We start from the raw sequence: 112,995 nt of genomic DNA on the forward strand, positions 1-112,995 counted from the left end.
TCCTCGCTGGCCGACCCGACGCCGGAGGGCAAGTCGATCGTGCGGCTGGCGCGCGAGCAGGGCTGCACCGCCAGTGAGCCCGAGCAGGCCGAGTACCTGGCCTTCACCGCGCAGACGCGCATGTCCGGCGTCGACGTGGCCGGCCGCGCGATCCGCAAGGGCGCCTCCGATGCCATCGCCGCCTATGTGACCGCGCTGGGCGGCAGCGTGCCGCCGGAACTGGCCGGCCGCGTCGAACAGGTCGCGCGCGGCGGCGCCACCCCGCTGGTGGTGGCCGAAGGCCGGCACGTGCTGGGCGTGATCGAGCTGTCCGACGTGGTCAAGCACGGCATCAAGGAGAAGTTCGCCCAGCTGCGCGCCATGGGCATCAAGACGGTGATGATCACCGGCGACAACCCACTCACCGCCGCGGCCATCGCCGCCGAGGCCGGCGTGGACGACTACATCGCCCAGGCCCGCCCCGAGGACAAGCTCGCCCGCATCCGCGCCGAACAGGCCGGCGGGCGGCTGGTGGCGATGGTCGGCGACGGCACCAACGACGCTCCGGCGCTGGCCCAGGCGGACGTGGGCCTGGCGATGAACTCCGGCACCCAGGCCGCCAAGGAGGCCGGCAACATGGTCGACCTGGACAGCGATCCGGCCAAGCTGCTGGCGGTGGTGGAAGTGGGCAAGCAGCAGCTGATCACGCGCGGCGCGCTGACCACTTTCTCGCTGGCCAACGACGTGTCCAAGTACTTCGCCATCCTGCCGGCGCTGTTCGCCGCGGCGATTCCCTCGATGGCGGCCTTGAACGTCATGCACCTGTCCAGCCCGCGCAACGCGGTGCTGGCGGCGCTGATCTTCAATGCGCTGGTGATCCCGGCCCTGATCCCGCTGGCCCTGAGAGGCGTGCGCTTCCGCCCGGCCACCGCCACCGTGCTGCTGCGCCGGAACATGCTGATCTACGGCGTGGGCGGGGTGGTGCTGCCGTTCGTGGCGATCAAGCTGATCGACCTCGCCCTGGCCGCGGTGGTGGGCGCATGAGCCGCGTCGACCTCGCCCAGACCCTGATGTCCCGCACCTCCGCGAAAGGTACCGCCATGTCTTCCAAGCTCCCGCAGGATCGCGCCGCGTGGCGCCCCGCCCTGGTGCTGTCCCTGATCGCCCTGCTGGTGACCGGGCTGCTGTATTCGCTGGCCGGCACGGGCCTGGCGCGCGTGGCCTTTCCCGACCCGTCCACCGGCAGCCTGCTGCGGCGTGGCGACACCGTGATCGGCTCGTCGCTGCTGGCGCAGCCGTTCACCGGCGATCAGTGGTTCCAGCCGCGCCCCTCGGCCGCCAAGTACGACCCGATGTCGGCCGCCGGCAGCAACCAGGCCCGCAGTAATCCCGACGCGATCAAACGCGTGGACGAGGCTATCGCGCAGGTCGCCGCACGCGAGGGCGTGCCGCCGTCGCAGGTGCCTTCGGACCTGGTGACACAGTCCGGCGGCGGCCTGGATCCGGACATTTCGCCGGCCGCGGCGCGGATCCAGATCGCCCGCGTGGCGCGTGTTCGGGGCTTGCCGGTGGAGACGGTCGCGGCGTTGGTGCAGGCGCACACGACCGGGAAGCAATTCGGCGTGTTCGGGCAGCCGCGGGTGAATGTGGTGGCGTTGAACCTGGCGCTGGAGGACGCCTCCAGGCGGTGAGATCAAGGCGGGCGTCGGCTTCCCCCGTCATTCCCCGTTCGCGGGAATGACGGCTTGAGGTTAATGCCCCGTGCCGGCGCCTGGCTCCGGGCGGATCGAAAGCCGCAACCCACCCAAACCCCGAGCAACCCAAGCAAAATCTCCCCATGACCGACCCCCGCACCCGCCAGGCCGACGCCCTCATCGAAGGGCTGCAACGCGAGCATGGCGGCCAGCTCACCGTGTTCCTCGGCGCGGCGCCCGGCGTGGGCAAGACCTACGCCATGCTCGGCCGCGCGCGCGAGCAGCTCCGGCGCGGCACCGATCTGGTGGTCGGCATCGTCGAGACCCATGGCCGCAGCGAGACCGCCGCCCTGGCCGAAGGCCTGCCGCAGCAGCCGCGCAAGCGCGTCGAGTACCAGGGCCGGGTGCTGGAGGAGATGGACCTGGACGCACTGCTGGCGCGCAAGCCGGCCTTGGTGCTGGTGGACGAGCTGGCGCACCGCAACGCGCCGGGCAGCCGCCACGAGCGCCGCTGGCAGGACGTGGTCGAACTGCTCGACGCCGGCATCGACGTGTGGACCACGATCAACGTCCAGCACCTGGAAAGCCTCAACGACATGGTGCTGCGCATCACCGGCGTGCGCGTGTCCGAGACCGTGCCCGATGCGGTGTTCGACCGGCTCAACGACATCGTGCTGGTGGACATCCCGCCGCGCGAGCTGGTCGAGCGCCTGCAGCAGGGCAAGGTCTACCTGCCCGACCAGGCGGCGCAGGCGCTGCAGGCATTCTTCTCGCCGTCCAACCTCACCGCGCTGCGCGAGCTGGCCATGCAGACCGCGGCCGAGCACGTGGACAACGCGCTGCGCGAGAACGCCGCCGCGCGCGGCCAGGCCGGCGTGCCCGTGCGCCGGCGCGTGCTGGTGGCCATCGACGGCGGCGGCCAGAGCGAATACCTGGTGCGCGTGGCCCGACGCATCGCCGAACGCCGCGGAGCGCCGTGGACGGTGGTCACCGTGCAGCGGCGCGGCTTCGATGCCGACAGCCAGCAGGAGATCGACCGCGCCTTCGCCCTGGCGCGGCGCCTGGGCGGCGAGGCCGAACTGCTGCACGGCCCCAACATCGCCGACGCCCTGCTCGACCACGCCGGCCACACCGGCGTGTCCACCCTGGTGCTGGGCCGCACGCGCGAGCGGCCGCTGGCGCGCATGGTCAACCGCACCCTGACCCAGCAGCTGATCCAGCGCGGCGCGCACCTGGAGATCAACATCGTCAGCACGCCGGCCGCGCGCGCCCGGGCGCGGCGCAGCCTGCATGCGCTGCCGCAGCGCCTGAGCCGGCACGATGCCGGCTTCTCGCTGCTGGCCACGGTCGCGGCGGTGGCGCTGGCCTGGGTGGCCCAGCGCTGGGTCGGGCTGGACGACCTGTCGATGGTGTTCATCGTCGCGGTGGTGGTGGTGGCCGCGCGCACGCGCATGGCCGCGGCGGTGCTCAGCGCCGTGCTGTGCTTCCTGGCCTACAACTTCTTCTTCATCGAACCGCGCTTCACCCTGCACATCAGCGCCGAGCAGGGCGTGGTGACGGTGTTCCTGTTCCTGGCCGCCGCGCTGGTGGCCGGGCGCCTGGCCTCGCGCCTGCGCATGCAGGTGCTGGCGCTGGCGGCGGCTAACCGCCATGCCACCGCGATGCAGCAGCTGGGGCGCGAGCTGTCCACCGCCGCCGACCTGGGCCAGGTGCTGCAGGCCGGGCGCCGCGCGCTGGAGCGTGCGCTGGACGCGCAGGCCTGGCTGCGCGTGGGCGAGCAGGTCGAGGCCGCGCCCACCGCCGCCCTGGGCGACACCGACCACGCCGCCGCGGCCTGGACCCAGCGCCATGGCGCGCCCAGCGGCCGCCACACCGACACCCTGGCCGGCGCGGGCTGGTGGTTCGTGCCGATGACCGCCGGCGAAAAAACCACCATCGGCGTGGCCGGCCTGCGCATGGACGATCCCTCGCCGCCGGGCCTGGAACGCCGCCGCCTGGCCGAGGCCATGGTCGAGGACATCGCCCAGGCCGCCCTGCGCACGCGTCTGGTCGGCGACCTGGAGAAGGCCCGCATGAGCGGCGAGACCGAGCGCCTGCGCTCGGCCCTGCTGTCCTCGGTCAGCCACGACCTGCGCTCGCCGCTGGCGGCGATGATTGGCTCGGCCAGCAGCCTGTCCGGCTATGGCCAGGCCATGCCGGTCGAGGACCGGCGCGCGCTGCTGGACACCATCCTCACCGAAGGCGAGCGCCTGGACCGCTACATCCAGAACCTGCTGGACATGACCCGCCTGGGCCACACCGGGCTGACCCTCAACCGCGACTGGATCGGCGTGGACGAGCTGGTCGGCTCGGCCGTGCGCCGGCTGCAGCGCTACCAGCCCGGCGTGCGCGTGGAGACCGCGCTGGCGCCGGAGCTGCCGATGCTGTGGGTGCATCCGGCGCTGGTGGAGCAGGCGGTGTTCAACGTGCTGGAGAACGCGGCCAAGTTCTCCCCGGCGGGCGAGCCGGTGCGCGTGTCGGCGCAGCTGGCGCCCGGCGGCCTGCGCATCGACGTGGCCGACCGCGGGCCGGGCATTCCCGAGGACGAGCGCGCGCGCATCTTCGACATGTTCTACAGCGTCGAGCGCGGCGACCGCGGCCGCCACGGCACCGGCCTGGGGCTGACCATCTGCCAGGGCATGATCGGCGCGCATGGCGGCGAGGTGGAGGCGCTTCCCGGTCAGGATGGGCGCGGTACGCTGATCCGCATCACCCTGCCGCTGCTGCAGCCCCCGCCCCGCAATGACGCCGACGACGACTGAGCACACGCCCACCACGCCCGCGCGCGTGCTGGTGATCGACGACGAAGCGCAGATCCGCCGCTTCCTCGACATCTCCCTGCGGGCGCAGGGTTACGTGGTGCTGCAGGCGGCCGATGGCCGCGCGGGCCTGGAGACGCTGGCCACGCAGGGCGCGGACCTGGTGATCCTGGACATCGGCCTGCCCGATCTGGATGGGCACGAGGTGCTGGCGCAGCTGCGCCAGTGGAGCCAGGTGCCGGTGCTGATGCTCAGCGTGCGTGCCGCCGAGGGCGAGAAGGTCGCCGCGCTCGACGGCGGCGCCAACGACTACGTCACCAAGCCCTTCGGCACGCAGGAACTGATGGCGCGCGTGCGCGGCCTGCTGCGCCATCACGTGGTGGCCGACGCCAGCGCGCCGCCGCTGTTCGACGACGGCCACCTGCACATCGACCTGGTCCGTCGCGAAGTGCACCTGGACGGCGTCCCCGTGGTGCTGACCCGCAAGGAGTTCGCCCTGCTCTCGCTGCTGGTGGCCAACGCCGGCCGCGTGGTCACCCAGCCGCAGCTGCTGCGCGAGGTCTGGGGCCCCACCCATACCGAGGACACCCACTACCTGCGCGTGCTGGTCGGCAAGCTGCGCGCCAAGCTCGGGGACTCGGCGCTGGCGCCGAAGTACCTGGCGACCGAGCCGGGAGTGGGGTTGCGGTTTCTCGGGTGATGCGCTGACGACGCAGATGCCGGAATCGATGCGAGCCAAGGGGTCAATGCAATGGTCAATGACATGATGGGTCCGCATATCACGGTTGCGGAGCTGAAGCGCGCACTGGAAGGGGCGAGGGACGAGGCGGTGATCGGCGTCTGGATTCCGCCACACCTCGAAACCGGTGGGCTTTGGACCATCCACCCTGTCCTGTTGGGCGGCCGGGCTGACGGCCCCGTGTTCCGATTGATCGTGCGAAGCGGTGCGGACGACGCCCCGCTCCCGAGGCATCAGACGACCACAGGTCATGAAGCCGCAGGCGCCCTGTCGGAGACGCCGAGTGCGTGGGCGAGCTCGCGGCTGCATGAGCTCATGCGCGATCGCCATATCGGGGGGTTCGATGCGCTGCCTACCATGGACGCGAAGCACGCATGGGGTGCGTGTACGAGTCCTGGACCTGCACGATGTCTGCCACGCACGACGACGCCCTGCGCCCGCAGGATGAAGAACACGCCCACCGCCTGCTGGACCGCCACGGGCGCCTGGTGCGCAACACGCCGCAGGACCAGGACTGGGCCGATCTGCTGTCGCCGGGGCGCCGCCGCCTGATCGGGGCGAGCGCGCTGGCCGCCGGTGGGCTGGCGCTGTCGACACAGGGCGCGGTGGCCGCGCCGGCCGCTGGCGGAAATTTCACCGCGCCAGGCAAGCCCGGCTTCCGCGCCATCGTGCCGCCGCCGGATGCCGGCAAGAGTCCCTGGGGCGAGCACACCGCCAGTGAGCCCACGCCGCGTCCGCGCAGCGTCCGGCCCGGCGAGAAGACGCTGCCGGCCAAGCCGCGCGCCTATACCGACGTGAAGAGCTATCACGCGCATATCTACTTCGACGAGGACACCTACGAGAAGGCCGCGCTGATCCGCCGCTGGACGGCCGAGCGCTTCCCGGTGGAGCTGGGCAACTGGAACCTGGAGCCGCGCGGCCCGCACGTCACCCCGTCGTTCTACTTCGGCTTCACCAACGACCTGCTGCCGGTGCTGGTGCCGTGGCTGCAGTTGAACAGCCTGGGCCTGACCATCCTGCTGCACCCCAACACCGGCGACGAGCGCGCCGATCACCTCTACTACGCGCTGTGGGTCAACCGCTCGCAGCCGGTCAACGGCTATCTGATGCCCGACCTGGAGAAGGGCGGCGAGCCGCACCTGGAACGGATCTACCCCAACATCGTGCCGACCGTCCCGCTGGAGACCTGATGCTTTGGTGGCAGGTGGGTCGGAAGGCTCAGTTGAAAGGAAAACAACCAAAACTGCCTGTTGACCCACAAGGAATTGGCCCTGCTTTCGCTGCTGGCGGCCGATGCCGACAGCATGGTCACCCAGCCGCTACCTTTGCGCGAGGTCCGGGGCCATTCGCCGAGGACGCCCACGACCTGCGCGTGCTGGCCGGCAAGCTGTGCGCCAAGCTCGGCAATTCGGCGCTGGCGCCGAGGTGCCTGGCGACCGAGCCGGGGGGTGGGGATGCGGTTTCTGGGTCTTAGCTGGCAAACTCAGCCTCATTCCTAGGCCAACTTTCTGAAGGCAATGAGCGACGTGAGCGTGACCCAGGAAAAAGTCGTGGCTTTTGCGATCGTTGAGATCCGCCAGCTCTTGGCTGGCTATCTTGGAAGTCAATCCACTGCGGATCTATCCGTGCGGATTGCCGCTCACTTGGCGTACGCACTCCACAACCAGGCCGACGCTGTTCTGGAAGGCAAGCCTTTCGATACCCAGCAAGCGCTTCGTGGGTTTGGCGCGATCGACGGCTTGCTTGGGACTGAGTATGAGCGGCGGCTGCCAGGACTGATGACCGAGCTGGCAGGCCAAGCGCCATGAGGTGCACCGGCATACTGTTCGCGGCACTGCTGGTGTCGGCCTGCACTGGACCAGGCGCCAAAGATCTCGATGGCGCGCAGCTGGTGAAAGCGCTTGAGCAGCAGGTGAAGCTTCCTCAGGATGCTTCGCCATTGTCCGATTACACGCGCTATTACAAGCTCACCGCCGAAGGCGTGCTGGTCGGCGTTTACATCAAGGGCTTCGATGGTGGTGATCGTCAGGCGCATTTGGTATCCGAGCGCGAGCTGCCGCTTATCCTCGATGGTGGCTGTAACGTGATCCACGTGCAGTACGATCCCGGTGCGAACAAAGTGCTGCGCGTTTTCTGCAACGGCATTGCCTGACGCACGCCCCGTCCTGGTGGAGACCTGACCGCCACGCCGTTCGTCGGCCATGACCTCCGGCAGGGTTGACTACAGTTGTCGCCACGGCTAGGTTGACTACAAGTGTAGGCAACCGGAGACGGCCATGCGCCGCAAGAGCATCGGGGACCAGGAGCTGGCGCTGCTCCAGTACATCGGCGAGCAGGGCGAGGCGACGGTAGGCGAGGTGGCCGCTGGCTTCGGCGAGGCGCGCGGGCTGGCGCGCTCGACCGTGCTGACGATGATGGAGCGCCTGCGCACCAAGGCCTACCTGCGGCGCAAGCAGGTCGATGGCGTGTACCGCTATGCCGCCACGGCCGGCCAGGACGCGGTGGTCCAGGGTGCGGTGCAGAGCTTCGTGGAGAAGACGCTGCAGGGCTCGGTCTCGCCGTTCGTGGCGTGGATGTCCCAGCGCAGCGAGGTCAGCGACGATGAGTTGGCCGAACTCGAGGCGCTGGTCGCCAAGCTGCAGTCGCAGCGCAAGGAGGGCTGAGCATGGACGCCTTCGCCTCGGAACTGATCACGCGCCTGGCCACGACCAGTGTGCAGACCGCACTGCTGGTCGCGCTGGTCTGGGCGCTGTGCCGCGCGCTGCCGCGCCTGCCGGCGTCCACGCAGTGCTGGCTGTGGTGGACGGTGACGCTGCAGGCGGTGATCGGCCTGGTCGCCGCGCCGCTGGAGCTGCCGTGGCTGCCCGCCGCCGCGCGCGCATCGGCCGCCTCGCCCGCTTTGGTGCCTGCGGCCGAAGCGACCGCGCCGCTCGTTCTCGCGCCGGTCGCGCCGCTCGCCTCTGTGCCCGTCAGTGCGCCGCTGTGGGCGCTGCCGGCCTGGCAGACGGCGCTGCTGGCGCTGTGGCTGGCCGGGATGGTCGTGATGGCCCTGCGCACGGCGCTGGCCTGGCGTGCGAGCCGCGCGCTGGTGCGCGCCTCGCATCCCTGCGACGACGCCGTGCTGTCCGGCGCCCTGCGCCTGGCGGCCGAGGCCCATGGCCTGCGCGCCGCGCCGCCGCTGCGGCTGTCGCGCCAGATCAGCTCGCCGCAGCTGGTCGGCGTGCTGCATCCCGTGCTGTTGCTGCCGACCAGCGAAGCCGCCCGCATCGGCGACGACGACCTGGACATGGCCCTCACCCACGAGCTGGTTCACCTGCGTCGCCGCGACCTGTGGTGGGGCCTGCTGCCCGCGCTGGCCCAGCACGTGGCCTTCTTCCATCCGCTGGTGCATTACGCGGTGCGCGAATACGGCGTGGCCCGCGAGGCTGCCGTCGATGCCGCGGTGATCGCCGGCAACCGTCATTGCCGCGGCGACTACGGCCGCCTGCTGGTCCGCCTCGGCGTCGCGCCGAGACCGGGTGCAGGCCTGGCCAGTGCGTCGCCGTCCTTCCTCAGCCTCAAACGGAGACTGCTCATGCTGCAGAACACGCACTCCTTCCCGCGCGTCGGCGCGGCCCTGATCCTGGCGGTGGTCGCGGTAGCGGGCGTGACCCCGCTGCGCCTGGTCGCCGCACCGCCGCAGCAGGCACCCGCGGCCGCGCCGGTGCCACCGCCGCCCGCCGCCACCGCGCCGGCCGCGCGACCTGCTGCCGCCGTGCGTCCGGCAACGCCCGCCGTGCCTGCCGAACCCGCACCGGCCGCCAAAGCCAAGCGCGCCTGGTTCGCACCTCCCGCGCCTCCGGCACCGCCCGCCCCGCCCGCGCCTCCGGCGCCTCCCGCGCCGCCGGCCAAATCGGCGCTGAGTGCCCACGGCTTGATCCACCTGTCCCATGACCCCAGCCGCGACGCCTACGTGCTGGTGCAGGGCGATGAGAGCACGATGAATGGCTCCACCGAGGATCTGCACCGGGCGCGCGCGCTGGACGACGGCAAGGGCGTGCTGTTCGTGCGTCGTGCCGGCAAGAGCTACGTGGTCCGCGACGCGGCCACCCTGTCGCGCTTCAAGGCGGTGTATGCCGAGACCTCCCGCCTTGGCGAGGCCCAGGGCAAGCTCGGCGAGCAGCAGGGCGCGCTGGGCGAACGGCAGGGCCGCATCGGCGGGCGCATGGGCGAGATCGGCAGTCGTCTGGGTGAGCTCGCTGTGCGCGAGGCGCAGCTGAGCCTGGCCGGCGGCGACAGCGCCGCTGCACGCAAGGCCATCGAGGACGCCCACCGCGCGACCGAAAAGGCCCGCGCGGAAATGGAAGACCCGGCCATGCGCAGCGAGATGGCCGAACTGGCCCGCCAGCAGGAGGCGCTGGGCCAGCAGCAGGCCGTGCTGGGCAAGCAGCAGGCCGCCGCCAGCGCACGTGCGCAACGCGAGGCGGAGAGCATCATCAGGCAGAGCCTCCAGAGCGGCCTCGCCCAGCCCATCGACGGCTGAGTGCCTGCAGCGAGATGCTGCCCGTGCGTGAACAAGGTTTCGGCACCCGCGTGAGGCGGATGCCGAAGCCTTTTCAGGTTCTCCCCCACCGCCGCACCGCGGCCGGTCTCGGCCACGCGCCGGGGTAGACGGTGTAGCGAGCAGACCCGCTGCCCGCTGCCGAGGCAAGGATCGGCTGCAGCACGCGTCGCGAATCGACGCTTGAAGCGATCTACCCGGGCGGCAGGCTCAGATGCCGTCCTCGTCGGTCCTCGGGCACGAGCCAGCATCCCGCAGCGGCTTCCATCCGCCTCGCGGCGACAGCGGCGACGGCTTGTCGGGTAAGATGCGCGCCGGTCTCGGGCACCGGCCGCTTGCTGACGCCATGTCACGGTGAAGCCCCGAAGCAGTGAACTCTCACCCTCGAAGCATTTCGCAGGTGGGCAACGCAAGCGCCCCACCCCCATCGAAATGCCTCAGATGAGGAGTGAGCGATGTCGTCCCGACACGCCCAGCAAGCCGGAGCGGCGCAGCCGTTCCTGACGGCGCCGGTTGGCCGTCTGTTCGTTTCCAACGCCCTGCCGATGGCGATCGTGCTGTCGCTGGGCGGCCTGTTCAATGCGGTCGATGGCGTCTTCGTCGGGCGCCTTGTCGGACCGGACGCCCTGGCAGCCGTCAGCGCGCTCTTTCCCCTGGTCATGCTGACCACCGCGCTGTCCGCGCTGGTGGGCGGCGGCCTGTCCAGCCGCATGGCTCGTCACCTGGGTGCCGGGCAACACGGCGCAGCGGCCGACGACCTGCGCGCGGCGCGGGCACTGGCCGTGGTCATCGGCTTCGGGCTGATGGCGCTGTTCCTGGCGTGCGGCAGGCCGCTGGCGGCGGCGCTGGCAGGCGGTGGCACGCGGGTGGCACAGCTGAGTCACGACTACCTGCGCGTCATCGCGCTGGCCGCGCCCTTGCAGCTGCTGCTCGGCGTCTACGCCGACGCCTCGCGCACCGAGGGCCGCGCCGCCCTGGTCGCACGGCTCTCGATCGTGATGAACCTGGTCAACATCGCGGCCAACGCGGTGCTGATCGCAGGATGCGGCCTGGGCGTGGCCGGTTCCGCGCTCGGCACGCTGCTGGCGCAGGCCGTGGGATTGCTGCTGTTGGTCGCCGCACGCCGGCGCGCGGCGCGGGGGTTGCCGGCGCCGCCGCGATCCGGCGCGATGCCTGCGCAGGCCTGGCGCAGCATCCTCCTGTTGGGCGTGCCGGTCAGCCTGGGGCTGCTGGGCACCGTCGTGGTGTCGGCGACGGTGATCCTGGCGCTGCGCACGGCGCCGGATCGCGAGACGACGCTGGCGGCCTATGGCATCGTGACCCGCCTGATGGGGTTGGCCTTCCTGGTGCAGATGGCCATGGCGCTGGCGGTGCAGACGATCGTGGGCCATAACCTGGGCGCGGGCCTCCCGCAGCGCGCCGCGGCGTGCGTGCGTCTGGGCATGGTCGCCGCTGCGGCCTGGTGCCTGTGCGTGGTGGCCGTGCTGCTGGCCGCCGGTGCCGAGCTGGCGTGGTGGTTCACCCCCTCGCGCGAGATCGCCCACGACGTCGCCAGGATCCTGCACGCACAGCTGCTGTTCTATCTCTGCTCCGGGCCGCTGCTGGTGTTGGCGCTGTCCATCCAGGCGGCGGGCAGGGCGCGCGACGCGGCGCTGCTCACGCTGGTCAAGCCATGGGTGCTCACGCCGGGACTGGTCCTGATCTGCGTCGCGTTGTGGGGCAGCCGCGCGCTGTGGTGGGCGTTTCCGTTGGCGGACGCGCTGCTGCTGTGCGCGGTGCTTGTCGTCCGGCGTCTGCGTCGGTGGCGAGGCCCGATTGGCGATGCGACACGCGAGGGGACGCCGTGACCTTGACTCTCGTCGAAGCCAAGCGCCAGGCCAAGGCGTTGCGCCTGGCGCTGCAGGCGCAGGGGACCGCGATCCGTCATGCCCAGGCGCTGGAGGCGATCGCCGCCCAGCACGGCGCGAAGGACTGGAATACCTTGCATGCGCGCCTGGCGCGGCAGCAGGGGTTGCCCGCCCTGGACTTGAACGCGCGGGTGCATGGGCGCTACCTGGGGCAGCCTTTCACCGGCCGTGTGGTGACGTTGTCTGCCGTCGGGGACTTGTTCCGGATCGAGATCAGGCTCGATGCGCCGGTGGATACGGTGCGGTTCGCCAGTTTCTCCAACCTGCGCAGCCTGGTGCGCGCCACGGTCGATGCGCACGGGCGATCGCCGCAGAAGACCTCCGACGGGGTGCCGCATCTGGTGCTGGACGCAGGCGTCGGGCGGCGCTGAACGCTTCCGCGTCGCAACCCGTCCGCGCGGTGTCAGCGGTCGAGCCCTCGAATGCGATGCCTGCAGACAGGCGGCCCCGGCGCAGGTTGAAGTCGTCACGGAAGTGCGCTTAGATCGGCCTGCCTGCTCGGAGCAGGCCGATTCTCCTTCCCGCCAAGGACGCTGCCCATGAAATCCGCATCGGTCATCGCGCCCGGCCTTCTTCTGGCGCTCGTCGCCACCGCCTGTGGATCCACGCCCATGCAAAGCCAAGTCCCGCGCACCCATGTGGACGTCAAGGACAACCAGCCCCCGAGGCCGGTCATCCACCGTAATCCGCATCCCACGGCGTACGAGGTCACTCTCGCGATCAAGGATGCGCCGGGGCCGTTCGAGGTGGTCAAGGCGGCCATGCAGTACGAGGTCCTGGACCCCGCCTGCCGTCCCGATCTCGGCGGCATGGCCGGCACTCGCGCCAGCCTGCTGGAGTGGGTGCCCGTCGAACTGGCGAAGCAGGCCGACGGCACCTATCGCGGCACGATCTACGACGGGCTTCTGAAGGACGAGGACTACTACGGACTCGGTGTCTGCCATTGGTCGCTGGTGACCGTGCAATTCAAACTGAAGGCGCACGACAACGAGACAGATACCGAATTTTCCTATCATCTCTGGCACGAAGATATTGCCGCTGGTGCGGCCAAACACGCTTACTTCCCGAGGCGGGCCTACCCAAGCACCTCGATCCCTGGCATGACATTCCCTGGCGAGGAAAAGATCGAGCGTTTCAAGCCAGAAGCCCGCGACAAACTGTTCACTCTCAATCTGTCCATCAAGGAATGATGTGCCATGACAGTCAGCACTCAGGCGAGTGCAGCGCTTGCTGCTGATGCCTATGTCTTCCATCCCAAGGACGACTGGAAGAAGGGCGTCGTCGCCGACGGTGTCGAGTATGAGATCGTCGATCAGGTTTCCAAGCCAAGCGGCTACCAGGGGACGCTCTATCGCAACAAGGATACGGGCGAGTTTGTTGTAGCCCATCGCGGCACCGAGTTTGATCGGCAACTCGTGAAGGACGGCCTCGTCGCCGATGGCGGCATGGTGCTGGCGGGCGTGAATTCTCAGGCGCATGACGCGGTAGCGTTTACCCAACGCGCCATCGATCGGGTCGAAGAGATAGGCGCTAACGGGCTCGAGGTCACCCCGCCAATCGTCGTCGGTCACTCCCTTGGCGGCACGCTTGCTCAGATCAGTGCTTTTGAACTGGGCCTCAAAGGCGAGACCTTCAATGCCTACGGCGCCGCGGGGCTGACCCGGCACATCCCGGAGGGCGGCCTGGACGTCGTCAACCACGTGCGCGCGACCGACTTCGTGAGCGCCGCCAGCCGCCATTACGGTGAAGTCCGGACCTATGCGACCGAGCAGGACATCGCGGCGCTCAAGGGTCATGGCTATGCCAACGACCATCGCGTGCTGACCGATCTGCGCAATCCGTTCGGCGTGGCGCTGGGCGTCGGGGTGGCCGCGCATTACAGCAGCAACTTCCTGCCGACCAATCCAGAAGGGGGCGGCTCGATCATCAACGCCGAGGACGCGGCGCGTTACGCTGAATACCGGCCGATGGTCGACAAGTACCGCAACGATATCCATCTGGTCCACCAGGGCCTGGCCCTGCCACGCAACGTCGTCCACGGTGTGGCCGATGTGCTGGGCCATGGGCACCAGGCGCGGAACGTGAACGTGGGCGGCGAGGTCGAGCCGGTGTCCGTGCCGCTGCCGGGCCATGCGGATCTGCGGCTGGACCCGATGTTCCAGCAGATCCAGGGGCACGTGGCCCGGCTGGATGCCAGCCTGGGCCGCACGCCTGACGCGGCCAGCGAGCGCATGAGCGCCAGTCTCTACGCCAAGGCCGTCGAGTCCGGCATGACCCGGGTCGATGGCGTGCATCTGAGCATCGAGGGCGCCCAGGTCCGTGCCGGCGAACGCGTGTTCGCCGTGCAGGGCAACCCGGCCGATCCCGCGCATCTGCGCACGTCGCTGTCCACGCAGGAGGCGGTGCAGGCGCCGGTCGAGCAGTCCTTCGGCCAGGCCGAGCAGAGTCGGATCCTGCAGCAGCAGGCGGCCGTGCAGGCCAGGCAGGCGCCGCAGCAGAACGAATCGATGGGCGCTCTCGGCCGCTGAGCGCGTCCTGGCGCTACGGCGCCTCCTCGAACGACAGCACCTCGCGGTCGTCGGCTTCGGCCTGCACCAGGCGCTGGAACAGCTGGGCCAGCGTGACCACGTCCTGGTGGTTGTGCTCGGCGACGCGGCGCAGGTTGCCGGCGCCGCCGCCGCGCAGGAACGACAGCCATGCGGCCGGCGCCTCGGCGCCGGGCAGGTCGTCCTGGCGCACGATGCGCAGCAGCTGGCGCTCGATGGTGGCGAGCCGGCAGTTCTCCCAGGTGCCGCGATAGCGGCGGCGGGTGGGGAACAGCAGGTCGACATGGTCGAGCGCGGACAGCGGCTCGGCCAGGCGTGCCAGGCGATAGCGGGTCTTCAGCAGCGGCGCGTCGTAGCAGCGGCCGTTGTAGCTGGACAGCACCGTGGTCGGCGACAGCCAGCTGGCGAAGGCGCGCAGCATCGGCGCTTCGGCCGCCATGGTGGAGATCATCAGCTGGCGCACGCGCAGGCCTTCGCCGCCGCCGGCGTCCACGTGCCAATCGGCCGCGCCGATCATGAAGGCGCGTGTGCCGGTGCCACCGGCCAGGCCGGTGGTCTCGGTGTCGAAGAACAGCAGGTCGCGCGGATGCACGGCTTCCTCGTGGCGCTTGGCGAAGGCCAGCGACAGGGCCGCGCGGGGGATGGGTTGCGGCAGGAAAGCCTCGATCAGGTGCAGGCCGGGTGAGAGTTCGCGTCCCGGCAGGGCGCGGTCCAGCGAGGCTGCCTTGCGTGCCGGCACGGGCGTCGTGCCGGGTTTGCGTTCGCGGGTGGCGATCAGCCGGCGCAGCGCGTCCAGGCTGCGCGGGGGTGGTTGGGTGTCGTTGGCGGCCGGTGTCGAGGGTGTCCCTAGGTGCATCGGGCGTTTGGACTTTGGATCAAGATCAAGCGCTTGATCCCTCCCCCTCAATCGCTCGCCGCGATCTCGAGCTCCCCTTGCTTCGCAAAGGGAGGGGGCAGAAGCGGGACTGGGGCGATCGGACGTATCGAGGGCGCCCTGTCTTTCGCGCTGCGAAGCGGAGTTCGGCATGGCGGGAAACGATTGGGAAGGTCGGGCATCGCTGTCCTGTGCCGTTCCAACAGCAGCAGGCGCGGCGCTCTCCGCCGCAGGTCGTACCGTCGGGTCGCCGGCCTGTCTGCGCAGCGCCCGCAGGCGCTCCAGGCTCATGCTCACGACCGCGCCTCCCGGGCCGGACGGCCTTCATCCAGCATCTGCAGCGCGGGTTCGATCGGCGCGAACACGGTTTCGCCGTCGAAGGACGCTTCGCGCCGCGCATGCGCTTCCAGGTCCGACAGCAGCGCCAGCACCTTCAGCGCCAGGGTCTTGGGCGAGGCGCCCTGGCCGTCCTCGTGCGCGGCCAGGACGGGGCCAACGCAGGCGGGGCAGCCGGCGCTGCAGTCGCAGCGCTGCACCAGCTCGCCGGCGCGCTGCACCAGTTCGGCCTGGCGCTGCCACAGCGGTTCGCTCAGGCCCACGCCGCCGGGGAAGTTGTCGTACAGGTAGACGGTGGGCACGAAGGCCTGCTCCAGCTCGACCACGCCCTCGGCGCCATCGGCGCCGCGCAGCTGGCCGCGGCCGGTCTGGTCGGCCAGCGCGAACCACGCGCCGTCGCCGTTGCCCACCGCCTTCTGCAGGTCGCGCGCGTCGGCCATCACCGCCACCGTGGCGACCACGTGCAGCGCGTAGGCGGCGCCGAGGAAGCCGTCCAGCGCGTCCTGCTTGGAGGCGAAGGCCTTGCCGAGCGTGGCCTGCGGCAGCTGCCACCACAGCGCGGTGGTGTGCAGCTCCTGGTCGGGCAGGTTGACCGGGCCGTAGCCGATGTTCTCGTGGGTGTAGTAGCGGATCTTCTTGTAGCCGCTCACGCGCCGCACCACGTGCACCTCGCCGTGGTGCGCGTCGCCGCGCCCGGCCGGGCCGCCGTCGAAGCGCTCCAGCACCTTGAGCTTGGTGTAGTCGATGCTGTCGGTGTAGTAGTCCACCTGCGTGCGGGTGACGAAGGCCTTGCGTCCTTCCCAGTCCAGGTGCTCGACCTGGTAGGGCGTGGACTGGACCATGTGGATCGCACCCTCGTACAGGGTCAGCGCGGCGGCCGAGTAGTCGACCTCGGCGATGATGGTCTGCTTGCCGTTGGTCTTGTCGACCACCACGAAGTTGCCGTCGGCCACCGAGCGCAGGCTGACCGCGTTGGCCGGGTAGCTGTCGGCGATCCACTCCCAGCGCTCGCCTTCCTGGTGCACGACCTCGCTCTCGGCCAGGGCCTGCAGGTAGACCAGCGGGTCGATGGGGCCGAAGGCCTCGCCCGCGTTGAACGGCAGCTCGAACGCCGCGCAGCGGATATGGTCGAACAGGATCAGCGGCTGGTCCGGCGCGGTGCGCGCGTGTTCGGGCGGCGCGTCGGCGAAGAACTCCGGATGCCGCACCACGTACTGGTCAAGCGGTTGCGAACTGGCCACCAGCACGCCCAGGCTGGCGCGCTGGCGGCGGCCGGCGCGGCCGAAGCGCTGCCAGGTCGCCGCCACGCTGCCCGGATAGCCGTTGAGCACCACCACGTCCAGGCTGCCGATGTCCACGCCCAGCTCCAGCGCGGAGGTCGAGACGATGCCATCGATGCGGCCGTCGCGCATCGCGCGCTCGGCCTCGCGCCGCTCGGTCGGCAGGTAGCCGCCGCGGTAGGCGCGGATGCGGGGCGCCTTGCGCGGGTCGTGGTCGAAGATGTCCTTCAGGTACTTGGTCAGCACTTCCACCATCAGCCGGCTCTGCGCGAACACCAGCGTCTTCAGCCCCGACTTGATCGCGATGCGCGCGATCCGGTTGGACTGCGAGCGCGCCGAGGCGCGCAGGCCCAGGTCGGCGTTGACCACGGGCGGATTCCACAGCAGCACATGCTTGTCGCCGGTAGGCGCGCCGGACTCGGTGATGGCGTGCACGCGGTCCTCGATCAGGCTTTCGGCATGCGCCTGCGGGTTGCCGATGGTGGCCGAGCACAGGATGAACTGCGGGTTGGCGCCGTAGAAGGCGCAGATGCGCTTCAGCCGCCGCAGCACGTTGGTGACGTGGCTGCCGAACACGCCGCGGTAGGTGTGGATCTCGTCGATCACCACGTAGCGCAGGTTCTCGAAGAACTGCGCCCACTTGGTGTGATGCGGCAGGATCGCCTGGTGCAGCATGTCCGGGTTGGACACCACGATGTCGCCGTGCAGGCGGATGGCCTGGCGTGCATCGCCCGGGGTGTCGCCGTCGAAGGTGAAGGCCTTGACCCCCAGTTCGCCGGCGCGGTTGAGGTCCAGCAGCTCGGCCACCTGGTCCTGCGCCAGCGCCTTGGTCGGGAACAGGTACAGCGCCTTGGCCTTGGCCTGCATCGCCGCGCTCACCACCGGCAGCGTGTAGCACAGCGACTTGCCGCTGGCGGTGGGCGTGACCACGGCGATGTGCTCGCCGCGCTGCGCGGCGGCCCAGGCCTGCGCCTGGTGCGCGTAGAGCCGGTCGATGCCGCGCGCACGCAGGGCGTCGGCCAGCGCGCGCGGCACGTCGTCCGGGATCGGCGCGTAGCGGCCCTCGCGCCCGGGCAGGGTGAAGCGCCCGGTGATGCGGTCGGCATAGCGCTGGGCCAGGCGCGCGCCCAGCACCGCGCCATCGCGCGAGGGCTGCCCCTGGGTAGTCGCCAGGGCGCGTTCGCTGGCTTCGGTGCGGGGGGCGAGGGAGTAGGTCATGCGAGGGCCCGGGCGGTCAGGGCGAGGCAGGGGAGCACGGCGGCGTCTCAGCCGTCGAGACCGGCGCGGGGCCTTCGCTTCGTTTCGACCGGGGTTGCGGCTACTGTCTGCGCACTTGCCCACCTGGATCGTCCTGGATGACCGCCACCCCTGTGCCTTCTTCCCCGCTGCGGCCGTTCGCGGCGCGCGTGCTGGTCGTGCTGGCGATCGCCGCGCTGGCGCTGCTGGCCTGGCAGCTGTCCGAGCTGCTGCTGATCATGTTCGGCGCGGTGGTGGTGGCCGTGCTGCTGCACGGGCTGACCCTGCTGGTGCGGCGCTGGATCCGGGTGCCCGACTGGGCCGCGCTGGGCCTGGTGGTCACCGTGCTGGTGGTGGTGCTGGCCGGGATCTTCACCCTGTTCGGCACCGAGGTGGCCGGGCAGATCGACACCTTCCGCGAGACCCTGCCGGCGGCCTGGAACAAGTTCCACGCCTGGCTGCAGGCCAGCCCGCTGGGGCCGCAGCTGGACCGTCTGCCCGAGCAGCTGCGCCAGGGCGCCTCGACCCTGGCCGCGCACGCCGGCGCCTTCGTCATGTCGGCCGGGCGCGGGGTGACCGACGCGGTGCTGATGGTGGTCGGCGGGCTCTACCTGGCCGCGCAGCCGGACCTCTACCGCCGCGGCGTGCTGCGCCTGCTGCCGCTGGACCAGCGCCCGGTCGCCGACGAAGCCCTGAGCAGCAGCGGCAAGGCGCTGCGCGCCTGGCTGGGCGGCCAGCTGCTGGCCATGGCGGTGATCGGCACGCTGACCGGCCTGGGCCTGTGGGCGCTGGGCGTGCCGGTGGCGCTGGGCATCGGCCTGCTGACCGCGCTGCTGGACTTCATTCCCATCGTCGGCCCGGTGCTGGCGGCGATCCCGGCCATCCTGCTCGGCTTCACCGTCTCGCCGGAGGTGGCGCTGGGCACGCTGGCGCTGTTCGTGGTGCTGCAGCAGCTCGAAGGCCACGTGCTGCAGCCGCTGATCCAGGCGCGCGCGGTGGACCTGCCGCCGGCGCTGCTGCTGTTCTCGCTGTTCGGCATCGGCGCGCTGTTCGGGCCGATGGGCGTGGTCCTGGCCGCGCCGATGACGGTGGTGCTGTACGTGCTGGTCAAGCAGCTCTATGTGCGCCACGCGCTTGGCGATACCGAAGTCGATCCCCAGGCCTGAACCGCCCCTGCGCGCGGCGGGCGTGCTCGCCGGCCGCGCAACGAAAAACCAACCCGCGGCCCCGGGCGATGGCGGTAGAGTCTGGCGCGCCGTGCAACGGCGCCTTTCGCACTGACGGCCGACAAGGAGCAGCACTCTGAGCAGGATCGCCATCGTCCGCAGCCTCTGGCTTGCCTTGCTGGCCTGCGCGCCGCTGGCCGGTGCGCAACAGGTGCCCGACGACCGCTCCGCCGGCGTTCAGGCCACGCAAGACACGCAGGACACGGCCGCGCCCCCGCCCGGCCTGAGCGCCGGCAGCGACGTGCCCACCCTGGGCGAGGTCAAGGCGCTGCCGCCGGAGGAGGGCGAAGTGCTGGACCTCTATCGCTTCCGCAATCCGATCCAGGTCGATCCGAATCCCTTCTCCAAGGCCTATCAGCCGCCGCCGTCGGTCAAGGACATCTCCGAGAACGGCGGCTATGTGGCCTATGGCCTCTCCAAGCTGGTCGGCGCCGCCGCCAAGGGCCTGCAGGCGATCCCCGGCATCAAGGGCCAGGTGCATCCCCCGATCGCGCGCCCGCCGCCGCTGAGCCTGGAGCAGATGGACCGCGCCGCCCGCGCCTGCGGCGATGATGGGCAGGGCTGCCTGGACAACGCCGCTGCCGGTGCCGAGTGAGCGAGCGCATGCGGGCACCCTGGCGTGCCCGGCTGCTCGCCTGCGCCGCGCTCGCCCCGGGCATCGACGCTACCCCGGTCTTCGCACAACAGGCATCGCCCGAGCCCGCGCCGCCGCCTGCCGCCGTCACCACTCTCGATCGCGTCCAGGCCCTGCGTCCGGACGAGGAGGTGCTGGATCTCTATACCTTCAAGAATCCCGTCACCGTCGAGCCCAATACATTCGACAAGGCATACGACCCCGGCATCAGCCCCGAGCAGATGGCGCTCGACCCACGCTACGGCGGCTACGTGATCTACGGCATCAACCAGGGCCTGCGGCACACCTGGAAAGGCATCAAGCGGGTGACCGGCATGCGCCCCTACGAACACCCCGCCATTGCCCGCCCACCGCCGCTGACGGAGGAACAAATGCGCAGGGCGGTGCAGCATGGCGAGTCGCAGGCTCCGGACTAATCGCCGGACGAGGGCGCAACTACTTGCCGCCGAATTCCTCGATCAACTCGATCTTGCCGACGATATGGTCGTTCAGTGCTTCGAGTTCCTCGGCCGGCACCCACCATTCGGTGTGACGGGCACCGCCCACCTTCTGGATCTGGTAGCGATCCATGAAATGCGAATGGACCTGGAACCTGGTCACCGCGCCATAACCGCTGTCCGCGACGTTCCACTTGCTGGCGATTTCCGCGGCGTACTCCGCGTTCGTGACCGGATAGAAGATCGGCTGTTCCGGCAAACGTGGCGGCCAACGGGTGAAGTCGGACTGCCTGAGCAGCTCCAGTTCTTCAGGGCCGACGGGGCGATAGAGGGTAGTCGTGGTGGTCACGGCGGGCGAAGTGCTGTTGGAAGGTGGACGGGTTGTCGCGCTGTCAGTGCGACGAAACATACTCCGCTACTGCCTGCTTGGGCGGCACGGCGAAGCTGTCGCGCATGCGCTGCACCTCGCGCGCGGGGGTCAGGCCGAACAGGCGCTTGAACTCGCGGTTGAACTGCGAGGGGCTCTCGTAGCCGACCGCGTGGCAGGCCGCCGCGGCGGTCATGCCTTCGCGCACCATCAGCAGGCGCGCCTGGTGCAGGCGCGTGGACTTGAGGTATTGCATGGGCGAGGTGCAGGTGACGGCCTTGAAGTGGCTGTGGAAGGACGGCGCGCTCATGCCGGCTTCCTCGGCCAGCTGCGCGACGGTCAGCGGCTGCGCGTAGGCCGCATGCAGGTGGCGCAGTGCCTTGCCGATCCGGCCGAAGCGGCCCTGCATCGCCAGCGCCGCGCGCAGCGTGGGGCCCTGTGGGCCGGTGAGGAGGCGGTAATACAGCTCGCGCAGCTGCTGCGGGCCGAGGATGGCCGCCTCCATCGGCGTGGCCAGGGCCAGCAGCAGGCGCTGCACGGCCTGGTGCAGCGCCGGATCGATCGGGCTGGACAGCAGGCTCTGCGGCGCGGCGGTCCGGGGTGGGCCGCCGTGGCGGTCGATCTCCAGCATCAGCTCGGCGGCGAGCGGGAAGTCCAGGTGCAGGTACAGCGCCAGCAGCGGTGCCTGCGCGGTGGCGTCGGTCTCCATGGTGAAGGGCACCGGCACCGAGACGGCCAGGTACTGGTGCGCGTCGTAGACGTAGATGCGCTGGCCGAAGTAGCCGCGCTTGCGGCCCTGGCAGACGATGACGATGCCGGGGTCGTACAGCACCGGCGTGCGCGTCAGCGGCCGGTCCGAGCGCAGCAGGCGCACGCTCTCCAGCGCGGTCAGCGTGTAGCCCTCGCGCGGTGCCAGCGCCTGCACCAGCGGTGCCAGCGGCAGCAGCCCGGCGGCGGACGCATCGGGTGGCGATGGAACGCGGATCATAGGAATAGGCAAGGATCGGATGTGGATCGGTCTTCGAAAGGCATCAGCCGGCTTCTATTGTGCACCTCTCTCGCACAACCGGAGTTCGCCCATGTCCACGTCAAGACACCTGCTCATCACCGGCGTCAGCAGCGGCTTCGGCCGCTCGCTCGCCCAGGAGGCGCTGGCCGCCGGCCATCGCGTGGTCGGCACCGTGCGCAGCGCCCAGGCGGTTGAAGCGTTCGAGGCCCTGGCGCCGGGCCGCGCCGTCGCCCGCGTGCTGGATGTCACCGACACCGCGGCGATCGTGCCGGTCGTCGAGGGCATCGAGGCCGAGCTCGGCGCGATCGATGTGCTGGTCAACAACGCCGGCTACGGCCACGAAGGCGTGCTGGAGGAATCGCCGCTGGAGGAGATGCGCCGGCAGTTCGAGGTCAACGTCTTCGGCGCCGTGGCGATGATCCAGGCGGTCCTGCCGCACATGCGCGCGCGACGCGCCGGCCACATCCTCAACATCACCTCGATGGGCGGCTTCATCACCATGCCGGGCATCGCCTACTACTGCGGCAGCAAGTTCGCGCTGGAGGGCATCGGCGAGGTGTTGGTGAAAGAGGTGGCCGACCTGGGCATCCGCGTGACCTCGGTGGCGCCGGGCTCGTTCCGCACCGACTGGGCCGGGCGCTCGATGGTGCGCACGCCGCGCAGCATCGGCGATTACGACGCGCTGTTCGATCCCATCCGCCAGCGCCGCCAGGACGTCAGCGGCAAGCAGCTGGGCGACCCGCGCAAGGCCGCGCGCGCCATGCTCGCGGTGATCGACGCGCCGGCGCCGCCCGCGCATCTGTTGCTGGGCAGCGACGCCCTGCGCTTGGTGCGCGAGAAGTTGAAGGCGCTGGAAGCCGAACTGGCGCAGTGGGAAGCGCTGACCGTCTCGACCGACGGCTGAACGCCGCGCGCAGGGTCATTCGATCTCCAGGCCGGTCCACGCCTTCGATACCTGCCACAGGCGTTCGGCCAGCGCCGCGTCCATGGCCCAGGCGGCCACGCCCTTGCGGCCCTGCGCTGCGTTGGACGGCGGCGCGATGTTGCAGTCCTCGCAATAGACGCCACCGTGCCCGTCCAGCAGGGGACTGGTCGCGCACCACAGGCTGGTCGCCGCGCCCTGTGCGAGGCTCTTCATGCCCTTGTCCGGGTCCAGGCGCGGCTGGCCGCGCTCGTCGGTCGCGTCGAAGGCGGCGACTTCCTCGGCGCTGAGATGGCGGCCCAGCTCGGTGAGGATCTGTCCGGGATGCAGCGAGAACGCGCGCACGCCGTGGCCGCTGCCGCGCCGGTCCAGGGCCATGGCGAACAGCGCGTTGGCGGTCTTGCTCTGCCCATAGGCCTGCCACTTGTCGTAGGCGCGTCGCTCGAAATCGATGTCGTCGAACGTCACCCCGGCCAGCTGGTGCGCGCGCGAGGACACGCTGATCACGCGGGCGCCACCGGCGGCGGCCAGCAGTGGCCACAGGCCGCAGACCAGGCGGTAGTGCCCGAGGTGGTTGGTGGCGAACTGCGCCTCGTGTCCCTCGCGGTCGCGCTGCAACGGGCTGGCCATGATGCCGGCGCTGTTGACCAGCAGGTCCACCGGCATGCCCTGCCGGCGCAGCGACGCGCAGAACGCGGCGATGGTGTCGGCGTCCATCAGGTCCAGGGCGCGCACCTGGACACCGTCCACGTCGGCCAGCGCGCGGTGGGCGCGATCAGGATCGCGCGCCGGCACGAGTACCCGCGCACCGGCAGCCGCCAGCGCCCTGGCGGTGACCACGCCGATGCCCGAATAACCGCCGGTGACGATCGCCAGCCGGCCGTCCAGGTCGATGCCGGCCATGACGTCCTCGGCGGTGCTTGCGGCGCCGAACGGGCTGTCGATGGGATGCTGAAGGGTCTGCATGGCGGGGCCTCGCTGCGGGAAGGGCCACCAGTGTCGTCGCGCACGTTAGGATGAAACAGTTTCCAGCGTCCTGATTTCTGTCGTGATCATCCAGCCCGCCCCCGAAGACGCCTTATCCGCCGTGCTCGATCTGGCCGCGCTGGAGGTCGCCTGCTCGGTGCGGCTGCGGGCCGGAGGAGACTGGGCGCTGCGCTTCCGGCCCATCGCGCTCAAGTTCAACGTGGTGCGCAGGGGCGCGTGCTGGCTGACCGTGCAGGACCGGCCGCCGGTGCCGCTGCGGGCGGGCGATGCCTTCGTGGTGGCCGGTGTGCCGTTCGTGCTGTCCAGCGCACCGGACCTGCCGGCGGTCGACGCGGCGCAGGTGTTCGCAGGCGGGACCGTGGCGGCGACCTACGGCCCGGGCGACGCGGTGGAACTGCTGGGCGGCAGCGTCGCACTGGGCGGCGCGGCGGCCAGCGATCTGTTGGCGCTGCTGCCTGCCGTGCTGGTGATCCGCGACCCGGGCCAGGCCGATGCGCCGCTGGCCTGGCTGCTGGAACAGCTCGACCGCGAATGGCGAGGCCAGCTGGTCGGCAGCCAGTCGGTCTGCAACGGGCTGCTGCGGCTGATGTTCGTGCATGCGCTGCGCCGGCATGTGGCCGAGAGCGAACCGCCGGGCTGGCTGGGCGGCCTGCGCGATCCGGCCGTCGCCGCGGCGCTGCGCGCGATCCACGCCGCGCCGGCCACGCCGTGGCGGCTGGAAGCACTGGCGCAGGTGGCCGGGCTGTCGCGTTCGGCTTTCGCCGCGCGCTTCAAGCAGTGTGTGGGCCGTGCGCCGGTGGACTACGCGGCTCGCTGGCGCATGCAGGTGGCCGCCGAACGCCTGCGCAACACCGAACTGCGTGTGGCCAGCATCGCCGCGGAGCTGGGCTTTCTTTCGGATGCCGCGTTCGGCGCGGCGTTCGCCCGGACCCATGGCACCTCGCCGGGTCGCTACCGGCGCGAGCATCGGCTCGGCGCGCAGCGCCCTGCGGCGGTACGTGGGCGTACCTCCTGACAGGCCCGCGGCATCGCGCGCCAGGATCGGGGCGGCTCGCCCGACGCACCGGGTCGCACCGCGTCTAACCCGATGGCACTAGCTCCAATGTGCTATCTGCCGCGCGGCTGCGCGGGTCTATAACTCCGCTCCGGTTCAGCCGTGTCTGTCTTCCAGGTCAGGCGCGGGGGCGCGACAGCCTTGGGAGGGGCGGACGATGCAGCGACTGACAAACGTGATGCGCGGGTGCCTGGCCTGCCTGTTGCTGGCGGTGATGCCGGCGTGGGCGCAGGCCAGCGACCCTTCCACTGAAACCCTGGCGCTCTGGCCCGCAAATAGCCTGCCGCAGGTGGTGAAGGGGCCGGAGAAGATCGGCAAACAGGGCAGCGCCACCGGTTCGGTGAGCCAGGTCTCCAACCCACGCATCGAGCTCTACCGCGCCGCGCATCCCAACGGCACCGCGGCGCTGATCGTCGGCGGTGGCGGCTATTTCCGCATCCAGGTCGGCACCGCAGCGCGGCCGATGGCGCAGTGGCTGGCCTCGATCGGCGTGACCAGCGCGGTGCTGTACTACCGGCTGCCGGCCGATGGCTGGAAGGCCGAGGCGCCCTTCCAGGATGCGCAGCGGGCGATGCGGCTGATGCGCCAGCATGCGGCGCAGTGGGGCTTCGATGCGGACAGGATCGGCATCATCGGCTCCTCGGCCGGTGCCAACCTGAGCGGCATCATCGCCACGCGCTGGGACCACGATTTCTATCCGCGCGTGGACGCGGCCGATGCGCTGTCCGCGCGTCCGGCGTTCCTGGGGATGCTGTATCCGGTGGTGTCGATGAAGCCGCCGCTGGACAAGACCCGCAGCGCGCGCGAACTGTCCACCCAGGCCGACTTCCGCACCGCGTATTCGGTCGAGGACCACGTGCGCCCCGACATGCCACCGGTGTTCCTGGCCCAGGCGGTGGACGACCCCATCGTCGATGTCGGCCACAGCCTGCTGATGTACCAGACCGCGCTGAAGGCCAAGGTGCCGGTGGAACTGCACATCTTCGAGCGCGGCGGCCACAGCTGGGGGCTGGGCAAGCCGGGCACCGAACCGGCGCAGTGGCCGCGGCTGTTCGCCACCTGGGCGCGCATGCACGGCTTCATGCGCGCGGCCGGCAGCGCCGGCGCCGATCCTGCTTCGTCCGGCGGCGCCGACGGCGAATGACACCCGCGGCCTGCGGGCCGCACCTCGACGGGGAATCCTCACCATGAAGCACGTCCGACACGCCGCGCTGGCCGCGGCGATCGCCAGCGCCTTGTCCGCGCTCAGCGCCCCGGCGCTGGCCGACAGCGCCACCGAGGCGCAGCTGCGCAAGATGATCGAGCTGCAGGCGCAGCAGATCGCGCAGCAGCAGCAACAGCTCAGCGCCATGAACGCACGTCTGTCGGCGCTGGAAGGCGGCCAGCCGGGCGCGGCGCCGGCGGGAGCGCCGGCCGATCCCACCCAGGCCCAGGTCGCCGCGGCGGTGGCCGACACGCGCAGCGATGACGAGTTGGCGATCCTCAAGGCCCAGGTCGCGCAGATGGCCGTCGCCGGCGGCGGCGCCAAGAGCGACGGCAACGTCAGCTGGAGCGATGGCGGGCCGGAGTTCAAGAGCGCCGATGGCCGCTTCACCTTCCATCCGCGCGGACGCGTGCTGATGGATTTCACCAGCACCCACGGCTCGCGCTTCGACGCGCGCAACGTCACCGGTACCGACATGTCCAGCGGCCGACTCGGCGCCGAGGGCGAGGCCGGCCCGCTGGGCTACAAGATCGAGGCCGACTTCGCCGGCAACGAAGTGACCATGAAGGACGTCTACCTGTCCTGGGACACCAGGCTGGGCGGGCTGCCGGCCGAGATCTACGTCGGCAGCAAGCTCAAGGACCGCAGCATCGACGGCGCCACCGGCGGCACCACCACGCCCTTCATGGAGCGCAACGCGGTCGGCTCGGTGGGCGGCATGCAGAGCGGCTTCTTCGGCCTGGGCGTGACGACCAAGCTCTACGGCAGCAACTGGCACGCCAGCCTGGCGGTGACCGGCGACGACATCGGCGGCGACAGCAGCGCCAGCGACACCATCGCCTACACCGCGCGCGCGCACTTGAATCCGGTCAAGACCAGCGCCGGCTTCCTGCATGTGGGCGGCTGGTACTGGTACGAGGACCTGGGCAAGGACATCACCAGCATCAACAAGACCTCGCGCGTGGCGCTGGGCTGGAACGGCCAGGTCGCCATCTCCGCCAGTTCGATCGCCGGGGTCACCGACGACCACGCCTGGGGCGCGGAGCTCGGCGGCACCTGGCGCAGCGGCTGGGCCTTCGCCGAGACCACGGTGCGCACCATCAATTCCTCCACCGAGGCCTCGCGCGAGCAGAAGGCCAGCAGCTACTACGCCGGCTGGCTGCTGACCGGCGAGAAGCCGGGCTTCTCCTCGCGTTCGGGCGTGTGGACCACCACCAAGGTGCTGCGTCCGGTGACCGAGGGCGGCTGGGGCGCGTTCGAGGTGCTGGCGCGCTACGACGACTACGACTTCACCGACGCCGCGCGCGGCGGCGAGGGCGAGGCCTTCACCTTCGGCGTCAACTGGTACCTGACCAGCTTCGCGCGGCTGATGCTCAACGTCGTGCACTGGCGCACCGACAACAAGGTCGGCAGCTACCAGGGCCCGGACTCGGGCAATACCGTCGGCGTGCGCGCGCAGGTCTCGTTCTGAGCCGAGGCCTTCAGTCGGTCGGGGTTTCGGCGCGCAGGCGCGTCCACAGGCGCGCGTTGGCCTGGGCATCGGGTTCGAGCGCGGCCAGCTGCGCCAGCGCATCGGCCTCGCTCATCTGGCCCAGGCGCGCCAGCGCGGCCAGCGCCGCGGCCAGGCGCCCGTAGCGCAGCGCGGTGCCCAGCGCCGTGGCCGGGGCCAGGCCATCGCGCTGCGGGCGCTGCTCCATCAGCGCCTCGGCCATCGGCAGCGGCAGGTCCCAGCCGGCGGTGACGGTGCGCGCGGTGTTGATGGTGTGGCGGTCCAGCAGGGCGGCGGCCACCGCCAGGTCCGGCGCGGCGCCGTCGTGGCGTGCGTAGGTCTCCTGCAGCACGCGCAGCACCACGACCGCGCCCAGGCCCTGGAGCAGGCCCAGCAGCTGGGCCGACAGGGCATCGTCGCCGCGACCGTGGCGTGCGGCGTGGTCGGCCGCGGCCGTGGCCGCGTGCAGGGCGTAGTGCCAGATCGCGGCGGGAAGCTGGGCGAACATCCCGCCGTCCAGGCTCAGGACCGGCTGCATCAGGGCGGTGGCGGCGATGCGGCGGATGCCGTCGGTGCCGATCAGCGCCACGCCGCGCTCCAGCGTGTCCACCGGGGCGGCGCCGGCGGCGCGGTACAGCGCGCTGTTGGCGATGCGCAGCAGGTTGGTCGCCAGGGCCGGATCCTGGGCGATGATCGCGGCGATCTCGCGGCCGCCGGCGTCCGGATCGTTGACCGCGCGCATCAGCTGCGGCAGCAGGTTCGGGCGACGCGGCATGTACTGCGGCTGCAGGTCCAGGCAGTCCAGCAGCGAATCGGCCTGGTGCAGCACCTGCGCCTGCAGGCCCTCGATGGGCCGGGTCGCGTCGGCCAGCTCGGGCTGGTGCAGGGTAGCCGCGTACAGCCTGCGCATCAGCGGACGCAGGCGCGGCAGCGCCGCGTCCGGCTTCGCGGGCGCCGCTGCGCTGGCGGCAGGGGCCGTGGCCACCACGGCGATGGCCTTGCCCGTTCGACGACGACGCGCCCAGGCCCACGTGCCGCCGACGAGGAGCAGGACGAAGCCAAGCAGCAACAGCGCAGGTGTCATGGCGCCCGACACGAAAGTGGAACCGCATCACTATCCGTCGGCGGGCCGGCGTGGGCAAGCGCCGGCGGCGGCGGGATAAAACGACAACGCCCCCGCGGGCGGCCGCGGAGGCGTTGTCGTCGAAGGCGCGCCGGCCTGGGCCCGGCGGGGCTCAGCCGAAGATGCGGAAGCGCTGCGCGTCGTCGATGAAGTCCTTGCCGCCGATCTCGGCCTCGTGGGAGCCGAACGGCATCTGCGCACGCAGCTTCCAGCTGGCCGGCAGGTTCCACTCGGCCGCGGCGGCCGCGTCGGGCAGCGGGTTGTAGTGCTGCAGGCTGGCGCCCACGCCGACGGTGGCCAGCGCGGTCCACACGGCCAGCTGGGCCATGCCGCTGGACTGCTCGGACCAGACCGGGAAATTGTCGGCGTACAGGGCGAACTTCTCCTGCAGGCCCTTGACCACGTCCTGATCCTCGTAGAACAGGATGGTGCCGGCGCCGGCCGCGAAGCTGCTCAGCTTGTTCTCGGTCTGCTCGAACGCGTCGGCCGGCACGATCTTCTTCAGTTCCTGGCGCACCAGGTCCCAGAACTTCTCGCTCTGCGCGCCGAACAGGATGACCACGCGCGAGCTCTGCGAGTTGAACGAGGACGGCGCATGCTTGACCGCGTCCTTGATCAGCGCGGTGATCTCATCGTGCGAAACGGGCAGCGACTTGCCGAGGGCGTACTGGGTACGACGCGTCTTGTGCGCGTCCAGGAAGGCGTTGGTCATGGCGGCGGGGCCTAAGGTAAGAATCCAGCGGCCAGCCTAAACAGCCCCAGCGCGGGCAGACAGCCCACTGCGCGACAAAGTCCGTTGCCGATGCTGCAACAGCACACCGCCCGGGCACCCGGGCCGCGTCGCCGCTGCAGCCACCTGCGGGCCGATGGGTTCGCTGCGTCGGCGTGTCCTGTACGGACGTTCAGGCCGGCCGGTGCCTGCGGTCCCGGCGCTCACCCCGGCATGCACCCGGCGCAGGCAGGCTGACCCGGCTTGTGTTCCGAACCGGGCGCGCTGGCCCGATAATTCCTCGAGGCCGGCGCCGCGCCGGACGGTCTTCCACGAGACGTTCGCATGTCCGCACCCGCCGATCCTGCCAAGCCGACGCCCCCGCCCGAATCCGATCGACTGGCCGCCTTGCGCGCGCTGCAGGTGCTGGACACCCCGGCCGAGCCGATGTTCGACGACCTGACCTGGCTCGCGGCCTCGCTGTGCCAGACGCCGATCGCGCTGGTCAGCCTGGTCGACGAGGAGCGGCAGTGGTTCAAGGCGCGCGTCGGCCTGGACCTGCCGCAGGCGCCCAGGCACGTGGCGCTGTGCGCGTACGCGCTGGAGCACGGCGGGCTGCTGGAGGTGTCCGATCTGAGCGCCGATGCGCGCTTCGTGGACAACCCGCTGGTGGTGGGCGAGCCGCACATGCGCTTCTACGCCGGTGCGCCGCTGGTCGGCAGTGGCGGGCATGTCTATGGCGCGCTGTGTGTCATCGACACGGTGCCGCGCCAGCTCACCGGGACCCAGCGCGAGGGCCTGCTGCGGCTGGCCATGCGCACCACCGGCGCGCTGGAGACGCGCAGCGTGCTGCACCACGCCGAGGCGCGCGAGCAGACCCTCGAACGCCTGCTCGAGTCCATGCCCGATGCGGTGGTCACCTGCGACGCGCAGGGCCAGCTGGGCCAGTTCAATCGCCAGGCGCGCGCCTGGCACGGTCTGGACCCGGCCAAGGTGCCGCAGGCGCAGTGGGCCCGGCATTTCGACCTGTTCCAGGCCGACGGCAGGACGCCGCTGAGCACCGACCAGATCCCGCTGGTGCGGGCCCTGTCGGGCGAACACGTGCAGGAGGCCGAGATTGTGATCCTGGCCGCCGGGCAGCCTTCGCGCTCGGTGCTTTGCAACGGCGACCCGCTGCGCGCACCCGACGGCTCGCTGCTGGGCGCGGTGGTGGTGATGCACGACATCACCCGCCTGCGCGCCTCGCAGGAGGCGGCGCTGGTGGAAGGCCAGCGCTTCCGCGAGGCGTTCTCCGCCGCCGCGCAGGGCATGGCCCTGGTGTCGCTGGAAGGCCGGTGGCTGGACGTCAACGACGCGGTGTGCGCGCTCTTCGGCTACACGCGCAACGAGCTGATGCGGCTGGACTTCCAGCGGCTGACCCATCCGCAGGATCTGGACGTCGACCTGAACCTGCTGGACGAGCTGCTGCGCGGCGAGCGCACCAGCTACCAGCTGGACAAGCGCTACTTCCACCGCGATGGCCACGTGCTCCACGCCCATCTGTCGGTGTCGCTGATCCGCGACGCGCATGGCGCGCCGCTGCACCTGGTCTCGCAGATCCAGGATTTCACCCAGCAGCGCCAGGCCGAGTCGGCGCTGCGCGAGAGCGAGCAGCGCCTGCGCACCATCACCGACAACGTGCCGGCGCTGGTGGCGCGGGTGGGCCAGGACCTGCGCTACGAGTTCGTCAACCGCCATTACGCGCACTGGCTGGGACGACCGTCCGGCGATGTCATCGGCCGGCACATGGACGAGGTGCTCGCCCCCGAGCACTTCGCCAGCATCCTGCCGCATGTCGATGCGGCGCTGGCCGGGCAGACGGCCGAGTTCGATCTGGACGTGGTCGACCGCCACGGCGAGCTGCGCCACATGCACGCCATCTACGTCCCCGACGCGGCCCCGCGGGCGCCGGGCGATGCGCAGCGCGCCGGCTTCCTGCTGACCGTGCACGATGTCACCGCCCAGACCCGGCTCTCGCGCATGCTGCAGGAGCGCGCGCTCACCGACCCGCTCACCGGCCTGCCCAACCGCCTGGCCTGGATGGTCGAGCTGGACATCGCCCTGGCCCGCGCGCGCACCACCGGCGAGCCGCTGGCGGTGCTGTTCATCGACCTGGACGGCTTCAAGCCGATCAACGACACCTATGGCCACGAGACCGGCGATGCGGTGCTGTGCGGCTTTGGCGAGCGCCTGCGCCAGACGCTGCGCCCGGAGGACTTCGCCGCCCGCCTGGCCGGCGATGAATTCGTGGTGCTGCTGCATCACGTGCACGACGCCTCGGATCCGGAAGCGGTGGTGCGCAGGCTGGAGTACGCCATGCAGGCGCCGCTGCTGGCCAACACGCACGCGCTGCAGGTGACGCCGAGCATCGGCGCGTCGGTGCAGTACGGGCCGCATTACGACATCGCGGCGCTGATGCGCGCGGCCGATGTGGCCATGTACCAGGTCAAGCGCGCGCACGCCGTGCGGACTTGAACCTCAGGCGCGGTCATCGCGCAAGTGCTTGCCGCAGTGCGGCTTGACTGCGCCAGCCAAGGCGCTCCGCGGAGCGCGGCGATCACATTCCCAACCGCCCGTTCAGTGGCAAACGCCGTGGCGGCAAGGCTTGCACGCCCTGCAACGCGGATGGCATCTGGCCTACACCCCTCGTAAACATCGCTGTGCCCACCATGCCGCCCGGTTTTGACCCGCCGCCAGGCAGCGCATCGCATGAACGCAGTAAGACAACAGCCTCTGTCGGCCGCGGCCCGCGACATCGAGGAGCGCATCTTCCGCCGGGGCGTGAGCGACCAGGAAGTGCGCCAGGCCATCGATCTGGTGGCCGAGTACGTGGCCACGCACACCGAGCAGGCGCCCGAAGGGCAGGACTGGTGGAGCGCGTTTGCTGAGGTCTACGAAGACCTCACGCGCAACTTCAGCGTCGCCCAGACCGAGGCCTTCGAAATCGCCACCGACACCATCCTGGTGGGCCACGGCCGCCCGCGCTGGAGCTGCATGCGCGGGGGCCGCGGCACGCCGCGTGCGCCGGCGCCATCGGGCGGCCTGCCTGGCCGCTGGTCGTCCGCGGCCTGAAGCAGCGAGGGCGCACGCCGGCTTCCCGGCGCAGCTGCCGCTTCGCCGCCTGCGCGGCCGTGGGAGACGCCATGCGGCCATGAAGTCTTCCCGGTAGCGCCCATCGCCGCCATGGCGGCTTCCCGAACAGCGGCGGGTTGCGCGCCCGCTACGGCCATCCGCGTGCCACCGATGGGATGTCCAAGAGAGACCCACGTCAGCCGCGCCTCACGCGGTGGTCGTGCTCGTCCTGTGCCGGGTGGCAGGACCGTGACCAGTCGCGACGCGATGCGCATTCGGACTTTTCCTACCCGACAGCGGGATATCGCCCGACGGATCGGAGCGGGCGATGGCGCGATGCTGGCGTCGCCCCGGCAGCAGCCCTCGCAACGGCCAAGGAACGCCGCTCGCAAGGACCATGGGCGCGACCCTGAGCAAGTCGCACGCAGGGCCGGTGGCATTCTCCTTCTGGCCGGTTCCCCCCGGCCTTTTTTTTGCCTGCGCGCCGCGGCTAGGGCAGCGCCACCGGCGCGGCCAGCGGCGAGACGCCGCGTTCGTCGAAGGCCTCCACCGACACCACATAGGCCGGGTCGGTGTTCAGCGCGCGCAGCTCCAGCGTGGTGCCGCGGTCGGCGAACACCTGGTAGGTCAAGGTCAGCCGGTCCGCGCGCAGGCCCCAGCGCACGTTGTAGCCGACCGCGCCGGGGACCGGGTCCCAGCGGACGGCCGCGTTGCGGCGATCGTCCGCGCGCGTGGCGCGCAGCCCGGTGGGCGCGGGCGGTGCCGGGCCGTCGGCATTGCCGAACACGCGCAGGTCGCTGATCGCCAGGTGCTGCGCGCCGACATGGCCGTGTACATAGCGGATGTAGCGCGTGCGCACCGGCGCAGGCAGCGGCAGATAGGCATTGGGGCGGTCGCGGCGCGTGGCCGGGTCGTCGCCGACCTCGGCCAGCGGCGTCCAGTGGCGGCCATCGCGCGAGTGCTGCAGCCGGAAGCTGGTGTAGACCTCCGGCCCGTCGCCGAACACCCCGGACTGGAAGTCGGCGAAGTCGACCTGCACCGCGCGCACCGTGCGCGCCCCGCCCAGATCCACGCACAGCGTCTGGCCCGGCGCGGCCGAGGCGGCCACCCAGAACGTGCGCGGATCCTCGTCGGTGACATTGGCCGCGCGATGGGTGCCGTCGTCGGACGAGGCCGTGGCCTGCTTGCGGTAGGACAGCAGCATCCAGCCGGTGAACAGCGCCTCCGGGTCTTCGACCGGGCCATCCGGCATCCAGTGCGGGAAGTCGCCGAAGCGCGTGGACACGCGCATCTGGCCGTCGGGATAGAACCCGGCCGGGAACAGGGCGATGCGCCGCTCGAAGGTCCAGTTGGCCCCGATCCACGGCGTGCCGCTGTTGAACCAGTTGCCGTGCCCATCCTGGAAGGTCGAGCCGTGGCCTGCGCCCTGCACGAAGCCGCCTGGCTTGTAGGCGACCGGGTTGTAGGCGGCGTAGGCGAACGGCCCCAGCGGCCCGTCGCCCACATAGGTGCCGGTGGCGTAGCTGTTGTGCTCGGTGCCCGGCGCCGCGTACTGCAGGTAGTAGCGGCCGGCGTGCTTGGTCATCCACGCGCCTTCAAGGTAGTTGCCCACCGGCCGGCCGTCGGGAAACACCGCGCCGCGATGGTCCTGGCCGAAGCGCTCCCAGCCGTGCCGCGCCGGGTCCAGCGCCAGCAGCGCCCTGGGATGGCCGCGATAGGCCAGGCCGCGCGCGGTGCGGTCCAGCGGCATGCCGTACAGCGGGAACACGTCCGAACTGCCCCAGTACAGGTACCACTGGCCGTCATCGTCGATGAACAGGTCCGGGTCCCACGGCCCGGACGGAATCATGCCCGGCGGCACGTGGCTGTCCCAGTTCTCCTTCACCGCATCGGGCAGTTCGGGCAGCAGGCGGGTGAGGAAGTCCAGCCGGCCGCTGGCCGGATCGGCGCTCTCCAGCACCGCGCGCGGAGCGAAGGCGGACTGCATCAGCACCAGCCGCTGGCCGTCGGACACGGCCGCCGGCGCGACCAGCGCCTCGAACGGCCAGCGGCTGGGCCGGATGAACGTCCAGCGCAGCAGATCGGTGGAGCGCCAGTAGCCATCGGCGATGGTCAGGAACAGGTACCAGGCATCGCCGTGGCGCACGATCGCAGGGTCCGCGCCGGTGCGGTAGCTGACGCCCTCGTTGAGCTGCTCGAAGTTGTAGCGGTAGTCCAGGTCGACCGGGTTGGCCCAGGTGCGCGCCGGGGGCTGCTGCGCCAGCGCGGCGCTGGCGCACAGCGTGCACGCCAGCAGGAACAGGGGACGGAACATGGCGCTCCCGGCGCGCGTGAGGGACACGCATGGTGCCGCAGGACCGCACCGCCGGCTGGCGCGACGCAGCACGTCCCTCTGTCAGGAGGGTGGGATGGCCGTCACGCCAGCTTCCCGGCCCCCGGGTAACGTCGAAGGCATGGATCACGACCCAAGCCGCCGCGATTGGCCCGACTGGCTGGACCTCGAAGTCGAGCGGGAGTACTGGCGGACGCGGTTCATGGACCTGCCGTGCGCCAAGGCCGGCGACGACATCCAACGCTGCTGGCCGCTGATCGAACTGGTTTACACGCTGTATGTGCGCTATCCGCGCGCCTCGCTGATCGAGGCGCTGACGCATTACGAGGCCGGCTCGCGCGGCCATCCCCATGGCATGGACGCCCAGCAGCTGACCGAGTTGTTCGCGCGCATCTGGGGCCGCATCCTCAAGGTGGCCCGTGGCCGCACGCTGCCGGCGTGGGCGCCCGGCGGGCAGGGTTCGTTCTCCGGCTGAGCCGCCCCGCCCCGCATATGCCGTCGACGGCATTCGACATGCCCGATGGCTATTTCAGTCCCTGCCTGGCACTGCCTAGGGTGGCAGGTCCGGCGGCGCACGGCGCCGTTGGACGCTGTTCTCCCCGGAGCCGCCCATGGCCGTCGCTGCCCACGCTGTGTCCCGTTCCGCCGCCGATGCGGTGGAGATCGTCCCCTTCGATGCGCCGCTGGGCGCGGAGGTGTGGGGCCTGGATCTGTCGCGCCCGCTGAGCGCGGCGACCTTCGCGCGCATCCACCGCGCGCACCTGGACCACCATGTGCTGGTGTTCCGCGATGCGCGCATCACGCCCGCCCAGCAGGTGGACTTCAGCCGCCGCTTCGGGCCGCTGCAGATCCACGTGCTGCGCAACTTCCAGCTGGCCGGGCATCCGGAAGTGCTGGTGGTGTCCAACATCAAGCAGGACGGCAAGCCGATCGGGCTGGGCGATGCCGGCCACTACTGGCATTCGGACCTGTCCTACAAGGAGCGGCCCAGCCTGGGCTCGTTGCTGCACGCGCAGGAGCTGCCGCGCGAGGGCGGCGATACCCTGTTCGCCAACCAGCACCTGGCCTTCGACACCCTGCCGGCCGAGCTGCGCCGCGCGATCGATGGCCGCGTCGCCGAACACAGCTACCTGGCCAAGTACGATGAGCTGCGTGCGCGCAATCCCTATCGCCCGGCGCTGACCCAGGAACAGATCGACGAGGTCGTGCCGGTGCGGCATCCGGTGGTGCGCACCCATCCGGAGACCGGCCGCCGCGCGCTGTTCGTCAGCGAGCACTTCACCACCCGCATCGTCGACCTGCCGCAGGACGAAAGCGATGCGCTGCTGGCCGAGCTGTTCGCGCTGAGCACGCGCGCCTCGCTGGTGTACCGCCATCGCTGGCGGCCGCACGACCTGGTGTTCTGGGACAACCGCTCGGTGATGCACCTGGCCGCCGGTACGCCCGACAGCGAACGCCGCCTGCTCTACCGCACCACCATCGAGGGCGACGCGCCCTTCTGAAGCGGCGCGCCCAATCCCGAATCCCCAATCCCCAATCCCGAGCCTGTCCAATGCCCCCACGTTCCGCATCGACCCGCGCGTTGCCGCGCCGCCTCCTGTCCGCGACGGCGCTGCTGCTGTGCGCCGCGCTGCTGGTGGCCTGCGGCAACGCCGGCCAGGGCGAGGCGCCGGCGGGCGCGGCGCCGCAGCAGGCCACGCTGCGCATCGGCAAGCAGTTCGGCATCGTCTACCTGTTGCTGGACGTGGCCGATGCCAAGGGTTTCATCGTCGAGCAGGCCAAGGCCCAGGGCCTGGCCGTCAAGGTGGAAAGCCGGCAGCTGTCCGGCGGTGCGGCGATCAACGACGCGCTGCTCAGCGGCGCCATCGACGTGGCCGGCGCCGGCACCGGACCGCTGTTCACCCTGTGGGACCGCACCCGCGGCCGCCAGGACGTGCGCGGCGTGGCCTCGCTGGGCAACTTCCCCTACCAGCTGATCAGCAACGCGCCGTCGGTGCGCAGCATCGACGATCTACGCCCAAGCGATCGCATCGCCGTGCCGGCGGTGGGCGTGTCGGTGCAGGCGCGCATCCTGCAGTACGCCTCGGCCCAGCGCTGGGGCCAGGCGCAGGCGCTGAAGCTGGACGCGCAGCAGGTCGCGCTGCCGCATCCGGACGCGGCGGCAGCGATCATCTCCGGCGGCAGCGAGATCACCGCGCATTTCTCCACCCCGCCGTTCCAGCAGCAGGAGCTGGCGCGCAACCCCGCCGCGCACGTGATCCTGGATTCCTACCAGGTGCTCGGCGGGCCGTCCTCGGCCACGGTGCTGTACGCCACGGCGAAGTTCCGCAAGGACAATCCCGCGCTGTACCACGCCTTCCTGGCCGGGCTGGACCAGGCGGCCAAGTTCATCGTCGCCCATCCCGAGGAGGCCGCCGAGGTCTATGTGCAGCGCAATCCGGGCAGCGAGCGCGAGCAGGTGCTGGCCGTGCTGCGCGATCCGCAGGTGCAGTTCACCATCGCGCCGCAGAACACGCTGGGGCTGGGACGCTTCATGCAGCAGGTCGGCGCGATCAAGCAGGCGCCGGGCGCGGTGGGCGATTACTTCTTCGACGACCCGCTGATCGCGGGCGGGAGCTAGGCCGATGAACGTGCACCCGCTGCCGCAGCCGATGCTGCAGGTGGACCACGTCAGCCTGGAGTACGCCGAGGCCGGGCGCGTGGTGCGCGCCACCCATCGGGTGAGTTTCGACGTGCACGAGGCCGACCGGTTCGTGCTGCTGGGTCCGTCGGGCTGCGGCAAGTCGACCCTGCTCAAGGCGGTGGCCGGGTTCCTGACACCGAGCGAGGGCCAGATCCGGCTGGATGGCGCGCCGGTGGCCGCGCCGGGACCGGATCGCGGCGTGGTGTTCCAGGAGTTCGACCAGCTGGCGCCGTGGAAGACGGTGCGCCAGAACGTGGAGTTCGGCCTGCGCGTCGCGCGCCGGCTGGGCCGCGCCGAGGCGCGCGACCGCGCCGCCGACGCGCTGGAGAAGGTCGGCCTGACCGCCTTCGCCGACGCCTATCCGCACACCCTGTCCGGCGGCATGAAGCAGCGCGTGGCCATCGCCCGCGCGCTGGCGATGCAGCCGCGCGTGCTGCTGATGGACGAGCCCTTCGCCGCGCTGGACGCGCTGACCCGCCAGCGCATGCAGGCCCAGCTGCTGGAGCTGTGGGAGCAGGTGCGCTTCACCCTGCTGTTCGTCACCCATTCCATCGACGAGGCGCTGGTGGTCGGCAGCCGGGTGCTGCTGCTCTCGCCGCATCCGGGCCAGGTGCGCGCCGAACTCAACGCCCACCAGTTCGATGCCGGCAGCGGCGCCAGCGTCGCCTTCCAGCAGGCCAGCGCGCATATCCACCACCTGCTGTTCGAGGCGCCGCATGCGGCGCCGACGCCGCTGCGCACGCGCGCCGAGGCGCAGGCATGAGCGCGGTCGCCACGCCGTTGCGCCGGCAGCCGCCGGTGCGGCCGGAGTACACGCGCAGCGTGGTGCCGGTCGAGGCCGCGCGCGCCATCCCGCAGACGCGGCGCCGGCCCTGGCCGGACGGCCTGCGCCGCGCGCTGGTGCTGGTGGTGCTGGCCGTGGCCTGGGAGATCGCCGCGCGCCTGGTCGGCAACGATCTGCTGCTGCCGAGCTTCCTGCAGACCGCGCGCGCCCTTTACGACGGGTTGATCTCCGGCGAACTGCCGCGCCGCGTGGCCGCCTCGCTGTGGGTGCTGGCGCAGGGCTATGCGCTGGGCGTGCTTGGCGCGTTCGCGCTGACCGCGCTGGCGGCGTCCACGCGCGTCGGCCGCGACGTGCTGGGCACGCTGGTGGCGATGTTCAACCCGCTGCCGGCCATCGCCCTGCTGCCGCTGGCGCTGCTGTGGTTCGGGCTGGGCACCGGCAGCCTGGTGTTCGTGCTTGTGCACTCGGTGCTGTGGCCGCTGGCGCTGAGCACCTTCGCCGGGTTCGAGGCGGTGCCGCAGACCCTGCGCATGGCCGGGCGCAACCTGGGCCTGCGCGGGCCGCGCTACGTCGTGCAGCTGCTGGTGCCGGCCGCGCTGCCCTCGATCCTGTCCGGGCTGAAGATCGCCTGGGCGTTTGCCTGGCGCACCCTGATCGCCGCCGAGCTGGTGTTCGGCGCCACCTCCGGCCAGGGCGGGCTGGGCTGGTACATCTTCCAGAACCGCAACGAGCTCTACACCGACAAGGTGTTCGCCGGCCTGGCGATGGTGATCGTGCTGGGGCTGCTGGTGGAGGTGGTGGTGTTCAGCGGCCTGGAGCGGCTGACGGTACGGCGCTGGGGCATGCAGCGCAGCTAGAGGGACCTGGGAGCGAGTCCGTAGAAAGAGGAACGAGTCAGCGCGGGGCGTCGGCCGTCACGGCTTTCGCTCAGGTTCGTTCCTCTCCTCGCTTTTCTGCCTCAAGAAGGCGTCGGCGCGCCGACCTGCAGCCGCGCGCGGCGGAACAGCACCAGCGTCGCCGCCAGGCCGATCAGCGCGGCCAGCGACAGCCACAGCGCCGGGGCCGCCTTGCTGCCGGTGGCATGGATCAGCCAGGTCGAGACCGCCGGGGTGAAGCCGCCCATGGTCGCCGTGGCCAGGCTGTAGGCCAGCGAGAAGCCGGTGGTGCGCACCGAGGCGGGCATCACCTCGGTCAGCGCCACCACCATCGCGCCGTTGTAGGCGCCATAGAGCAGCGAGAGCCATTCGCCGGCCAGCAGCAGCCGCAGGAACGAGGGCGAGGCCACCAGCCAGTGCAGCAGCGGCCAGGCGGTGAGCAGGGTGGCCAGCGACGCGGCCACCAGCAGCGGGCGGCGGCCGACGCGGTCGCTCAGCGCGCCGAACACCGGCAGCCACACGAAGTTGGACAGGCCGATGCAGCAGGTCACCAGCAGGCTGTCCAGGTCCGACAGCTGCAGCGCGTCGCGGCCATAGGTCGGCATGTAGGCGGTGATCAGGTAGAAGGACACCGTGGTCATCATCACCATGCCGACGCCGGCCAGCACCACGCCGGTGTTCTGCCGCAGCGAGCGCAGCACCGCGCGTCCGTCCGGGCGCTCGCTGCGCGCGGCGAACTCCGGGCTCTCCTCCATCGAGCGCCGGATGAAGAAGATCACCGGCACGATCAGGCAGCCGATGAAGAACGGGATGCGCCAGCCCCAGGCATCCATCTGCGCCGGCGCCAGCCATGCGTGCAGGGCCACGCCCAGCGCACCGGCGAATACCACCGCCGCCTGCTGGCTGGCCGACTGCCAGGCCACGTAGAAGCCGCGATGGCCGGGCGTGGCGATCTCGGACAGGTAGACCGACACGCCGCCCAGCTCCGCGCCGGCCGAGAAGCCCTGCAGCAGCCGGCCGAGCAGCACCAGCAGCGGCGCCAGCACGCCCAGCGTGGCGTAGCCGGGCACGAAGGCGATCAGCAGCACGCCCAGCGACATCAGCCCCAGCGTCAGCAGCAGGCCTTTGCGGCGGCCGTGGCGGTCGATGTAGGCGCCCAGCACCAGCGCGCCCAGCGGACGCATCAGGAAGCCCGCGCCGAAGGTCGCCAGCGACAGCATCAGCGAGGCGAAGGCGTTCTGCGAAGGGAAGAAGGTGTGACCGATGGTCGTGGCGTAGAAGCCGTAGACCATGAAGTCGTACATCTCCAGGAAATTGCCGGCGGTGACACGGATCACCGCGGGTGCGCCGTGGGGGGGCGAGGCTGGATTCATCGTGGCGGAAGCGGGGAAGGCAGGGGGAGGAGCGGAAACGGCGAACATACTCCGCACGGGGAAATGTTCCGTGAGAAACAAGGGGCGGGAACGAGGGAAGCGAGGCGAGGAACGGGAAACGGGCGGAAGCCCGCGGTGAACCCCTGCCGTCGTTCCCGCGAACGCGGAAACCCAGGGACTTTCGCGCGGTGAAGCCCGAGGCGCTGGATGGTCAGACATGCGCCTGCCGAAAAGCACTTCCCGCGTTCGCGGGAACGACGGTAGCAGGGGCGAGGGAGGCGCTTCCCGCGTGCCTCCCTGCGCGTTCCTGCTCGAAGCGCCTCAGAGCTCGATCACATCGAACTTCACGTCTGGATCCACGTCGGCGTCGTAGTCCACGTCGTCGCGCTCGAAGCCGAACAGCTTGAGGAACTCGCGCTTGTAGTTGGCGTAGTCGGTCAGCTCGAACAGGTTCTCGCTGGTGACCTGCGGCCAGATCGCCTTGGCCGCGGTCTGCACCTCGGGCTTGAGCTCCCAGTCGTCCAGGCGCAGGCGCTGTTCGTCGTCCAGCTCGGGCGCGGCGCCATCGGCGCGGTACATGCGCTCGCGGAACAGCCGGTCCAGCTGCTCGATGGTGCCCTCGTGCAGACCCAGCGCCTTCATCACCTTGAAGACGATGGAGATGTACAGCGGCATCACCGGGATGGCCGAGCTGGCCTGGGTCACCACCGACTTGAGCACGGCCACGTTGGCGCCGCCGCCGGTGGCGGCGAGCCTGGCGTTGAGGCGCTGCGCGGTCGCGTCCAGGTCGGCCTTGGCCTTGCCCAGCGCGCCGTGCCAGTAGATCGGCCAGGTGATGTCGGTGCCGATGTAGCTGAAGGCCACCGTCCTGGCCGTCGGCGCCAGCACGCCGGCCTGGGCCAGCGCATCGATCCACAGCTCCCAGTCCTGGCCGCCCATGACGGTGACCGTGTCGGCGATCTCCTCCTCGGTGGCCGGCTCGATGCTGGCGGTGGTGATGGTGTCCTTGTTGGTGTCGATGGCGGTGGAGGTGTAGGGCGCGCCGATCGGCTTGAGCGCCGAGCGCTTGAGCTCGCCGGTGGACGGCAGCTTGCGCACCGGCGAGGCCAGCGAATACACCACCAGGTCCACCTGGCCGCCCATCTCGGTCTTGATCAGCTCGATGACCTTGGCGCGCGCCTCGTCGGAGAACGCATCGCCGTTGATCGAGCGCGCGTACAGCCCGGCCTGCTTGGCGAACTTGTCGAACGCGGCCGCGTTGTACCAGCCCGCGGTGCCGGCCTTCTTGTCGCTGCCGGGCTTCTCGAAGAACACGCCCAGCGTGTCGGCGCCGAAGCCGAACGCCGCGGTGATGCGCGCGGCCAGGCCGTAGCCGCTGGAGGCGCCGATCACCAGCACCTTCTTCGGGCCGTCCTCGCGCACGCCGCGCGCGCGCGTGGCGGCGATCTGGTCGCGCACGTTGAGCTCGCAGCCCAGCGGATGGGTGGTGGTGCAGATGAAGCCGCGGACCTTGGGATGGATGATCAAGACGATGCCTCTGGAGAAGGATGTTGCGCGCGGCATCTTAAGCCCCGCATCGCGCCACGGCCACGTGCGCCGGCGTATGGCGCGGGCCGGCCCTGACAAAATCGCGTCTAGGCGATCTGCTACTTTCGCCCGCCGCCCGTTCCACTTTCGCGTGATGTCCGTGATCCCCAAGCGTCTGCCCGCCGTGCTGTCCTGTTCCCTCCTGGCCGCGCTGGCCGGCTGCGCCTCCACGCCCGCCGCGCGCGCGCCGCTGGCCGATGGCGCCACCGCGCAGGTGGCGATCCTGGAGACCACCGATGTCCACTCCAACATCCTCAGCTACGACTACTACAAGCAGAAGGAAGACCCCACGCTCGGCTACGAGCGCGTCGCCACGCTGATCCGCCGCGCGCGGGCGGAGTTCCCCAACACCTTCCTGTTCGACAGCGGCGACACCATCCAGGGCTCGGTGCTGGCCGATTTCCAAGCCAAGGTGCAGCCGGTCGGCTGCGAGGAGGAGCTGGGCATCTACCAGGCCTTCGACGCGATGGGCTACGACGGCGGCACCGCCGGCAATCACGAGTTCAACTACGGCCTGGGCTTCCTGTCGCAGGTCACCGGCACGCCGATGAACGTCGACGGCGGCGCCAAGGCCAAGTGCAAGGGGCCCGGGTTCCCGCTGGTGCTGTCCAACGTGTTCAGCGCGCGCGACGGCCAGCCGATCTTCCGGCCCTGGACCATCGTGACCAAGGACATCGCCGTCACCGGCGCCGACGGCAAGCCGGTGAGGGTGCCGCTGCGGGTGGCCATCATCGGCTTCACCCCGCCGCCGATCCTGGACTGGGACAAGCAGAACCTGGAGGGCAAGGTCACCGTGACCGGCGTGGTCGAGGCCGCGCAGCGCTACCTGCCGCAGATCCAGGCCCAGCATCCGGACCTGGTGGTCGGCATCCTGCACGGCGGGCTCAACGCCGCGCCGTACACGCCGGACATGGAGAACGGCGGCTGGCACCTGGCCGGCGTGCCCGGCATCGACGTGCTGCTGCTGGGGCATTCGCACACCGAGTTCCCGGGGCCGCGCTACAAGGACCTGCCGCAGACCGACGCCACGCGCGGCTTCGTGCGCGGCAAGCCGGCGGTGATGGGTGGCTTCTACGGCAAGGACCTGGGCGTGATCGACCTGAAGCTGGTGCGCCGCGACGGGGCCTGGGCGATCGACCCGGCCGGCACCCACAGCGAGGTGCGCCCGATCTGCGCCTCCAAGACCGACTGCGTGCCGGTCGATCCGGCCATCGCGCCGCTGGTGGCGCGCGCGCACGCGGCCGCGCAGGCCTACGTCAACACGCCCATCGGCACCAGCACGGTGCACTTCTCCAGCTACTTCGCCGATGTCGGCAACAGCACCGCACTGGCCGTGGTCAACGCCGCCCAGCGCGACTACGTGCTGCGCACGCTGCCGCTGGAGCATCCGGAGCTGAAGGATGTGCCCGTGCTGTCGGCGGCCGCGCCGTTCCGTACCGGTTTCGGCGGCGCGGACGACTACACCGATGTGCCCGCCGGCACGCTGACCCTGCGCAGCGCCGCCGACCTGTACTTCTATCCGAACACGCTGACGGCGGTGAAGACCGACGGCGCCGGGGTCAAGGCCTGGCTGGAGACCTCCGCCGAGCGCTACAACACCATCGATCCGGGCAAGCCCGGCGCGCAGGCGCTGATCAATACCCGCTACGTGCCCTACAACGTCGATCAGCTGCAGGGCGGCGTGCACTACGTGATCGACGTGACCAGGCCGGTGGGTCAGCGCATCACGTCGCTGACCTACGGCGGCAAGCCGATCGATCCCGGGCAGCCGTTCGTGGTGGTCACCAACAACTACCGCGCCAGCGGCGGTGGCGGCTTCCCGGGCCTGGATGGGCGCAACGTCGTGCTGGCCGCGCCCGACGGCAGCCGCGAGATCCTGGCGGCCTGGATCAGGGCCAAGGGCACGATCACGCCGGCCGACATCGAGCCGACCTCCTGGCGCTTCGCCCCGGTCAAGGCCGCAGGCCCGCTGACTTTCGACTGCCCGGCCGGCAAGCTGGACATCGCCCGGGCGCAGCAGCTGCCGCCGATCCGCGAGCTCTCGGGTGGCCGCGATGGCGCGGCGGTGTGCGCGATCGACCTGTCCGCACGCAAGTAGGTCGCGGGAGGCCTGCCGGCGCAGGCCCTCAGCCGGGCAGCAGGCCCTGGCTTTCGTCCTTGAGCGCCACGCCGGTGGCGCCCAGCAGCTGGGCCGCGCCGATCAGCCACCACAGCTTGGCGGCGGCCTGGGCCGGCGACAGCCCGGCGGCGTGGATGTTGGAGATGCAGTTGCGGTCGGCGTCGGTCAGGCCCGGGCCCGGGGTGTGGGTCAGGTAGATCCCCAGGCTGTCGCAGGTGCTCAGGCCCGGGCGCTCGCCGATCAGCACCGCCACCATCGGCGCGCCCAGCCGTTCGCCGCAGGCATCGCCCAGGGCCACGCGCGCCTGCCGCGCGATGACCACCGGGCCGACCGACCACGTGGGCGGTCGCTGGGCCAGCACCTGGGCGCACACCGCCACCGCATGCCGCGCGACGGCGGTGGCCGACAGGCCGTCGGCGATCACCAGCAGCAGCGCGTCCTCGCGGGGCATCCGCGGATGCCGGGCCAGCGCCTGGCGGCTTTCGGCGGACAGCTGCCGGCCGAGGTCGGGGCGGCGCAGATAACACGCGCGATCGGGCGCGGCGCTGTCCACTTCGATCGCGTCCAGGCCCAGCCGGGCCAGCGCCGCGCCCAGGGCCGCGCTGTCCACCGCGGCGTGGACCGCATCGCGCGCCCGCGCATGCGCCACGCCGGCGGCCAGCACCTCGCGCGTGGGCAGGCTGGCGCCGCTGCGGCCCAGGCCGATCCTGGCCGGGGTGTGGTCGCGCAGCGCGCGCCAGGGGTCCGGCGCGGAAACGCGTTCGAGTCCGGTGTCTTCGCTCATGGCGCGGCCTGCGCCGGCAGGCGTGCGAGCAGGCGCTGCATCATCTCCGGCTGCGGTCCCTGCGGCAGCAGCGCGCCATCGGCGTCCACCAGGCGGGCGCGCTGCAGCCAGCGTTCGAACTCTGGCGCGCGCCGCAGTCCCAGCAGCCGTCGCAGGTACAGCGCGTCGTGGAACGAGCTGCTCTGGTACATCAGCATGATGTCGTCGCCGCCGGGCACGCCCATCATGAAGGTCAGGCCGGCGGCGGCCAGCAGGGTCATCAGCGTGTCCATGTCGTCGGCGTCGGCCTGCGCATGGTTGGTGTAGCAGACGTCGCAGCCCATTGGCAGCCCGAGCAGCTTGCCGCAGAAGTGGTCCTCCAGCCCGGCGCGGATGATCTGCTTGCCGTCCAGCAGGTACTCCGGGCCGATGAAGCCCACCACCGTGTTGACCAGCAGCGGCTGGAAGCGGCGCGCCACCGCGTAGGCGCGGGCCTCGCAGGTCTGCTGGTCCACCCCAAAGTGGGCGCCGGCCGACAGCGCGCTGCCCTGGCCGGTCTCGAACTACATGGCGTTCTGGCCCACGCTGCCGCGGCCCAGCGCGCGCGCGGCGTCGTAGCCCTCCTGCAGCAGCGCCAGGTCGATGCCGAAGCTGGCGTTGGCCGCCTGCGTGCCGGCGATGGACTGGAACACCAGATCCACCGGCGCGCCGCGCTCGATCATGCGCAGGCTGTTGGTGATGTGCGTCAGCACGCAGCTCTGCGTGGGGATCTCCAGCCCGCCGATGATGTCGTCGAGCATGCGCACCTGCGCGGCCAGGCCGGCCAGGTCGTCGCTGACCGGGTTGATGCCGATGACCGCATCGCCGGCGCCGTACAGCAGGCCGTCGACGATGCTGGCGGCGATCCCGCGCAGGTCATCGGTGGGATGGTTGGGCTGCAGCCGCACCGACAGGGTGCCGGGCAGGCCGAGGGTATTGCGGAAGCGCGTGACCACCTCACAGCGGCTGGCGACCAGGACCAGGTCCTGGTTGCGCATCAGCTTGCTGACCGCGGCCGCCATCTCCGGCGTCAGGCCCGGCGCCAGCCGCGCCAGCGCCGCGCCGGTGGCGTGCTCGGACAGCAGCCAGTCGCGCAGCTCGCCCACGGTCAGGTGCGCCACCGGCGCGAAGGCGACCGCATCGTGCGTGTCCAGGATCAGCCGCGTCACCTCGTCCTGCTCGTAGGGGATCAGCGCCTCGTGCAGGAAACGCCGCAGCGGCACCTCGGCCAGGCACAGGCGCGCGGCCATGCGCTCGAGTTCCGAGTCGGCCGCCAGCCCCGCCAACTGGTCTCCCGATCGCAGCGGGCTGGCCTTGGCCAGCAGCGTGCGCAGATCGCCGAACTCCCAGGCCGTGCCGTCGATGACGTGCCGGTAACTCACCGCGCGGGTCCGGCGCTGGCCAGGACCAGGGCGCTGGCGCCGCTGTGCTGCCCCAGCGCCTGGCCCGCGCGCACCGCCTCGAGCAGGGTATCGGCCCGCGCCTGCAGGGCCAGCGCGGCGCGCGCGATCTCCTCGGCCTCCTGGCGCGGCAGGACCAGCACGCCGTCGGCATCGGCCACCACCGCATCGCCGGGCTGGACCACCACGCCGCCGCAGCTCACCGGGTGGTTGAGGCGACCGCCCCAGTCCAGCAGGCGGGTGGTGACCGGCGAGGTGCCGCGGCACCACACCGGCAGGCCGCAGGCCTGCAGCTGCTCCAGGTCGGTGCAGGGCCCGTCGATGATCACGCCGGCCGCGCCGGCCTGCTGGATGGCCGCGGCGACGATGCCGCCCAGGCAGGCATGGGCGCGGTCGCCGAGGCGGTCGATCACTAGCGCATCGCCCGGGCGCAGCAGGCTCAAGGCGTGGTGCAGCAGGGTGGAGTCGGCGCCGGGGATGGCCAGGGTGACCGCCGTGCCCACCAGGCGCAGGCCGGGTGCGACCGGGCGCAGGTCGCGGCACATCAGGCCCCACGGGACGCCATGGCCGACGGTGGAGGTTTCCACTTGGGCCAGGGCGGTGCGCAGGGGCGCGTCGAGGGGCTCGGGGAACTCGCCGAGGCGGTAGCGGGGCAGGGTGCTCATGCCTCGGCCTCCGCGTGATCTGCGGCTGCCAGCTGGTGCGCCGGATCCTCCAGCGCATGGGTCACGCCGGCGCGCAGGAAGCCGACGTCCGCGCCGAGGGTGACCAGGCCGTAGCCGCGCGCGGCCAGGCGCGCGGCGCCTTGGCCGGGCAGGACGGTGCCGCCCAGCGCCAGCCCGGCCTCGCGGCAGCGGCGCTCGCCCTCGTGCCAGAGTTCGAGGAACTCCGGCGCGTCGTAGCGGCCGGGCAGGCCGATGCTGGCCGACAGGTCCAGCGGGCCGAAGAACAGCATGTCCAGGCCCGGCACCTGGGCCAGTTCGGGGATGGCGGCCACGCCGCGCGCCGACTCGATCATCGCCACCACCAGGGTGTTGGCCTCGGCCTGTCCGGCGTAGGCCTGCGCGTGCGCGCCCCAGCCTGCCGCCCGCGAGACCGTGTAGTGCAGGCCGCGCCGGCCGGCGGGCGGGTAGCGGCAGTGCGCGACCAGCTGCGCGGCCTGTTCGGCCGACTCCACGTTGGGGGCGAGGATGCCCTGCGCGCCGGCGTCCAGCAGCGGCTTGATCTGCCGGCTGTCGGCCGCGTCCACCCGCGCCAGCGGCGTCGGACCATGCGCGCCGATGGCGCGCAGCTGGGCCAGCGCGGCCTCCAGGCTGGATGGCGTGTGTTCCAGGTCGAGGATCAGCGCGTCCAGCGCGAAGCCGGCCAGGATCTCGGCGACGTCCGCGCTGGGTGTGAACAGCCACGCCCCGCGCGAGACCGCGCCCGCGCGCAGGCGCCGGGCCAGGCGATTGGTCGGCGGCTCATTCATCGCCCAGCCCCCGCTGCTTCAGGAAGAAGCGCGCCGCGGCGGCCTGCAGCGGCGCGCGCTGGTGGCCGGCGCCGGGCACCCGTTCGAACTGGTGCGCGATGCCGCAGCTGCGGTAGTTGTCCGACAGCGCCTGCAGGCGCTCGATCCGGGTCTGGCCCGCGCCATGCTGCAGGGTCGGCACGCCCGGCGCGGCCCGCGGCGAGAGTGGCGGCAGCTCGGCGTTGTCCAGTTCGCCCACGGCCAGGTGGATGGCGACCCGGCGGATCGCCGGCAGGTCCAGCGCCTGCCCGTACTGCTGCTCCAGGTCGGACACGCCCAGCCAGCACGGCGCGTGCAGGTTCAGCGGCGTGGGATGCCCGGGCGCGCAGATCGACACCGCCTCCAGCGTCTGCGGATGCAGGTAGAGGAAGCGGTGCGCGAAGTGCGCGCCGCCGGAGAACCCGAACAGCTGCAGCGGCGCCGGCTGCAGCCCGTAGCGCTGGCGCACCTCCTCGACCATGCGCAGCAGCACCAGGTCGAAGCGGATGTCGTGGTAGCGGATGTACTTGTAGTTGTCCATGTCGTCCGGATCGCCGATGCCGCACGGAAACAGCGGTGCCAGCACGACCGATCCGGAGCGCTCGGCCAGCTCGGCGAAGCCGTCGCAGTAGTCCTGGTGGCTGCGCTCGCTGCCGTGCATGGCGACCACGATCCGCGAGGCGGTGGTGTACGGCGTCTGCGGCAGATACAGGCAGTAGCTGAAGCGCTGGTCGTAGCGGCACGCCAGCGCCGGCGTGCGGCCGCGGGTGAACAGCTTGCTGTTGTTGACGGTGATGTTGATGGCGCGACTCCAGGAACAAAGAGGGAAATCCAGGCCGATCCGTGCACATCAATCCCTCCGGCCCGCGCGCGCTTGCGTCGAAAAAACCGCGCTATGATCGGGACGCAGGCGCTCGGGGATGAACCAGCGCGGGCCTCGCGATCGGTCGGCACGGATGCGCGGGGCAGCGCGGCGCAAGGAGCACGGTGGGGCCGCGGTGTCGGCCCGCGACCGGCCAGGACCCCCGCAAGCGACCCTGGGGAGGGGCGCTCTACGCCCGGACAGGACGACCGGGTCCGCCATTGCCGCTTCCTGGCCCGCAGCGGGCCGGGGCGAGATGCTTGGAGACATCCGGCTCATGCACGCCACCGACAATTCGTGGGAACTGCCCGACATGGTGCCCGCGGCGACCAGCGTCCAGGAGTGCCTGGGCAACGCCCTGGAGATCGTGCGGCGCCTCGGGTTCGACGCCCTGATCTACGACTTCGCGCCGGTGCCGACCACGCCGGAAGGCGCGCTGATGACGCCCAGCGTGATCGAGCCGTGCAACGTGCCGGCGGAGATGCGCGACCTGTGGGTGCGCCAGGGCTTCTACCAGAAGGACCCGGTGCAGGCGCTGGCGCTGCGCGGGTCCTGCCCGTTCTTCTGGTCCTATCACCGCAAGGAGGCCTCGGCGTTGCAGCCCCTGCTGGACGACGGCAGCCACGCGGTGGCCGAAGTGCTGCACGACTGGCGCTACACGCGCGGGGTGACCGTGCCGCTGCACATGCCCGGCAACCGCTTCGCCACCATGACCGCGCTGTGGCACGACGAGCGCTTCGCCCAGGCGCGCCAGGCACTGGACCTGCACGTCCTGCGCCTGGCCTATCTGGCGCATGCGACCAACGACCGGCTGGCGCAGCTGTTCGGCCGCGAGGAACTCACCCCGGTCGGCATCGGCCTGAGCGTGCGCGAGCAGGAGTGCATCGTGCTCTCGGCCCAGGGCCTGTCGTCCAAGCAGATCGCGTGGAAGCTCAAGCGCTCGGAGTCCACCGTGGTGCTGCACCTGCAGAGCGCCGCGCGCAAGCTGGGCGGGCGCAACCGCGCGCAGGCCATCGCCCGTGCCGCGCACTTCGGCTATCTGCGCGAGCCGGCGGATTGATGTGCGGATTCTCAAAGAGCGTGCCGTCGCCGCGGCGGTGAGGCCGGCGGGCGATGGCGGGGTTGCGAGCTCATGCTAGCGACCGGCCCGCGCAATAAAACTGCAATTTCTTACAGTTGTCGCAAGGCCGCCGGATCGCGAGTCTTGGTTGCGAAGGGGACAGTCCCCGCAACCGGAACGAGCGATGCACCCTTGCAGTGTCCAGCGCGAAGGCCATGTCCCTTTCCGGGGACACGCCACGTGGTACCGGGTGATCGGCGACCTGCGCTCCGGCCTGGCGCCGCTGGTGCTGCTGCACGGCGGGCCGGGCTGTACCCACGACTACCTGCAGGCGTTCGCTGACCTGGCCCAGGGCGGCCGGGCGGTGGTGTTCTACGACCAGCTGGGGAACGGGCGCTCGACGCATCTGCGCGATGCGCCCGATGCGTTCTGGACGGTGCAGCTGTTCCTGGACGAACTGGACGCGCTCCTCGAGCACCTGGGCATCGCCCAGCACTACGACCTGCTGGGCCAGTCCTGGGGCGGCATGCTGGCGGCCGAGCACGCGGTGCGGCGGCCGGCCGGGCTCAACGCGCTGGTCATCGCCTCCTCGCCCTCGTCGTTTCCGCTGTGGGTGCGCGAGGCGCGGCGGCTGCGCATGGGCCTGCCGCAGGACGTGCGCGAGGCGCTGGAGCGCCACGAGGCGCGCGGCGACTACCAGCACCCGGACTACCAGGCCGCCACCCAGGTCTTCTACCAGCGCCACGTCTGCCGCCTCGACCCCTGGCCGCCGGAGGTGCAGCGCACCTTCGCCGCGATCGCGGACGATCCCACCGTGTACTTCAGCATGAACGGGCCGACCGAGTTCCACGTCATCGGCAGCCTGCGCGACTGGGACATCGGCGATCGCCTGGACCGGGTACAGGCGCCGACCCTGGTGATCTCCGGCGTCCACGACGAGGCCACGCCGGCCTGCGTGGCGGCCTATGTCGAACGCATCCCCGACGCGCGCTGGGTCTGCATGCCCGAGTCCTCGCACATGTGCCACGTCGAGGAGCGCGCGGCGACGATGCGGCATGTCGATGCCTTCCTGGCCGCGCACGACCGCGCCGGTGGAGGTGCGGCATGAGCGCGCCGGTGCAGGTGGCCGCCGTGCAGCTGTGCAGCGGCGCGGACGTGGCCGCCAACAACGCCGCCATCGCCGCGGCGGTGCGCGCCGCCGCGCAGTCCGGTGCGCGGCTGGTGTGCCTGCCCGAAGCGGCCAACCTGCTGCTGCGCGACAACCGCGACTATCCGGGCACCTGCCTGCCGGAGGCGCAGGACCCCACGCTGGCCCTGTGCGCCAGCCTGGCGCGCGAACTCGGCATCTGGCTGCATACCGGCTCGCTGCTGCTGCGCACCGAGGACGGCACGCGCATCTGGAACCGCAGCCACGTGATCGACCCGCGCGGCCAGGTGGTGGCGCGCTACGACAAGCTGCACACCTTCGACGTGCGCCTGGGCGGCACCGGCGACTTCCAGGAATCGGCCAGCGTGCGCCCCGGCCAGGGCGCGCCGACCGTGGTGGAGATCGTGCCGCTGGGCCTGCGCCTGGGGCTGTCGATCTGCTACGACCTCCGCTTCGGCCATCTCTACGAGGCGCTGGCGCAGGCCGGTGCCGACGTGCTGCTGATCCCGGCCTCGTTCTCGGTGGTAACCGGCCCGCTGCACTGGGAGGTCCTGCTGCGCGCGCGCGCGATCGAGACCTGCAGCTACGTGGTCGCGCCGGCCCAGTGCGGCCAGCGCGATGGCGTGTCCACCTACGGCCACAGCCGCATCGTCGCGCCGTTCGGGCAGGTGCTGGCGGCCGCGGGCGATGACCCGACCGTGCTCGGCGCGTCCCTGGACCCGGCGGAAGTCGTCGAAGCCCGCCGCCGCCTGCCCACGCTGTCGCAGCGGCGCCCGCTGCTGCCCGCCCACCGCATCCGCATCGGCGACTGACCCACACAGCGGTCGCCCGCTTCTCCCGTTCCACCGCATGCCAGCCCTCCCTGTCAGCCTCCTCAGGAACACCTTCCCATGACCCGCTCCGCCTTCACCGTCGTGTCTTCCGCCCGCGCGCGGCGCGCCATCGCGCGGCCCAGCGTCCTCAGTTGTCTCATCAGTGCCCTGCTGCTGGCCGGTGCCGGCCCGCTCGCCGCGCAGACCGCCGCGCCCGCCGATGCCGATGCCGGCGACGACGGCGTCAAGGAACTCGGCAAGGTCATCACCAAGGGCACCCGCCAGATCAAGGACGTGACCGGCGGCGCGCTGGGCGTGGTGTCCAAGCTCAACACGCCGTTCTCGATCTCGGCGGTGTCCTCCGAGGCGATGCAGGACAAGCAGCCGGCCTCGCTGTACGACGCCTTCGGCGGCGATGCCAGCGTCACCCGCCAGGCCGGCAGCGCCTACACCGGCTGGTCGTCCTTCATCTCGGTGCGCGGCATCGCGATCTCCTCCACCGACGGCAGCCAGAAGCTCAACGGCGTGCCCATCACCACCTGGGGCCTGAGCCTGCCGATCGAGGTCATGGACCAGATCCAGCTGATGAAGGGCGCCTCGGGCTTCATGTACGGCTTCACCTCGCCCGGCGGCGCGGTCAACTACGTGACCAAGAAGCCGGTCGAAGGCAGCCTGCTCAGCGCCGACGTCGGCTGGACCTCGGACAACATCCTCAAGGAGCACGTGGACATCGGCCGCGGCGCCTCGGACGGCAGCGGCCTGGGCTTCCGCCTCAACGCGGTCAACGAGGACGGCAAGACTCCCACCGGCACCGACGTCAAGCGGCGCGCGCTGTCGCTGGCCACCACGGCCAACCTCACCGACGCGCTGACCTGGTCGTTCGACTCGATCTACGTCAAGTCGCGCTTCGGCAAGCCGGCGCCGATGGTGTTCCTGACCTCCTACAACCAGGAGAAGCTGCCCTCGCCCGATGGCGTGGTGCGTAACCCGCAGGCCGACCAGGCCTTCGACAATCCGCGCTTCCTGTACCTGGGCACGGGCCTGAACTGGAAGTTCGCCCAGGACTGGAGCGCCGACCTGCGCGTGACCCACAGCCGCACCGAGCAGGCCTATTCCAAGGGCTATCTGACCCTGCTCAACGCGGCCGGCCGTTACCAGGACCGCACCTTCGAGAGCCTGCAGATCTACAACAACGATGCGGTCCAGCTGCTGCTGAACGGCACGGTGGACGTGTTCGGCCTGGAGAACAGGGTGGTGCTGGGCGGGACCACGATCAAGCAGCGCGAGACGCGCGGCCTGTCGCACCAGCTGCCGGGCTACCGCAACTATGGCTATCGCAATCTGTACGTCGACCAGGACTTCAACTACACGCCGATCGACGTGGACAACCAGGCCCGCTTCCCCAACAACTGGAACCGGCAGCAGGCGCTGTTCGTCAGCGACACCGTGCAGTTGACGCCGCACTGGCTGGCCATCGCCGGCGTGCGCTTCACCCATTACACCCAGCAGCAGAACCGCTACACCTTCGCCTCGCCCACCAGCTATACCAAGGCCGGCGTGCAGGTCTCCACCGACGAGACCACCCCGACGGTGGCGCTGATGTACAAGCCGCGCGAACAGACCACCGTGTACGCCAGCTACTCCGAGGCCCTGGAGCCCGGCAGCACGGTCGGCGCGCAGTACGTCAACTACGGCCAGCTGATGGATCCAGGCACCAGCAAGCAGTGGGAGCTGGGCTTCAAGAACGACGGCAGCCTGGTGCGCACGGCGCTGGCCGCCTTCCGCGTGGACCGCGGGACCGGCTACGGCAACGAGAACAACGTCTGGGTGCAGAGCGGCATCAGCCGCTACCAGGGCCTGGACGGCCAGCTGGACCTGAAGCTCAGCGACGATCTGGTGGTCGGTGGTTCGGCGGTGTGGCTGGACAAGGCCGACTACCTCAACGCTTCCTCACCGTGGCTGCTCAACAAGCGCGTGCCGGGCGCCTACCGCAAGAGTGCCTCGCTGCACGCCGACTACACGGTGCCGACGATGGAGGGGCTGTCGTTCTCCGCCCAGGCGCGCTACACCGGCCAGACCGTGGCCTACCAGAACACCGGCCTGAAGCTCACCGTCAGCACGCCCAGCTACACGCTCTACGACCTGACGGCCAAGTACCAGCAGCTGGTCGGCAGCCATGCGGTCACCTACCGTGCGGGCGTGAGCAACCTGTTCGACAAGACGTACTGGATCGGCGGCTCGGCCACCTACATCTTCCTCGGCGATCCGCGCACGTTCTTCGCCAACGTGACCTTCGACTTCTGATCCAGCGACATCGCCTGGCACCGGTCCAGCGGGCCGGTGCCAGGCCCGGTTCCCCCCACCAGAGGATGCAACGAGCATGGGTGAGCAGACCGCGCGCACCACCGGCGCAGCGACCCGGCCCTGGGTGCCGTTCTTCTTCGCGCTGGCGCCGATCAACCTGATCCTGTCGGTGGACCGCAACGCCTTCGTCATGGTGGCGCCGGTGATCCAGCGCGAGTTCGGCTTCGGCCTGGCGCAGATGTCCTACATCCTGGCGGCCATCTCCTGGAGCTATGCGATCTTCCAGCTGCCCTCGGGCTGGCTGATCCAGCGCTACGGCTTCCGCAGGCTGCTGACCATCGCGCTGTTCGGCTGGTCGCTGGCCATCGGGCTGATGCCGCTGGCGGCCGGGTTCTGGACCATGCTGCTGCTGCGCCTGCTGCTGGGCGCGGCGCAGGCGCCGGACTGGCCCAGCTCGGTGGCCGCGATCGCGCGCTGGTTCCCGGCCGAGCGGCGCTCGCGCTTCACCTCCATCGCCCTGTCCGGTCAGTACCTGGGCCCGGTCGTCGGCTCGATCCTCACCGGCGCGCTGGCCTATCGCTACGGCTGGCGGGTGTGCTTCTACGCCTATGCGCTGCTCGGCATCGGCCTGTCGGCGGTGTGGTGGGTGCTCACGCGCGGGCAGCCCGGCGCGCCGGTCGCGGCCGCCGACGGCCCGGCGCGGGTCTGGCCGGAGCTGCGGCGGATGCTCGCCTCGCGCACGACCTGGCTCCTGTCCTCGTTCTACTTCTGCCTGATCAGCGTGCAGGCGTTCTTCCTCAGCTGGCTGCCGCTCTACCTGACCGGCGAGCGCGGCGTCACGCTCACCGCCTCGGGCTGGTACAACGCCATGCCCTGGCTGGCGCTGTATGCCAGCGTGACCGCGTACGGCTTCTTCGCCGATCACCTGCTCAAGCGCGGCGGCTCGCTGCGGCGCGCGCGCCTGCCGGCCGGCGTGCTGGGTCTGTGCATGGGTGGCGGGGCGCTGGCCCTGGTGCCCTTCATCAGCGACCTGCACCTGGTGCTGGTGACCCTGTGCCTGTCGCTGTGCGGTGTCGGCCTGGTGCAGGGCGTGCTGTGGTCGGCGGTGCAGGACTTCGGCGGCAGCCGCACGCCGCTGCTGGCGGCCTGGACCGCGTTCTGGGGCAACCTCAGCGCCGGCATCTTCCCGGTGGTGATGGCGCAGCTGGTGGCGCACACCGGCAACTGGAGCTATGCGCTGGGCGTGCCGCTGGTGTTCTGCGCCATCGGCATCGTGCTGATCTGCCTGCTGCGCTTCCCCGCCCAGCGGGCGTAGTCCCCGCCAGGCAAGGACGCGCCCGCGACTCAGCGCGGGGCGTCGGACTTGCCCAGCTCGGCCTTGCGCCGCCCGTAGGCCAGGTAGGCGACCAGGCCGATCACATTCCACACCAGGAAGTAGAGCTGGGTGCGGCTGGGCAGGCTGAAGAACAGGTACAGGCAGCCGGCGATGGCGACCGGGCCGACCACCCAGGCCAGCGGCGTGCGGAAGCTGCGCGCGCGGCCCGGCTCGCGCTTGCGCAGCACCAGCAGGCAGGCGGCCACGGCGGTGAAGGCGGCCAGCGTGCCGGCGTTGGCCAGCGCGGCGATCTCGTCCAGGCGCGCCACGCCGGCCAGCGCCGCCACCAGGATCGCGGTGAACAGCGTGGTCGCCACCGGGGTGCCGGTGCGCGCGTTGACCTTGGACAGCCCGCGCGGCAGCAGGCCGTCGCGCGACATCACGAAGAAGATCCGGCTCTGCCCGTAGAGGAAGGCCAGCAGCACCGTCGGCAGCGCGATCACCGCGGCGATGCCGATCACCGCCGCGGCCGTGCCGTGGCCCAGTTCGCGCAGGATCAGCGCCAGCGGCTCGGCGCTCTTGCCGAACACGGTGAAGTGCATCGCGCCCACCGCCGCCAGCGCCACCAGCACGTAGATCAGGGTGCAGCCGATCATCGAGCCGACGATGCCGATGGACAGGTCGCGTCCCGGATTCTTGGTCTCCTCGGCCGCGGTGGAGATCGCATCGAAGCCGTAGAAGGCGAAGAAGATGATCGCCGCCGCGGCCATCACGCCATGCTCGACGCCGTCGGCGCCCAGCGACTTGGAGAAGCCATAGGGCATGAACGGGGTAAGGTGGGCGCTGTCGAAGGCCGGCAGCGCCAGCGCCACGAACACCGCCAGCGCGATCAGCTTGACCACCACCAGCACCGCGTTGAGCGTGGCGCTCTCTTTGGTGCCGGCCATCAGCAGACCGGCCACGGCGAAGGTGATCAGCACCGCCGGCAGGTTGAGCACGCCGCCGGCGTGCGGTCCGGCGACCAGCGCATGCGGCAACGACACGCCCAGCCACTGCAGGAAGCCGACGAAGTAGCCCGACCATCCCACCGCCACCGTGCTCACGACCAGCGAGTACTCCAGGATCAGGCTCCAGCCCACCACCCAGGCGATGACCTCGCCCAGCGCCGCGTAGCTGTAGGTGTAGGCGCTGCCGGCCGCGGGCATCATCGTGGACATCTCGGCATAGGCCAGCGCCGCGCAGGCGCAGACGATGCCCGCGGCCAGGAACGAGATCAGCACCGCGGGGCCGGCCAGGTTGGCGCCCACGCCGATCAGCGTGTAGATGCCGGTGCCGACGATGGCGCCGATGCCCAGCGCCACCAGATGCGGCCAGGACAGGGTGGGCACCAGGCGGCGCCCGGCTTCGTGGACGGTGATCTGGTCGAGCGGTTTGCGGCGCAGCCAAGCGGACATGCGGTAAGCCTTGGAATCCGGACAGGTGCGCAAGTGTGGCCGAAGCACGCCGCGCATTGCACGCCGCGGCCGCGCGACGCGGCCGTCCGGGGCGGCGCAGTACGATGTCGCCTTTCGCAGGAGTGCCCATGAAATCCAAATCGCCGCTCAAGGCCGCCAGCGAGGACGAGCAGCAGCGCCTGGCCGTGCTGATCGATGCCGACAACGCCCAGCCGGCGGTGATCGAAGGCCTGCTGGCCGAGGTCGCCAAGTACGGCGTGGCCAGCGTCAAGCGCATCTATGGCGACTTCACCAGCTCGCGCATGACCCAGTGGAAGGCCGCGCTGCTCAAGCACTCCATCGCGCCGGTGCAGCAGTTCGCCTACACCAGCGGCAAGAACGCCACCGACAGCTCGATGATCATCGACGCGATGGACCTGCTGTACACGCACCGCTTCGACGGCTTCTGCCTGGTCTCCAGCGATAGCGACTTCACCCGCCTGGCCCAGCGCCTGCGCGAGGAAGGCCTGGTGGTCTACGGCTTCGGCGAGCGCAAGACGCCCGATGCCTTCGTCCAGGCCTGCGACAAGTTCATCTACAACGACGTGCTGCGCGCCGAGCCCGCCAGTGCCGCGCCGGAAACCGCCAAGCCTGCGCCGGCCAAGCGCGCCGGCAAACAGGCCACGAGCGCGGCGGCCGCCGAGCCGGTGCAGGCCAAGGGCAATACGCCGCCCCTGTCGCTGCTGCGCCAGGCGATCGAGGAGGCGTCCGACGAGGAGGGCTGGGCCTCGCTGGGCGCGGTCGGTACCTATCTCAACAAGATCCGCCCCGATTTCGATCCGCGCCTGTACGGCCATCGCAAGCTCAGCGACCTGTTCCGCAGCCAGTCGCGCCACTTCGCCGTGCAGGAGCGCGCCGCCGGCGGCAACGGCGGGCAGCTGGTCTACGTGCGCGCGCTCTGACGGGTCTGCTGGCCGGCTTCAGGTGCGCTGCGGTAGGGTGCGATGCATCCACGCCTTGGGAGGGGCAGCACGATGGCCTACACCGGACAGTTCACCAGCCCCGAGCCGGCGCGCGCGCAGATCGATGCGATGCCCGGCCTGACCGCGCTCGAGTTCGGCACCGCCTGGTGTCCGCACTGCATCGAGGCGCAGGCGCATTTCAAGCGCGCCTTCGACGCGCGCGAGGACATCGCCCACCTGAAGGTCGAAGACGGCCGCGGCCGGCCGCTGGGCCGCTCGTTCCGGGTCAAGCTGTGGCCGACCGTGGTGCTGCTGCGCGACGGCGAGGAGATCGCGCGCATGATCCGCCCCCGCACCGCCGAAGACGTCCAGCGCGCCCTGGCCCTGCTCGACTGAGCCACACGGCAGGGCGCGCGGGGCGCACGGCAAGCGCACAAGCTTTTCGCCCCCTCCCTTCCGCGAAGCGAAGGGGAGGGCTGGGGGAGGGGTTGGCTGTTGCCGTCGCTGTCGCCTTAGGCCCACAGCGACTGGCCGCAGAAGCAAGAGCGACCCGTCCCAACCTCCCCCTTGCGCTTCGCGCAAAGGGGAGGGGCAAAGCAGAGCGCTTAGAAAACATGCCGCGCGACCAGCCGACGGCTTCCCGCTTCCAGGCCCATCGCAATGCCAATGCAGGTGCCGCCTTAAGTGAACGTGCCAGCCCCGGCAGTTTCACCTCTGACGCACGCGCTACGCCGCGCGTCGCTGCGCCAGTGCGCAGAAGAACGCCACGTACTGCGCGTGCCCACCGGGAAAGACCACATCCAACCGCAGCGGATCGTCCGCATCGGTGATCCCGACCGCGGCGGTGCGCGGATCGAAGCCCGCATCGCCCGCGCCCGCCGCCAGACGCGCCACATCCAGCCCCGGCCGTCGTACCTGCCCGGCGCTGCTGTCCACGAACAGCACGCGGTTGTCGGTGCCGAAGGCCTCGCCCAGGCGCTGCACCAGGGTCAGGAAGCCGCGGTCGCTGCCGCCGCGCAGCGGTGCGCCATCGTGCGCCACGCTGGTGACGGTGTCGCCCACGCCGACCAGGCGCGGCATGTCGGCCGGCGCGATCTGCGCCCGCGCCAGCGCCACCTGGGCCTCCAGCGCGCGTGGCGCCTGCCGCGCATTGAAGTCCGCGCCCAGCGGCCAGCGACCGGTGCGCGCGTGCACATGGTGATTGAGCAGCACCAGCACACCGGCCTCCTTGACCGCGCCTTCGAGCATGAACTGGAAGTCGGTGGTGCCCGCATCGCCCGCCGCGGCCGGCTTGAGGCGCTCGGCACCGGCGTCGTCGCGCCCCAGATTGGGCGCGTAGTGGACGAAGAACGCTTCGTCCAACCCCTCTGCCCGCGCCTCGCGCAGCAGCGCCTGCAGGAAGTCGGCCGCCTGCCGCTGTAGCTGCGCGTACAGCGCCGGCTGTTCGGCCAACGCATGGTGCAGGGCGTTGAGGTTGAGCGTGGGCGAGGCCGGGTTGTCCAGCACGCAGGTGGCCGCCAGCGTGGCCACGCGATGCGGTTCGAGGTGGTAGGGGGCGCCGAGCAGCAGCGTGGAGAGCCAGCGCGTCATGCGCGTGGGCACGCCCTGCAGGAAGGCCAGTTCCGCGTCGCTGACGCCCGGATGGCTGAGCGTGCCGAAGCGGTCCTGCAGCTGCACGCCGCCGGCCGCCAGGCCAGGCAGGTAGGCGCCGTGCGCGGCGGCGTGGCCCGGCGCGCCGAACACGCGGTCGACGATCGCGTTCACCCCGCGCGCGCCGATGTGCTCGCCATTGGTCAGCACGGCGAAGGCATCGCCCAGCCGGGCCGCCGCGTCCAGGTACGCGCGCTCCAGCGTGCGCGTCAGCGGATCGTGCACCAGCCCCATGCACACCCCGTCCAGATCCTGGATCAGCAGCAGGTCGGGCGTGGTCGCGAGCGAATCGAGCAGGGCGGCGTGGTCCTGCGAGAAGCCGTGGTTCGCAGCAGACATCATGCGCACAGGATACCGGCCCGCGTGTCGCGGCCCCGCGGCGCGACCGGATCAGCCCTGCGCGCGCACCACGGCGATGAAGGCCTTCAGGCCGGCGGGCACGTGCCGATGCCCCGGGTAGTACAGATACAGGCCGGGAATCTGCGGACACCACGGTTCGAGCACGGGGCGCAGCGCGACGCTGTCCAACGCGGTCTGGGCCACGCGCTGCGGGACGTAGGCGATGCCGAGCCCGGCCACGGCGGCCTGCACCATCAGTCCGGTGTGATCCAGCGTCAGCGCGCCGGGCACGTCGATGACGACCTCCTGCCCGCGTCGCGCGAACTCCCAGCGATAGGGCTTGCCGCTGGGCAGCCGGTGGCGGATGCAGGCATGGCGCTGCAGATCCTGCGGCGTGCGCGGGTAGCCGTGCGCGGCGAGGTAGGCGGGCGCGGCGACGGCGAGAAAGCGGGTCGGCCCGTCGATGGCGATGGCGATCATGTCCTGCGGCACCGATTCGCCCAGGCGGATGCCGGCGTCGAAGCCCTCGGCCACGATGTCGATGAGGCGGCCGTCGGTCACCAGATCCAGCGCCATCTGCGGATGCTCGGCCAGGAAGGCGGGCACGATGCGCTCCAGCAGCAGCGCGGCGGCCGCCTCGCTGGTGTTGATGCGCAGCGTGCCGGCGGGCCCGTCGCGGAAGGCGTTGACCTCGTCCAGCGCCTCATCGAGCGCATGCAGGGCCGGCTGCAGGCGCGCGAGCAGGCGCTCGCCGGCCTCGGTCGGCGCCACGCTGCGCGTGGTCCGGTGCAGCAGGCGGACCTCCATCCTGGCCTCCAGCGTGCGCATCATGTGGCTCAGCGTGGAAGGCGCCAGGCCGAGCTCGTCGGCCGCCTTGCGGAAGCTGCGCTGTCTCGCGATGGCGGCGAACGCGGCCATCTCAGCGAGCGCGGGTTTCGCATTCATGGGAAACTTCCACTGACGCATGCGGGATTGAACGGATAGTAACAACAGTCCCGCGTGCCTACCTTGGTCGGGAACGCCGCGCTCCCGCGGCCCTGCGAAGGACTCCCATGACGACCTGGTTCATCACCGGCGCTTCCAGCGGCTTCGGCCGCGGCCTGACCGAGCAGCTGCTCGCCCGCGGCGATCGCGTCGCCGCCACCGTGCGCAGGCCCGCCGCGCTGGACGACCTGAAGGCGCAGTACGGTGCGGCGCTCTGGATCGCCACCCTGGACGTGACCGACACCGCGGCGCTTCGCCAGGCGGTCGATGCGGCCTTCGCCGCGCTTGGCCGCATCGATGTCGTGGTCAGCAACGCCGCCTACGGGCTGTTCGGCGCCGGTGAGGAAGTGACCGACGCGCAGCTCGCCCAGCAGCTGGACACCAATCTGGTCGGTTCGATCCAGCTGATCCGCGCGGTGCTGCCGCATCTGCGCGCACAGGGCGGTGGCCGCCTCCTGCAGATGTCGTCCGAAGGCGGGCAGATCGCCTATCCCGGCTTCGGCCTGTACCACGCCAGCAAGTGGGGCATCGAAGGCTTCGTCGAGGCGGTGGCGCAGGAAGTGGCGCCGTTCGGCATCCAGATACTGCTGGTCGAACCCGGTCCCACCGTCACCGGCTTCGCCGCCGGGGTGGTGCGGGCCGAGGCGATGGCGGCGTATGCCGGCACGCCGGCCGGAGAGATCCGCGAGGCCTTGTTCGGCGAACGCGCCGGCGCATTCGCCATCGAGGGCGATGTGCACAAGATGGTGCGCGCCATCCTCGAGGTCGCCGATGCGGCGGCGATGCCGCGTCGCCTGGTGCTGGGCAGTGCCGCCTATGCCCACGTGCATGCCGGCCTGACCGCCCGCCTGGCCGAGCTGGAAACCCAGCGGGCGCTCGCCTGCGCGATGGATCTCGACAAGGACTGATGCGGGAGGCGTGATCGCGCCCGTGCCGGATGGACGGGCGCGTCGACGGCGCCTCAGACCGCTGCTTCGAGCTGCTCGCGATACAGGCGGCGCGCGCTGCGGATCGCGTCGTGGTGGATCTCCGCCCAGGCCACCAGCGCCTCGATCTGCGGCACGAAGCTGCGGCCCAGCGGCGTCAGCGCGTACTCCACCGCCGGCGGCTTGCTGGGATACACCGTGCGCGTGATCAGCCCGTCTTCCTCAAGTCCGCGCAGGGTCTTGGCCAGCATCCGCTTGGAGACATCGTCGATGGCCCGCTGCAGCGCGGCGAAGCGCAGCGGCGCGTCCTTCAGCGCCTGCAGCACCAGCGTGCTCCAGCGGTCGCCGAGGCGGTCGAGCACATCGCGCACGGGGCAGTGGGCGGCGTAGGGGGCGGTGGAGCGGTGCAGGGTCATGGTGGGGCGGGGATTGGGGATTCGGGATTGGGGATGGCGAGCATCAGCGGGCAGGTGGGTTACACGGTAGTCACCTGGACACGTCGGGTTCCCTTCTTGGCAGTCGGGGGCGTGACGTCCATGATGGCATGGTTCCTTTTCGTAACCACCAAGGAGAACGTCCATGGCTTCCATCGCCCTGCTCGGCGGCACCGGCAACGTCGGCCGCCGTCTTCTGGCCGAGGCCCTGCGCCGCGGCCACACCGTCACCGTCATCGCGCGCAAGCCGGTCGACGACCTGCCCGAGGGCGCGGTCTTCGTTCAGGGCGATATCACCGCCGATCCGGCCGCGCTGGGCGCGAAGCTGACCGGCCACGATGTCTTCATCAGTTCCGCGAACTTCGCCAACGTCACGGCGGACCATGTGCTGGGCGCGGTGCGCGCGGCCGGGATCCCGCGCCTGGCGGTGGTCGGCGGTGCCGGCTCGCTGGAGGTCGCCCCGGGCGTGCGCCTGGTCGATACCCCGCAGTTCCCCGCCGAGTACAAGTTCGAGGCGCTGCCAGGCGCGGCCTTCCTGGACCAGCTGCGCGCGGTGAAGGACATCACCTGGACCTTCCTGTCGCCGGCGGCGTTCTTCGGCCCCGGTGAGCGTACCGGCCATTTCCGCCTGGGCGGCGACGCCTTCCTGACCGACGCCAAGGGCGAGAGCCGCATTTCCTACGAGGACTACGCGGTGGCGCTGCTCGACGAGATCGAATCGCCCAAGCACAGCGGCCAGCGCTTCAGCGTCCTGTACTGAGCGGGCCGGCGCCCCTGGCGGGGCGCGACGGACGCACGCGGTCCTAGCCGGCCGCGTCGTCTCCGCCCGGGGCCAGCACCGGCTGCACGATGTCCATGGCGAAGCCCCAGATGCGCTCGAACGGGGCCAGCGGCCGCATCATCGGCACCGCGCAGGCGCTGAACAGCTTGAGCAGCAGCAGGATGTCGGTCGGCACCAGGTCGGCGCGGCAGCGCCCTGCGGCGACCGCGCGTTGCACCGGCGACTGGAACATCGTCACCAGCCGCATCATCGCCACTTCGATCTCCGGCTGGTCGCGGCCCTGGGTCTGCCAGTAGTCCACCAGCGGGGCGTGGGTCATCACCCGGTCCAGCACGAAGCGCAGCAGCGGCACCAGCGCGTCGGCATCGTCGCCCAGGCGCTGGGCCTCGGCCTCGATCTTGTCCAGCCCGCGCTCCAGCAGCGCCAGCACCAGGGTCTGGCGATCGGGGAAGTTGCGGAACAGCGTGGCCCGGCCGACGCCGGCGCGGCGCGACACCAGCTCCAGCGGCGCCTGCACGCCCTGTTCGGTGAACACCTCCTCGGCCGCCTGCAGCAGCAGGGTGCGGTTCTGCTCGGCGTCGGCGCGGCGTTTGGGGGCGGGGGCGATGGCGCTCATGTTCAGGAAGCGTCGGCTGTGTGACCCGATGCACGATACCGGCAAACGCCGGCACCCGCTGCGTCCACGCACGGTCAGCCGATCACCCGCGCGAACGGCGGCAGGGCGTCGATGATCTGGCGGCCGTAGCGGCGGGTGAGCAGGCGCGAGTCGAGGATGACCACCCTCCCGGTGTCGGTCGAGGTCCGGATCAGGCGGCCGGCGAACTGGGTCAGCGTGCGCAGCGCGTGCGGGATGGCGATCAGGTTGAAGGCGTTGTGCCCGCGGCTCTCCAGCCACTCGCCCAGGGTCGCGGTCTGCGGATCGGTCGGCACCGCGAACGGCACCTGGGTGATCACCACCGTGGTGCAGGCCTCGCCCGGCAGGTCCAGGCCCTCGCCGAAGGAGTTGAGGCCGAACAGCACCGAGCCCTCGCCGGCGGCGATGCGGCGCAGGTGCTCGCCGATGATCTGCGACTTGTTGCCCTCGCCCTGCACCAGCACACGGTTGCGCTGGGCGACCGGCAGCAGGTCGGCGACCTTCTCCATCTTCCAGCGCGAGGTGAACAACACCATCGAGCCCTTGCTCCAGTCCAGTTCGCGCACCAGATAGCGGGCCACTTCCTTGGGATGGCCCTCGCGGTCGTCGGGTGCGGCGGGGAACTTGGGCACCACCAGCTGCGCCTGGCGCGGCAGGTCGAACGGCGACTCCAGCGTGACCGTCTCGGCGTGTTCGGGCAGGCCGGTGTCGATGGCCAGCGCGGTGAAGCCGTTGCCGCCGGTCAGCGTGGCCGAGGTCATCAGCACCGAATCGACCTCCTTCCACAGCAGCTGGCGCAGCACCTGCGCGGCCGAGACCGGCGAGCAGTGCAACACCAGGTCGCCATCGCGGTCGCGGGTGATCCAGCGCGCCATCGGCGGCGCGCCGTCCGGGTCCTCGCGGCGCCAGCCGGCCCACAGGTCGTACTGCGCCTGGACCAGCTCCAGGGCCATGCCGAGGTTGCGCTGCACGCGCTCCTTGGTGGCGTCGTCCTGCTTGGCCTTGCCCACCAGCGGCGCGGCGGCGCTGACCCAGTTCAACAGGCTGCGCGTGTCGTCGGCCAGGGCCTCGATCGGCACCGCCCAGTCGGCCGGCAGCCTTCCGTTGGGCGCGCGCCACTGCGGCTCGCGCTCGGACGGGTCGGGCGTCCACGCCGCCTCCAGCAGGCCGTGGAAGGCCTTGAGCTGGCGGCTGACGCTGACCGCCAGTTCGATCGCCTCGTTGGGATGCAGCTTGGCGATGGTCTCCTTGTCCACCAGCCGGTAGGTGGCCGCGATCAGCGTCTGCAGGCGGCTGGTGCGCCGGCCCATGTCGTCCAGCGGCAGGCGCGCGGCGCCCTGGTCGATGGCCACGCCGGCCACGTGGTGGCCTTCGTCCAGCACCAGCAGCATCTCGCCGGGTGCGGCGATCAGCGGCTGGCCGTTCTCGTTGTCGCCCAGCGCCAGGGTGGACAGCAGCAGCGCGTGGTTGGTGACCACGATCTGCGCCTCGCGCACGGCGGTGCGCGCCTTCAGCACCGGGCACTGGTTGGCGTAGGAGCACTTGCGCCCGGCGCAGCCGGCGGCGTTGGTGGTGATGCGCCCGCGCAGGGCCGGGCCGACCGCCTCGGGCGCGGCGTCCAAGTCGCCGTTCCACTGGTTGTCGGTGAACAGCCTGGCCAGCCGGTTGGCCAGGGTCGCGTCGGCCGGGCTCAGCGGGCGGTCGTACAGCGCGCCTTCGTCGCCGAACATCGATTCCTGCGCCGACGCGGTGCCCTGCAGCTCGGCCACGTTGCGCGTGCACAGGTAGCGGGTGCGGCCCTTGGCCAGGGCCACGCTGGCCTGGATGCCGGTGGCCTTGAGGAAGGCGGGCAGATCGCGTTCGACCAGCTGCGACTGCAGCGCGACCGTACCAGTGCTGATGACCAGCTTCTTCTTGGCTGCCAGCGCGATGGGCACGCCGGCGGTCAGATAGCCCAGGGACTTGCCCACGCCGGTCGGCGCCTCGACCACGCCGACGCCGCCGCTGCTGCCCAACGCGCGCGAGGCCACGCCGATCATCTGGCTCTGCGCGCGGCGCGTGGTGAAGCCGGGCGTATTGGCGCGCAGCGCGGCGTAGGTATCGCGGATGCGCGCCTTCAGGGCGTCATCGAGGCCGCGCTGCCCCTCGCCCGTGTCCTTGCCTGCCGCCGGGCGGGTGCCGTCACTCATGCGCGCTATTTTCGCATGGGGCGTCGCAGGGGGCGCGATTGGGTTTGCGCTCGCGCTACGAGCGGCTGAAAACCGTCGTCTCCACAAGTGAAGCCGTCTTTCCCGCGAAAGCGGAAACCCAGCGCCTCAAGCGCTACGCGCAAAAGTCCATGGGTTCCCGCCTTCGCGGGAACGACGATAGCGTGCGGGCGGCGGGTCGCTGGGTCGCCGCGGCGCGCTACGCCGCCGCCTGCGCCGGCGCGGCATCGTCGAAGCGGTAGATGTCCATGGCCAGGAAACCCAGGTCGATGCCCGCATCGATGCGCGTGGCGCGGAAGCGCTCGCCGGCCGCGCCGAGGGCCACATAGATCGGCTGCCAGTGCTCGTCGGTGGGATGGGCCTGCGCCGCGTGCGGCGCGCGGTGCCGGTAGTCCAGCAGCGCCTCGACATCGCCGGCCGCCAGGGTGCGTTCGACCCAGTCGATGTACGGCTGCACGTACGGCGCCGGGCGGGTGTGGTCGGCGCCGCGCCAGTCGTGCAGGTTGTGGGTGAGGCTGCCCGAAGCGATCACCAGCACGCCCTCGTCGCGCAGCGGCGCCAGCGCGCGGCCCACCGCCAGCTGGTGCGCCGGCCCGGCCAGCGGCTGGATCGACAGCGGCACCACGGGCACGTCGGCGTCGGGATAGAGCAGGCGCAGCGGTACCCACATGCCGTGGTCCAGGCCACGGTCCGGATCGATGTGCGGCGCCAGGCCGGCCTCGTCCAGCAGCTGCGCCACCCGCCCGGCCACCTCCGGCGCGCCCGGCGCCGGGTACTGGATGTCGAACAGCGCCTGCGGAAAGCCGCCGAAGTCGTGGATCGTCTCGGGTCGCGCGCTGCCGCCCACCAGCGGCGAACGCGCCAGCCAGTGCGCCGAGGCGACGACCACCGCGCGTGGACGTGGCAGCGTGCGTGCCAGTTCGCCCAGGCGCACGCCGACCAGCTTGGGGTCCAGCGCGGTCATCGGCGAGCCGTGGGAGATGTAGAGCGAAGGCAGGCGGGCAGCGGCGTTCATGGGCGAACCTGTCACGACAGGGAAGCAGGCCACCACCCTATTGTGGCAACGCCCGGGGATAAACTGTGCGCCGGGCCAGAATTTGTTACGGGGCAAGCAACAATGGACACCATCGATGCCATGCGGGTCTTCGCGACCGTGGTCGAGCGCAGCGGGTTCTCCGCCGCCGCCGAGGCACTGGACATGTCCACGCCCAGCGTCACCCGCCACGTCGCCTGGCTGGAGCAGCGCCTGGGCACGCGCCTGCTCAACCGCACCACGCGCCACGTCAGCCTGACCAGCGCGGGGGCGGCCTACCACGAGCGCTGCCTGAAGCTGCTGGCCGAGTTCGACCAGACCGAGGCCGCCGTCACCGCCCAGACCCTGGAGCCGGCCGGCGTGCTGCGCATCAATGCGCCGGTGAGCTTCGGCATCGCCCGTCTGGGCGAACTGGTGGCGCGCTTCGCCGAGCTGCATCCGCAGGTCACCGTGGACGTGGACCTGTCCGATCGCCTGGTCGACCTGGTCGAGGAGGGCTACGACCTGGCCATCCGCATCACCCGCCAGCCCACCCCATCGCTGATCGCCCGCCCGCTGGCGGAGGCGCCGATGTTCCTGTGCGCCTCCCCCGCTTACCTGGCGCGCGCCGGCACGCCGGGCAGCCTGGCCGATCTGGAGCGCCTGGGCGTGCTCGGCTACCGCTATTCGGCCGGCGGCGACACCTTGACGCTGGAAGGCCCGAACGGCACCGAGACCCTGCGCGTGACCGAGCGCCTGCGCGCCAACAACGGCGACCTGCTGCGCGAGGCCGCCATCGCCGGCATGGGCATTACCCTGCAGCCGGACTTCATCGTCGGCCAGGCGCTGGACGAGGGCCGACTGGTGCAGGTGCTGCCCGAGTACCGCGTCCTGCCGCTGCGAATCTTCGCCGTCTACGCCAGCCGCAGCCACCTGGCCCCCAAGGTGCGCAGCTTCATCGACTTCCTGGTCGAGTTCTTCGCCACCGGCTGCCCGCATCCGCTGGTCGAGGTGGCGGCGCCGGCGAAGGGCCAGCGCCGATGAGCGCAGGACCGTTCGATGTCGCCATCGTCGGCGGCGGCGCCGCCGGCACGCTGGTGGCGATCCAGCTGCTGCGCCAAGCCACCACGCCCCTGCGCATCGCGATGGTCGAACCGCGCGCCGTGCTCGGCCGCGGCGCCGCGCACGCGACCGAGCGCCCCGAGCACCTGCTCAACGTGCGCGCCGGCGGCATGAGCGCCTTCGACGCGGCGCCCGGCGATTTCGTCGACTGGCTGCAGGACGCCATGCCGGACACGCCGCGTGCGCGGATCGCTGAGGCCTTCGTGCCCCGGCAGCGCTTCGCCGCTTACCTGGCCGCGCGCCTGGCGCAGGCGCGCGCGGGCAGCCCGGCCACGCTGGACCACGTCCAGACGCGCGCGCTGAGCCTGGAGCGCGGGGCCGAAGGCTTCGTCCTGCAACTCGATGGCGCCGGCGCGCTGCAGGCGCGGACGGCGGTGCTGGCCACCGGCAACGCGCCGCGTCCGCTGCCGGCGCGCGGCGCGCGCTCGCTGCCGCCGGCGCGCCGGATCGAGGCCTGGGACAACGCGGGCCTGGCCGGCATCGACGCCGACGCCGCGGTGTGCATCGTCGGCGCCGGCCTGAGCATGGTCGACGCGGTGGTGGCGCTGCTGGCCGATGGGCACCGCGGCCCGCTGCACGTGCTCTCCCGCCACGGGCTGATGCCGCTGCCGCACGTCGACGGCGCGCCGGCGCAGGCCGTCGACGTGGAGGCGCTGCTCGCCCTGTCGCTGCGCGCGCGCCTGCGCGCGGTGCGCCGCGAGGTGGCCCGCGCGCAGGCACGGGGCGTGCCGTGGCAGGCGGTGATGGATGCCCTGCGCCCGCATGGGCAGCGGCTGTGGACCACGCTCTCCGGCGCCGACCAGCGCCGCTTCCTGCGCCACGTCGTGCGCCTGTGGGACGTGCATCGCCACCGCATCGCCGCGCCGGTGCATGCGCAGCTGCAACAGGCGCTCGCCCGCGGCCAGCTGCAGCGCCACCGCGCGCGGCTGGACACGGCGATGGCCGGCGCGCGCTGCGTGCAGCTGCACGGCCATGGCCCGCACGGCGAGATCCTCGCCCTGGAGGTGGCCCACGTGATCAACGCCACCGGCGTGGAACTGCGCGTGCAGGCCATGCGCAACCCGCTGCTGGCCGAGCTGGTCGGCAGTGGCCTGGCGGCGCCCGGCCCGCACGGCATCGGCCTGGACACCTGCCCCAACGGCCGCCTGCGCGATGCCGACGGCCAGGCCGTGCCCGGGCTGCTGGCGATCGGCAGCCTGCGCATCGGCGCGCTGTGGGAATCGCTGGCGATCCCGGAGCTGCGCGGGCAGGCCGAGACGTTGGCGCGCGAGGCGCTGGCGGCATCCGCGCCGCGCTGAAGCGCGGCGCGCCTCACGCCGGTCCGGCGGCCGTTGCCCGTCCGGCGCACGCCGTATCGACCTCACACATAGCGCGCGCGCCGCCGCCGCGCGGCTTCAGATGAACGAATCGGCCAGGCGCGCGATGCCCTCGCGGCTGCGCTTCCACGCCGGCCGCCTGTTCCAGCGCTCCAGCGTCAGCTGCTCGGCATGGGCCAGGTAGCCGGCCTCGATCCCGCGCATGCGGGCGACCACGTCCGCGTCGTAGCACAGCATGCCGACCTCGGCGTTGAGCGCGAACGAGCGGATGTCCAGGTTCATCGAGCCGACCAGCGCGATCGAGTCGTCCACGCTCATGTGCTTGGCATGCAGGAAGTGCGGCCGGTAGTGCGCGATCTTCACGCCCGACGCCAGCAGCTCGCCGTAGTAGGACTCCTGCGCCCAGGCGGTCAGGGTCTGGTTGTTGCTGGCCGACAGGATCAGCTGGGTATCCACGCCGGACAGCGCGGCGATGCGCAGCGCGCTCAGCGTGGCGTCGTCGGGCACGAAGTACGGCGTGACCATCACCAGCTTCTGCTGCGCCAGGTGGATCAGCGCGCACACCATGTCGCGCGCATTGGAGAACGGATAGGCCGGTCCCGAAGGCAGCAGCTGCGCGGCCACGTTGGCGTCGCGCACCGGGGTGGTGGCGATCACCTCCAGGCGCTCCCCGGTCTCCAGGTACCAGTCGCTGGCGAACACTGCCTCCAGGTGCGCCACCGCCGGGCCCTCCACGCGCGCGACCAGTTCGCGGTTGGGATAGCCGCGCACGAAGGCGCCGGCGTCGGCCAGGTTCTGCGAGCCGACATAGCCGGCGCGGTTGTCGATCACCGCGATCTTGCGGTGGTTGCGCAGGTCGATGCGGCCGCTGCGGCGCCAGCGCAGGCCGCCGGGCAGCAGTTCCTGGACCTGCACGCCCCCGGCGCGCAGGCGCCCGGTATAGGCGCGCAGGCCGCGCTTGGCGCCCACCGCATCCAGCATCAGCCGGCACTGCACGCCGCGCGCGGCCGCCTGCAGCAGCGCCTCGCACACCAGGTCGCCGACCTGGTCGTCGAACATCAGGTAGTAGAGCAGGTGGACCCGGTCGCGCGCGCCGGCGATGTCCTCCAGCAGTGCCCGCAGCGAGGCGTCGTAGTCGTCCAGCAGCGCGACCGCGTTGCCGTGGGTGGGCATGAAATCGCCCAGCCGTTCCACCAGCGGCACCATCTCGGTATCGGCGCCGTCCCCGGTCGGATGCCAGCGCAGCTGGCCCAGCGGCTTCTGCTCGTCGCGGATCATCTGCGAGGCCTCGGCCTGGCGGCGGATGCGTTCGCGCGAGAGCCAGGGATGGCCGAACAGCAGGTACAGCGGCAGGCCCAGCAGCGGCACGAAGCCCACCAGCAGCAGCCAGCTGCGCGCGGCCGCCGGCGTGGTGCGCGAGGGAATCCACGCCAGCGCCGCCAGCCGGATCATCCAGTCCAGGAACAGCAGCCAGCCGCCGATGGCAGAGGTCTCGGTCATCCAGTCACCGCGGGTCGGGTCATCGCCCGATGATGCCGGTCCGCGCACCGCGCCGATAGCCGGTGCGGGCCGATGGCCGCCGATCCGGTCGGCGCTGTCATCCCCGTGCCCCGCTGTCGTGGGAGCCGCCATGGCGGCGATGAGGCTTTACCCGCCAAGTCAGAGCAAGTCAAAGAGCTTTCCCGGGAAGGCACCATCGCCGCCATGGCGGCTCCCACCGAGCGACAAGCAGCAAGTTCGGTGCCTCGCCAGCTGCCCACGAAAAAGCCCGCCTTGCGGCGGGCTTCTTCTGGAGGCACTGGATCCCCGCTTTCGCGGGGGATAACGCAATGGCAAAGGCGGGCTGAAGCCCGCGCCATCGCGTTACTTGATCTTGCCTTCCTTGTAGACCACGTGCTTGCGCACCACCGGGTCGTACTTGCTCATTTCCATCTTGCCCGGGGTGTTCTTCTTGTTCTTGTCGGTCGTGTAGAAGTGACCGGTGCCTGCCGAAGAAATCAGGCGGATCTTGTCGCGCTTGCCTGCCATGATTGATCTCCTTTAGATCTTTTCGCCGCGCGCACGCAGCTCAGCCAGAACGGAGTCGATGCCGTTCTTGTCGATGGTGCGCAGGGAGTGCGCGGAAACCTTCAGCTTGACCCAGCGGTTCTCGCTGGCGACCCAGAAGCGGCGCTCGTGCAGGTTGGGCAGGAAACGGCGGCGGGTCTTGTTGTTGGCGTGCGAGACGTTGTTACCCGTCATCACTCGCTTGCCGGACACTTGGCATACGCGGGACATCTGTGCACCTCGATGTGATTTTGATCGCCCATAGCCTGGGAGATGGCGGCCCCGGCCCTGCCGCGGATGCGGGATCAGGCCATGCGATACGGGATGGATCCGCTGCCAGACGGGCAGGAATCGCGCTTCCTAGCCCTGGTCCGGCCGAAGGCCAGACGCAGCGAGCCGCGCATTATGCGCAGCTTTCCCTGTCCAGGCAAGTACTTGGCGCCGAGCCGGCGCCGTTCAGCCGCGCAGGGCGCCCTCGGCCATCGGCACGCAGCTGGCCTGGGCCGCGCCGCAGCCGTCCGGGCTCGGGGCGGCTGCGGGTGCCGGGCTGGCCACCGGCGGGGTCAGGCGCTGCTCGGGCAGCGTGGCGCTGGCGCTCACCCGGTCGGTCGCCGCCGCCGTGGCCGCCTCGGGCACCGGCTGTTCGCGCACGGCGCTGATGACCGAGCCGATCGACAGGCCCAGCGCGAAGAACAGCACGGAGGAGAGCAGTCGCATGACGCACTTCCAGCAGCCCCGGGGAGCCAGCTTCCTGCCGCGCATGTGCCGGCCGCGTGACGGTGCCGGGATGGGCGGATTGCGCCTGTGATGCACGCCCGGCGCGTGCGGCTCGCCGCGTCGCCGCGTTATCAGGATATGCCGCCATGCTCTTTGACGCGGTGCGGCAGATCCGGAGGATGAACACGAGCATGTCGGCTGCGTGCCACACGCCAGGGGGCGTGGCGGCGAGGTCCCGCACCGGGGTGTCCACCGGCTCCAAAGGGGAATCCACACCATGTCGCCCACCAAGAATCCACGCCCGTCGCGCGCGGCGCTGCCCGCCGCCGTCGCCTTGTCGCTGCTTGCCGTCGCGGCCCCGTCGTTCGCGCAGACGGCGGCGGGCACCGACCCCGAGATCAAGCGCCTGGACCAGGTCAGCGTGATCGGCAGCCGGACCCAGTCGCGCACGGTGCTGGAATCGCCCGTCCCGATCGACGTGCTCAGCGGCGACGAACTGCGCGCCAGCGGCTATACCGACGTCAGCACTATCCTCCAGTCCCTGCTGCCGTCGTACAACTTCCCGCATCCGACCACGCCGGACGGCAATACGCATATCCGTTCGGCCACGCTGCGCGGGCTCTCGCCCGACCAGACGCTGATCCTGGTCAACGGCAAGCGGCGGCATACCAGCGCCTGGGTCAATACTGGCGGCACGGTGGGCAAGGGTGCGGTCTCCACCGACCTCAACACGATCCCGGTCAGCGCCATCGCGCGGATCGAGGTGTTGCGCGACGGCGCCTCTGCGCAGTACGGCTCCGACGCCATCGCCGGCGTGATCAACATCGTGCTGCGCGAGGACGATGGCTTCGAGGGCACGGTCAGCCGTGGCACCACCGAGGACGGGGGCGGCGGCACCACCAAGGTCTCGCTGGACACCGGTTTCGCCTTTCCCGAAGGCGGCGGCATCCACCTGACCTGGGACTATCGCGACCGCAAGGCGGCCAACCGCGCGCTGGCCGATACGCGTCAGCAGTACTTCGGTATCGGGCGCAATGGACAGGCCGTCGCGCTGTCGGGCGCCTATGGCTCGGGCACCGGCCTCAACCCCATCGGCGGCGCGGTCGCCGGCGCCGTGGCCGATCCGCGCGAGGCGACGATCGACCGCGACGCGCTGTGGCGCTTCGCCGACAGCGCCGATACCGAGGACAAGACCTTCTTCGCCAACCTGCGCAAGCCGCTGTCCTGGGCCGAAGGGCTGGAGTGGTACGCCTTCGGCGGCGCCACCGACAGCCAGGGCAGCTCGAATGCCTCGCTGCGCCGCGCCGGCCAGCCGGAGAACGTGCGCGCGATCTACCCGGACGGCTTCCTGCCCTGGGTGGACACCGACAGCACCGACCGCTCGCTGGGGACCGGGCTCAAGGGGTATCTGGGACAGTGGCGCTGGGATCTGAGCAGCGTCTACGGCCGCAACGAGCTGGTCTACCGCACGCGCAACACCTTGAACGCCACCCTGGGCGCGGCTAGCCCGACGCGCTTCTACAACGGCGCGTTCGAAGCCTCGCAGTGGACGACCAACCTGGATGCCGGCAACAGTTTCGAAGTCGGCTGGCACGCGCCGCTGCGGCTGGCGCTCGGCCTGGAGTACCGCCGCGACACCTACGAGATCCGGCCAGGCGAGGAAGCCTCCTATGTCTGGGGCCCGTACCGCGTGCTGGACGGCCCGGCCGCCGGCACCGTGCCGACGATCGGATCGCAGGGGTTCGCCGGCATCCAGCCGGGCGACGCCGGCGACTACAGCCGGCACAACGTCGCCGCCTATGTCGAGGCCGATACCGATGTGACCGACCGCCTGCTGGTCTCGCTGGCCGGGCGCTGGGAGGACTACAGCGACTTCGGCTCGACCACCAACGGCAAGCTGGCGCTGCGCTATCAACTCGGCGGCGGCGTGGCGCTGCGCGCCTCGGCCAGCACCGGCTTCCACGCGCCCGCGCTGGCCCAGCAGTACTTCAGCTCGACCAGCAGCCGCACGCTCAACAACGCCGTCACCGGCCTGCCCGAGTACGTGCTGGTGCGCACGGCACCGGTGGACTCGGTCGAGGCCCGCGCCCTGGGCGCACGCGACCTGGACCCGGAGAAGGCGACCAATCTGACGGCCGGCCTGACCTGGGGCATCGCCGGGTTGACGGCCTCGCTGGACGTGTACCGCATCGACATCGACGATCGCATCTTCCTGTCCAGCAACTTCGTCGACGCTGCGGGCTCCTCGGCGATCCGCGACTATCTGGCCGCGCTGGGTTCGCCGGGCGTCACCAGCGTGCGCTACTTCAGCAACACCGCCGACACGCGCACCACGGGTGTGGACGCGTCCGCGCGCTACGTGTGGCAATGGGAGGGCGGCGACCGCCTGACCGCCACGCTGGGCTACAACCGCAACAAGACCGAGCTGACCCGGGTGGCCTCGACCCCCGAGCAGCTCCTCGCGCTGGGCGTGCGCACGCCGCTGTTCGACATCACCGAGCGGACCCGCGTGGAGAAGGGGCAGCCCAGGGACAACCTGACCCTGGCGTTGGCCTGGGATGCGGGCCCGTGGAGCGTGCACCTGGGCACCCATCGCTATGGCCGGATCGAGCAGGTCGCCGCCACCAACCAGAGCGCGGCCAACGTGGCGCAGTTCGCCAAGGGCAGCACCGCCTTCCGCACCCTGCCCACCGAGGCCGGGACCGCCGGCAACTACGATGTGATCCAGCGGCTGGACGCCAAGTGGATCACCGACGCGGATGTGTCCCTGCGCATTTCCAAGCACCTGATGCTGACGCTGGGCGCGGACAACGTGTTCAACACCTATCCCACGCGCAATATCGCCACCACCCCCGCGGTGTCTGGCGCCGACACCTATGGCGTGTTCCCCTACAGCGAACTCTCGCCGTTCGGTTGGAGCGGGGCCTATTACTACGGAAGACTGCAGGTGAAGTTCTGATGTCCTCCCACGATGCCTTCGATCCATCCCGGCGTGCCTGGCTGGCGCGCAACGCCGCGCTGGCCGTCGCCGCGCCGCTGGCCTCGCTCGTGCCAGGCATGGCGGCCGGCGCCAGTCGTGACGCGCCCGCCGCTGCCGACGGGCTGGTGCGCCTGGATCTCAACGAAAGCAGTTACGGTCCCTCGCCGCAGGTGGCAGCGGCGATCCAGCGCGCCCTGCCGCTGGCGCCGCGCTATGTCACCGCCGAGCAGGGGCAGGCGCTGGTCAAGCAGATCGCCGCTCTCGAGGGTGTAGCGCCCGAGCAGGTCATCGTGGGCGAAGTGCTCGAGCCGCTGGGCCAGCACCTGGCCGTGGCGGGCAAGGGCGGTACCTTCGTGTATTCGGTGCCCGGGTACGGCGCGCTGGTCGATGCGGCCGCGCCGTTCGGGGGACGCGCCATCGAGGTGCCGCTGGATGCGTCGCTGCGCAACGACCTGCCCCGGCTGCTGGCCGCGATCCAGGCCGATACCCAGGCGCTGTTCGTGGTCAATCCGCACAACCCGTCCGGCACGGTGAGTCCGGGGAAGGAGTTCGACGCCTTCGTGCTGGCCACCTCGGCCAAGGCGCTGGTGATCGTCGACGAGGCGTATCTGGACTACCTGCCGGACGCGGCCGAGCGCACGGCGGTGCGGCACCTGCGCGCCGGGCGCAACGTCGCGGTGTTCCGCACCCTGGGCAAGATCCACGCGCTGGCCGGCCTGCAGATCGGCTACGCCCTGGTGCCCCCGGATCTGGCCGCCGCCCTGCGCAAGCGCGGCGTGGGCAGCCCGCACGGACTGAACCAGCTCTCGATCGCGGCGGCCTCGGCCTCCCTGGCCGATCCCGGTCACCTCGCGTGGGTGCGCGAACAGGTCGCCGCCGAGCGCACGCGGTGGCTCGACCACCTGCGCCGGCTGGGGCTGCGCTACGCCGAGCCCGCAGGGAATTTCGTCTTCTTCGACACGGGGCGACCGCAGGCCGAGGTCGTCGCGGCACTGAAGGCGCGCAGGATCCTGGTCGCGCGCGCCTTCCCGCCTTACGACACCTGGGTCCGGATCAGCATCGGCACGCCCGCGGAGAATCGCCTCGCGCAGGCCGCGCTGAGCGAGATCCTGCGGCGCGGATAGAGGGATCGCCTGGCGCTGAGGGATCGGGTAGAAGCGCCCGAATCCAGCCAAAGAGTCGAAGATCCGGACGATGCGCCGTCGGCATTGGCGACGCTGGAATCGAAACGCGCAGCCAGCCAGCCGTTCAGCGCTTCGATCCGGTTGGCCAGGGAGCAGGACGGGGGCCGCGTCACGCCGGCGCGCCATCAACGCTCAGCGCCCGCCGAAGACCGCGGCGCGCTTTTCGAGGAAGGCGCGCATGCCTTCGCGCTGATCGGCCGTGTCGAACAGGCGCTCGAACAGGCGGCGCTCCAGGGAAAGGGCGGTGTCCAAAGGAGTGTCGGCGCCCAGCCGCAGGGCCTCGCGGATGGCCTGCACGGCCAGCGGCGGCATCCTGGCGATCTGCAGGGCGATCTCACGCGCGGCATCGAGCGCCTGGCCGCTGGGAACGAGCCTGGAGACCAGGTTGGCGGCGTAGGCCTCGCTGGCGGGGATCATCTCGCCGGTCAGCGCCCAGAGCGCGGCCTTGTAGCGGCCGGCGGCGCGCAGCAGGCGCTGGGTGCCACCCGCGCCGGGCATGATGCCGACCTTGATCTCGGGCTGGCCGAAGCGGGCATCCTCGGCGGCGACGATCAGGTCGCAGGCCAGTGCCAGTTCGCAGCCGCCGCCGAGCGCATAGCCCTCGACCGCGGCGATGATGGGCTTGGAAGCGCCGCGTACGACCTCGAACAGGTGTCCCGAGCGCTGCAGCACATGATCGATCGGCCGCATGTCGGCCATCTCGGCGATGTCGGTGCCGGCCACGAAGTAGCCGCCGGCACCGGTGAGCACGATCGCCGCGACCTCCGCGTCGGCCAGCGCACCCTCCAGCGCGTCGACCAGTTCCCGCTTGACCTGCAGGTTGAGGGCGTTGCGGCGTGCCGGCCGCGACAGGGTGACCACCGCCACGCGCGCCCGCGTGGCCACGCTGACGAACTCAGCCATGCGACACCTCACGCGCACGCGCCTGCAGCCAGGGCGAGACGCGGTAGCGGTCTTCGCCGTAGCCCTGCGACAGATGGGCCAGCACGGCGGCGATGTAGTCCAGCCCCACGCGGCGACCCCAGGCCAGCGGCCCGATCGGATAGTTCACCCCGCCGGTCATGGCCGCATCGATGTCGGCTTCGGAGGCGATGCCCTGCTGCACGGCGTCGGCGGCTTCGTTGACCAGCATGGCCACGGTGCGCGACACCGCCAGGCCGGCGGCGTCGCCCAGCAGCGAGACCTGCTTGCCCAGCGCGGTGAACAGGCCTGCGGCCCGGGCGATGACGTCCGCGGGCGTGCCCGCGGCGGCCGACAATGCGATCCGCTTGCTGGCGGCATAGTCGAGCGCCAGGTCGAACAACACCACCGGCTCGCCCAGGGCCTGGCTGCGTGCGCCGGCGCTGCGGCCATCGGTCAGCGCCAGGGCGACGCCGTCCACGCGCAGCAGGCCTGCGCCTTCGGTCTTTTCGACATGGAGGCCGGCCTGTTCCAGCAGCGCCACCAGGCCCTGCGCCGGGCCGAGCGCGCCTTCGACGCGGACCCGTGTCGGCGCGGGGCCCTGAAGGTCGCGCACATCGGGGCGCGGCGCATCGTCGCGGTAATCGTAGAAGCCACGCCCGCTCTTGCGCCCCAGCCAGCCGGCGTCCACCAGCTGCTGCTGCACCAGCGAAGGCTGGTAGCGCGGATCGTGGAAGAACGCCTGCCACACCGAGCGGGTCACGGCGAAGTTGACGTCGTGGCCGATCAGGTCCATCAGCTCGCACGGCCCCATGCGGAAGCCGCCGCACTCGCGCATCACCGCATCGACGGTCTCCGGCGTGGCCTGCTGCTCCAGCAGCAGGCGCAGGGCCTCGCCGTAGAACGGGCGCGCCACGCGGTTGACGATGAAGCCGGGCGTGGACTGGCACACCACCGGCGTCTTCTTCCACGCGCGCGCGGTGGCGACCAGCGTCTCGACGACGGCCGGGTCCGTGGCGTGGCCGCGGACCACTTCGACCAGCGGCAGGATGGTCGCCGGATTGAAGAAATGCAGCCCGGCCACGCGCTCCGGCGCGGGCAGGCGCGCGGCCAGCGCGGTCACCGACAGCGAGGAGGTGTTGGTGGACAGGATGGCATTGTCGTCCACGCGCCTAGCCATCTCGGTCAGCGCGGCGACCTTGACGTCGAGGTTTTCGACGATGGCCTCGATCACCAGGCCGACGCCCTGCAGCGGCGCGCTCGGGCCCGCGGCGATCACCCGCGCGAAGGCGGAGGCGGCGTCCTCGGCGCTGGCCTTGCCCTTGGCCACGCGCCGGTCGAGGCTGGCGCGGATCTGCGCACGGCCCCGGTCCAGCGCGGCCTCGCTGGTGTCGCACAGGTAGACGCGATGGCCGGCGAAGGCGGCGACCTCGGCGATGCCGGCGCCCATGGTGCCGGCGCCGATGACGACCACGGCGCGATCCAGCGCGAGCGCGTTGGCCTCAGCCATCGGCCGGCTCCGTGGCGATGAAGGACGGGCGCTGCGCCAGCGTGGCGTACCAGGCGGCGAGCTTCGGCGCGCGCGCGCGCCAGGCGACCGCTTCGAAGCGATAGTCCAGATAGCCCAGCGCACAGCCGATCGCGATCTGGCCGATGTCGATCGCCGCACCGGACAGCGCATCGATCTCGCGCTCCAGGCGGGCGAGCGAGGCCTCGGTCTTGAGCGCGAAGGCATCGATCAACGACGGCAGCGGCAGCGCGCGCTCGCGCTCGTTGCGCCACAGGATCAGCACGTCCAGCAGCCCGTCGCCGAAGGCCAGCTGCTGCAGGGCCTTCCATCGGTCCTCGCCGGAGGGGAACAGCGCGCCGTGGAAGCGCGCATCCAGGTATTCGCAGATGACGGCCGAATCGAACAGCACCTGGCCATCGTCCAGTACCAGGGTGGGGATCTTGGACAGCGGGTTGTCCGCCATGATGGCCGGATTGGGCCTGAGCATCGCCGCCACCGAGCGCTGCAGCTGCAGCGCCTCGACGCAGCCCAGCTCATGGGCAACCACCATCACCTTGCGCACGAAAGGCGACTTGGGCGACCAGTGCAGTTTCATCAGATCACTCCCTTGGCCCGCAGGGCTTGGATGTCATTGTCGGCGTAACCCAGCCCCTGCAGCACGTCGTCGCTGTGCTGGCCCAGCAGCGGCGGCGCCACGCGCGGCTGCAGCGGCGCATCGGCGAAGCGCATCGGGCTGGACACCAGCGGCACCTCCACGCCCAGCGGATGCGGGACGCGGCGGACCATCTGTCTGGCCACCACCTGCGGGTCTTCGAGCACTTCGGGCACCGAGTTGATGGCGCCGGCCGGCACGCCGGCCGCGTCCAGCGCGGCCAGCAGGTCGGCGCGCCGCCACCCGGCGAAGGCCTCGGAGAGCCGCGCGGACAGCGCCTGGATGCCTTCCACGCGCCCGGCATTGGTGGCGAAGGCGCCTTCGGCCAGCGCGGGCTGGCCCAGCACCTGGCACAGCTTGGCGAACTGGCCGTCGTTGCCGACCACCAGGATGACGTCGCCATCGGCGCAGGCGAACACGTCCTGCGGCTGGATGTTGGGATGCGCATTGCCGTTGCGCTGCGGCGTGCGGCCGGACACCAGGTAGTTCATCGCCTGGTTGGCCAGCGAGGCGACCTGCACATCCAGCATGGCGATGTCGATGGTGTCGCCCAGGCCGGTGACATGGCGCCGGTTGAGCGCGGCCAGCACCGACACGGCGGTATACATGCCGGTCATCAGGTCGACGATGGGGATGCCGACCTTCTGCGGGCCGCCGCCGGGCTTGCCATCGCGCTCGCCTGTGACGCTCATCAGGCCGCCCATGGCCTGGATCAGGAAGTCGTAGGCCGGCTGTTCGGCGCGCGGGCCGTCCTGGCCGAAGCCGGTGACCGAGCAGTAGATCAGCCTGGGGTTGATGGCGCGCAGGCTGTCGGCATCCAGGCCGTAACGCTTGAGCGTGCCGACCTTGTAGTTCTCCAGCACGATGTCGGCCTGCGCCGCCAGCCTGCGCACGATGTCCTGGCCCTCGGGCGTGTCGATGCGGATGGTGATCGACTGCTTGCCGGCGTTGACGGCCAGGTAGTAGCCGGCCTCGCCGGTGTTGCGGCCGTCGGCGTCCTTGAGGAAGGGCGGCCCCCAGGCGCGGGTGTCATCGCCCGCGCCGGGCCGCTCGACCTTGATCACCTCGGCGCCCAGGTCGGCCAGGATCTGCCCGGCCCAGGGCGCGGCCAGGATGCGGCTCAGATCCAGGACCTTGATGCCCGACAGCGGGCGTGCGTTGGAACTCATCGGGACATCCGTGCGATATCGCCGGCCAGCGGCGATGGAAGAGAGAGGGAGGGCATCAGCGGCCGACGAACACCGGCGCGCGCTTCTCGCGGAAGGCGGCCTGCGCCTCGCGTGCGTCCTCGGTGCGGCCGATCGCGGCGGTCATGTCCTGCTCGTAGCGGTAGCCGTCGCGCAGGCTCATCTGCTCGATCGTGTTGAGCGTGTGCTTGCTCATGCGCGTGGCTACCGGGCTCTTGGCGGCGATGGTGTGGGCGATCTCCAGCGCGGTGGGCAGCAGCGCCTCGGGCGCCACGCAGGCCTCGACCAGGCCCAGCCGGTAGAGCTCGGCGCCGTCCACGCGCAGGCCGGTCAGCGCCATGTGGCGCAGGCGCGAGTGGCCGAACAGCCGCATCGCATGCCGGCAGCCGCCGAGCAGGCCGACGTCGATCTCGGGCAGGCCCAGCGAGGCGCGCTCGGAGGCGACCAGGATGTCCGAGGAGGCGACCATCGCCAGGCCCGAGCCGAGCGCGGCGCCGTTGATGGCCGCCACCACCGGCTTGGCGCACTCGCGGATGGCGTGGAAGCACTCCCGCGTGCGGCGCAGGTGCGCGCCCAGGTCGCCGGGCGCCTTGATCACCTCGGCGCGGCCCTTGAGGTCGGCGCCGGCGCAGAACACCTTGCCGGCGCCGGTGAGCACCACCGCGCGGATCTCATCCCGCTCGCCGATGCGGTCCAGCGCCAGTACCAGCTCGTCGTTGAGCGTGCGGGTCAGCGCGTTGACCGGCGGCGCATCCAGCGTCAGTACCGCCACGTGGTCGTGGATCTCCACGCGCAGCTGGGTCAGGTCGTCCATTGCGGCTAGGCCTTGATGAGTGATCGAAGGCCAGTCTAGGAAGCCCCCGCGCGCGCGCCGACGCGACGCCAGGCAGAGCTGCTATGCGGCTGCGCGCATAGCCGTTAGGACCAAGGTCGTATTGCGCGCGCGCCGCGCCGGTCAGGCATACAGCGCGCGCGGATGGTCTTCCAGGATCCTGCGCGCCAGGGCGGCATCGCCCGCCCAGTCGCGGAAGGTCTCGAGCAGCGCGCCGGTCTCCGGCGCCGGTTCCACGCGCAGATGCGGCCAGTCGCTGCCCCACAGCATGCGGTCCGCGCGCGCCTGCTGCAGCGCCAGCTGGAAGGCACGACCGCGCTCGGGCTGCGGCTTGCGCAGCAGGTTGCGGTACATGCACAGCTTGATCCAGGTGTTGCCGCCTTCCAGCAAGGACAGCAGCGCGCGGAACGCCGGCGCGTCGACGCCGGCCTCCAGGTCGAAGCCGCTCGCGTGGTCGATCACCAGGGGCACGGGCAGCTCGCGCAGCGTGCCGATGACGCCGGACAGCGCCGCGGTGTCGCTCCAGAGTTCGGCATGCAGGCCCGCCGCGGCCAGCGCCGGCGCCAGCCGCTTCAGATCCTCCAGCGTGGCCGCGCCGGGGAAGTCGCCGCCGCTGCGGTGGCTGAAGCGCAAGGCCCGCACGCCGCGCTCGCGCAGCCCGCGCAGGTCCACTCCATCCTGCACACGCGCCACGGCCACCCCGCGCAGCTGCGGAAACCGGTCCAGTGCGTCGAACAGCGCGGAAAAGTCCCGACCGTAGGCGCTGGGATGGATCAGCACGCCATGCTGCAGGTCCAGCGCCTGCAGCAGCGCCAGGTACTGCTCGACGCTGGCCTGCGGCGGCGAATGCACGCTGGTGTCGGCCAGCGGAAAACGCGCATACGGTCCGAAGACGTGCGCATGGCAGTCCCAGCCGCTCACAGGCCGTTGCGCTGCGGCAGGTCGAAGGCCGGCGCGACGCCCTCCGGCAGGGGGATCTCGTGGGCGTTCAGCGTCATCGCCACCATCGTGTAATAGCCCACCAGCGCGGTGAGCTCGACCACGGCCTTCTCGCCCAGCAGGGCCAGCGTCCGCGCGTAGGTCGCGTCGCTGACCGAGTTGGCAGCGTTGAGCTCGCGGGCGAAGCAGACGGTGGCGTGCTCGGTCTCGTCCAGTCCCGCGGGGATCTCCTGCGCCAGCAGCGCATCGAGGATCTCCGCCGACAGGCCGGCCTTCTCGCCCTCCAGGCGATGCGCGTACCACTCGAACGGCGAGTTGCAGGCCCGGCCGGTGACCAGGATGGCCAGCTCGCTCTGGCGCGGCGTCAGGGACGTGTCGTAACGCAGCAGTTCGCCCAGGGCCGACCAGCGCGCCGCCAGCTCCGCGTTATGCAGTGCGGCGCGCAGCGGGCCCTGGATCCTGCCGCGCTTGCCGTTGACGATGCGGTCGTGCACCGCGCGCTGGTCGGCCTCCATGTGGGCGGGATCGGGCAGGGTGATGCGGGGCATGGCAACTCCGGTTCGAGCGCGGGACCGCACGCGGCAGGCGCGCGATCGGCCGTTATAGGGTGGGGCGACGGCGCGCGCTACGCGTCCGCCGGCATGTCTGCTATGCGTCGGGGGTCGGGGCGAAGGCGCGCTGCCACAGGCCTTCGGCCGCCAGCGACCGGAACGCGTGGTCGATCTCGCCGGCCACGGCCGAGACCGCGCGGGCCGGCCCCTTGGAGCGGCTCAGCGCCATGGAAATGATCCGCTGCATGGGCGGATCCACCAGGCGCGCGGCCTGCAGCACGCCGTCGGCCAGCTCCTTCCACACCGCGTGGATGGGCAGCACGGTGTAGACGCCGTCGCCGGCGGAGAGCGATTTCTGCAGCGGCAGCGAATCGGCCTCGATCGCCGGGGAAAGGCTGATATGGCAGCTGCGCGCCAGCGCATCCAGCGCCGTGCGCAACCCGTTGGGCGCGCTGGGCACCACCAGCGGCAGCTGGTCGAGCCGGGTGAACGGCACGGTCTCGGCGGCGGTCAGCGCATCGCCGCGCCGGCCGATCAGATAGCTGTCGACCACGGCCAGGGACTGCTCGCCTTCCGGCAGCGAGGTGCCATAGCGGTACAGCACGGCGATATCGACCCGGGCATCGGCCAGCCACTCCTCGACCTGGCCGCCGGAGCCCTCCAGGATCTTGAGCGTGACCGCGGGATAACGCGTGCGCAGGGTCGAGAACAGGCGGCCGGTCACCGCCTGCGAGATCGACGGCAGCATGCCGATCGTGACCCGGCCGGTCGGCTCCAGCGCCTCGCCGCGGATGTCGCGCTCGAGCTGCGCCGCGTCGGCCAGCAGCGCCTTGACCTGCGGGAACAGGCGTTCGCCCAGCTCGGACAGCTGCACGCCGCGCCCGGTGCGGTTGAACAGGCGCGCGCCGCAATCGCGCTCCAGTGCGTTGATCTGGCGGCTAAGCACCGACTGGTTGGTGTCCAGGAACAGCGCCGCGCGCGTGACGCTGCCCAGCTCGCCGATCGCCACGAACGCGCGCCAGCGCCCCAGATCGGTCACCAGATCGAGCGAAAGCGTGGTGACCTTGGGTGTGGGCATGGCGGAACGGCGGGCGCGCTGGATCAGGTGAACGAGGGTAGCAAACCGCCCGCCGGCCAATGGCGCGAGACGCCTCCAGACGCGCCCTTCGACTAAAGGATAAGGGCCTCGCCGAGGCCTCGAATCACGCGGAAACCCCGCGTTTGCGGGCGATCGGCGGGGCCGGTGCGAGCCATCGCATTCGCGCCATAGCTGGATTGACCGCTGGCGGCGTGCGCCCGAAAAAACACCGTGCCTAGACTCCGCCCCATCGACGCCTGCAGCGCAACGCAGGTCCACGCCATCGAGGAGGAGGGCCTCATGTCCAGCCAGGACGCGTGCCAGGCGATCGCCTGCGGCACGCGACAGGTGCCGGTGCCAAGACCGGTCCACTAACACCGTCCGGCCGCGACAGGCCGGTCATCCGATTGAAGTCCGTCGTGCCGTCGTCCCTGGGATGCGGCGCACAGGTGTCGTGCGGCCGCGTCCGGCCCGGCGCCTGCAATACCGGGAGGGATTGCCTGATGAAGCGCTCGTGGGTGCGTGTTCTGTTCTGCCTGGCCTTGCCGGCCACCGTGGGCGCCGCCGAGGCGGCGGATGCGCGTGCGCATCGCCAGCTGACCTGCGGCGATGCCAGCATCGACGTGGTGGTGGACGGTCGGGGGCCGACCATCGTGCTGTTGCCGTCGCTGGGCCGCGATTCGCTGGACTACGACCCGATCGCCGAGGGCCTGGCCGCCAAGGGCTACCAGGTGCTGCGCCCACAGCCGCGCGGGCTCGGTGCCAGCCGCGGGCCGATGGAAGGCATCACCCTGGCGGACCTGGCCGACGATGTGGCCTGCACGATCGACCAGGCGGGCAAGGCGCCGGCGATCGTCGTCGGGCATGCCTACGGCAACTGGGTGGCGCGCATGCTCGCCGCGCGACATCCGCAGTCCGTGCGCGGTGTCGTGGTCGCGGCCGCGGCGGCCAAGACCTATCCCAAGTCGCTGTCGGCCAGCATCATCCGCATCGCCGATCCCAAGACCTCGCGCGAGGATCGGCTGCGGGAGCTGCAGGCGACCTTCTTCGCGCCGGGCAACGATGCCTCGGTCTGGCTGGACGGCTGGCACCCCGAGGTGCGCACCAGCCAGCGCAACGCCAGCGACGCCACGCCCAAGGCGCTGTGGTGGAGCGCGGGCGGCAAGGTGCCGCTGCTGGACCTGCAGGCCGAATCCGATCCCTTCATGCCGGCCGATCGCCGCCAGGAGCTGCGCGAGGAACTGGGCCCGCGCGTCAGCGTGGTCACCATCCCCGGCGCCAGCCACGCCCTGCTGCCCGAGCAGCCGCAGCAGGTGGTCGAGGCCATCGCCCACTGGTCGGCCAGCCTGCGTTGAGCCGCCGCGCGCCCGTTCCGCGCTCCATCCATCCAGCGTGCCGCCGTGGGCGGCCTCGCTGCCGCTTTCCGCATCCACTCCTGGGAGGGAACTCGATGCCTGTCCGCAACACCTCGCCGCGTCCGCGCCGCCATCGCATCGCCGTCGGCGCCTGCCTGATGGCCATGGTCGGCAGTGGCCATGCCGCCACCTTCGGCAATGAAGACGCCAACATCGAGTTCTTCGGCAACCTGTATCCGCAGTACCAGTGGACCTCCTTCGGTCAGCACACCGCGGTCGGCAGCCGCGTCAGCACGCTGACCACCAAGTCCAACACCAGCACCACCCTGCGCAGCGTCACCGACAAGCCGGATGCGGACCGGGTCAACTGGTCGCAGTCGTTCTTCGCCGTGCGCGGCCATTACCGCTTCAACGAGGACTGGAAGGTCGGCTTCCGCCTGGACGAGCAGGTCACCGAGCCTTACGACAACAGCGAGTACTTCAACCGCAGCCGCGACGCCTTCGTGTACGTGGAGCACCGCGTGCTGGGCACCTTCACCGGCGGACGCATCAACAGCATCCTGTCCAACTGGGGCGACCCGGTGCGCATGCTCGGCGTGAGCGAGAGTAACTTCGTGTCGACCTCCGCGTTGCTGGGCGGCGCGGCCTTCGGCACCGGCAGCCGCGCTGGAACGACGACCTGGGTCACCCGCGCCAGCCAGGGCTACAAGTGGGAGAGCGCCAGGTGGAACGGCTTCTCCCTGGGCACCAGCTACATGCCGCACCGGGACGGTCCGGACTACGGCCGCCCCCGTCGCGCCTATTCCTACGGCATCCGCTGGGAGCAGGGGCCCTGGTACGCCGCGCTGCAGTACGAGCGGCACACCAACCACCTGGTGATCAGCGGCGTGCCGACCACCACGCCGGCGGCCACTTCGATCACCAACCAGGGCGGCGGCTCGCAGGACCGCAACCTGCGCCTCAGCGCCGCCTACCAGACCAAGCGCTTCAAGCTGGGCGTGGATCTCTCGCGCGTGCAGTACGCCGAAGACCCGACCGCGGCCTACGGCAAGTTCAAGTCCTACACCGTGCCGACCTGGAAGGTCAGCGGGGAATGGCAGGCCACGCCGAAGCTGACCCTGGCGGCGAACTACATCCATGCCGGCGCCGGCCACTGCGTGCTGTCGGGCGCGGCGCAGTGCAGCACGTACGGGCTGGGCGCGCAGGCCTACAACATCGGCGTGCAGTACAGCCTGTTCAAGTACACCTCGCTGGTCGCCCTGGCCGGGCGCATCGACAACGGCGTCTCGTCCAGCTACGGCTCGCCGGTGCGCGCGCCGGTGGGCGCCACGGTCGACAACGTGGCCCTGGGCCTGCACGTCAAGTACTGAAGGCCCGCCGGACGACTTCTCCCCACGCAGCGTTTTGCCGCCGGCCGGTCTGGCGGACCGCGGCGCCGCCTGACACCCTGATGCGAGATTCCCAATGAGTTCCCAGGTGCAATCCTCTTCCGCAACCGGCGTGGCCGAGCCCTCGCTGGCCGACGCCACCTACCGCAAGATCAAGTGGCGCATCCTGCCGTTGATCATGCTGTGCTACACCGTGGCGCTGATCGACCGCAACGTGATCGGCTTCGCCCGCCTGGACTTCATGCACCAGCTGGGTTTCAACGAGGTCATGTACGGCATCGGCACCGGCATGTTCTTCATCGGCTACTTCGTGTTCGAGGTGCCCAGCAACCTGTGGCTGCAGAAGATCGGCGTGCGCCTGACCTTCCTGCGCATCATGATCCTGTGGGGGCTGGCCTGCGCGGCGTTCGCGATGATGACCTCGCCGACCGAGTTCTACCTCTATCGCTTCCTGCTGGGCGCGGCCGAGGCGGGCTTCTTCCCGGGCGTGCTGCTGTACATCACCTTCTGGATCCCCAAGGCGCGCCGCGCCAGCGTCACCGCACTGTTCATGGCCGCGCTGCCCATCGCCGGCATGCTCGGCGGACCGCTGGCGGGCACGATCATGCGCCTGTTCGACGGCGCGCTTGGTCTGCACGGCTGGCAGTGGTTGTTCATCGTCGAAGGCCTGCCGGCCTGCGTGCTGGGCGTGGTCGTCTACTACTTCCTGGACAACAAGCCGGCCGACGCCAAGTGGCTGACGGCCCCGGAGAAGGCGCTGGTCCAGGCCGACGTGGACCGCGACAGCGCCGCCTCGCCGGGCCAGCACCACTCGCTGTGGCAGGCCTTCGGCGACAGGCGCGTCTACATCCTGTCCTTCGTCGCGCTGGCGGTCTTCAGCGGTGCGGCGGCCAATGCGTACTGGATCCCGACCATCATCAAGAACTCGGGCATCAAGGACGTGCTGCACGTCGGCCTGCTGTCCTCGATCCCGTTCCTGGCCGGCCTGGTCACCCAGTTCCTGGTGGCGCGCCACTCGGACAAGGTCGGCGAGCGCCGCTGGCACGTGGCCCTGTGCCTGGGCACGGCCGCCGCCGCCTGGCTGGTGCTGGGCACGACCCACCTGACCACCGCCCCGGCGATCGCGCTGCTGACCGTGTGCACCGCGGCCACCCTGGGCGCGACCGGGCCGTTCTGGACCCTGCCAGGCAGCACCTTCTCCGGTCCCAAGGCGGCGGGCAGCATCGCGCTGGTCACCACGCTGGCCGGCCTGGGCAACGTGTTCGTGCCGATGATCGTCGGCGTACTGATCGACAAGACCGGCACCCTGGCCGCCTCGCAGCTGGCCTACGGCACGCTGCTGCTGGCCGGCGCGATCACCATCGTCGCCGCCACCCGCGCGCCGGCCCGGCCCTGACTTCCCCCCTCGTTTCACGGAGTTTCCATGCAGGACGTTTTCCTCTGCGATGCCGTGCGCACGCCGATCGGCCGCTACGGCGGTGGCCTGGCGCCGGTGCGCGCCGACGATCTGGCCGCGCTTCCGCTGCGCGCGCTGATGCAGCGCAATCCCGGCGTGGACTGGTCGGCGCTGGACGAGGTCTTCATGGGCTGCGCCAACCAGGCGGGTGAGGACAACCGCAACGTCGCGCGCATGGCGCTGCTGCTGGCCGGACTGCCGAAGGAGGCGCCCGGTGTCACGCTCAACCGGCTGTGCGCGTCCGGCATGGAGGCGGTCGGCGCGGCGTATCGCGCCATCGCGCTGGGCGAAATGGAACTGGCGATCGCCGCGGGCGTGGAGTCGATGTCGCGCGCGCCGTTCGTGATGGGCAAGGCGGGCAGCGCCTTCGGCCGCGATCAGAGGCTGGAGGACACCACCATGGGCTGGCGCTTCGTCAACCCGCAGCTCAGAGCGCTGTACGGCGTGGACACCATGCCGCAGACCGGCGACAACGTGGCGGCCGACGACGGCGTGTCGCGCGAGGACCAGGATGCGCTGGCCCTGCGCAGCCAGCAGCGCGCCGCCCGCGCCCAGGCCGCGGGCTACTTCGCCGCGGAGATCGTGCAGGTGCGCATCCCGGGGCGCAAAGGCGAGACCGTGGTCGACACCGACGAACATCCGCGCCCGCAGACCGATGCGGCGACCCTGGCCGCGCTCAAGCCGGTGAACCCGGGCGGCACGGTGACGGCCGGCAACGCCTCGGGCATCAACGATGGCGCCGCGGCGATGATCGTGGCCTCGGCCGCCGCCGTGCAGCGCCACGGCCTGACGCCGCGCGCACGCGTGCTGGGGATGGCCAGCGGCGGCGTCGCGCCGCGCGTGATGGGCGTCGGCCCGGTGCCGGCGGTGCGCAAGCTGCTGGCGCGATTGCAGCGCCCGCTGCAGGCCTTCGACGTGATCGAACTCAACGAAGCCTTCGCCGCCCAGGCGCTGGCGGTGACCCGCGCGCTCGGCCTGGCCGACGACGATGCCCGCGTGAACCCGAACGGCGGCGCCATCGCGCTGGGCCATCCGCTCGGCATGAGCGGCACCCGCCTGGTGCAGACGGCGGTGCACCAGCTGCACGTCGGCGGCGGCAGGCTGGGCCTGGCCACGATGTGCGTCGGCGTCGGGCAAGGGCTGGCGATCGCGGTGGAAAAGGTCTGACGCTGCGCGATTCGCGCGGCGCCGTGTTCGTGCGACCAGGCAGCTAGCCGGCGAGGGCCTGGCGACACGCCTCCGGCCTGGCGGAAAAGCGCGCGGCGTCCAAGGCGATATGCTGGAGCCTCACCGTCTCCCGCCCGACGGGCCGGAAACGGATGCGATGCTGGCCGGACGCGTCCTGGGCCACGAGCGTGATCTCGACCTGTGGATCGGCCGGGTTCCCGCCGGACTGCGAGAGCAGCTTCATCCCCTCCCGCAGTCCCGCGGCATAGGCCATGGAGGTCGGGTCGAGCCCGGTGACGACGTCGCCCTGCCGCGTCGTCGCCTCGGTGTCCCAGCCCCTGTCGAACACCGGTGTGTCGACGGAGACCACGCGGGCGCATTCGCCAAAAGCGTCGTCCGGCAGCAGCACGGGCGCTGCGTGGTCGACGTACCTGGAGAGATCCGGCCGCAGGTCCAGCCCGTCGTGGGCCGCCGCGGCGACCAGCGCGTCCTGCAGCCCAAGCGCGGGATCCGCCTGCGCGCGTCTGCGTTGGTCCTGGAGCACATCGTCCAGGCGCGTGCGCCCGCCGGAGCGCTGACGCAGGCGGCGATCCCAGACCGCCGCCAGCAGCGCCCCGCGCTGGTACGGCATCATGCGGGCGCGCTCGTCCTTCCAGAAGCGATCGGCGACGACGGCATTGGGCGAGGTGCGATACGGCGAGCGGGCGTAGCGCGCGAGGGCCTCGTTCCACTCTTCGACGAACTGCTCCGGCGAAAGCAGGCCCGCCCGCAGCATCAGCCTGCGCGCGAAGAAGTCGGTGAACCCCTCGCTGATCCAGTACGTCCGGGCCTCGGTCGCGTCTTCGGTATGCCCCAGCTGCCTTGGATTCCAGCTATGGAAATATTCGTGCGCGAGGAACCAGGCCAGATCCGGCAATGGCGTGTCCTGTCCGATCCAGGTGGCGAAGGCATCGCCCAGCCCCGTCCCGCTGAATCCTGTCTGCTTCGGTGCAGAAGCCAGGGAAACGGCCGTGATGAGGAAGGGGCCTGCATGGGCGTCGCCCCAGAACGCGCGCTCGGACGCGATGACTTTCTCCGCGAGGCGTGCGAAGTCGGACATGTCGAAACCGAAATGGCCGATGGAGGCGACGCGCAGTCGATCGTCGCCCAACCGCAGGGTCGAGACCCGCAGGTCGCGGCCGCCGATGGCCACGCTTTCCCGGATGTCCTTGCCCGTGCGCGGTTGGTGCATCAATCCTTGCGGGTGTTGCGCGTCCGAGGCGAAGCCGATGCCATGCGGACCGCGCCAGGCGAACGTCGCCGGCAGCGCTTCGCGTCCGGCGGGCTGGGCATAGAGCGAGAACCCGACCGCGTAGAACCAGTCTGGACGCACGATCGGATCCGGCTGCCTGCTGTTCGAGACATCGGGCGCGGCCTGCTGGGCCGACACGATCCGATAGCGCATCACCAGCGGCGCGCCTGGGGCGGAGTCCACGATGCGTCCGCCATGGGGCGCCGCCTCGGTGCGGCGCGCACCTTCGACCGAGACATCGCGCGCCCACTGGCCCAGATGCTCCTCGCCCGCCCACTGGTCAGCCCAGTCGATCACGGTCCGCCCGGACGCATCGGCATCGAGCCGGATGGTCACATCGAGCGCGGTGATCCGGTCGCCATCCATCTCGGCGCTCAGTTCGTAGTGTGTGGGGGAGCCGCCGTGTGGCTGGCCGGAAACCAGCGACAACAGCGTCAGCGCACCTGCCAGCGCATGGGGTGGTATCACTTCGGTCCTCCTTGGCGATGCGAGCGATCGCCCGGGTGGGCCTATCGCATGCCGCGTGCCAACCGTCAGCGCCCATGGCACGGCGCGTTTTTGATGCAAGGTGTCCGATCGGACACCGTCGCGTGTCCGGTCGGACGCGCGGCGTGGGCGCAGGCGCGTGCCCGCCACCAGGGCGGATCCCAACGCATCGTGTGGATCGACTAGGACGCCGGGCAACAAAAAACCCCCGATCGCTCGAGGGCCTTGGCTGCTCCGTCATGATCCGGAGCGAGTGCTGGCGCGCCTGGAGGGATTCGAACCCCCGACCAATGGCTTCGGAAGCCACTACTCTATCCGGCTGAGCTACAGGCGCATGGTGCAACAGACGCCGCGGCGGGCCGACGGCGGCGCGCATTATCGCTGAAAAGATCGGCGGACGCGAACCTGGGAATCGGCACTGCGGGAAGGGCGGCCCGCGTGGGACGGCCTCATCGCCGCCGTGGGCCACAACGGCCATGGGGCGGCTCCCACGGAAGCGGCCTGCTACCCTTTCGCGATGGCTTACGAACGATTCGATGCGCCGCCGGTGCGGCCGCCCGGGCGGCTGGCGGAGTACTGGAAGCTGGTCCGCGGCGACCGGCCGATCGGGGTGCTGCTGCTGCTGTGGCCGACCTGGTGGGCGCTGTGGCTGGCGGCCGGTGGCCTGCCGCCGTGGTGGACGCTGCTGGTGTTCACCGCGGGGGTGTGGCTAACGCGCTCGGCCGGCTGCGTGATCAACGACTACGCAGACCGCTGGCTGGATCCGCAGGTCGAGCGCACCCGGGAGCGGCCGCTGGCCGCCGGGCGGGTCAGCGGCCGCGAGGCGCTGTGGGTGTTCGCGGTGTTGATGCTGGTGGCCTTCGGCCTGGTGCTGACCATGAACCGGCTGACCATCGGCCTGAGCGTGGTGGCCGCCTTCCTGGCCGCCAGCTATCCGTATCTGAAGCGGTACACGCACCTGCCGCAGGTGTACCTGGGGCTGGCGTTCGGCTTCGGCATCCCGATGGCCTTCGCCGCGGTGCAGGGCACGGTGCCGGCGCTGGGCTGGCTGCTGTACGTGGCCAACATCCTGTGGGCCACCGCCTACGACACCTGGTATGCCATGGTCGACCGCGAGGACGACCTGCGCGCCGGATCGAAATCCACCGCCATCCTGTTCGGCGATCTGGACCTGGTGATCCAGGGGCTGCTCTACGCGCTGGTGTTCGTGGCGCTGGCGCTGGTCGGGCGCCAGGCCGCGCTGGGCTGGCCGTACTGGCTGGGCCTGGGCGTGGCGGTGGCGCTGGTGGCCTACGAGTTCTGGCTGTGCCGGCACCGCGAGCGCGGGCCCTGCTTCCGCGCCTTCCTGCACAACAACTGGGTCGGCGCGGCGGTGTTCGCCGGGATCGCGGTGTCGCTGACGCTCAAGGCCTGACGCGCCGCGGGCGCGCGGCGGTGCGGCCTTCGCCTAGACCATCGTCCAGCAGACCGCGCCGGGCCGGCGCCTGGACAATGCGGGCCGGCGATCCGACGGCGAGGGCAGGCTCATGGCAGCGAACGAAGGCGAGGCCCGACAGGGCGTGATGGCCCGCGCGGCACTGCGCAGCGCTGCCTGGGCCGAGAAGTGGTTCCCCGATGCCTACGTGTTCGCGGTGCTGGGCGTGATCCTGGTGGCCATCGCCGCGATGCTCGCCGGCGCCACGCCCAAGGCCACGGCCGAGGCCTTCGGCGGCGGCTTCTGGAGCCTGATCCCCTTCACCATGCAGATGGCCTTCGTGGTCATCGGTGGCTACGCGGTGGCGACCGCGCCGATCGTGGCGCGCTTCATCGACCAGCTGGCCCGGGTGCCGCGCAGCGGGCGCGGGGCGATCGTGTACGTGGGCCTGGTGAGCATGCTGGCCTCGCTGCTGAGCTGGGGCTTCTCGCTGGTGTTCGGCGGCCTGCTGGTGCGCGCGCTGGCCAGGCGCGGCGAGCTGAAGATGGACTACCGTGCCGCCGGTGCCGCGGCCTACCTCGGGCTAGGCGCGGTGTGGGCGATGGGCCTGAGCTCCTCGGCCGCGCAGCTGCAGGCCAACCCGGCCTCGATGCCGCCGGGCCTGCTGGAGATCACCGGCGTGCTGCCCTTCACCGAGACGATCTTCCTGTGGCAGTCGATCGTGCTGACCGCGGTGCTGATCGGGGTCTCGCTGCTGATCTGCTGGGTCACCGCACCGCAGGGCCGGGCCGCGCGTACCGCGGCCGACTTCCCCGAGGCGGCGCAGAGCGAGCCGGACAAGGTGCTGCCGCCGCGCACGCGTCCGGGCGAATGGCTCGAATACAGCCCGCTGCTGACCGTGCTGCTGTCGCTGCTGGCCTTCGGCTGGCTGGCCGGCGAGTTCGCCTCTAAGCCGGTGGTCACCGCGATCGCCAGCCTGAACACCTACAACTTCCTGTTCCTCTCGCTGGGCCTGCTGCTGCACTGGCGTCCGCGCAGCTTCCTCAACGCAGTGGCCAAGGCCGTGCCCAGCACCACCGGCGTGCTGATCCAGTTCCCGCTGTACGGCGGCATCGCGATGATCCTCACCGGGGCCAAGGGCGCCGATGGCGACACCCTGGCGCACCACCTCTCGCAGCTGTTCGTGCACGTGGCCACGCAGGACACCTTCCCGGCGGTGATGGGCGTGTACTCGGCCATCCTGGGCTTCTTCGTGCCTTCGGGCGGCGGCAAGTGGCTGATCGAAGCGCCCTACGTCATGCAGGCGGCCAACGAACTGCACGCCCACCTGGGCTGGGCGGTGCAGGTCTACAACGCCGCCGAGGCCCTGCCCAACCTGATCAACCCGTTCTGGATGCTGCCGCTGCTGGGCGTGCTGGGGCTGAAGGCGCGCGACATCGTCGGCTTCACCTTCATCCAGCTGCTGGTGCACATCCCGCTGGTGATCGGCCTGCTGTGGCTGCTCGGGCTGACCCTGCCCTACGTCCCGCCGGTGATGCCGGCGGGTTGAGCGAGGACTCAGGCCGCCAGGCGATGCCCGCGCAGGCGGAAGGCGACCACCAGCTGCAGCACGCCGTAGACGATCGCGCCGATGCCGAACCACAGCGCCATCGTCAGCAGCCCGGCCGCCGGGTAGAAGAAGAACAGCACGCCGAGCAGGATCGACAGCACGCCGCTGAGCACCAGCAGCCACTCGCCGCGGATGTGCTTGCGCACCTGCACGGCGAACACGATGCGCGCCACGCCGGCGATCACCAGCCACACCGCCAGCAGCCACAGCAGCGCGGCGGCCATCTGCGCCGGCTGGGCGATGGCCAGCACGCCGAAGGCGATCGAGATCAGCGCATAGAGCGCCAGCAGCCAGCGCGGCAGCGCGTGTTCGCGACTAAAAGCACTGATCAGGCTGACGAGGCCATCGGCCAGCGAGAAGGCGCCGAAGACCAGCACCAGCGCCAGCACGGTGCCGCCCGGCCAGATCAGGGTGGACACGCCGAACAGCACGGCCACCAGGCCGAACAGCAGGAACACCCACCAACTGCGCGAAACCGGAACGGCGGCGAAGGACATCGATGCTCTCCTGGCAGTGGTTCGATGAAACAGACCGGGCCATGGCGCGGGACGGCGCCTTGGCGATCCACGCGGCAGCGTAACCCCCATAACCGCGCGCCCGCGTGCACGCCGGCGCGGCGCCGCACTCATTCCACCCGCGCACAGACCCAGCCATCCACGCGGCCCACACCGGCGCGCAGCAGGGCGCGCGTCGCCGCGTGCAGGGTGGCGCCGGTGGTCATCACGTCGTCGACCAGCGCCACGTGCGCGGGCAGGGCGGCGCCTGGCCGTACCGCGAAGGCGCCGCGCAGATTGCGTCGCCGGGCCGGGGCGTCCTGCTCGGACTGCGGCGCGGTGTCTCGGCTGCGCAGCAACGCGCTGTCCAGGACCGGCAGATCGAGCCGGCGGCCGAGGGCACGCGCCAGCTCCAGCGCCTGATCGTAGCCGCGGCTGCGCAGGCGTCGGTCATGCAGCGGCACCGGCACCAGCGCCTGTGGCCGTGGCGCGGCGGACATGGTCTGGGCCATCAAGGCGGCCAGCAGCCTGCCGGCCGCCAGGTCGCCGTGGAACTTCAGGCGCGGCACCAGCCGGTCCAGCGGCGGGCCGTAGACCAGCGCGGCGACGGTGCGCGTCATCGGCGGCGGGTGCCGCAGGCAGTGGCCGCAGGTCTGCGCGTGCAGCAGCGGCAGCGCGCAGCGCGGGCAGGCGGTCGTGTTCCAGGGCAGGGCGCCGGCGCAGTCCGCGCACAGGTCCAGGTCGCCATCGCCGCGCGCGCCGCAGACCAGGCAGCGCGGCGCCAGCAGCGCGCGGCCCAGCCGTTGCAGCCAGTGTGTGGGCGATGCCTCCATGCGTGTCGTCCGGGGCGATCCTCGCCATTGCCTGCGGCGACTTTAGCGCCTGTCGCGCCTCCGGGCGCCAGCCTGGGCCAACGCCGGCGGATGCGCGGCGCCTGCGGGCGCATGGCCGGTCGTTCGGGCCGCCATCGGCTGGATTACGCTAGCCGGCCCAGACACGCCAGACGCACAGGACGCAGCATGGCCCGTTCCGACCTGCACGACCGCATCGCCGCCCTGCGCAAGCTGCGCGTGGCCCAGGACCGCGTGCGGGTGCGCCGCACCGTCGGCCGCCGCGACGGCGTGCGGGTCGAAGTCGACGGCCGCTGGCTGGTCGAGTGCTGCGGCAACGACTATCTGGGCCTGTCCCAGCAGTTCCAGGTGACCAACGCGCTGGCCGAAGCCGCCGCCCGCGAAGGCGCCGGGGCCGGCGCCCCGCCATTGGCCAGCGGCCATCACGCCGCGCACGAGGCGCTGGAACGCGACATCGCCGACTGGCTGGAGGCGCCGGCGGCGCTGCTGTTCGGCAACGGCTTCCTGGCCAACCTGGCCGTGCAGCAGGCGCTGCTGGGCGAGGAGGGCGATGTCTGCGTGCAGGACCGGCTCAACCACGCCAGCCTGATGGATGCCTCGCGCATGGCCGGCTGCCGGCTGCGGCGCTATCCGCATGGCGATGCGGAAGGCGCGATCCGTCAGCTGCGCAACGTGCCCGATGGCGCGGCGCTGCTGGCGACCGATGGCGTGTTCGGCATGGACGGCGACGTGGCCCCGCTGCGGGCACTGGCCCTGGTGGCGCGGGTGCAGAAGGCGCTGTTCTACGTCGCCGACGCGCACGGCGTGGGTGTGCGCGGCCCGGGCGGCCGCGGCAGCGTGGCCGAGGCGCGCCTGAGCGTGGATGACGTCCCGCTGCAGCTGGTCAGCCTGGGCAAGGCACTGGGCGGTTACGGCGCGCTGGTGGTGGGCGAGGCCGCGCTGATCCAGCACCTGGCCGAGACCGCCCGGGCCTACAGCCACACCACCGCGCTGCCGTCGGCGCTGGCCCGCGCCAGCAGCGAGGCGATCCGCCACGCGCGCCGCGACGACTGGCGGCGCGAGCGGCTGGCCGGCCTGGTCGAGCGCTTCCGCACCCGTGCCGCGACGGCCGGACTGGATCTGCTGCCTTCGGATTCGCCGATCCAGCCGGTGCTGTGCGGCGCCGATGCGCAGGCGGTGGCCTGGTCGGCGGCGCTGGAGGCGGCCGGCTACTGGGTCAAGCCGATCCGTCCGCCGACCGTGCCCGAAGGCACCGCGCGCCTGCGCGTCACGCTCACCGCGCTGCATACGCCCGAGGACGTCGATGGCCTGGTCGAAGCGCTGGCGCGCACGCGCGAGCCGCAGCTGCAGGCCGCTGGCGTGGCGTGAGCAGGGCACTTGCCTGCCTGCGGCGCGGGACGCGCTGCCTGACGGACGCCGAGCGTGCGCAAGACCGCCGCAAGCCGGCGCGCCTATCGCCATGAGTCTGCACATCGAAACCCACGGCCGCGGCGCGCCCCTGGTGCTGGTGCACGGCTGGGCGCTGCACGGCGGCGTGTTCGCGCCGCTGGTCGAACGCCTGGCCGACCGTTTCGAACTGCACGTGGTCGATCTGCCCGGTCACGGCCGGAGCCGCGACAGCACGGTGCCGCTGACCCTGGCGGCCACGGTCGCGGCGATCTGTGCGGCGACGCCGCCGGCGGCCTGGCTGGGCTGGTCGCTGGGCGGGCTGTTCGCGCTCAAGGCCGCCGCCAGTTCTGGCCAGGTGCGCGCGCTGGCGATGGTCTCCTCGGTGCCGCGCTTCACCGCCGCGCCCGACTGGCCGCATGCGGTGCCGCCGGCGGTGTTCGCCCAGTTCGGCCGCGACCTGGCGCAGGACTATCGCGGCACGCTGGAGCGCTTCATCGCGCTGGACACGCTGGGCAGCGCACAGGGCCACGCCACGCTGCGGGCCCTGCGCGCCATGCTCTTTGCCCGTGGCGAGCCGGCCCCGGCCGCGCTGCAGGCCGGCCTGGCGCTGCTCGAGCGCAGCGACCTGCGCCACCTGCTGCCGGGCCTGGGCATGCCGTCGCTATGGATCGTCGGTGCCCGCGACCGGCTGGTGCAGCCGCGCGGCATGGCCGCGGCCGCCGGGTTGGCACCGCAGGCCGGCTTCGTGGAGATCGCCGGCGGCGGCCATGCGCCGTTCCTGGCGCATCTGGACGCGGTAGAGACCGCGCTGGTGCCGTTCCTGGACGGCGCCGTGCGCGCGCGCTGAACTGGAGCGTGCCACCGCCGCGCCTGACGCGGACCGTCACGCTGGCGGACAATAGGCCCATGCCCCTGTTCGATGTCCGCCATCAGCGCCGCGCCCTGGCGCGCGCCGCCGGCACCTATGCCGATGCCGCCGTGCTCCACCGCGAGGTCGAGCAACGCCTGTTCGAATCGCTGGACTACCTGGACCAGCGCGTGCCGCAGGTCGTGCTGGACCTGGGCAGCGGCCCGGGCAGCGCGGCGGCCCGACTGCGCAAGCGCTGGCCCAAGGCGCAGGTGGTGGCGCTGGATTTCTCGCTGCCGATGCTGCGCGAGGCGAAGAAGCAGGCCGGCTGGTGGAAGCCGTTCGCGCGCGTGTGCGCCGACGCGCGCGCGCTGCCGCTGGCCGAGGGCAGCGTCGATGTGCTGTTCGCCAACCTGTGCCTGCAGTGGGTCGACGACCTGCCGGCCGCGTTCGCCGGTTTTCGCCGCGTGCTCAAGCCCGGCGGGCTGCTGCTGTGCTCCACCTTCGGTCCGCAGACGCTGATCGAACTGCGCGAGGCCTTCGCCGGCGATCCGGCGCCGCACGTGAGCCCGTTCCCGCAGATCGCCCAGTTCGGCGATGCGCTGATGATGGCCGGCTTCCGCGATCCGGTGCTGGACCGCGACCTGTTCACCCTGACCTATCCCGATCTGCCGGCGCTGATGCGCGAGCTGCGCGCGCTGGGCGCGACCAACGCGCTGGCGCAGCGTCGCGCGACGCTGACCGGCAAGGCACGGCTGGCGGCTGCCGCGCGCGCCTACGAGGCGATGCGCACGCCGCAGGGTGTGCTGCCCAGCAGCTGGGAAGTCATCTACGCCCACGCCTGGGCGCCGCAGGCCGGCGCACCGATCCGCGAAAGCGGCCGCGACGTGGCGGCCGTGCCGGTCTCGCGCATCCCGATCCGCCGCCGCGGCGAATGAGCCGCGGCGACGCGCCCGCTCAGGGCTGGCCGATCACGACCTCGCTGATCTGCATGACCGGCTCCAGATCGGTGTAGTTGGGGATATCGCCCAGGATCTCCTGCGCATGCGGCCCGAAGCCCGCGGTGAAGCGGTCCACCGACTCGCTGTAGATGTGGCACATGGCCACGAAGGCCGGATCGCTGCCGGGCAGCCCGCCCGACAGGCCCTTGTCGACGGTGTAGAACAGGCAGTCATCGCCCATGCGCGCCTTGAGCAGCGGCATGTGGGTGTTGGCGTAGTAGGCGTGATCGAACCGTGCGCCGGCCACGTAGGGATACATCACGCTGACCTTGATCATTGCAGGCTCCGTTGAGCGGGGACGCGGGGGGCTCAGCATCGCACGCCCGCATCGATCGCCATGGCACGCCGCAGCAACGGCAGGCGTGCGATTTTCGCTGCGGCCTCAGCCGCCGACCTGGGCGATCCAGTCCTGCAGGTTGTAGTAGTTGCTGACGCGCGCGATGCGCTCGTCCTCGATCTCGAAGAACGCCCCGCCCGGCAGCACGTAGGTCTGGCCGGAGGCCGCCGGCAGCCCCGCATCGCTGTGGTGGTAGGTGCCATGCACGACGTACTCGGCCGCCGCACGCCTGCCGTCGGGCGAGACCATCACCACGATGTCGCGCAGCTGCTCGCTGTAGCTGGCGTCCATGCGCTGCAGGAAGGCGGCGAACGCCTCGCGCCCGACCTCGCGCGCGCCCTGGTTGAGGTCGTGGGCCACCTCGTCGGTGAGCAGGGCCAGCATCGCCGCGCGATCGTTGCGGTTGAAGGCCGCGTAGTAGGCCAGCACCAGTTCGGTGGCGCGGTCCTGGCGCCGGGTACCGTCGATCTTCATGGAAACAGGGAGTCGTGGGGGAAGGGGACGGCGATGATAGCGTCCGTGTGTGGCCGGGATTCCGAGGCCGCACGCGCGGTCCGCTCAGACCGCTTCCAGCACCAGGTCGCGGTGGAAGAAGTACAGCTCCTGCAGGAAGAACTTCCAGCTCGCCCTGACGCTGCGGAAGCGGCTGGTCGGCGTGGCCGAGGCGAGCGCGCTGATGCCTTCCTGATGCGCCAGCCGCATCGCCCGGGCCATGTGCAGCGGGTCGGAGACGATGATCGCGGTGCGCAGCTGGTGGGCCTGCATCAGGCGCGCGGCCTGTTGCAGGTTCTGGCGCGTGGTGCGCGAGGTGGTCTCGATCAGGATCGCCTGCTCGGGCACGCCGGCCTTGAGCGCATAGCGCCGCCCGACCTGCGATTCGGAGAAGCGTGCCCCGGTGCCGCCGAAGCCGCCGGTGAAGATCAGGTGCCCGGCCAGCCCGCGCTGGTACAGGTCGATGCCATGGCGCAGGCGCTCCTCGAACACCGGCGAAGGCCGCGCGTCGTAGGCCGCCGCGCCCAGCACGATGATCGCGTCGGCCGGCGCGGCCTGGTCGCGCCAGCCCACGCCGATGACGTAGGCCGAGACCCCGGCCAGCCACAGCAGCAGCACGCAGACCAGGCGCCACGCCCAGCCCCACAGGCCCCAGCGGCGACGCGTGCGACTCACACCCTGGACCAGGGCAGCGCGTCCAGGTCGACGTTGCCGCCGGACAGCACCAGGCCCACGCGCTTGCCGGCGAAGGCCTCGGGATGGGCCAGCACCAGGGCCAGGACGATGGCCGAGGAGGGCTCGACGATCTGCTTGGTCACCTGCCACAGCAGGCGCATGGCGGCGATGGTGTCGGCGTCGGACACGGTGACCACGCGCGCCCGGTGCTGACGCAGCAGGTCGAAGTCGGGCGCGCCCAGCGTGCCGCGCAGGCCGTCGCAGACGGTGTCGGGGACGAAGTCCAGCTGCAGCGTCCCGGCCGCCAGCGAGCGCGCGGCGTCGGCGGCGCCTTCCGGCTCGGCCAGCCACAGCTGCGCCTCGGGATGGCGCGCATGCAGGGCCAGCGCCGAACCGGAGGCCAGCCCGCCGCCGCCCACCGGCGTGACCAGCGCGTCGAGCGGCCCGGCCTGTTCCAGCAGCTCCAGGGTCGCGGTGCCCTGGCCCGCGATCACGAACGGGTTGGTGTAGGGGTGGACCAGGTGCGCGCCGGTCTCGGCCTGGATCCGGGCGGCGCCCGCCTCGCGCGCGGCGATGGTCGGCGCGCACAGGTGCAGCACCGCGCCGTTGCGGCGGATCGCGGCCAGCTTGGTCTCGACGGCGTTCTCGGGCACCACCACATGGCAGGGGATGCCGCGCGTGGCCGCGGCCAGCGCCAGGGCGCCGCCGTGGTTGCCGGAGGAATGGGTGACCACGCCGCGCGCGGCCTGCGCATCGTCCAGGGCCCAGACCGCGTTGCAGGCGCCGCGGAACTTGAAGGCGCCCGTGCGCTGCAGGTGCTCGGCCTTGAAGAACAGGCGCGCGCCGCTCATGGCGTCCAGGGTGGAGGAGGTCAGCGCCGGGGTGAGGCGCGCGTGCGGGGCGATGCGGGCGGCGGCGTCGAGGACGTCGTCGAAACGGGGCAGGTCGGACATGGCGGCAAGCGTACCCGATGCGCTTTTGCCGCTGCATCGCAGCAAGTCGCGGCCCTGAAAGAATTAATCACGGGTTCAATGGTTTAGGCCCAAGCTGGCGACCCTGAGAACGGTGCAGACCGGGGGGTCCACCATGAAACGACTTCTGATCGCCGCCATCGCCCTGGCCGGGCTGGGCGGTTGCGCCACCTACGACTACGCCGGCGGCAGCGGCCCGGGCGGCTATTACCGGGGCAGCCCCAGCTACCGCTACACCTACCCCGACGGCTACTGGGGCGGCTACTACGGCGGCGCCCCGGGCTATTACGGCTACGGTGGCGGCTACGGCTACGGCTACGCGCCCTACTACTACAACCGCCCCTACTACGTGATCCGCCCGGTGCCACGTCCGCCGCGCGACCACGACCATGGCGGCCGGCCTGGCGGTGGCGACCACCATCCGCCTCCGGGCGGCTGGCCGCGGCCGCCAGTGACCGGCGACAACGGCCGCCCGCAGCTGCCGGACCGCCTGCGCCCGCAGCGCCCTTCCTCCATGCCACAGCGCCCCTCGTCCATGCCGCCGCGCGCCCAGGGCGTCGAACGGCCGTCGTCGCGGCCCATGCCCAGCAGCCGCCCGGCCCTGCCGCCCCGGCTGACCCCGCGTCCGAGGAACGAGGAATAGGCAGTGCCACGGGCGTCTCACTTCCGCGATCGCCCGAACGGCAACCATGAAGGAGTGCTTGCGTCGGAGCCTGTCTCGCCCGCAAGCTAGCGCCACGTTGACCGGTTGCGTCGTTTTCTGACGTAACACGAGCTGACAACGGCTTCCATGCCGACGGCCGGTGGGGAAATCTGGATCCCCCCTGTTCCGGCCCTTGCCGGTCGTCGGCGCCTGTACAGCACAACGCCCGGCCATGCCGGGCGTTGTGCTTTTTGTTCGAAGATTGCCCGTGAGGGCGGCGCGTTGCGCCGACGTTCCCCCCGATCGCGGCCGCAGAACGCTTCGTCGTCGACGTGCGCAGTCGGTGGGCGGACTTTGCCGACCAGCCGCGACCGGCCGGGCGCGGCGTTTGGCCCCGGTCCGTCGTCCTTGCCCGCTCTCCGCCGCGCCCGCGCCTGGGGCGAGCCCCTGCGATAGATGAAGGCTCCGGGCGTAAGGCGCGAGGCAGCGGTGCGGCGGCGGCGCCTAGCGAGGCAGGATGCCGAGGAGAAAGCGGCGCCCGCCCGCGGGACTGCCGCCAGTCCGGAGCCCAAGGAACGGTCGCCCCGGCGCGATTCTCGATTGGACAAAAAAAGAGGGGCCGACAGTCCCCCGACTGCCGGCCCCGGCGTCCCCAACGTGCGCTAGCGGCTGGCCCCTGTTCCAATACCAGCCTTAGGCGCCCGAAGTCGCTTGCCACGATGGGTGCCGATGGGATTAAGCAGAAGCCGTGCCAACTTTTTCCCGCCGGCCCGCCCCCCGGGCCCGCGACCGCCCTTCGCATGAGAAAATCCGCCACATGAACGCGTCCTTCCATCGCTACGAGGTCATCGTGGTCGGCGGCGGCCATGCCGGCACCGAGGCCGCGCTGGCGGCCGCGCGCGCCGGCGCCCGCACCCTGCTGCTGACCCACAACATCGAGACGGTCGGGGCGATGAGCTGCAACCCGGCCATCGGCGGCATCGGCAAGGGCCACCTGGTCAAGGAGATCGATGCCCTGGGCGGGGCCATGGCCCGCGCCGCCGACCTGGCCGGCATCCAGTGGCGCACGCTCAACGCTTCCAAGGGCCCGGCCGTGCGCGCCACCCGCTGCCAGGCCGATCGCGCGCTGTACCGCAGTGCGATCCGGCGCATGGTCGAGTCGCAGCCGGGGCTGACCGTGTTCCAGGCGGCGGTGGACGACCTGCTGATCGAAGGCGACGCCGTGCGCGGAGTGCTGACCCAGACCGGACTGCGCTTCGAGGCGCCGGCCGTGGTGCTGACCGCCGGCACCTTCCTGGCCGGCAAGATCCATATCGGGCCGACCCAGTACGCCGCCGGGCGCATGGGCGATGCGCCGGCCACGACGCTGGCCGCGCGCCTGCGCGAGCGGCCCTTCGCCATCGACCGGCTCAAGACCGGCACGCCGCCGCGCATCGACGGGCGCACGCTGGACTACGGCGTCATGGAGCGGCAGCCGGGCGACGATCCGCTGCCGGTGATGAGCTTCCTGGGCGATGTGCGCGAGCACCCGCGCCAGGTTAGCTGCTGGATCACCCACACCACCGAGCGCACCCACCAGATCATCCGCGATGCGCTGCACCGCTCGCCGCTGTACAGCGGCCAGATCGAGGGCATCGGCCCGCGCTACTGCCCCTCGATCGAGGACAAGGTGGTGCGCTTCGCCGAGAAGGCCAGCCATCAGATCTTCGTCGAGCCCGAAGGCCTGGATGTGGCCGAGATCTACCCCAACGGCATCTCCACCTCGTTGCCTTTCGACGTGCAGCTGGAGCTGGTGCGCAGCATCGTCGGTTTCGAGCAGGCGCACATCACCCGGCCGGGCTATGCGATCGAGTACGACTTCTTCGACCCGCGCGGGCTGAAGGCCTCGCTGGAGACCAAGCTGGTGGCCGGGCTGTTCTTCGCCGGCCAGATCAACGGCACCACCGGCTACGAGGAGGCCGCCGCGCAGGGCCTGCTGGCCGGGCTCAACGCCGCGCGCGCGGTGCAGGGCCGGGACGCATGGTCGCCGCGCCGCGACCAGGCCTATCTGGGCGTGCTGGTCGACGACCTGATCACCCACGGTACCTCCGAGCCGTACCGCATGTTCACCAGCCGCGCCGAGTACCGCCTGCAGCTGCGCGAGGACAACGCCGATGCGCGCCTGACGCCGATCGGCCGTGAGCTGGGCCTGGTCGACGACGCGCGCTGGTCGCGCTTCGAGGCCAAGCGCGAGGCGGTCGAGCGCGAGACCCAGCGCCTGCGCGCGCTCTGGGCCACGCCGGCCAATGCGCTGGGCCGGCAGCTGGAGGCCGCGCTCGGCGTGGCGGTCAGCCGCGAGAGCAGCGCGCTGGACCTGATCAAGCGCCCCGAGCTGGACTACGCCCGGCTGATGCGGGTCGAAGGCATCGGCCCGGGCGTGGACGATGCGCAGGTGGCCGAGCAGGTCGAGATCGCGGTGAAGTACGCCGGCTATCTGGATCGCCAGCGCGTGGAGATCGAGCGCCAGCAGCGCAACGAGGGCACGCCGATTCCGGACGGGTTCGACTACGCCGGCGTGCGCGGGCTCTCGGCCGAGGTGCAGGGCAAGCTCGAACGCGTGCGCCCGCAGACCGTGGGCCAGGCCCAGCGCATCCCCGGCATGACCCCGGCGGCGATCTCGCTGCTGCTGGTGCACCTGGAGCGCGCGCGGCGCGGTGCCAGCCGCGTCGCCTGAGGCGCCAGGCCCTCACTTCAACGCGTGACCGATCCGACGCTCGGCGACGCCGGGCGTCGTGCGCTTCACGGTGCGGGCTTCGCCGGCACGCGCGGGCGGCTGAGGAAATCGGTCACCGCGCGCACCCAGCCGGCGTGGCCGTTTTCGACGTGGGCGACGTGATCCGCGTCCGGCAGGGTGACCCAGGCCTTGTCGCCGCTGCCCAGGCGCCGGTACAGGTGGCCGCTCTCGTCCTGGGTGGCCAGCGGGTCGTGGGTGCCGCGCAGCAGCAGCACGGGCAGGCGCACCTGCTCGGGGGTGAAGCGGAACTGCTCGGTCGCGCGCCAGTCGCTGCGCACCGGGTCGGCGGCCAGCGCCTGGGCGACATAGGCCTCGCGCACCGCCGGCGGGAACGCGCCGGCGGTGATGAAGTCCGAGGCCGCCGCTTCGGCGGTGGTGGGCTGGCGCGGGGGCTGGGCCGGCGTGTCGGCGGGCGGCGAGGGCGCGGCGTCGACATCGATCGGGAAGCCGTACAACACCAGCGTCGACAGCGCGGCCGGCTGCTGCTGCGCGACCAGCAGCGCCACCAGCGAGCCGTTCGAATAGCCCAGCAGGGCAGGCGCCGGCAGCTGGGGATGGCGCTGAGCGATCCAGCGCAGCGTGCCGATCACATCACTGGCGGCGCGCTCGGGGGTATCCCAGCCCGAGGCATCGCGCGGGGTGGCGCCGTAGCCGCGCAGGTCCAGCGCGTAGGCGGCGTAGCCCGCCTTGGCCAGCGCCGCGAGCGCCGAGCGCGCATCGGCCGGCTCGCCGGGAACCTGCAGGTCGAAGTTGGGGCGCGAGCTCCAGGTGCGCCCGTGCACCAGCAGGATCGTGCCGCGTGGATGCGCCGGCACGCGCGCCCAGACCGCCAAGGGCAGGCCGTCGTCGGCGGGCACGGTCAGGTGCGCGGTGGGTGGCGCCGCGCCCTGCGCCGGCGTGCGCGCCAGGGCCAGGGACGGGGCGAACAGGCCCAGGATCAGCAGGGCGGCAAGGCGACGCGACATCGACGATCTCCCCGGAAGCGACGGACCGCGATTATCGGCCACGCACCGGCTGCGCGAGGCCGGGCGCAGATGCCGATCGCGCATGGGCTCATGCGCGCGGGCCAGGACCGCCGCGGCGACTCAGCGCGCGGCGGTGGCCTGCGCGTCGGCGCCGCCGCCCAGCACCTGGTACAGCGTGACCCGGTTGCTGGCGTCCTGCTGGCGCAGGGCGATCAGCGCCTGCTGCGCGGCGTACAGCGCGCGCTGCGCATCCAGCACGGCCAGGTGGCCGTCCAGGCCGGCGCGATAGCGCGCGTCGGCCAGGGTGTAGCTGCGCTGGCTGGCCTCGACCAGGGCCTGCTGCGCGCTCAGCTGCGCCTGCAGGTGGTCGCGTGCGGCCAGGGCGTCGGCCACTTCGGCGAAGGCCGACTGGATCGCCTTCTCGTACTGCGCCACGGCGATGTCCTTGCCGAGCCTGGAGGCATCCAGCGAGGCCTTCAGCGCGCCGGCATGGAAGATCGGCGCGGTGATGCTGGGCACGAACGACCAGGTGCGGCTGCCGGCCGAGAACAGCGTGGACAGCGCATCGCTGCTGCGGCCGGTGGACGCGGTCAGGCTCAGCGAAGGGAAGAACGCCGCGCGCGCGGCGCCGATGTCGGCATTGGCCGCCTGGAGGCTGTGCTCGGCGGCGAGCACGTCCGGGCGCTGCAGCAGCACTGCCGAGGACAGGTGCGCCGGCAGCGGCGCCAGGGCGACGCTGTCCTGCAGCGCCTGCGCGGTCGGCAGCAGCGACGGGTCGACCGGTGCCCCGACCAGCAGCTGCAACGCGTCGCGCGCCTGCGCCAGCTGGGTGGCCGCGCTGGCCACGGCGACCCGTGCCGATTCGACGCTGGTCTGCTGCTGCGCCAGGTCCAGTCCCGACACGCTGCCGACGCTGTGCTGGCGCTCGGTCAGCTGCAGGGTCTGCGCCTGGCTGTCCAGGGTCTGCTGGGCCAGCGCCAGCTGCGCCTGGTCGGCGGCCACGGTCAGCCAGGCCGCGGCGACCTGGGCGATCAGGCTCAGGCGTACGCTGCGCTGGTTCTCCGTGCTGGACAGCCAGGTCTGCTGGGCCTCCTGGCTGAGGCTGCGCAGCTGGCCGAACAGGTCCAGCTGCCAGCTGCTGAGGCCGACCTGGAGCGCGTCGCTGGTGCTGACCCCGGACACGCCGTCGTCGCTGCTGGCGGCGCTGGTGCGGCCGCGGCTCATGCTGGCGCTGGCATCCAACGACGGCAGCTGCGCGGCGCGCTGGAGGCGGTACTGCGCGCGGGCCTTGTCGATGGACAGCATCGCCACGCGCAGGTCGCGGTTGTTCTGCAGCGCCAGCGCGATGGTCTGGCGCAGGCGCGGGTCCAGGAACACCTGCTGCCAGTCCGGCAGCGCCAGCGTGTCGACCGCGGGGCCGGCGGCGGGCGCGGCGTCGGCCGCGGCCAGGTCGGCCGGCACCGGTGCGGCGGGGCGCTGGTAGGTCGGCGCCAGGGTGCATCCGGCCAGGGCCAGCAGCGTGGCCGCGGCCACGCCGATGCGGACGGGCGTGCTCATGCCTGCACCTCCGTGTCGGCCGTCGTGCGACCCGGGAACAGCCGCCGCACGATCACGTAGAACAGGGGCACGAAGAACAGCCCCAGCGTGATCGAGGCCAGCGTGCCGCCGGTGACGCCGGTGCCCAGCGAATGGCGCGCGGCCGAGCCGGCGCCCTTGCTGAAGACCAGCGGCAGCACGCCGAGCAGGAACGCCAGCGAGGTCATCAGGATCGGCCGCAGGCGCATCTGCACCGCGTGCAGGGTGGCGGCCAGCAGGCTTTCGCCCTTGTGCTCGAGCTCGCGCGCGAACTCGACGATGAGGATGCCGTTCTTGGCCGCCAGGCCGACGGTGGTCAGCAGGCCGACCTGGAAGTACACGTCGTTCTCCAGCCCGCGCAGCGTCATCAGCAGCACCGCGCCGAACACGCCCACCGGCACCGCCAGCATCACCGCGAACGGGATCGACCAGCTCTCGTACAGCGCCACCAGGCACAGGAACACGAACAGCAGCGAGATCGCATACAGCGCCGGGGCCTGGTTGGCCGACAGCTTCTCCTGGTAGGCCATGTCCGACCAGGAAAAGCCGAAGCCGTGCGGCAGCTGCTTGCTGAGCTCGGCCATCGCGTCCATCGCCGCGCCGGAGCTGACGCCGGGCGCCTGCTGCCCGGTCAGCTCCATCGCCGACACGCCGTTGTAGCGCTCCAGCGCGGCCGGCGCGCTGGTCCAGTGCGACCGGGTGAAGGACGACATCGGCACCATGTCGCCGCCGGCGTTGCGCACCGTCCAGCGATCCAGGTCCTGCGGCGCCATGCGCGCACTCGCATCGCCCTGCACGAACACCTTCTTGATGCGGCCCTTGTAGATGAAGTTGTTGACGAAGTCGCCGCCGAGCGCGCTGTTGAGCGTGGCGTTGATGTCGCCCGGGTCCACGCCCAGCGCCTGCGCCTTGGCATCGTCGATCTTCACCGCATAGACCGGCGCATCCTCCAGGCTGGCGTAGCGCACGTTCATCAGCTTGGGATCGTGCTGGGCCAGGCGCAGCAGCTTGTCGCGCGCGGCGGTCAGGGCGGCGTGGCCGGCGCCTTCGTAGTCCATCAGCTCGAAGGTGAAACCCGAGGCGTCGCCCAGGCCGGTGATCGCCGGCGGCGAGGTCACGAACAGCTCCGCGTCCGGCACGTCGGCCAGCGCCTTGTTCAGATGATCGGCGATGGTCGCCGCGTCGTCGTCGCGGTCGTCCCAGTCCTTCAGGCGGATGAAGGCCATGCCGACGTTCTGGCCGGCGCCGGTCACGCTGAAGCCGGCCGAGGACAGCACCGACTGCACGCCGGCATCCTTCAGCGCGGCCTGGGTCAGGCGGTCGGTCACCGCCAGGGTCTGCTCCAGGGTGGCGCCGGCCGGCAGCTTGACCAGCACGTTGAGCATGCCCTCGTCCTCGTCGGGCAGGAACGCGCCGGGCAGGTGCCACAGCAGCAGGCCGGTGACCGCGATCAGCAGCGCATAGGCGATCAGGCCCAGCGCGCGCCGGCCCAGCACGCGCTCGACCAGCGCGCGGTAGCGCTCGGACAGCTGGCGGAAGCGGGTGTTGAACCAGGCGAAGAACCGGCCCAGGCGCCCGTGCGAGCCGATCGCCTCCTCGCCCCGGTGCAGCGGCGTGAGGATGGTCACGCACAGCGCCGGGGTCAGGGTCATGGCCACCAGCACCGACAGGATCATCGAGGCGGCGATGGTGATCGAGAACTGCCGGTAGATCACCCCGGTGACGCCGTTGAAGAAGGCCATCGGCACGAACACCGCGGTCAGCACCAGCACGATGCCGACCAGCGCGCCGCCGATCTGCTGCATCGAGCGCAGCGTGGCCTCCTTGGGCGGCAGGCCTTCCTGGCTCATGACGCGCTCGACGTTCTCCACCACCACGATCGCATCGTCCACCAGCAGGCCGATCGCCAGCACCATGGCGAACATGGTCAGGGTGTTGATCGAATAGCCGAACGCGGCGAGCACGCCGAAGGTGCCCATCAGCACCACCGGCACGGCGATGGTCGGAATCAGCGTGGCGCGCCAGTTCTGCAGGAACAGGTACATCACCGCCACCACCAGCAGCACCGCCTCGATGAGGGTGATGACCACTTCCTTGATCGAGGTGGTGACGAAGGGCGTGGTGCTGAAGGCGATGTGGTAGTTGTAGCCGTGCGGCCAGTACTGCCTGAGCTCCTGCAGGCGTTGCTCGATCGCCTTGGAGGTCTCCACCGCGTTGGCATCGGAGTTGAGCTCGATGCCCAGCGAGGCCGAGGGCTTGCCGTTGAAGCGGGTGATGCTGTCGTAGGTCTCCGGGCCCAGGCCGATGGTGGCCACGTCCGACAGGCGCACCGCCGCGCCGCTGGCGTCGCTCTTGAGCACGATCGCGCCGAACTGCGCCGGGGTCTGCAGGCGGCTGCGGGTGGTCACGGTCGCGTCCAGGCGCTGGCCGCGCGGCGCCGGCTGGCCGCCGAGCTCGCCGGCCGACACGTCGGTATTCTGCGACTGCAGCGCGTTCTCCACATCGGACGGCATCAGCGCGTACTTGCGCAGCTTCTCCGGGTCGAGCCAGATGCGCATGGCGTATTCCGAGCCCAGCGGCTGGATGTTGCCCACGCCGCTGACGCGGCTGATCTGGTCATCGATGTTCGACTCCATGTAGTTGGCGACATCGAAGTTGTCCATGCTGCCGTCGTCGGAGGTGAACGCCACCACCTCGAACAGCGAGCCACTGGACTTGGTGATGACCAGGCCGTTCTGCTGCACGGCCTGCGGCAGCACCGACATCACCGACTGCAGCTGGTTCTGCACCTGCACCTGCGCGGTGTCGGCGTTGGTGCCGGTCTCGAACACCAGGTTGACCTGGGCGGTGCCGTCCGAGGCGCTGGTGGAGGTCATGTACAGCAGATGGTCCAGGCTCTGCTGCGACTGCTCGATCAGCTGGGTGACGGTGTTCTCCACCGTCTGCGCCGAGGCGCCGGTGTAGCTGGCGCGCACGGTGATGGTCGGCGGCGCCATCTGCGGATAGCGTTCGACCGGCAGCCCATGGATGGCCAGCATGCCGATCAGGACGATGACGATGGCCATGACCCAGGCCACCACCGGGTGGTTGACGAAGAAGCGCGACATGCGGGAGGTCCCTTACTCGGCCTGGGCGTCGTCGGCCGGCGGCGCCGGCGCGTCGTCGAGCTGGGCGGCGGTGACCGGATACGGCTGCGCTGGCTTGCCGAGTTCGACACGGCTGCCGTTGACCACGATCAGCCGCTCGCCGGGCTTCAGGCCCGACTCCACCACCCAGTCGTGGCCGATCACCTCGCCGGTGCGGATGTGCCGCTCCACCACCCGGTCGTGCGCGTCGAGCAGCTTCACCAGCGGCTCGCCCTTGCTGTCGCGGGTCACCGCCTGCTGCGGCACCAGCACCGCGCCCGGGTCGGTGGCCATGGGCAGCACCGCACGCAGGTACATGCCCGGCAGCAGCAGGTGCTCGGGATTGGGCACCACCGCGCGCAGGGTGACGTTGCCTGTGCCGGCGTTGACCTGGGTGCCGACGAATTCCAGCGTGCCGGCGTGCGGGTAGGCGCTGCCGTCCTCCAGCCGCACCTGCACCTGGGCCTTGCCGTCGATCGCGTGGATCCGCCCGGCATCGAGCTGGCGGCGCAGCGCCAGCATCTGCGTGCTGGACTGGGTGACATCCAGGTAGATCGGGTCCAGCCGCTGGATGGTGGTCAGCGCGGCGTCCTGGTCGGCGGTGAGCAGCGCGCCGACGGTGTAGGCCGAGGTGCCGATGCGGCCGGAAATCGGGGCGGTGATGCGGGTGTAGTCCAGGTTGATCTTCGCCGCCTGCGCGTTGGCCTTGGCCGCGACCACGGCCGCCTCGTCCTGGCGCAGGGTGGACAGCGCATCGTCGGCATCCTGCTGGCTGGCCGCGTCCATGGCGGTCAGGCTGCGGGTGCGCTCGGCCTTGGGCCGCGCGCTGGCCAGCGCCGCCTCGGCCTGGACCAGGTTGCCGCGCGCGACATCGTAGGCGGCCTGGTACGGCGCCGGGTCGATCAGGTACAGCGGCTGGCCGGCCTTGACCTCCTGGCCTTCCTCGAACAGGCGCTGGCGCAGCAGCCCGCCGACCTGCGGGCGCACGTCTGCGGTCTCGTAGGCCACCGTCCGGCCGGGCAGGGTGCGCTCCACCGGCAGGGTGCGTGCGCCCAGGGTCATCACCCCGACCCGAGGCGGCGTGTCCGCGGTCGGCTTGCTGGCGGAGCAGCCCCCGGCCGCGGCAACGATCAGCAACAGGGCACAGTGAACAGGGCGACGAGGCGCCAGCGGAAGGTCGGACATGGGAGGAGGGCCGGTAAGAAGCGCGCAACGCTACTCCTGAGTCGTGTTGCGCTGCGCCATCCCCGCCACGGAGCGTTGTACGCGCTTCACCAAGGTCGGAAAAACGTCGGAGTCGGCACAGTCCGTCGCACCCGTGGCGGGTGGCGCGGCTGTGCTATTACCGAACGCAAATGCGATAATCGCCCAACTTACCGACGCGCGCATGGGCCACGGCATGCCATCCTGCCCGCAGCGTCCGCCCGCGCGAAGGCTGCCTTCGGCCGCCGACGCCGCCCTCATGTTGCAGAGGATCAGAACGTGCAAACCCAATCGAATGTGTCGGCCGCGGGCCGCATCCTGCTGTGGAGCGTTGGCCTGCTGCTGGCGCTGATCGGCCTGGCGCTGCTGGCCGGCGGCATCAAGCTCGCTACCGTCGGCGGCAGCCTCTACTTCCTGCTGATGGGCGCGGCCTGTGTGGTCTCGGCGGTGCTGCTGGTGCTGCGGCGCCCGGCCGGTGCCTGGCTGTTTGCGCTGGCCTTCGTGCTGAGCGTGGTCTGGGCGCTGTGGGATGCCGGCCTGGAATTCTGGCCGCTGGTCTCGCGGCTGATGATGCCCGCGGTGCTGGCGCTGCTGGTGGCGCTGGCCTATCCGACGCTGCGCCGCGCCCGCGGTCGGGCCGGCGGACGCGGCGCCTACGCGCTGGCGGCGGTGCTGGCGCTGGCCTGTGCCGGCGGCCTGGCCGGCATGTTCGTGCCGCATCCGCCGGTGGCAGCCAACGGCCCCGGCCCGGCGCTGGTGCCGGTCGATCCGGCGCATGCGCAGACCGACTGGGCGGCCTATGGCAATACCGATGGCGGTAGCCGCTTCGCGGCGCTGGACCAGGTCAACCGCGGCAACGTCGCGTCGCTGCAGGTCGCCTGGACCTACCGCACCGGCGACATCGCGCAGAGCGACGGCAACGGCGCCGAGGACCAGAGCACGCCGCTGCAGATCGGGCAGAAGGTGTTCCTGTGCACGCCGCACAACAACGTGATCGCGCTGGACGCGGCCAGCGGCAAGCAGCTGTGGAAGCGCGAGATCAACGCCCAGGCCTCGGTCTGGCAGCGCTGCCGCGGCCTGGCCTACTTCGATGCGAGCAAGCCGCTGGTGCAGCCCACCGCGGCCGGCTCCACCGCGGTGACGCCGGTCAGCCTGCCGGCCGGCGCCAACTGTGAGCGTCGCCTGCTGACCAACACCATCGACGGCCGCCTGATCGCCCTGGATGCCGACACCGGTGAGTTCTGCCAGGGCTTCGGCACCGAGGGCCAGGTCGACCTGAAGGCCGGGCTGGGCGCCGCGCCCGATCCGTTCTATCAGCTCACCTCCGCCCCGACCGTGGCCGGCACCACCGTGGTGGTCGGCGGGCGCGTGGCCGACAACGTGCAGGCCAACATGCCGGGTGGCGTGGTTCGCGGCTTCGACGTGGTCACCGGTGCCCAGCGCTGGGCCTTCGACCCGGGCAATCCGGACGACAAGGCGCCGCCGGCCGAGGGCCAGACCTACGCGCGCAGCACGCCCAACGTCTGGGCGCCGATGTCCTACGACGCGGCGATGAACACCGTGTTCCTGCCGATGGGCAGTCCCTCCACCGACCTGTACGGCGCCGAGCGCACCGCGCTGGACCATCGCTTCGGCGCGTCGGTCACCGCGTTGGACGCCAGCACCGGCCAGGTGAAGTGGGTCTACCAGACCGTGCACAACGATCTGTGGGACTTCGACCTGCCGATGCAGCCGAGCCTGATCGATTTCCCCACCGCCAACGGCACCACCCCGGCGGTGATGATCGGCACCAAGGCCGGCCAGCTGTACGTGCTCGACCGCGCCACCGGCAAGCCGCTGACCGAGGTCAAGGACGTTCCGGTGAAGGCCGCCAACATCCCCGGCGAGCCCTACTCGCTGACCCAGCCGCTGTCGGTGGGCATGCCGCAGATCGGCACCAAGCACCTGACCGAGTCGGACATGTGGGG

Annotated in this window: 96 protein-coding genes, 1 tRNA gene and 2 pseudogenes (2 of these 99 only partly in view); 53 read left to right on the forward strand and 46 right to left on the reverse strand. The window is 71.2% G+C overall.

Annotated features, from left to right (window positions below; translation table 11 throughout):
* From kdpB to LAJ50_RS00305, 13 genes are all read left to right on the forward strand, one after another.
* On the forward strand, positions 1-1,023 hold the 3' portion of the coding sequence (gene kdpB, locus LAJ50_RS00245) for a potassium-transporting ATPase subunit KdpB (protein ID WP_138654237.1). The gene continues 1,020 nt to the left of window position 1, outside the view; 1,023 of the gene's 2,043 nt are visible here — the last part of the coding sequence; its start codon lies beyond the left edge, outside the window; it ends in the stop codon at positions 1,021-1,023.
* 56 nt (positions 1,024-1,079) lie between these two features.
* Complete coding sequence (kdpC, locus tag LAJ50_RS00250) at positions 1,080-1,670, forward strand: potassium-transporting ATPase subunit KdpC (protein ID WP_205961547.1); 591 nt, start codon at positions 1,080-1,082, stop codon at positions 1,668-1,670.
* Between the two features lie 146 nt (positions 1,671-1,816).
* On the forward strand, positions 1,817-4,474 hold the full coding sequence (locus LAJ50_RS00255) for a sensor histidine kinase KdpD (RefSeq protein WP_138654241.1): 2,658 nt from the start codon (positions 1,817-1,819) through the stop codon (positions 4,472-4,474).
* On the forward strand, positions 4,455-5,171 hold the full coding sequence (locus LAJ50_RS00260) for a response regulator transcription factor (protein ID WP_138654243.1): 717 nt from the start codon (positions 4,455-4,457) through the stop codon (positions 5,169-5,171). The genes LAJ50_RS00255 and LAJ50_RS00260 overlap by 20 nt, the downstream gene beginning before the upstream one ends.
* Before the next feature lie 446 nt (positions 5,172-5,617).
* A complete protein-coding gene (locus tag LAJ50_RS00265; protein ID WP_138654245.1) occupies positions 5,618-6,400 on the forward strand; it encodes a DOPA 4,5-dioxygenase family protein in 783 nt (260 codons plus the stop codon).
* 336 nt (positions 6,401-6,736) lie between these two features.
* Positions 6,737-7,018 (forward strand): hypothetical protein, encoded by a 282-nt coding sequence (locus LAJ50_RS00270; RefSeq protein ID WP_138654247.1) that lies wholly within the window; start codon positions 6,737-6,739, stop codon positions 7,016-7,018.
* The gene (locus LAJ50_RS00275; protein WP_138654249.1) at positions 7,015-7,362 is read left to right on the forward strand and encodes a hypothetical protein; all 348 of its coding nucleotides are present in this window, start codon (positions 7,015-7,017) and stop codon (positions 7,360-7,362) included. The genes LAJ50_RS00270 and LAJ50_RS00275 overlap by 4 nt, the downstream gene beginning before the upstream one ends.
* Before the next feature lie 124 nt (positions 7,363-7,486).
* The gene (locus LAJ50_RS00280; RefSeq protein ID WP_130514591.1) at positions 7,487-7,873 is read left to right on the forward strand and encodes a BlaI/MecI/CopY family transcriptional regulator; all 387 of its coding nucleotides are present in this window, start codon (positions 7,487-7,489) and stop codon (positions 7,871-7,873) included.
* A 2-nt stretch (positions 7,874-7,875) separates the two neighbouring features.
* Complete coding sequence (locus tag LAJ50_RS00285) at positions 7,876-9,732, forward strand: M56 family metallopeptidase (RefSeq protein ID WP_224096416.1); 1,857 nt, start codon at positions 7,876-7,878, stop codon at positions 9,730-9,732.
* A 473-nt stretch (positions 9,733-10,205) separates the two neighbouring features.
* The gene (locus LAJ50_RS00290) at positions 10,206-11,597 is read left to right on the forward strand and encodes an MATE family efflux transporter (RefSeq protein ID WP_138653876.1); all 1,392 of its coding nucleotides are present in this window, start codon (positions 10,206-10,208) and stop codon (positions 11,595-11,597) included.
* Complete coding sequence (locus tag LAJ50_RS00295; protein ID WP_138653878.1) at positions 11,594-12,028, forward strand: glyoxalase superfamily protein; 435 nt, start codon at positions 11,594-11,596, stop codon at positions 12,026-12,028. Before LAJ50_RS00290 ends, LAJ50_RS00295 begins: the two co-directional genes overlap by 4 nt.
* Positions 12,029-12,196: 168 nt before the next feature.
* Positions 12,197-12,847 carry a hypothetical protein gene (locus LAJ50_RS00300; protein WP_138653880.1) on the forward strand — a complete coding sequence of 217 codons (651 nt, stop codon included), beginning with the start codon at positions 12,197-12,199 and terminating at the stop codon, positions 12,845-12,847.
* Between the two features lie 6 nt (positions 12,848-12,853).
* Positions 12,854-14,185, forward strand: coding sequence for an XVIPCD domain-containing protein (locus LAJ50_RS00305; RefSeq protein ID WP_138653882.1), 1,332 nt, complete (start codon positions 12,854-12,856; stop codon positions 14,183-14,185).
* Between the two features lie 13 nt (positions 14,186-14,198).
* Here LAJ50_RS00305 and LAJ50_RS00310 read toward each other — a convergent pair whose 3' ends face one another.
* Both LAJ50_RS00310 and LAJ50_RS00315 read right to left on the reverse strand, forming a co-directional pair.
* Positions 14,199-15,059 (reverse strand): ribonuclease H-like domain-containing protein, encoded by an 861-nt coding sequence (locus LAJ50_RS00310; RefSeq protein ID WP_138653884.1) that lies wholly within the window; start codon positions 15,057-15,059, stop codon positions 14,199-14,201.
* Between the two features lie 311 nt (positions 15,060-15,370).
* Positions 15,371-17,911, reverse strand: a complete 2,541-nt coding sequence (locus tag LAJ50_RS00315; RefSeq protein WP_224096417.1) for a DEAD/DEAH box helicase — start codon at positions 17,909-17,911, stop codon at positions 15,371-15,373.
* Between the two features lie 200 nt (positions 17,912-18,111).
* Here LAJ50_RS00315 and LAJ50_RS00320 point away from each other — a divergent pair, with 200 nt between their 5' ends.
* The 3 genes from LAJ50_RS00320 (at position 18,112) to LAJ50_RS00330 (ending at position 20,205) form a co-directional block, all read left to right on the forward strand.
* Positions 18,112-19,095 carry an AI-2E family transporter gene (locus LAJ50_RS00320; RefSeq protein WP_138653958.1) on the forward strand — a complete coding sequence of 328 codons (984 nt, stop codon included), beginning with the start codon at positions 18,112-18,114 and terminating at the stop codon, positions 19,093-19,095.
* A 211-nt stretch (positions 19,096-19,306) separates the two neighbouring features.
* Positions 19,307-19,750, forward strand: coding sequence for a hypothetical protein (locus LAJ50_RS00325; RefSeq protein ID WP_138653886.1), 444 nt, complete (start codon positions 19,307-19,309; stop codon positions 19,748-19,750).
* Between the two features lie 8 nt (positions 19,751-19,758).
* A complete protein-coding gene (locus tag LAJ50_RS00330) occupies positions 19,759-20,205 on the forward strand; it encodes a hypothetical protein (protein ID WP_138653888.1) in 447 nt (148 codons plus the stop codon).
* Positions 20,206-20,224: 19 nt separating this feature from the next.
* Here the strand turns inward: LAJ50_RS00330 and LAJ50_RS00335 are convergent, their stop codons facing one another.
* Positions 20,225-20,575, reverse strand: coding sequence for an ADP-ribosylation/crystallin J1 (locus LAJ50_RS00335; RefSeq protein WP_224096418.1), 351 nt, complete (start codon positions 20,573-20,575; stop codon positions 20,225-20,227).
* A 43-nt stretch (positions 20,576-20,618) separates the two neighbouring features.
* A complete protein-coding gene (locus tag LAJ50_RS00340; RefSeq protein WP_138653892.1) occupies positions 20,619-21,581 on the reverse strand; it encodes an AraC family transcriptional regulator in 963 nt (320 codons plus the stop codon).
* A gap of 91 nt (positions 21,582-21,672) precedes the next feature.
* Here LAJ50_RS00340 and LAJ50_RS00345 point away from each other — a divergent pair, with 91 nt between their 5' ends.
* Positions 21,673-22,506 (forward strand): oxidoreductase, encoded by an 834-nt coding sequence (locus tag LAJ50_RS00345; RefSeq protein ID WP_138653894.1) that lies wholly within the window; start codon positions 21,673-21,675, stop codon positions 22,504-22,506.
* Positions 22,507-22,521: 15 nt separating this feature from the next.
* Here LAJ50_RS00345 and LAJ50_RS00350 read toward each other — a convergent pair whose 3' ends face one another.
* Positions 22,522-23,490, reverse strand: a complete 969-nt coding sequence (locus tag LAJ50_RS00350) for an oxidoreductase (protein WP_138653896.1) — start codon at positions 23,488-23,490, stop codon at positions 22,522-22,524.
* A gap of 82 nt (positions 23,491-23,572) precedes the next feature.
* On the opposite strand from LAJ50_RS00350, the gene LAJ50_RS00355 reads away from it, so the two are divergent.
* The 3 genes from LAJ50_RS00355 (at position 23,573) to LAJ50_RS00365 (ending at position 27,240) form a co-directional block, all read left to right on the forward strand.
* Positions 23,573-24,526, forward strand: coding sequence for an AraC family transcriptional regulator (locus LAJ50_RS00355; RefSeq protein WP_205961539.1), 954 nt, complete (start codon positions 23,573-23,575; stop codon positions 24,524-24,526).
* Positions 24,527-24,722: 196 nt separating this feature from the next.
* Positions 24,723-25,709 carry an alpha/beta hydrolase gene (locus tag LAJ50_RS00360; RefSeq protein ID WP_138653898.1) on the forward strand — a complete coding sequence of 329 codons (987 nt, stop codon included), beginning with the start codon at positions 24,723-24,725 and terminating at the stop codon, positions 25,707-25,709.
* Between the two features lie 43 nt (positions 25,710-25,752).
* A complete protein-coding gene (locus LAJ50_RS00365) occupies positions 25,753-27,240 on the forward strand; it encodes a porin (RefSeq protein WP_138653900.1) in 1,488 nt (495 codons plus the stop codon).
* Between the two features lie 10 nt (positions 27,241-27,250).
* Here LAJ50_RS00365 and LAJ50_RS00370 read toward each other — a convergent pair whose 3' ends face one another.
* Together LAJ50_RS00370 and LAJ50_RS00375 are read right to left on the reverse strand one after the other, a co-directional pair.
* On the reverse strand, positions 27,251-28,342 hold the full coding sequence (locus tag LAJ50_RS00370; RefSeq protein ID WP_138653902.1) for an HDOD domain-containing protein: 1,092 nt from the start codon (positions 28,340-28,342) through the stop codon (positions 27,251-27,253).
* A gap of 151 nt (positions 28,343-28,493) precedes the next feature.
* On the reverse strand, positions 28,494-29,093 hold the full coding sequence (locus LAJ50_RS00375; RefSeq protein WP_130551351.1) for a nitroreductase family protein: 600 nt from the start codon (positions 29,091-29,093) through the stop codon (positions 28,494-28,496).
* A gap of 342 nt (positions 29,094-29,435) precedes the next feature.
* On the opposite strand from LAJ50_RS00375, the gene LAJ50_RS00380 reads away from it, so the two are divergent.
* Both LAJ50_RS00380 and LAJ50_RS00385 read left to right on the forward strand, forming a co-directional pair.
* Positions 29,436-31,604 (forward strand): diguanylate cyclase, encoded by a 2,169-nt coding sequence (locus LAJ50_RS00380; RefSeq protein WP_130551350.1) that lies wholly within the window; start codon positions 29,436-29,438, stop codon positions 31,602-31,604.
* Between the two features lie 234 nt (positions 31,605-31,838).
* Positions 31,839-32,201: a hypothetical protein gene (locus LAJ50_RS00385; protein WP_130551349.1), complete on the forward strand. Its 363-nt coding sequence runs from the start codon at positions 31,839-31,841 to the stop codon at positions 32,199-32,201.
* Positions 32,202-32,691: 490 nt separating this feature from the next.
* Here the strand turns inward: LAJ50_RS00385 and LAJ50_RS00390 are convergent, their stop codons facing one another.
* Positions 32,692-34,515 (reverse strand): family 43 glycosylhydrolase, encoded by a 1,824-nt coding sequence (locus LAJ50_RS00390; RefSeq protein ID WP_138653904.1) that lies wholly within the window; start codon positions 34,513-34,515, stop codon positions 32,692-32,694.
* 139 nt (positions 34,516-34,654) lie between these two features.
* On the opposite strand from LAJ50_RS00390, the gene LAJ50_RS00395 reads away from it, so the two are divergent.
* From LAJ50_RS00395 to LAJ50_RS00415, 5 genes and pseudogenes are all read left to right on the forward strand, one after another.
* Entirely contained in the window at positions 34,655-35,008 is a 354-nt protein-coding gene (locus LAJ50_RS00395) for a hypothetical protein (protein WP_138653906.1), read from the forward strand.
* A 136-nt stretch (positions 35,009-35,144) separates the two neighbouring features.
* Positions 35,145-36,035: a TauD/TfdA family dioxygenase gene (locus LAJ50_RS00400; protein WP_138653908.1), complete on the forward strand. Its 891-nt coding sequence runs from the start codon at positions 35,145-35,147 to the stop codon at positions 36,033-36,035.
* Between the two features lie 50 nt (positions 36,036-36,085).
* Positions 36,086-37,153: an ABC transporter substrate-binding protein gene (locus LAJ50_RS00405; RefSeq protein ID WP_138653910.1), complete on the forward strand. Its 1,068-nt coding sequence runs from the start codon at positions 36,086-36,088 to the stop codon at positions 37,151-37,153.
* Positions 37,154-37,172: 19 nt separating this feature from the next.
* A pseudogene (locus LAJ50_RS00410) lies at positions 37,173-37,931 on the forward strand (ABC transporter ATP-binding protein); the annotation flags it as partial.
* Positions 37,932-37,975: 44 nt separating this feature from the next.
* Positions 37,976-38,857, forward strand: coding sequence for an ABC transporter permease subunit (locus tag LAJ50_RS00415; RefSeq protein ID WP_138653914.1), 882 nt, complete (start codon positions 37,976-37,978; stop codon positions 38,855-38,857).
* 101 nt (positions 38,858-38,958) lie between these two features.
* On the opposite strand, the gene LAJ50_RS00420 is transcribed toward LAJ50_RS00415, so the two are convergent.
* Positions 38,959-40,248 (reverse strand): MFS transporter, encoded by a 1,290-nt coding sequence (locus LAJ50_RS00420; RefSeq protein WP_138653916.1) that lies wholly within the window; start codon positions 40,246-40,248, stop codon positions 38,959-38,961.
* 321 nt (positions 40,249-40,569) lie between these two features.
* Complete coding sequence (gene fabV / locus LAJ50_RS00425; RefSeq protein ID WP_138653918.1) at positions 40,570-41,775, reverse strand: enoyl-ACP reductase FabV; 1,206 nt, start codon at positions 41,773-41,775, stop codon at positions 40,570-40,572.
* 154 nt (positions 41,776-41,929) lie between these two features.
* On the opposite strand from fabV, the gene LAJ50_RS00430 reads away from it, so the two are divergent.
* Positions 41,930-43,933 (forward strand): bifunctional 2',3'-cyclic-nucleotide 2'-phosphodiesterase/3'-nucleotidase, encoded by a 2,004-nt coding sequence (locus LAJ50_RS00430; protein ID WP_138653920.1) that lies wholly within the window; start codon positions 41,930-41,932, stop codon positions 43,931-43,933.
* Positions 43,934-43,961: 28 nt separating this feature from the next.
* On the opposite strand, the gene eutC is transcribed toward LAJ50_RS00430, so the two are convergent.
* The 5 genes and pseudogenes from eutC to LAJ50_RS00455 all read right to left on the reverse strand — a co-directional run bounded on the left by eutC (position 43,962) and on the right by LAJ50_RS00455 (position 48,306).
* Entirely contained in the window at positions 43,962-44,738 is a 777-nt protein-coding gene (gene eutC / locus LAJ50_RS00435; RefSeq protein WP_130551339.1) for an ethanolamine ammonia-lyase subunit EutC, read from the reverse strand.
* Positions 44,735-46,138, reverse strand: a pseudogene (locus tag LAJ50_RS00440) (ethanolamine ammonia-lyase subunit EutB). The gene eutC and the pseudogene LAJ50_RS00440 overlap by 4 nt, the downstream one beginning before the upstream one ends.
* The gene (locus LAJ50_RS00445; RefSeq protein WP_138653922.1) at positions 46,135-46,821 is read right to left on the reverse strand and encodes an RraA family protein; all 687 of its coding nucleotides are present in this window, start codon (positions 46,819-46,821) and stop codon (positions 46,135-46,137) included. Before LAJ50_RS00445 ends, LAJ50_RS00440 begins: the two are co-directional and overlap by 4 nt.
* Entirely contained in the window at positions 46,818-47,627 is an 810-nt protein-coding gene (locus LAJ50_RS00450; protein WP_138653924.1) for an aldolase/citrate lyase family protein, read from the reverse strand. Before LAJ50_RS00450 ends, LAJ50_RS00445 begins: the two co-directional genes overlap by 4 nt.
* Positions 47,620-48,306: a hypothetical protein gene (locus LAJ50_RS00455; protein WP_224096419.1), complete on the reverse strand. Its 687-nt coding sequence runs from the start codon at positions 48,304-48,306 to the stop codon at positions 47,620-47,622. The genes LAJ50_RS00450 and LAJ50_RS00455 overlap by 8 nt, the downstream gene beginning before the upstream one ends.
* Positions 48,307-48,784: 478 nt before the next feature.
* Between LAJ50_RS00455 and LAJ50_RS00460 the strand changes: the two genes are divergently transcribed.
* The 5 genes from LAJ50_RS00460 to LAJ50_RS00480 all read left to right on the forward strand — a co-directional run bounded on the left by LAJ50_RS00460 (position 48,785) and on the right by LAJ50_RS00480 (position 55,145).
* Complete coding sequence (locus LAJ50_RS00460; RefSeq protein WP_205957662.1) at positions 48,785-49,567, forward strand: LuxR family transcriptional regulator; 783 nt, start codon at positions 48,785-48,787, stop codon at positions 49,565-49,567.
* Between the two features lie 184 nt (positions 49,568-49,751).
* A complete protein-coding gene (locus LAJ50_RS00465) occupies positions 49,752-50,675 on the forward strand; it encodes a proline iminopeptidase-family hydrolase (protein WP_138653928.1) in 924 nt (307 codons plus the stop codon).
* The gene (locus LAJ50_RS00470; protein ID WP_138653930.1) at positions 50,672-51,526 is read left to right on the forward strand and encodes a carbon-nitrogen hydrolase family protein; all 855 of its coding nucleotides are present in this window, start codon (positions 50,672-50,674) and stop codon (positions 51,524-51,526) included. Before LAJ50_RS00465 ends, LAJ50_RS00470 begins: the two co-directional genes overlap by 4 nt.
* 78 nt (positions 51,527-51,604) lie before the next feature.
* The gene (locus LAJ50_RS00475; protein WP_138653932.1) at positions 51,605-53,830 is read left to right on the forward strand and encodes a TonB-dependent receptor; all 2,226 of its coding nucleotides are present in this window, start codon (positions 51,605-51,607) and stop codon (positions 53,828-53,830) included.
* Between the two features lie 76 nt (positions 53,831-53,906).
* Positions 53,907-55,145, forward strand: a complete 1,239-nt coding sequence (locus LAJ50_RS00480) for an MFS transporter (protein WP_138653934.1) — start codon at positions 53,907-53,909, stop codon at positions 55,143-55,145.
* Positions 55,146-55,174: 29 nt separating this feature from the next.
* Here the strand turns inward: LAJ50_RS00480 and LAJ50_RS00485 are convergent, their stop codons facing one another.
* Positions 55,175-56,599 (reverse strand): amino acid permease, encoded by a 1,425-nt coding sequence (locus LAJ50_RS00485; protein WP_138653936.1) that lies wholly within the window; start codon positions 56,597-56,599, stop codon positions 55,175-55,177.
* A 128-nt stretch (positions 56,600-56,727) separates the two neighbouring features.
* Here LAJ50_RS00485 and LAJ50_RS00490 point away from each other — a divergent pair, with 128 nt between their 5' ends.
* Both LAJ50_RS00490 and LAJ50_RS00495 read left to right on the forward strand, forming a co-directional pair.
* Positions 56,728-57,540, forward strand: a complete 813-nt coding sequence (locus tag LAJ50_RS00490; protein WP_130551329.1) for an NYN domain-containing protein — start codon at positions 56,728-56,730, stop codon at positions 57,538-57,540.
* 72 nt (positions 57,541-57,612) lie between these two features.
* On the forward strand, positions 57,613-57,936 hold the full coding sequence (locus tag LAJ50_RS00495) for a thioredoxin family protein (RefSeq protein ID WP_138653938.1): 324 nt from the start codon (positions 57,613-57,615) through the stop codon (positions 57,934-57,936).
* Between the two features lie 330 nt (positions 57,937-58,266).
* Here the strand turns inward: LAJ50_RS00495 and stpA are convergent, their stop codons facing one another.
* Positions 58,267-59,529, reverse strand: coding sequence for a glucosylglycerol 3-phosphatase (stpA, locus tag LAJ50_RS00500; protein WP_138653940.1), 1,263 nt, complete (start codon positions 59,527-59,529; stop codon positions 58,267-58,269).
* Positions 59,530-59,580: 51 nt separating this feature from the next.
* The gene (locus LAJ50_RS00505; protein ID WP_138653942.1) at positions 59,581-60,474 is read right to left on the reverse strand and encodes a LysR family transcriptional regulator; all 894 of its coding nucleotides are present in this window, start codon (positions 60,472-60,474) and stop codon (positions 59,581-59,583) included.
* 107 nt (positions 60,475-60,581) lie between these two features.
* Between LAJ50_RS00505 and LAJ50_RS00510 the strand changes: the two genes are divergently transcribed.
* Positions 60,582-61,421: an SDR family oxidoreductase gene (locus LAJ50_RS00510; protein ID WP_138653944.1), complete on the forward strand. Its 840-nt coding sequence runs from the start codon at positions 60,582-60,584 to the stop codon at positions 61,419-61,421.
* 53 nt (positions 61,422-61,474) lie between these two features.
* On the opposite strand, the gene LAJ50_RS00515 is transcribed toward LAJ50_RS00510, so the two are convergent.
* The gene (locus LAJ50_RS00515; protein ID WP_138653946.1) at positions 61,475-61,855 is read right to left on the reverse strand and encodes a helix-turn-helix domain-containing protein; all 381 of its coding nucleotides are present in this window, start codon (positions 61,853-61,855) and stop codon (positions 61,475-61,477) included.
* 163 nt (positions 61,856-62,018) lie between these two features.
* Here LAJ50_RS00515 and LAJ50_RS00520 point away from each other — a divergent pair, with 163 nt between their 5' ends.
* Positions 62,019-62,633: an NAD(P)-dependent oxidoreductase gene (locus LAJ50_RS00520; RefSeq protein ID WP_138653948.1), complete on the forward strand. Its 615-nt coding sequence runs from the start codon at positions 62,019-62,021 to the stop codon at positions 62,631-62,633.
* 43 nt (positions 62,634-62,676) lie between these two features.
* Here the strand turns inward: LAJ50_RS00520 and LAJ50_RS00525 are convergent, their stop codons facing one another.
* From LAJ50_RS00525 to LAJ50_RS00535, 3 genes are all read right to left on the reverse strand, one after another.
* Positions 62,677-63,270: a TetR/AcrR family transcriptional regulator gene (locus LAJ50_RS00525; RefSeq protein ID WP_138653950.1), complete on the reverse strand. Its 594-nt coding sequence runs from the start codon at positions 63,268-63,270 to the stop codon at positions 62,677-62,679.
* A 74-nt stretch (positions 63,271-63,344) separates the two neighbouring features.
* Positions 63,345-65,477: an ATP-dependent DNA helicase DinG gene (gene dinG / locus LAJ50_RS00530; RefSeq protein ID WP_138653952.1), complete on the reverse strand. Its 2,133-nt coding sequence runs from the start codon at positions 65,475-65,477 to the stop codon at positions 63,345-63,347.
* 217 nt (positions 65,478-65,694) lie between these two features.
* On the reverse strand, positions 65,695-66,510 hold the full coding sequence (locus LAJ50_RS00535) for a class III extradiol ring-cleavage dioxygenase (RefSeq protein WP_138653954.1): 816 nt from the start codon (positions 66,508-66,510) through the stop codon (positions 65,695-65,697).
* A 102-nt stretch (positions 66,511-66,612) separates the two neighbouring features.
* On the opposite strand from LAJ50_RS00535, the gene LAJ50_RS00540 reads away from it, so the two are divergent.
* Complete coding sequence (locus LAJ50_RS00540) at positions 66,613-67,551, forward strand: LysR family transcriptional regulator (protein ID WP_130551319.1); 939 nt, start codon at positions 66,613-66,615, stop codon at positions 67,549-67,551.
* Positions 67,548-68,927 (forward strand): FAD/NAD(P)-binding protein, encoded by a 1,380-nt coding sequence (locus LAJ50_RS00545; protein WP_224096420.1) that lies wholly within the window; start codon positions 67,548-67,550, stop codon positions 68,925-68,927. Before LAJ50_RS00540 ends, LAJ50_RS00545 begins: the two co-directional genes overlap by 4 nt.
* A 96-nt stretch (positions 68,928-69,023) precedes the next feature.
* Here LAJ50_RS00545 and cls read toward each other — a convergent pair whose 3' ends face one another.
* The 4 genes from cls to LAJ50_RS00565 all read right to left on the reverse strand — a co-directional run bounded on the left by cls (position 69,024) and on the right by LAJ50_RS00565 (position 71,708).
* Positions 69,024-70,445: a cardiolipin synthase gene (gene cls, locus LAJ50_RS00550; RefSeq protein ID WP_138651435.1), complete on the reverse strand. Its 1,422-nt coding sequence runs from the start codon at positions 70,443-70,445 to the stop codon at positions 69,024-69,026.
* Between the two features lie 363 nt (positions 70,446-70,808).
* Positions 70,809-70,976: a 50S ribosomal protein L33 gene (rpmG, locus tag LAJ50_RS00555; RefSeq protein ID WP_122231031.1), complete on the reverse strand. Its 168-nt coding sequence runs from the start codon at positions 70,974-70,976 to the stop codon at positions 70,809-70,811.
* A 9-nt stretch (positions 70,977-70,985) separates the two neighbouring features.
* Positions 70,986-71,222, reverse strand: a complete 237-nt coding sequence (gene rpmB / locus LAJ50_RS00560) for a 50S ribosomal protein L28 (protein ID WP_014159265.1) — start codon at positions 71,220-71,222, stop codon at positions 70,986-70,988.
* Between the two features lie 225 nt (positions 71,223-71,447).
* The gene (locus LAJ50_RS00565; RefSeq protein WP_138651434.1) at positions 71,448-71,708 is read right to left on the reverse strand and encodes a hypothetical protein; all 261 of its coding nucleotides are present in this window, start codon (positions 71,706-71,708) and stop codon (positions 71,448-71,450) included.
* 277 nt (positions 71,709-71,985) lie between these two features.
* Between LAJ50_RS00565 and LAJ50_RS00570 the strand changes: the two genes are divergently transcribed.
* Together LAJ50_RS00570 and LAJ50_RS00575 are read left to right on the forward strand one after the other, a co-directional pair.
* A complete protein-coding gene (locus LAJ50_RS00570) occupies positions 71,986-74,667 on the forward strand; it encodes a TonB-dependent receptor (RefSeq protein ID WP_138651433.1) in 2,682 nt (893 codons plus the stop codon).
* Positions 74,667-75,812: a histidinol-phosphate transaminase gene (locus tag LAJ50_RS00575; RefSeq protein WP_205961502.1), complete on the forward strand. Its 1,146-nt coding sequence runs from the start codon at positions 74,667-74,669 to the stop codon at positions 75,810-75,812. Before LAJ50_RS00570 ends, LAJ50_RS00575 begins: the two co-directional genes overlap by 1 nt.
* A gap of 192 nt (positions 75,813-76,004) precedes the next feature.
* On the opposite strand, the gene LAJ50_RS00580 is transcribed toward LAJ50_RS00575, so the two are convergent.
* The 8 genes from LAJ50_RS00580 to LAJ50_RS00615 all read right to left on the reverse strand — a co-directional run bounded on the left by LAJ50_RS00580 (position 76,005) and on the right by LAJ50_RS00615 (position 83,521).
* Positions 76,005-76,775, reverse strand: coding sequence for an enoyl-CoA hydratase-related protein (locus LAJ50_RS00580; RefSeq protein ID WP_138651432.1), 771 nt, complete (start codon positions 76,773-76,775; stop codon positions 76,005-76,007).
* The gene (locus tag LAJ50_RS00585) at positions 76,768-78,282 is read right to left on the reverse strand and encodes a 3-hydroxyacyl-CoA dehydrogenase (protein WP_138651431.1); all 1,515 of its coding nucleotides are present in this window, start codon (positions 78,280-78,282) and stop codon (positions 76,768-76,770) included. The genes LAJ50_RS00580 and LAJ50_RS00585 overlap by 8 nt, the downstream gene beginning before the upstream one ends.
* On the reverse strand, positions 78,275-78,877 hold the full coding sequence (locus tag LAJ50_RS00590; protein ID WP_138651430.1) for a glutathione S-transferase: 603 nt from the start codon (positions 78,875-78,877) through the stop codon (positions 78,275-78,277). The genes LAJ50_RS00585 and LAJ50_RS00590 overlap by 8 nt, the downstream gene beginning before the upstream one ends.
* A complete protein-coding gene (locus LAJ50_RS00595) occupies positions 78,877-80,103 on the reverse strand; it encodes a CaiB/BaiF CoA-transferase family protein (protein ID WP_138651429.1) in 1,227 nt (408 codons plus the stop codon). Before LAJ50_RS00595 ends, LAJ50_RS00590 begins: the two co-directional genes overlap by 1 nt.
* A gap of 55 nt (positions 80,104-80,158) precedes the next feature.
* The gene (locus LAJ50_RS00600; RefSeq protein WP_130551311.1) at positions 80,159-80,935 is read right to left on the reverse strand and encodes an enoyl-CoA hydratase/isomerase family protein; all 777 of its coding nucleotides are present in this window, start codon (positions 80,933-80,935) and stop codon (positions 80,159-80,161) included.
* A 141-nt stretch (positions 80,936-81,076) separates the two neighbouring features.
* On the reverse strand, positions 81,077-81,874 hold the full coding sequence (locus LAJ50_RS00605) for an amidohydrolase family protein (protein WP_138651428.1): 798 nt from the start codon (positions 81,872-81,874) through the stop codon (positions 81,077-81,079).
* The gene (locus LAJ50_RS00610) at positions 81,871-82,440 is read right to left on the reverse strand and encodes a carboxymuconolactone decarboxylase family protein (protein ID WP_138651427.1); all 570 of its coding nucleotides are present in this window, start codon (positions 82,438-82,440) and stop codon (positions 81,871-81,873) included. The genes LAJ50_RS00605 and LAJ50_RS00610 overlap by 4 nt, the downstream gene beginning before the upstream one ends.
* Before the next feature lie 100 nt (positions 82,441-82,540).
* On the reverse strand, positions 82,541-83,521 hold the full coding sequence (locus LAJ50_RS00615) for a LysR substrate-binding domain-containing protein (protein ID WP_130551308.1): 981 nt from the start codon (positions 83,519-83,521) through the stop codon (positions 82,541-82,543).
* A 503-nt stretch (positions 83,522-84,024) separates the two neighbouring features.
* Here LAJ50_RS00615 and LAJ50_RS00620 point away from each other — a divergent pair.
* The 4 genes from LAJ50_RS00620 to pcaF all read left to right on the forward strand — a co-directional run bounded on the left by LAJ50_RS00620 (position 84,025) and on the right by pcaF (position 88,887).
* Positions 84,025-84,876, forward strand: a complete 852-nt coding sequence (locus LAJ50_RS00620; RefSeq protein ID WP_130551307.1) for an alpha/beta hydrolase — start codon at positions 84,025-84,027, stop codon at positions 84,874-84,876.
* A gap of 95 nt (positions 84,877-84,971) precedes the next feature.
* On the forward strand, positions 84,972-86,246 hold the full coding sequence (locus LAJ50_RS00625; protein WP_130551306.1) for a porin: 1,275 nt from the start codon (positions 84,972-84,974) through the stop codon (positions 86,244-86,246).
* 106 nt (positions 86,247-86,352) lie between these two features.
* Positions 86,353-87,660, forward strand: a complete 1,308-nt coding sequence (locus tag LAJ50_RS00630; RefSeq protein ID WP_205957660.1) for an MFS transporter — start codon at positions 86,353-86,355, stop codon at positions 87,658-87,660.
* A 27-nt stretch (positions 87,661-87,687) separates the two neighbouring features.
* Positions 87,688-88,887, forward strand: coding sequence for a 3-oxoadipyl-CoA thiolase (gene pcaF / locus LAJ50_RS00635; protein ID WP_138651426.1), 1,200 nt, complete (start codon positions 87,688-87,690; stop codon positions 88,885-88,887).
* Positions 88,888-88,930: 43 nt separating this feature from the next.
* Here pcaF and LAJ50_RS00640 read toward each other — a convergent pair whose 3' ends face one another.
* Both LAJ50_RS00640 and LAJ50_RS00645 read right to left on the reverse strand, forming a co-directional pair.
* Entirely contained in the window at positions 88,931-90,646 is a 1,716-nt protein-coding gene (locus LAJ50_RS00640; RefSeq protein ID WP_138651425.1) for a hypothetical protein, read from the reverse strand.
* 275 nt (positions 90,647-90,921) lie between these two features.
* A tRNA-Arg gene (locus tag LAJ50_RS00645) sits at positions 90,922-90,998 on the reverse strand.
* A gap of 183 nt (positions 90,999-91,181) precedes the next feature.
* On the opposite strand from LAJ50_RS00645, the gene ubiA reads away from it, so the two are divergent.
* Positions 91,182-92,078, forward strand: a complete 897-nt coding sequence (gene ubiA, locus LAJ50_RS00650) for a 4-hydroxybenzoate octaprenyltransferase (RefSeq protein ID WP_138651424.1) — start codon at positions 91,182-91,184, stop codon at positions 92,076-92,078.
* 148 nt (positions 92,079-92,226) lie between these two features.
* On the forward strand, positions 92,227-93,627 hold the full coding sequence (locus tag LAJ50_RS00655; RefSeq protein WP_138651444.1) for a TIGR00366 family protein: 1,401 nt from the start codon (positions 92,227-92,229) through the stop codon (positions 93,625-93,627).
* Between the two features lie 8 nt (positions 93,628-93,635).
* Here the strand turns inward: LAJ50_RS00655 and LAJ50_RS00660 are convergent, their stop codons facing one another.
* Both LAJ50_RS00660 and LAJ50_RS00665 read right to left on the reverse strand, forming a co-directional pair.
* A complete protein-coding gene (locus LAJ50_RS00660; RefSeq protein ID WP_138651423.1) occupies positions 93,636-94,184 on the reverse strand; it encodes a DUF308 domain-containing protein in 549 nt (182 codons plus the stop codon).
* Between the two features lie 128 nt (positions 94,185-94,312).
* Positions 94,313-95,014, reverse strand: a complete 702-nt coding sequence (locus tag LAJ50_RS00665; protein ID WP_138651422.1) for a ComF family protein — start codon at positions 95,012-95,014, stop codon at positions 94,313-94,315.
* Between the two features lie 186 nt (positions 95,015-95,200).
* On the opposite strand from LAJ50_RS00665, the gene LAJ50_RS00670 reads away from it, so the two are divergent.
* The 3 genes from LAJ50_RS00670 (at position 95,201) to bioC (ending at position 98,206) form a co-directional block, all read left to right on the forward strand.
* The gene (locus LAJ50_RS00670) at positions 95,201-96,400 is read left to right on the forward strand and encodes an 8-amino-7-oxononanoate synthase (RefSeq protein WP_130551299.1); all 1,200 of its coding nucleotides are present in this window, start codon (positions 95,201-95,203) and stop codon (positions 96,398-96,400) included.
* A 97-nt stretch (positions 96,401-96,497) separates the two neighbouring features.
* Entirely contained in the window at positions 96,498-97,268 is a 771-nt protein-coding gene (gene bioH, locus LAJ50_RS00675; protein WP_130551608.1) for a pimeloyl-ACP methyl ester esterase BioH, read from the forward strand.
* Positions 97,269-97,327: 59 nt separating this feature from the next.
* Entirely contained in the window at positions 97,328-98,206 is an 879-nt protein-coding gene (gene bioC / locus LAJ50_RS00680; RefSeq protein ID WP_130514719.1) for a malonyl-ACP O-methyltransferase BioC, read from the forward strand.
* 19 nt (positions 98,207-98,225) lie between these two features.
* Here the strand turns inward: bioC and LAJ50_RS00685 are convergent, their stop codons facing one another.
* The 4 genes from LAJ50_RS00685 to LAJ50_RS00700 all read right to left on the reverse strand — a co-directional run bounded on the left by LAJ50_RS00685 (position 98,226) and on the right by LAJ50_RS00700 (position 100,726).
* The gene (locus LAJ50_RS00685; protein WP_130551298.1) at positions 98,226-98,546 is read right to left on the reverse strand and encodes an EthD family reductase; all 321 of its coding nucleotides are present in this window, start codon (positions 98,544-98,546) and stop codon (positions 98,226-98,228) included.
* 105 nt (positions 98,547-98,651) lie between these two features.
* Complete coding sequence (locus LAJ50_RS00690; protein ID WP_130551297.1) at positions 98,652-99,080, reverse strand: ketosteroid isomerase-related protein; 429 nt, start codon at positions 99,078-99,080, stop codon at positions 98,652-98,654.
* Between the two features lie 84 nt (positions 99,081-99,164).
* Positions 99,165-99,785 (reverse strand): YdcF family protein, encoded by a 621-nt coding sequence (locus LAJ50_RS00695; RefSeq protein WP_138651443.1) that lies wholly within the window; start codon positions 99,783-99,785, stop codon positions 99,165-99,167.
* Positions 99,770-100,726, reverse strand: a complete 957-nt coding sequence (locus tag LAJ50_RS00700) for a pyridoxal-phosphate dependent enzyme (protein ID WP_138651421.1) — start codon at positions 100,724-100,726, stop codon at positions 99,770-99,772. The genes LAJ50_RS00695 and LAJ50_RS00700 overlap by 16 nt, the downstream gene beginning before the upstream one ends.
* 133 nt (positions 100,727-100,859) lie before the next feature.
* Here LAJ50_RS00700 and LAJ50_RS00705 point away from each other — a divergent pair, with 133 nt between their 5' ends.
* On the forward strand, positions 100,860-101,387 hold the full coding sequence (locus tag LAJ50_RS00705) for a hypothetical protein (RefSeq protein WP_138651420.1): 528 nt from the start codon (positions 100,860-100,862) through the stop codon (positions 101,385-101,387).
* A gap of 817 nt (positions 101,388-102,204) precedes the next feature.
* Positions 102,205-104,100 (forward strand): tRNA uridine-5-carboxymethylaminomethyl(34) synthesis enzyme MnmG, encoded by a 1,896-nt coding sequence (gene mnmG, locus LAJ50_RS00710; protein ID WP_138651419.1) that lies wholly within the window; start codon positions 102,205-102,207, stop codon positions 104,098-104,100.
* A gap of 65 nt (positions 104,101-104,165) precedes the next feature.
* Here the strand turns inward: mnmG and LAJ50_RS00715 are convergent, their stop codons facing one another.
* The 4 genes from LAJ50_RS00715 to LAJ50_RS00730 all read right to left on the reverse strand — a co-directional run bounded on the left by LAJ50_RS00715 (position 104,166) and on the right by LAJ50_RS00730 (position 111,010).
* Positions 104,166-105,125, reverse strand: a complete 960-nt coding sequence (locus LAJ50_RS00715) for an alpha/beta fold hydrolase (protein WP_138651418.1) — start codon at positions 105,123-105,125, stop codon at positions 104,166-104,168.
* A gap of 120 nt (positions 105,126-105,245) precedes the next feature.
* Positions 105,246-106,682, reverse strand: coding sequence for an efflux transporter outer membrane subunit (locus LAJ50_RS00720; RefSeq protein WP_138651417.1), 1,437 nt, complete (start codon positions 106,680-106,682; stop codon positions 105,246-105,248).
* Complete coding sequence (locus LAJ50_RS00725; protein ID WP_138651416.1) at positions 106,679-109,807, reverse strand: efflux RND transporter permease subunit; 3,129 nt, start codon at positions 109,805-109,807, stop codon at positions 106,679-106,681. The genes LAJ50_RS00720 and LAJ50_RS00725 overlap by 4 nt, the downstream gene beginning before the upstream one ends.
* Positions 109,808-109,819: 12 nt before the next feature.
* Positions 109,820-111,010 (reverse strand): efflux RND transporter periplasmic adaptor subunit, encoded by a 1,191-nt coding sequence (locus LAJ50_RS00730; protein ID WP_224096421.1) that lies wholly within the window; start codon positions 111,008-111,010, stop codon positions 109,820-109,822.
* A 297-nt stretch (positions 111,011-111,307) separates the two neighbouring features.
* Here LAJ50_RS00730 and LAJ50_RS00735 point away from each other — a divergent pair, with 297 nt between their 5' ends.
* Positions 111,308-112,995, forward strand: the 5' portion of a protein-coding gene (locus tag LAJ50_RS00735) for a membrane-bound PQQ-dependent dehydrogenase, glucose/quinate/shikimate family (RefSeq protein WP_224096422.1). Its footprint extends 733 nt past the window's final position; 1,688 of the gene's 2,421 nt are visible here — the first part of the coding sequence; it begins with the start codon at positions 111,308-111,310; its stop codon lies beyond the right edge, outside the window.

Source organism: Pseudoxanthomonas sp. X-1 (assembly GCF_020042665.1).
GTDB classification, from domain to species: domain Bacteria; phylum Pseudomonadota; class Gammaproteobacteria; order Xanthomonadales; family Xanthomonadaceae; genus Pseudoxanthomonas_A; species Pseudoxanthomonas_A spadix_A.

Excerpts from the sequence above, each read along its gene's own strand:
- LAJ50_RS00345 (WP_138653894.1), top strand. The coding sequence starts at position 21,673 with ATGTCCACGTCAAGACACCTGCTCATCACCGGCGTCAGCAGCGGCTTC.
- kdpC (WP_205961547.1), top strand. The coding sequence starts at position 1,080 with ATGTCTTCCAAGCTCCCGCAGGATCGCGCCGCGTGGCGCCCCGCCCTG.
- LAJ50_RS00420 (WP_138653916.1), bottom strand. The coding sequence starts at position 40,248 with ATGAATCCAGCCTCGCCCCCCCACGGCGCACCCGCGGTGATCCGTGTC.
- LAJ50_RS00265 (WP_138654245.1), top strand. The coding sequence starts at position 5,618 with ATGTCTGCCACGCACGACGACGCCCTGCGCCCGCAGGATGAAGAACAC.
- LAJ50_RS00350 (WP_138653896.1), bottom strand. The coding sequence starts at position 23,490 with ATGCAGACCCTTCAGCATCCCATCGACAGCCCGTTCGGCGCCGCAAGC.
- LAJ50_RS00575 (WP_205961502.1), top strand. The coding sequence starts at position 74,667 with ATGTCCTCCCACGATGCCTTCGATCCATCCCGGCGTGCCTGGCTGGCG.
- LAJ50_RS00545 (WP_224096420.1), top strand. The coding sequence starts at position 67,548 with ATGAGCGCAGGACCGTTCGATGTCGCCATCGTCGGCGGCGGCGCCGCC.
- LAJ50_RS00400 (WP_138653908.1), top strand. The coding sequence starts at position 35,145 with ATGGCCGTCGCTGCCCACGCTGTGTCCCGTTCCGCCGCCGATGCGGTG.
- LAJ50_RS00405 (WP_138653910.1), top strand. The coding sequence starts at position 36,086 with ATGCCCCCACGTTCCGCATCGACCCGCGCGTTGCCGCGCCGCCTCCTG.
- LAJ50_RS00300 (WP_138653880.1), top strand. The coding sequence starts at position 12,197 with ATGAAATCCGCATCGGTCATCGCGCCCGGCCTTCTTCTGGCGCTCGTC.
- LAJ50_RS00730 (WP_224096421.1), bottom strand. The coding sequence starts at position 111,010 with ATGTCCGACCTTCCGCTGGCGCCTCGTCGCCCTGTTCACTGTGCCCTG.
- LAJ50_RS00565 (WP_138651434.1), bottom strand. The coding sequence starts at position 71,708 with ATGCGACTGCTCTCCTCCGTGCTGTTCTTCGCGCTGGGCCTGTCGATC.
- LAJ50_RS00715 (WP_138651418.1), bottom strand. The coding sequence starts at position 105,125 with ATGTCGCGTCGCCTTGCCGCCCTGCTGATCCTGGGCCTGTTCGCCCCG.
- LAJ50_RS00585 (WP_138651431.1), bottom strand. The coding sequence starts at position 78,282 with ATGGCTGAGGCCAACGCGCTCGCGCTGGATCGCGCCGTGGTCGTCATC.
- LAJ50_RS00725 (WP_138651416.1), bottom strand. The coding sequence starts at position 109,807 with ATGTCGCGCTTCTTCGTCAACCACCCGGTGGTGGCCTGGGTCATGGCC.
- LAJ50_RS00485 (WP_138653936.1), bottom strand. The coding sequence starts at position 56,599 with ATGTCCGCTTGGCTGCGCCGCAAACCGCTCGACCAGATCACCGTCCAC.
- LAJ50_RS00395 (WP_138653906.1), top strand. The coding sequence starts at position 34,655 with ATGGATCACGACCCAAGCCGCCGCGATTGGCCCGACTGGCTGGACCTC.
- LAJ50_RS00620 (WP_130551307.1), top strand. The coding sequence starts at position 84,025 with ATGAAGCGCTCGTGGGTGCGTGTTCTGTTCTGCCTGGCCTTGCCGGCC.
- LAJ50_RS00340 (WP_138653892.1), bottom strand. The coding sequence starts at position 21,581 with ATGATCCGCGTTCCATCGCCACCCGATGCGTCCGCCGCCGGGCTGCTG.
- LAJ50_RS00595 (WP_138651429.1), bottom strand. The coding sequence starts at position 80,103 with ATGAGTTCCAACGCACGCCCGCTGTCGGGCATCAAGGTCCTGGATCTG.
- LAJ50_RS00260 (WP_138654243.1), top strand. The coding sequence starts at position 4,455 with ATGACGCCGACGACGACTGAGCACACGCCCACCACGCCCGCGCGCGTG.
- LAJ50_RS00580 (WP_138651432.1), bottom strand. The coding sequence starts at position 76,775 with ATGGCTGAGTTCGTCAGCGTGGCCACGCGGGCGCGCGTGGCGGTGGTC.
- LAJ50_RS00625 (WP_130551306.1), top strand. The coding sequence starts at position 84,972 with ATGCCTGTCCGCAACACCTCGCCGCGTCCGCGCCGCCATCGCATCGCC.
- LAJ50_RS00285 (WP_224096416.1), top strand. The coding sequence starts at position 7,876 with ATGGACGCCTTCGCCTCGGAACTGATCACGCGCCTGGCCACGACCAGT.
- dinG (WP_138653952.1), bottom strand. The coding sequence starts at position 65,477 with ATGAGTGACGGCACCCGCCCGGCGGCAGGCAAGGACACGGGCGAGGGG.
- LAJ50_RS00615 (WP_130551308.1), bottom strand. The coding sequence starts at position 83,521 with ATGCCCACACCCAAGGTCACCACGCTTTCGCTCGATCTGGTGACCGAT.
- LAJ50_RS00275 (WP_138654249.1), top strand. The coding sequence starts at position 7,015 with ATGAGGTGCACCGGCATACTGTTCGCGGCACTGCTGGTGTCGGCCTGC.
- LAJ50_RS00365 (WP_138653900.1), top strand. The coding sequence starts at position 25,753 with ATGAAGCACGTCCGACACGCCGCGCTGGCCGCGGCGATCGCCAGCGCC.
- LAJ50_RS00540 (WP_130551319.1), top strand. The coding sequence starts at position 66,613 with ATGGACACCATCGATGCCATGCGGGTCTTCGCGACCGTGGTCGAGCGC.
- LAJ50_RS00380 (WP_130551350.1), top strand. The coding sequence starts at position 29,436 with ATGTCCGCACCCGCCGATCCTGCCAAGCCGACGCCCCCGCCCGAATCC.
- cls (WP_138651435.1), bottom strand. The coding sequence starts at position 70,445 with ATGACCGAGACCTCTGCCATCGGCGGCTGGCTGCTGTTCCTGGACTGG.
- pcaF (WP_138651426.1), top strand. The coding sequence starts at position 87,688 with ATGCAGGACGTTTTCCTCTGCGATGCCGTGCGCACGCCGATCGGCCGC.
- LAJ50_RS00465 (WP_138653928.1), top strand. The coding sequence starts at position 49,752 with ATGCACCCTTGCAGTGTCCAGCGCGAAGGCCATGTCCCTTTCCGGGGA.
- LAJ50_RS00315 (WP_224096417.1), bottom strand. The coding sequence starts at position 17,911 with ATGACCTACTCCCTCGCCCCCCGCACCGAAGCCAGCGAACGCGCCCTG.
- LAJ50_RS00370 (WP_138653902.1), bottom strand. The coding sequence starts at position 28,342 with ATGACACCTGCGCTGTTGCTGCTTGGCTTCGTCCTGCTCCTCGTCGGC.
- LAJ50_RS00385 (WP_130551349.1), top strand. The coding sequence starts at position 31,839 with ATGAACGCAGTAAGACAACAGCCTCTGTCGGCCGCGGCCCGCGACATC.
- LAJ50_RS00570 (WP_138651433.1), top strand. The coding sequence starts at position 71,986 with ATGTCGCCCACCAAGAATCCACGCCCGTCGCGCGCGGCGCTGCCCGCC.
- LAJ50_RS00255 (WP_138654241.1), top strand. The coding sequence starts at position 1,817 with ATGACCGACCCCCGCACCCGCCAGGCCGACGCCCTCATCGAAGGGCTG.
- LAJ50_RS00360 (WP_138653898.1), top strand. The coding sequence starts at position 24,723 with ATGCAGCGACTGACAAACGTGATGCGCGGGTGCCTGGCCTGCCTGTTG.
- LAJ50_RS00390 (WP_138653904.1), bottom strand. The coding sequence starts at position 34,515 with ATGTTCCGTCCCCTGTTCCTGCTGGCGTGCACGCTGTGCGCCAGCGCC.
- LAJ50_RS00495 (WP_138653938.1), top strand. The coding sequence starts at position 57,613 with ATGGCCTACACCGGACAGTTCACCAGCCCCGAGCCGGCGCGCGCGCAG.
- LAJ50_RS00510 (WP_138653944.1), top strand. The coding sequence starts at position 60,582 with ATGACGACCTGGTTCATCACCGGCGCTTCCAGCGGCTTCGGCCGCGGC.
- LAJ50_RS00535 (WP_138653954.1), bottom strand. The coding sequence starts at position 66,510 with ATGAACGCCGCTGCCCGCCTGCCTTCGCTCTACATCTCCCACGGCTCG.
- ubiA (WP_138651424.1), top strand. The coding sequence starts at position 91,182 with ATGGCTTACGAACGATTCGATGCGCCGCCGGTGCGGCCGCCCGGGCGG.
- bioC (WP_130514719.1), top strand. The coding sequence starts at position 97,328 with ATGCCCCTGTTCGATGTCCGCCATCAGCGCCGCGCCCTGGCGCGCGCC.
- LAJ50_RS00305 (WP_138653882.1), top strand. The coding sequence starts at position 12,854 with ATGACAGTCAGCACTCAGGCGAGTGCAGCGCTTGCTGCTGATGCCTAT.
- stpA (WP_138653940.1), bottom strand. The coding sequence starts at position 59,529 with ATGTCTGCTGCGAACCACGGCTTCTCGCAGGACCACGCCGCCCTGCTC.
- LAJ50_RS00330 (WP_138653888.1), top strand. The coding sequence starts at position 19,759 with ATGCGGGCACCCTGGCGTGCCCGGCTGCTCGCCTGCGCCGCGCTCGCC.
- LAJ50_RS00660 (WP_138651423.1), bottom strand. The coding sequence starts at position 94,184 with ATGTCCTTCGCCGCCGTTCCGGTTTCGCGCAGTTGGTGGGTGTTCCTG.
- LAJ50_RS00430 (WP_138653920.1), top strand. The coding sequence starts at position 41,930 with ATGTCCGTGATCCCCAAGCGTCTGCCCGCCGTGCTGTCCTGTTCCCTC.
- LAJ50_RS00505 (WP_138653942.1), bottom strand. The coding sequence starts at position 60,474 with ATGAATGCGAAACCCGCGCTCGCTGAGATGGCCGCGTTCGCCGCCATC.
- LAJ50_RS00480 (WP_138653934.1), top strand. The coding sequence starts at position 53,907 with ATGGGTGAGCAGACCGCGCGCACCACCGGCGCAGCGACCCGGCCCTGG.
- LAJ50_RS00670 (WP_130551299.1), top strand. The coding sequence starts at position 95,201 with ATGGCCCGTTCCGACCTGCACGACCGCATCGCCGCCCTGCGCAAGCTG.
- LAJ50_RS00720 (WP_138651417.1), bottom strand. The coding sequence starts at position 106,682 with ATGAGCACGCCCGTCCGCATCGGCGTGGCCGCGGCCACGCTGCTGGCC.
- LAJ50_RS00455 (WP_224096419.1), bottom strand. The coding sequence starts at position 48,306 with ATGCACGGCAGCGAGCGCAGCCACCAGGACTACTGCGACGGCTTCGCC.
- LAJ50_RS00590 (WP_138651430.1), bottom strand. The coding sequence starts at position 78,877 with ATGAAACTGCACTGGTCGCCCAAGTCGCCTTTCGTGCGCAAGGTGATG.
- LAJ50_RS00475 (WP_138653932.1), top strand. The coding sequence starts at position 51,605 with ATGACCCGCTCCGCCTTCACCGTCGTGTCTTCCGCCCGCGCGCGGCGC.
- LAJ50_RS00415 (WP_138653914.1), top strand. The coding sequence starts at position 37,976 with ATGAGCGCGGTCGCCACGCCGTTGCGCCGGCAGCCGCCGGTGCGGCCG.
- LAJ50_RS00445 (WP_138653922.1), bottom strand. The coding sequence starts at position 46,821 with ATGAGCACCCTGCCCCGCTACCGCCTCGGCGAGTTCCCCGAGCCCCTC.
- LAJ50_RS00470 (WP_138653930.1), top strand. The coding sequence starts at position 50,672 with ATGAGCGCGCCGGTGCAGGTGGCCGCCGTGCAGCTGTGCAGCGGCGCG.
- rpmB (WP_014159265.1), bottom strand. The coding sequence starts at position 71,222 with ATGTCCCGCGTATGCCAAGTGTCCGGCAAGCGAGTGATGACGGGTAAC.
- LAJ50_RS00375 (WP_130551351.1), bottom strand. The coding sequence starts at position 29,093 with ATGACCAACGCCTTCCTGGACGCGCACAAGACGCGTCGTACCCAGTAC.
- LAJ50_RS00600 (WP_130551311.1), bottom strand. The coding sequence starts at position 80,935 with ATGGACGACCTGACCCAGCTGCGCGTGGAGATCCACGACCACGTGGCG.
- LAJ50_RS00515 (WP_138653946.1), bottom strand. The coding sequence starts at position 61,855 with ATGACCCTGCACCGCTCCACCGCCCCCTACGCCGCCCACTGCCCCGTG.
- LAJ50_RS00655 (WP_138651444.1), top strand. The coding sequence starts at position 92,227 with ATGGCCCGCGCGGCACTGCGCAGCGCTGCCTGGGCCGAGAAGTGGTTC.
- LAJ50_RS00700 (WP_138651421.1), bottom strand. The coding sequence starts at position 100,726 with ATGTCCGACCTGCCCCGTTTCGACGACGTCCTCGACGCCGCCGCCCGC.
- LAJ50_RS00290 (WP_138653876.1), top strand. The coding sequence starts at position 10,206 with ATGTCGTCCCGACACGCCCAGCAAGCCGGAGCGGCGCAGCCGTTCCTG.
- LAJ50_RS00520 (WP_138653948.1), top strand. The coding sequence starts at position 62,019 with ATGGCTTCCATCGCCCTGCTCGGCGGCACCGGCAACGTCGGCCGCCGT.
- LAJ50_RS00665 (WP_138651422.1), bottom strand. The coding sequence starts at position 95,014 with ATGGAGGCATCGCCCACACACTGGCTGCAACGGCTGGGCCGCGCGCTG.
- LAJ50_RS00280 (WP_130514591.1), top strand. The coding sequence starts at position 7,487 with ATGCGCCGCAAGAGCATCGGGGACCAGGAGCTGGCGCTGCTCCAGTAC.
- LAJ50_RS00690 (WP_130551297.1), bottom strand. The coding sequence starts at position 99,080 with ATGAAGATCGACGGTACCCGGCGCCAGGACCGCGCCACCGAACTGGTG.
- LAJ50_RS00450 (WP_138653924.1), bottom strand. The coding sequence starts at position 47,627 with ATGAATGAGCCGCCGACCAATCGCCTGGCCCGGCGCCTGCGCGCGGGC.
- LAJ50_RS00525 (WP_138653950.1), bottom strand. The coding sequence starts at position 63,270 with ATGAGCGCCATCGCCCCCGCCCCCAAACGCCGCGCCGACGCCGAGCAG.
- LAJ50_RS00490 (WP_130551329.1), top strand. The coding sequence starts at position 56,728 with ATGAAATCCAAATCGCCGCTCAAGGCCGCCAGCGAGGACGAGCAGCAG.
- eutC (WP_130551339.1), bottom strand. The coding sequence starts at position 44,738 with ATGAGCGAAGACACCGGACTCGAACGCGTTTCCGCGCCGGACCCCTGG.
- LAJ50_RS00460 (WP_205957662.1), top strand. The coding sequence starts at position 48,785 with ATGCACGCCACCGACAATTCGTGGGAACTGCCCGACATGGTGCCCGCG.
- mnmG (WP_138651419.1), top strand. The coding sequence starts at position 102,205 with ATGAACGCGTCCTTCCATCGCTACGAGGTCATCGTGGTCGGCGGCGGC.
- LAJ50_RS00705 (WP_138651420.1), top strand. The coding sequence starts at position 100,860 with ATGAAACGACTTCTGATCGCCGCCATCGCCCTGGCCGGGCTGGGCGGT.
- LAJ50_RS00610 (WP_138651427.1), bottom strand. The coding sequence starts at position 82,440 with ATGCCCCGCATCACCCTGCCCGATCCCGCCCACATGGAGGCCGACCAG.
- LAJ50_RS00685 (WP_130551298.1), bottom strand. The coding sequence starts at position 98,546 with ATGATCAAGGTCAGCGTGATGTATCCCTACGTGGCCGGCGCACGGTTC.
- LAJ50_RS00310 (WP_138653884.1), bottom strand. The coding sequence starts at position 15,059 with ATGCACCTAGGGACACCCTCGACACCGGCCGCCAACGACACCCAACCA.